Origin of the sequence: Streptomyces sp. NPDC048825 (assembly GCF_043198355.1) — a bacterium.
GTDB classification, from domain to species: Bacteria; Actinomycetota; Actinomycetes; order Streptomycetales; family Streptomycetaceae; genus Streptomyces; species Streptomyces xiangluensis.
Genome location: NZ_JBICUR010000001.1, coordinates 171482 through 285252 on the forward strand (window position 1 = coordinate 171482; position 113771 = coordinate 285252).

Genomic DNA, 113771 nt, shown 5'->3' on the forward strand with positions numbered 1-113771 from the left:
GTGAAGGCCGAGCCGCGCGGCCATTTCGTCCGCCTGGCTGGTGTCCGACGTGCTCCAGGTCTCCTGCAGGCACACGATGTCCGCTTGCAACTCGTCCAACGTCGCCAGAATCCGCGGAGCCCGGTCCCGCCACGGTCCGAATCGGCCCCAAACGTTCCAGGTCACTACCCGCATCGGCGACGCTCCCCCACCACGTTTCCGTCACCTCCGGTGTGCCTGGCGGACGTACCCGACCGATCACAAGGTGATCGGTGGGGCCTCGTACATGGTCACGGTCTTCTGCTTCTTCCTGTTCGCCGGACTTCCGGCCACGCGATGCGGCCCGGACTCACCCGTCCCGGGCCGCAGTTCGTGAACGCGCCTGCTATGCGTGGACGTGTCCGCGCCGGTGTCCGCGCCCGTGTCCACGGGTGGTGAACAGCCGGTACAGCGCGAGGAGGATGACGGACCCGACGATGGCCGCGACCCAGGTGGACAGGTCGAAGAAGCCGTCGATCGAGTCCACTCCGAAGATCACCTTGCCGAGGAAGCCTCCAAGCAGGCCTCCGGCGATACCGATGAGCATGGTGACGATGATTCCGCCCGGGTCCTTGCCCGGCATGAGCGCTTTGGCAATCGCCCCAGCGAGCAGACCGATGACTATCCACGCGATGATGCCCATGGCAGAGTTTCTCCTTTGTGTCCGGCTTTGTGTCCGGTTCGCCGGACGGGTTACCCATGAGCACGTCACCAAACAGCAGTTGGCGCCGAAGTCCTCGAACGCACGGCCTGACATGGGCCGGAGAGCATTCCAGATGGCGGCACCGGTGGGCTTCGGCTGTTCTCATCGGCCGGTGGGTGCCGGTTCCTGACGGGCCGTCGCACCGGCGTCGTCCGCAAGGGAGGGACGCCGTCCCGTTGGTCGTGTCCGCTCCCGTTGTCCTTGACTGCCCGCAGGGCCTGCTCCGGGGTCGGCCGCACCCGCCGCACCGAGAACGAGTGGCGGCCCGGACCGGATTGACCCTCGCGTGAAGGGGTACTCCGACGATCTTGGGAGACCTGCCAGCCGGTCGTAGGTCGGAAGGAGAGCCGTGCCTGACGAGAAGGTCAAGAACGTCTTCGTGATCGGGCTCGACGAGGCCAATCTGCCGACGCTGCGGGCGGTTCCCGGAGCTGATCGGCTGCGCTTTCACCAGCTGCTGGCCGTCGAGGAACTGCAGGTCGGCGAGGTGCACCTGCCCACACTGTTCGACAAGGCCCGGGAGGTGCTGGACACCTTCGACGGCAGCATCGACGCGATCGTCGGCTACTGGGACTTCCCGGTCAGCACCCTCGTGCCGATGCTGAGCGAACGCTACGGAACGCGGAGCACGAGCCTGGAGTCGGTGGTCAAGTGCGAGCACAAGTACTGGAGCCGGCTGGAGCAGCAGAAGGCGACCGACCGGCACCCGGGCTTCGACAGGGTCGACCTGTCGGCTGAGCCGCCTCGCCCGCCCGAGAACGTGACCTTCCCGATGTGGGTCAAGCCCGCGCTCTCCTACTCGTCCGAACTCGCCTTCGGAGTCGATGACGAAGAGGAGTTCCGCAAGGCCGTCATCGAGATCCGTGAGGGAATCTCCCGCATCGGCCGCCCCTTCGAGCACATCCTCGAACGCATCGACCTGCCTCCGGAGATGGACGGCGTCGGCGGCCGGGTCTGTCTGGCGGAGGAGGCGATGTCCGGCGTCCAGGTCGCCGTCGAGGGCTACGTCCACCAGGGCGAGGTGACGATCTACGGAGTGCTGGACTCCATCCAGTACCCGGACTCCCCCTGCTTCCTGCGCCATCAGTACCCCTCGACGCTGCCGCCGGCGGTCGTCGCGGAGCTCCACGACGTCTCCGCAGGGGTGATGCGGCAGATCGGAATGGACTCGGCCACCTTCAGCATCGAGTACTTCTACGACCCGCGGACGCAGTCGATCAACCTGCTGGAGATCAACCCCCGGCACTCCCAGTCGCACGCGGAGCTGTTCCAGTACGTCGACGGCGTCCCCAACCACCACTGCATGGTGAGCCTCGCACTCGGCGAGGACCCGCGCATGCCGCACCGCGAGGGCCCGTACGCGATGGCGGCGAAGTGGTACCACCGCTGGTTCACCGACGGAGTGGTGCGCCGGGTGCCCGGGCCCGAGGAGATCGCCCGCGTCGAGCGGGAAACGCCGGGCGTGCGCATCGAGGTGGTCCCCGAGGAGGGCACCCGGCTCTCGGAGCTCCCCGGACAGGACAGTTACAGCTACGAGTTGGCGCACATCTTCACCGGCGGGGCGGACGAGGCGGAGCTGCGGGAGAAGTTCGACCACTGCGTGGCCGCCCTGGGCCTCGCCTTCGACGAACCCCCGCAGGAGTGAAGCCCTGCCGTAGTGAACCCCCACGAGAGTAAGGAGCACGTGGGTTCCATGCGTTACGTGACCAACCTGCCGTACGCGACGAAGGAAGAAGAACACGTCACGATCCCGATGTCCGACGGAGTCCGGCTCTCCGCGCACATCTGGCGCCCCACTTCCTCGGACGACGAGCCGGTGCCCGCGGTGCTGGAGTACATCCCGTACCGCAAGCGCGACCTGACGGCCGTGCGGGACTCGATCCACCACCCGTACATCGCCGGGCACGGCTACGCCTGCGTCCGTGTCGACCTGCGCGGCACGGGCGAGTCGGAGGGCGTGCTGCGGGACGAGTACCTGGAACGGGAGCAGGCCGACGCCGAGGAGGTCCTGGCCTGGCTGGCGGAACAGCCCTGGTGCGACGGCGGCACGGGGATGATGGGCATCTCCTGGGGCGCGTTCGCGGCGCTCCAGGTGGCGGCCCGCCGGCCGCCCGGCCTGAAGGCCGTCGTCATCGCCTCCTTCACCGACGACCGGCACGCCGACGACATGCACTACATGGGCGGCGCCCTGCTGTCGGACAACCTGGCCGAGGCGGGAACCATGTTCGCCTACGGCACCTGCCCGCCCGACCCCGCAGTGGTCGGCGACCGCTGGCGCGAGATGTGGCACGAACGGCTGGAGAACACGGAGCCCTGGGTTCTCCAGTGGCTGCGCCACCAGCGCCGAGACGACTACTGGCGGCACGCCTCGGTGTGCGAGGACTACCAGAGCGTGCGCTGCCCGGTCCTGGCCTCCAGCGGATGGGCGGACGGCTACTCCAACGCCGTGACCCGGCTGCTCGGCAACCTGGACGTGCCCCGCAAGGGACTGATCGGCCCCTGGTCGCACAAGTTCCCCCACCTCGGGGAGCCCGGCCCCGCCATCGGCTACCTCCAGGAGGTCGTGCGGTGGTGGGACCACTGGCTCAAGGACGTCGACAACGGCGTCATGGACGGTCCCATGCTGCAGACATGGATGCAGGACAGCGTGCCGCCCTCCACCGCGTACGAAGAGCGGCCGGGACGCTGGGTCGGAGAGCCGGAGTGGCCCTCCCCGCACATCCGGCCGGTCGCGCATCCGCTCACCCGGCACACGATCGGACCTCCGCAGGACCCGGCAGACCCGGCACAGACGCGCGACGGCGACGCGATGACCGTGCAGTCGCCGCTGTCCGTGGGTCAGTTCGCGGGCAAGTGGGCCTCCTACAACGCGCCACCGGACCTGCCGTACGACCAGCGTGAGGAGGACGGCGGTTCACTCGTCTTCGAAACCGAGCCGCTGACCGAACGGCTGGAGATCCTCGGCTCACCGAGCGTGGAACTCGACCTGTCCGTCAGCGAACCGGTCGCCATGCTGGCCGCGCGCCTGTCCGACGTGAGCCCCGACGGCGCCGCGACCCGCGTCTCGTACGGCCTGCTGAACCTCACCCGCCGCGACAGTACGGAGTCCCCCGAACCACTGGAACCGGGCCGGCGCTACCGCGCCACCATCCCGCTGAACGGAGTGGCGCAAGCCTTCCCGCCGGGCCACCGCATCAGGCTCTCCCTCTCCACCTCGTACTGGCCGCTGGCATGGCCACCGCCGAAGCCCGCGCTGATCAGCGTCCACGAGAACTGCAGCACGCTCACCCTGCCGGTCCGACCGGTGGACGAACCCGACGACGTACCGCCGAGCCCCTTCGCCGAACCCGAGGGCACACCGCCGATCGCCACCAGCCAGGTGACGCCGACCGAGGAGCGCTGGGAGGTAAAGCGGGACCTGGTCGGTTACCACGCCGAACTGGAGATCGTGAAGGACCGGGGCACGGTCCGCTTCGAGGACATCGGCCTCGAAGCCGGCCGCCACGCCTATGAGCGCTATACGGCGGTCGCCGACGACTTCACCTCGGTCAGCGGCGAATCCACTTGGACCATGCGGTTCCGGCGGGACAACTGGGACGTACGGGTGGTGACGCACACCGAGCTCACCTGCGACGAGACGGATTTCTTCGTGGACGCGACCCTGGACGCGTACGAGACCGACCGCCGGGTCTTCTCCCGCACCTGGAACGAGAAGGTGCCGCGCGATCTGCTCTAGCGGGTGCAGAGTGCCGCGGTGCACACTTCCCCATACATCCGACCTATAGGCGCACACTGAGCGGAATTCGTCACGGGACGACGACGACCGCCGGCAGAGTCACCTCTATTCATCGGATGACGTCACGTCACGGGTATTGCCGTCCGCGAGTGACGCTTCTACCGTCCAACAGGTACGCATGTGAACGTCGTTCATCCATGTGATGAGGAGTCGTCATGCACAAACGTACCGTTGGCCTGTTGTCCCTCGGCACGGCCATCTTGTCGCTGCTCGTCGCCGCGGTCCCGACCGGAGCCGCTGTCCCGGCCGCCACGGTGGTAGCCGAGCAGCGCGTCCCCCGAACCGTCGTGCTCGACGGCAAACGCCTGGTGCACGCGAAACAACGCCTCGATCAGGGCGACCCGGTGCGGCGACGCGCTCTCGCCGACCTGGTCCAGCAGGCCGACAACTGGCTCGGCCAGGGCCCCTGGAGCGTCACCGACAAGACACAGACCCCGCCCAGCGGTGACAAGCACGACTACCTGAGTCAGGCCCCGTACTGGTGGCCCAGCCAGCCGAAGACACCCGACAACCCGTTGGGCTGCCCATACGTGAGCAAGGACGGCCAGCGGAACCCGGAGGCCGACCTGATCCCCGACCACTCCGAGCGTGCCTACGTCTTCGCATCCGCCTACACCCTCAGCCTCGCCTGGTACTACACCGGCCGGGCCGCGTACGCCCGGCACGCGGCCGACATCCTGCGCACCTGGTTCGTCACCCCGGAGACGAGGATGAACCCACGCCTGATCAACGCCCAGTTCGTGCCCTGTGGTGACGACGGCCGGGCGGCCGGCCTCATCGAATTCTCCCTGGGTTTCACGAGCCTGCTCGACGCGGCCGCGATCCTGAACACCGGCGCCCCCGGCTGGGCCCCTGCCGACCATGACGGATTCCGCTCCTGGTCCACCCAGTTCCTCGACTGGCTGACCACAAGCGACTTCGGCAAGGCGGAATCCGCGGCCGTCAACAACCACGGCACCTTCGCCGACATGCAAGTGGCCGCCATCGCGCTGGCCGTCGGGCGCCCCCAACTGGCCCGCCAGACCGTCGCCCAGGCGCGGACCACCCGCATCGACCAGGGCATCTCCCCGGACGGCAGCCAGCCGCAGGAGATCCGCCGCACCCGCAGCTACCACTACTCCGCCTTCAACCTGCTCGCCCTGGCCCGGCTCGCCGACGTCGGACGGCACGTAGGCATCAACCTCTGGAAGTACCAGGGCCCCGACGGCGAGAGCGTGTTCAAGGCCGTCGACTTCCTCCTCCCGGCCGCTACGGGCAAGGCGCCCTGGCCCTACCCGGAGTCGAACTTCGAGATATGGAAGGCGAACGACGTCATCCACGCAGCCGCCGACGCGGGCGACCGCGAGGCGCAGGCAGCGCTGCCCCTGCTCACCCCACCGCCCGGCGGCGATCTCTGGACTCTGCGGCCCGCCGCCGAACTACTGTCGTCGGAGTTGTTCTGACCGACCAGACGCCAGAGGGCCCTCCACCGGCAGAGCGGAGAAACTCGCCGCATCCCTGAGCGTCCCTCAGCTGTCGAGTACGGGGGTATCCGCAAACCGCCCTCTCAGACATGCAGGGTGGGCCGGCAGATGAGCCCCTTTTGCCCCCGCGGGACAACCGGCCCGGCATGACGGGTGCGTGCAGCCGTGAAGCCGGTGACGCGGCGGGAGGGCCGCGTCACCGGCTGGTCGGGGCGGCCGTACAACGGGCCCGGGCTGCTACGAAGGGATGGCCTTGTCCTGCCGGGCGTTGCGCGCCAGCCGCTCGCGGACCAGCGCGAAGGCCACCACGGCCACGGCCACCAGGGTGGACAGGACGACCTGGTCGCGTCCGCCGCCGTCGGCGGTGTCGGTCAGCATGTAGACCAGGACGAACGTGATCATCGCGATGGTGGCCCAGGTCAGGTACGGGTAGAGCCACATCCTGACGACCAGCTTGTCCGGCGACTCCCGTTGGATGATCTTGCGCATCCGCAACTGGGAGAAGCAGATCACCAGCCAGACGAAGAGGGCTATCGCGCCGGAGGAGTTCAGCAGGAACTGGAAGACCGTCTCCGGCCAGAGGTAGTTGAAGGCGACGGCGACGAAGCCGAAGACCACCGAGGCCAGGATGGCCGCCTGCGGGACTCCGCGGCCCGTGGTCTTGCCGAAGGCGGCCGGGGCGTCGCTGCGGCGGCCGAGTGAGAACGCCATCCGGGAGGCGGTGCAGAGACCGGAGTTGAGGCAGGACAGCACGGAGGTGAGCACGATGGCGTTCATGATCTCGCCGGCGTGCGGGATGCCGATGGAGTTCAGCGCGGCGACGTACGAGCCGTCCTCGAGGATCGCCGGATCGTCCCAGCGCAGCAGCGACACCACGACCAGGATCGAGCCCAGGTAGAACACCGCGATCCGCCAGATCACGCTGTTGGTGGCCTTGGTGACCGCTGCCCGCGGATCGGCGGTCTCGCCGGCGGCCAGGGTGACGATCTCGCTGCCCATGAAGGAGAAGACCACCATCAGGATGCCGGTGAGGATCGCGCCCGGACCGTTGTACAGGAACCCGCCGTGCGCGGTGAGGTTGGAGAAGCCGGATGCGCTCTCGCGGCCTACGCCCGCAAGACGCACCGGACGGAGCGGCCCGTGTTCCTCCCCCTCGTCGCCCTGCCGGTCAGGTTCCACGCCGAGTTGCCGCGTCTGCACCCTCTGCTGCAGTCGTGACCTCGGATCTGCCCGGAGACCCTTCGAAACATTCGAAGCCCAGGCTCTCGGAATTTCTCCCAAACACCCTCTGTTCGGTGACCGAAAACCCTTCATTAAACGCTTGAAGCCTTCGAAATATTTCGTATCTGATACCGAAACTATTGACACTTGACGAGTGCAGGCCAACACTGCCACCCACATCCCGGCCTCAGAAGAGATGAAGGAGCCCTCGCATGAACCTCGTACCCGCACACCCGACTACCCGCAGGGCCGCCTGCGCCATGCTGCTGGGCGCCGCGTCGGCGCTGGCCCTGCCCGGTACCGCCCGCGCCGCCACCGTCATCACCACGAACCAGACCGGCACCCACAACGGCTTCTACTACTCGTTCTGGACCGACTCGCAGGGCACGGTCTCCATGACCCTGGACTCCGGCGGCAACTACAGCACGAGCTGGAGAAACACCGGGAACTTCGTCGCCGGCAAGGGCTGGAGCAACGGCTCACGCAGGACCGTCAGGTACTCGGGCACCTTCAATCCCTCCGGCAACGGCTACCTGTGCCTCTACGGGTGGACGTCGAACCCGCTCGTCGAGTACTACGTCGTCGACAACTGGGGCACCTACCGGCCAACGGGCACGTACAAGGGCGCTGTCAGCAGCGACGGCGGCACGTACGACATCTACCAGACGACGCGGTACAACGCGCCGTCCGTCGAAGGCATCAGGACCTTCAACCAGTACTGGAGCGTGCGGCAGTCGAAGCGGACGGGCGGCACCATCACCACCGGCAACCACTTCGACGCCTGGGCCCGCGCGGGGATGCGCCTCGGCGACTTCAGGTATTACATGATCCTTGCGACCGAGGGTTACCAGAGCAGCGGGAACTCCAACATCACGGTGGCGCCATGAGCACCGCCCCACCGGGTCCGACCGCACGCCCCATGGCGACGGCCCTGGCCGCGCTGGCGCTGGCCGCCACCAGCACCCTCACCGTCAACGCCGGCCCAGCGCAGGCCGCCGGCTGCAACGGATACGTCGGACTCACCTTCGACGACGGCCCCTCCGGGAACACGCCAGCCCTGCTGGGCGCGCTGCAGCGGAACGGGCTGCGGGCGACCATGTTCAACGAGGGGCGGTACGCCGCCGCCTACCCGGCCCGGGTCAAGGCCCAGGCGGCGGCTGGCATGTGGGTCGGCAACCACAGCTACACCCACCCGCATCTGACCCGGCTCGGCCAGTCGCAGATCGACTCGGAGATCTCCCGAACCCAGCAGGCCATCGCGGCCGCAGGCGGCGGCACGCCGAAACTGTTCCGGCCGCCGTACGGCGAGACCAACTCGACGGTCCAGGCGGTGGAGGCCAAGTACGGCCTTACCGAGATCATCTGGAACGTGGACTCGCAGGACTGGAACGGCGCCAGTACGGATGCGATCGTGCAGGCCGCCGGGCGGCTTACCAACGGTCAGATCATCCTCATGCACGACTGGGCCGCCAACACGCTGGCCGCGATCCCACGCATCGCACAGGGGCTGGCCGCCCGCGGTCTGTGCGCCGGCGTGATCTCCCCGCAGACGGGCCGCGCGGTGGCGCCCTGAGCAGCCGACCAGGCGTTACCTGACGGCTTCGGCGCACGCAGCTTCGCCGTAGACATCACTGATCGGTGTCCGTTCGCGCTGCAGACGGGCAGTACGCCGTATTCCGGGACGATCAGCTTTCGGACCTGAACCTGCCCGGTGTCGTCCCCAGTCTTTGCTGGAAGACGCGTGTCAGCAGGTCAGGTGAGGTGAGTGGTGTCAGTGCTCGTCAACATTTGTTGGTCTGTTCCTGTCCTTGTGGCCTCAACGCGGCCTCAATGAGGCCACAAGGGGCAAGACCGACGGCGTCGAGAGTGATCTCGCCAGCTGGATAGGACCTCTCGAACTCGCCCGCGGCGGATTCCCCTACCGACGGGCGAGGCTCCATCACATGTGCGGGCGTGGAATCTCGTGCCCGTTTCCGCGGTGCCGATGCCTAGCTTGCCTCGGCATAGAGGGCCCTGGCGCGCCGGTCGTCGGCAGCCTCTCGGCCCGCCCCGGCCACCTCCCCGTCGGATGAGACCGTGAACTCCCGGATCACCACGTTCCGGAACACCGCCTGCCCGTCGATCGTGAACAGCGCCAGTGCGGTGTCGGACGGGTCGGGGAAGGCCTCGGTCGAGTGCACGTACCGGCCGTCGCCGACGAACATCTCGACGGACGTGCGGTCGACGAGGATCCGCAGGCGGACCGTGCCGGCGGACAGGTCGAACGGCGTGCGGCTCTCCTGCCAGCGGCCGGAGGTGTCGGGGCTCACGGTGTAACCGCGGTTGACGAAGGCGTAATCGCCATAGACCCCCGCGTCGATGTGCCGCCCACCGTCCGACGACCGCCGCAACTGGAGGCCGGCGCCCACCAGTTGGTCCCAGGTGATCTCACAGGTCAGCTCGTACGCGGTACCCGTGTAGTCGAGCGGTCGTGTGCCGTCGACCGCGATGTCGCCGAGGTCCACCGTGCGCGACACATGGTCGTCCAGGGCCGCCACCGGCTGGGACGCCAGGTAATACGTACCCGACGCGTGCTTCAGTCGTACCTCGCGGACGATCGAGTCGGTGCCGTTGAAGCCGTCGCACTCGATCGTGGGCGTGGTGTTCGCGTAGTCCCAGTGGTTCATCCAGCCGATCGCATACCGCGCGTCAGGGTCCAGGACCCCGCTAGCGTCACGTTTGTCGAAGGTGACCGCCGCGTACCAGTCCCAGCCGTGGTCCAGCCACTGGGGATCGGACGCGTCGGCGGTGAAGGTCGTGCCGTCGAAGGAACCCGTCCAGTACGCGAACGTACTCGGCAGCCCGGAGCTCTTGCCGTTGGCGCTGACGCCCAGCACCCACTTCCAGGTCCCGTCGTCCGCCCTGATCCGGAACAGGTCGGGGCACTCCAGGACGCCGATGCCGCCCTTGACGAAACCGCCGGCGTACGTCCACGCCTTGAGGTCGGCGGAGTGGTAGAAGCCGACTCTGTCGCTCTCGGCGAGCAGCATCACCCACCGCCCGCGCTCCTCGTCGCGGATCACCTTGGGGTCGCGGAAGTCCCGTACTCCGGGGTTGGGGAGGACCGGGGCGGTGCCGTGGTTCGTGAAGGTGCGGCCGTCGTCCGTCGAGTAGTACAGGTACTGGGCCTGGGTGACCTCGTCGGGCGCCATGGTGGCGATGACGATCACCGCGCCCGCGCCGAAGCCCGCCGTGTCGTCCGTGTCGACCACCGCCGAGCCGGACCAGACATCGCCGCCCGGAGTCGTGTCCTTCGGCACGGCGATGCCCCGGTCGGTGAAGGAGACGAGGTCGGTGCTGGTGGCCAGGCGCCAGGCGGTGCCGGCCGTCGTGCCGCCCGTCGAGTAGTCGGGGTTGTAGAGGTAGTAGTAGTGGTACTCGCCGTCGATCCAGATCGGGCGCTGCGGGTCGTTCATCCACTGGTCGGGGACCGTGAAGTGGTACTCGGCGCGGTAGCTGCCCGTGCACGCGGCCGTCGCCCCGCGGGCCGCCGCCACCGCCGGTCTCACGAGGTCCGGCAGCAGAACACCGGCGGCGCCGACGGCCGAGGCCGTCAGCAGCGACCGCCTGGACAGTGTCTCCCCTGGGCCGAGCGAACTCCTCTTCATGCCACGCATCGTGCGGCTCCCTTCCCCCGACGTCGTCGTCGGGACACGGCTCATGGGACCGGAACCGTATTCCTAACTCGTTAAAGGTCAAGCCCTCGCGCACCGACTTCGTTCGCAACTTCCCATCCGCGCACATCCCTTGACAGAGCCGCAGCGGGGTTCTCATCATCATGAAATCCAACTTCGGCTAACACGAGTTAGGCTCGCCGATGACCGACTCGCTCCTCTCCCGACGGGCCCTGATGCGCTACGGCGCGTACGGCGCCGGAGCCGCCGCTCTCGCCGGTGTCGCGGCCGGCTGGGACCGCCTCACCGCCGCCGACATCCCCGGCCGCGACGACGGCTCGCTCGTCATCGCGACCCTGGGGTCCGCCTTCAACCCCGAGGCGCAGCGCGCCCTGCGCGACGGATTCCGCGAGGCCCACCCCGACATCAGGATCCGCATCAACCCGGTACAGGCCTACGACTGGTCGGACTTCTTCTCCAAGATCCTCACCCAGATCGCCGCGGGCACGGCACCCGACCTCGTGTACGTCGCCACCGAGGGCGTGCAGCTCTTCGCCCAGCGGCTCGGCGTACCGCTGGACAGGTGGGCGAAGCGGGACGCGGCCGAGCTGCGCACGTACTTCGCCGACGTCCATCCCTCGCTGGTCGAGTCGATGATGTACGAGGGGAGCCTCTACCAGCTGCCGGTCGAGTTCAACGCGGCCGACATGTACCTCAACAGCCGGGTCCTCGAACGCGCGGGTGCCGACCTCCCCGACGACGACTGGACCCACGACGACTTCACAACGCTGCTGCGAGCGATGAAGCGCAGCAACGGCGACCGGTTCACCCCGTACTTCTGGACCAACCGGCTGTGGGGCGGAGTGGTCCCCTGGCTCTTCGCCAACGACACCAACCTCCTCACCGAGTCCAAGGCCCCCGGCGGCGACTGGCTCTGGAACTCCTTCTATCCCGAGGCACAGCGGCGCGGCCGGGGCGGCGGCTACCGGTGGACGACACCCCTGGCCGACTCCGACCGCGTCGCGGAGGTCTACGACTACCTCTCCTCCCTCGTCCAGGAGGACCTGTGCACCCGGCCGGAGGGCGGGGACGGCCGCAACCTCGTCGGCGTCTTCTCCACCGGCCGCGTCGGTGTCACGCCCGCGGGCGGCTTCTGGGCGGGCGGCCTGCATCAGGCGGGCATGAAACCGGCCGACTACGACGTGCAGTACTTCCCGCGCTGGCGCACCCGGCGTCACCAGTTCGGCGCCGCCGGGTACGCGATGCTGCGCACGTCGAAGATGCGGGACGAGGCCTGGGAGTTCATCAAGTACACCGCCCGCAAGGACGTGATGACCCGGCTCTTCGCGGCCAACCAGACCACTCCGGCCCGCCGCTCCATGGTCGACGAGGCCCGCTATCGGGAGACCGGCCCGGCCCACTGGCAGGTCTTCTACGACACCCTCGACAAGATCCCCACCACCAGCCCGATCCCGGCCCCGCCGCAGGTCAACGAGGTCGAGCAGCTGCTGATCAAGCACACCGGAACCGCCCTTGCGAGCCCCGGCGCGGTGCGTCCCGCGCTGCGCCGGCTGCAGGGGGACCTGGAGAAGGCCATGGAGCGTGAAGTGTGACGAACACCGAGATCAGGCCCGTAGGGCCGGAGCCCGCCCGCACCCGCAGGAACCGCAGGACCGGTCAGACCCGTAAGGCATCCGAGTCCACGGCCGCCACCACCATCCGCACCCGGGGCACCCGCCTCCTCGCCGTACTGTTCCTCGCGCCCACCGTCGTCGGCATCGTCGTCTTCACGGTCGTACCGATCGTCGGCTCGGTCGTCCTCAGCCTCTTCCAGTGGGACGTGATCGACGACCCGCGGTGGGCCGGAGCGGCCAACTACCGGGAGATCCTGACCGATTCGACGGTCCTCGTCTCCTTCCGCAACACGCTTGTCTTCATGGTGCTCGCGGTCGCACTCCAGTTGCTGATCGCGCTCGTGCTGGCGATCGCGGTGAACGGCCGGATGCCCAAGTGGCTGCGGTCCGTGTTCCGTTCGGCGTTCTTCTTCCCGCTGGTGCTGTCCGCCGCGTCCATCTCGGTGGTGATGAAGTACCTGTTCAACCAGGACTTCGGCCCCGTGAACTGGCTCCTTGCCACGGTGGGTATCCCCTCGGTCTCCTGGCTGACCTCGGAGAACGGGGCGATGGCGGCCGTGGTCCTGGCGTACGTCTGGCAGCAGTTCGGCTTCTCGTTCCTGCTGTTCGTCGGCGGCCTGAACAACATCCCGAAAGAGGTGCACGAGGCGGCTTCGCTGGACGGCGCGAGCGGGGTGCGCAAACACCTCGCCATCACCCTGCCGCTGCTGTCGCCCACGCTGCTGGTGGCGTCCGTGGTCGGCATCATCAACGCCCTCCAGGTCTTCGAGCAGCCGTACGTCCTCACGGCGGGCGGTCCCGGCGACTCGACGCGCACGGTCGTGATGGTCATCTACGAGACGGCCTTCGAGCAGCTCCGCTTCGGCGAGGCGTCCGCCGTGGGCGTCCTGCTCTTCGCCCTGATCATGGCGGTCACCGCACTCCAGTTCCGGCTCAGCCGGCGTTACGTCCACTACCAGTGAGCCGGGTGAGTCAGATGAGTACGAGTTCCCTCTCGGGTTCGGCATCGGGTTCGATGCCGGGTCCCCGCACGAGCCCCACCGCGTCACGCGTACGGCACGTCCTGGCGCCCTGTGGCCGGATCGCAGGCCTGGCGCTGTGCGCCCTGTTGACGCTCGGCCCGGTCATCTGGACGGTGTCGACGTCACTGCGCACGCCGGCGGAGTCCTTCGACCTGCCGCCGAAGATCATCCCCACGGACCCCACCGTCGACGCCTACCGCGGGGTCTTCGACCAGATCGACGTCTGGCTGTACGCACTGAACTCCACCCTGGTGACCGCGCTGATCGCGGCCGGCCAGATGATCACTGCGGGCCTGGCGGGCTATGCCTTCGCCCGCCTCGAATTCCGCTTCAAGAAGCCGCTGTTCGCGCTGGTACTGGCCACGATGATGGTGCCGTTGCAGGTCACGATGGTCCCGGTCTTCCTGGAACTGAAGACGATGGGTCTGACCGACACCCTGCTCGGCCTCATCGTCCCGGCCTTCCCGACGGCCTTCGGCACCTTCCTGATGCGCCAGTACTTCCTGGGCATGCCGAAGGACCTGGGCGAGGCGGCGATGATCGACGGCGCGGGTCCGTGGCGCGTCTTCCGGTCGGTGTACGCCCCCTTGGCGGCCCCCGGTCTCGCCATCGTCGGCGTGCTGGCCTTCAACTACCACTGGAACGAGTTCTTCCGGCCGCTGATCCTCGAAACCTCCACCGAGAACCTCACGCTGCCCCTGGGCCTGGTCTCCCTCCAGGGCAACCTCGGCACCGGCTCGATCTCCGTCGTCCTCGCCGGAGTCGTCCTCTCCATGATCCCCGCCGTCGTCGTGTTCGTCGTCGGCCAGCGCCCTCTGCGCGAGGGCATCACATCCGCAGGAGTCAATCGTTGAGTTCCGTGAGCCGGTCGGCCGACGCCAACAGCCCGCGTTTCAGGGTCCGCCCGCCGGCCAACTGGATGAACGACCCGAACGGCCCGTTCCGCTGGGGCGATCGATACCACCTCTTCTACCAGCACAACCCCGACGCCCCCGTGCACACGAACGTTCACTGGGGCCACGCCTCCAGCCCCGACCTCGCCCACTGGGACGACCACGGGATCGCCCTGCGCCCCACGCCCGACGGCCCGGACGAGGCGGGCTGCTGGTCCGGCTGCGTGGTGGACGACGGTGGTGTACCGACAGCGGTGTACTCCGGGATCGACCACGACCACCAGGGCCTGAGCGCGATCTGTCTCGCCGTGACCGAGGACGACGGCCTCCAGGAGTGGAAGCAACTGCCGGTGCCGGTGGTCGCCGGCCCACCACCCGGCCTGGACGTGACGATGTTCCGGGACCCTTTCGTCTTCCACTTCGCCGGACGCCGCTGGGCGCTGATGGGCGCCGGCCACGCCGACGGCACCCCGTCCGTCCTGGTGTACGACTGTGAGGACCTGTACGACTGGCGGTTCGCCGGGGTCCTGCTCGACGGCCGGGACCCGGCGGCGGCCCGCGCCTTCGGCAAGCGGGCGATCGGCTGGGAGTGCCCGCAGTTGTGGGCGACCCCCGGGGGCGACTGGGTGCTGGCGGTGGCCCTGTGGGACGGCGACCCGCTGAGCACCGCGTACGTCACGGGCCGTCTGGTAGAGCAGGCGGACGGTGGACCGAGGTTCGCGGCCGGCACGGGCGGCGGCCCGCTGGACCTCGGCCGTGACTTCTACGCCCCCTCCGTCCTCCAGGACACGGAGTCCGGCCGCGCCCTGCTCTGGGGCTGGTCCTGGGAGTCACGCCCGCCCGAGGAGGTGGACCGCGCGGGCTGGTCCGGCGTCCTCACGGCACCCCGGGTGATGGACACCCACGAGGACGGCACGCTACGGGTCGTACCGGCTCCGGAGCTCGAACTACTGCGAGCGGCCGTTCCGTTCACGGCCGCACCAGGACCGCACCGGCCACTCCCCCTCGCGTACGACCTGCTGGTGACAGCCCGTTCGGCGGCGACCGTGAGCCTGCTGCGGGCCACGTCCGGGGCCGAACTGACCGTGCGACTCGACCCGGCGTCCGGCACGGTGACCCTGGACCGCACGGCCTGGCCACGCTCCCGCCCGGACGGCACGGCCCCCCTGGTCCTGCCGACCCCACCGGGCGAGACCCTCACCGTACGGATCCTCGTGGACGGCTCCCTGCTGGAACTGTTCGCGGGTGACCGGGCGACGGCCACGGAACGGGTGTACCGACGGGACGACGACATCGCGGAGCTGACCGTGCCGGGGACGGACGTCGAGGTCACGGGCTGGGAGCTGGTCCCACCGAACCCCGCGTGACGACGGGGCACTCCAGCCGCCGGGTGGTGACCGGCGGCGCGGTCCCGCTGTCGATGGCGTCCAGGAGCAGGCGGACGGCCGTCTCCCCCATCGCGCGATGGGGCAGAGCGACCGTGGTGAGGGGCGGGCTGAGGAAAGCCGCCATGTGTTCCTGGTCGTCATAGCCGACGACGGACAGCTCGGCGGGCACGTCGAGGCCCAGGCGCGCGGCGGCGTGGAGGACGCCCGCGGCGACCCGGTCGTTGTAACAGACGATCCCCGTGGGCCGCCGGTAGGCGGGAACACCGTCCAGCAGCCGCAGCGCGCCCTGGTACCCGGCGGCGATCTCCCCTCCCGTCCGCATGATCCAGTCCTTCTCGGCGGTCAGCCCCACCGTCCGCAGCACGTCCCGGAAGCCGCGCAGCCGTTCCGCGGTCGCGATGTCGTCCAGACCGCCCACCAGGGCGACACGGCGGTGGCCCGCGTCGAGAAGGACGCGCGCGGCGCTGCGGCCACCGGCCCGCTCGGCGGGGATGACGGCCGGGAGGGAGCCGTCCTCGGGGAGACAGTTGGCGAACACGGCGAACGTGCGGTGCAGCCCTTCCGGGACTCGGGCGCGGCGCAGCGACAGCGCGGCGTAGATGATCCCGTCGACCCTCCGGTCGAGCAGTTCGGCGACAGCCGCGTCCTCGGCGACCGGGTCCTGCCCGGAGTCGACGGTGAGCACCAGGTGCTCACTGCGCCACGCCATGTCCATGGCCCCGCGCAGCAGCCGCCCGGCGAACGGCGAGGTGGCGATCTCGTCCGTGATCAGACCGATCACGGCGGTACGACTCCGGCGCAGTCCACGGGCGACCGCGTTCGGCCGGTAGCCGAGCCGTTCGGCCGCCTTGCGGATCTTCTCCTGTGTCTCGGCGGAGAGGTTGCCCTGGGCACGCCCGTTGAAGACGAAGGACACGGCCGTGTGCGACACCCCGGCAAGCCGGGCGACATCCCGCGAGGTCGCCCGCTCAGCCCCGCCACCCCGCGTCTTCTCGACCCCGCCCATGCCTCGTCCCCGCCGACTTTGCCTGATCAGGCAAAGCCTACCCGCGGGAGATGTTGCGGAGCCCGCCGCCGCAGACCGAATGGGACACCGCGGTGGAACAGCCGCTGACCTCGGCACGCCGGGGTGCAGGTCGCCGTGCGACCGTGGACGTCCGACCGCCGTCCCTCGCGGCTGTCAGCACGCCTCAACGAGACTCGGCCTCGACCGCCCCCGACAACCGTCGAGGGCTCCCTGCGAGGCCGCTTTCTCTCGGGGCCGTTTCCTCACCACTTACCGGCCTTGGCCAAGGCACATCCCGAGCGGTCCACAACCCAGAGGCCCCCCATCGAACTCTTCGACCGCATGCTGACGCCGGACCGGCGGGCGCTCGACGTGCTGAGGGTTGAAGTGCGCACCGGAGACGGGACCGAGAAGGCACGCCCGCGCCGTCGGGGTCTACCGCCTGTGGCGCGACGGCGGCTTCGCCGTCGCGCCCTCCTCGCCGACGCCTACGGCATCACCACCGCGATCTGGACCGTCGCCGCCCTCACCGCCGTCTCCGGCCTGATCGTCGCCGTCCGCATGTACGAGACACACCCTCCAAAGCCCTGAGCCATACCCAGACGACTCGTCGGAGCCCAGTCTCCCGGATACTTCCCCATACCTTCGGCCTCAGAATGGCCTCAACGCCGCAGCAGAGCCGACCAGAACACGCCTCACCAGCTACGTTTCCGGGCGCATACGTGCAGGTCAGAGCAACATCAGCCGACACAGACCAACCTGGCGTCAAACTCGCGAGCAGCGGATTCAGTCCATTGAGCGGGAGTTGACGGTCCGACACCTCACGAGGAACGTTTCCGCAGGTCATCAACCTGCACAAGTGGGGCGGGTGGGACTCGAACCCACGGCCGACGGATTATGAGTCCTTTGGGGATCTTGGCGGCCCTTGCCGATTAAGGCGTGGCGGGGCATCGCGACGCGCTACGACAAGACCCCGGAAAGCTACCTCGCCGGGCTTCACCTGCGCGCCTCGGCGATCTGGATCAAAGACCTCACCCGAACCAGAGCCGAGAGCCGCGCAGGTGATCGAGGGGCGTAGCTTGTCGGGATCGCAGGTGTGGACTCTCAGCGGCAGCTGCATGCCCGGACGTCGGGATTTCGGTGGCCCGCTGCCGCCCGGGGAGTGGGGATTGTGCGCCACCGGCGCCGCGCCGGCCCGCGGGCTCAGGTGAGGGCGGCCGCCAGGCAGGCAAAGGCGGCGATGATGACGGCGACACGGACGTGGTGCCAGCGGTCCCAGCGCTTCATCTGCTCCTTCCAGTCGGCCGGCCGGCTGCCGGCGGTCCACGTCTTGACCCGGTTGTTGATCGGGACGAGCACCAGGATCGACATGAGCACGCTGACGATCAGCAGCGCGGCGGCGGTCACGACGAGGCCGGTGCCATCGTCGTCCCATCCGGCGACGGCCCAGACCCCGACGAGGACGAGCGAGCCGATGTACCAGAACGGCATCACGGCGCCGCCCAGTCGGGCCCCGTGGACGCGGCCGCGCAGGCCGTTGTCGCCGGGGAGTGCGTTGAGGATCGGGTTGCTGAAGAAGGGGACGGAGAACTCCACCCCCACCATCACGCCGACGACCACGATGGTGACGACCTCGAGTGCATTGAGCATGATGACCCCTCTTGGTATCTAGCATCGCTAGCTGATGGGGCAACGCTAGTACTGTTGCCGCTCGCTTGTCTAGCGATGCTAGGATCGAATCATGTCGGTACAGGAGCGCAAGCAGCGCGAACGGGCGACCCGCGAGCGCCTCATCGTGGCCACGGCCCGCGAACTCGCCGAGCAGCAGGGCTGGGACGCGGTCACCACCCGGCGGCTCGCCGAACGCATCGAATACAGTCAGCCCGTCCTCTACAGCCACTTCCGCGGCAAGCGCGAGATCATCGGCGCCGTCGCTCTGCAGGGCGCTTCCGAGATGGCCGTGGCGATGCGGGCCGCGACCGCCGCCGCCGACGGCCCCCGCGCCCGGGCCACCGCGCTGGCCCGTGCCTACCTCGCCTTCGCCGAACGCCATCCGGCGGTCTACGACGCCCTGTTCCAGCTCGACGGCGGCCTGGCGTACGCGCAGGAGGACACCCCCGAACCGTTGAAGGACGCCTTCGCCGCGCTGCTGGAGACTCTCGGCGAGGTCGCCGGGGACGGCGTGCGCCCGGAGCTGTTCACCGAGACGTTCTGGGCGTCCCTGCACGGACTGGCCACCCTGACCCGAGCGGGACGGCTCCCGCCGGAGGACACCGAGCGCAGGACGGAGCTGCTGGTGGACCGGCTCGCCATGCTCTGACGCACCGTCCCGGATGGCACACGGCCGGGGTCCTCGGGCCCCGCTGCCTGCCTGCGGCATCGCTTCCGGTCACTCGCGCCCACACGGCGCAGCCGCAGATCGCCGGCCCCGTACCCCCGACGGGGCACCCGGCCCGGAAGCTGCGGTGCTCATTGATCACGACTCGATACGCGCCCTAGATCGTCGTGACGCCGAAGCTCTTGAGCTTGCGGTACAGCGACGAGCGCGCGATCCCCAGTGCTGCCGCGGCCTGGACGCGGTTCCCGTTGGCGTCGTGGAGTGCCTTGATGATGGCGTCGCGCTCGATGGCCTCCATGCCGGTGAGCTGGCGCCTGGCCGCGTTGTGGCAGTAGCCGGGCAGGTCCTGGGGCTGGATCTCTCCGACGGGCCGTCTGAGGAGTGCCGCGGACAAGGCGTCCTCGAGCTGGGTGATGTTGTGGGGCCAGGAGTAGTGGCAGATCACCCGCAGCGCCGCGGGGCTGACCCGGGTATCGCGTTTCGCGGAGATCTTGTTGAGTACCTGGACGACCACTGCGGGGATGTCCTCGGTGCGGTGGCGCAGCGGCGGCACCGTCGCGGCCTGCTGGAAGTGCGCCAGAAGGTCATGGAACGGCAGATCGGAGTCGATGTTGGCATCGGACAGCGTGGCGGCGACATAGACAGGGCGGTCGCTGTCGGCCAGGGCGAGCAGGAACGTGTTGAGCCGTTCGACTCCCTGAGTCGACAGCTGGTCGATCTTCCGGAAGATGTACAGCGTCGGAAGGGCCGTCGCCTCCAGGGCGACCTCGGCGTCGGTGTAGCTCGAGTGCGAGATGTCCACCGCGTCGATGAGCACGCTGCGGCCACCGGGATTGACCCGGTGATAGATCTCGGCGACGAGTGAGAACTTGCCGGTACCGGTCTCTCCCATGACCAGGAGCGCCTCATGGCGGGACAGGGCCGACGCGATGTCCCTGCACGCGCGTTTCCACAGGGGCGACCGGCCGCTGCCGCTCAGAGTGGAGGGCGTGAGAAGCTGCGACAGGTTCAGGCCCGCTCCGGTGTCCATGGCCGGAGGGGGGACCGCCTCTTCGGCGGCCAGGGGGCTCGGCCTGTCGGGACTGCCCTCCGCCACCAGAGCGACCTCGACGACGATGCCCACCACGTCGTGCCCCGCGGTGATACGAGTGCCGCGGATGCGGACGACCTTTCCTGTGCTCAACTCCAGCTGGTCCACGGCGCGGTCCCGGCGGCTCATGAGGTGGTGCGCGTGGTCCTGGACGGTCTGCTGTTCCGCCGGCGTGAGCAGAACGTGGGCGAAGGCGTTGGCCATCGTCACCGTTCCGCCGAGTGCCATGACAGCGTCCCGCGATCGTGCGTCGACGCGGACGAACGTCTCGAAGAGGGCTTGTTGGCTGTGGCTGCGGTCGAGCAGCAGATTGCGTTCGATCTCGTGGGCGGCGGCCCTGACCAGCGAGTGCATCAGCGGATTCGAGTGCTCGGTCAGGCAGCTGATGTCGAGGACGCCTTCGATACGGCCGCTGAGCGGATCCCGTACGGGGGCTCCGGAGCATGCGAACGGCTGCAGGCACTCATGGAAATGTTCGGGTCCGACGATATGAATCGGCTGGCCGGACTCGAATACCGTGCCGACACCGTTCGTCCCGATCCCGCCCTCGGCGTATCCGAAGCCGGGGGCGAACGAGACGTTGTCGAGCATCAGTCCGATCGTCCGGGCGGTGTCGACGCGGGTCAGTACCCGGGCCTTTCCGTCGCTCAGGGCGATGCTGAGCGGTATCTCCGCGGTCTCCTCGCTCAGCCGGTCGATGATCGGTTGTGAGCAGCGGACCAGTCGGCTGGACATGTCCAGGTCGTTGTGGAAGGCCGCCTGAGAGGTGCTGGCATCCACGCCGGCCGTGCGTGAGCGCCGCCACGACGCGGCCACCGCGTCGTTGACCCTGCCCTCAACGGCCGATCCGGATGTGAGAAACCCAGTGCGAGCGGCAGCGATCGCGACTCGCCGGTCGACAGCCTCCATCTGGCACCACTTCCATGTGGGAATCCTTCGATCTTCTCGACCGGAACCCTCCCAGGGAAGGGCTGCGACCAGAACGGCGGCTCTCGCAAGTGTCCGAATGTGGGACACGCCGCCTCCTGGAACAAGGCGCACATTTGTCGCCAGTTCTCCTGGGAGCCGCCCGGCGGAGACCTGCGTCACCGACATCCCTCGCAGCCGTAAGGGAATTCTTCATGCAACGTCTGATCAACATCGACAACGGTGGGACGCTCACCGACATCTGTGTCTGGGACGGTCAGGACTTCACGTACACCAAGACGCTGACCACCCCGTTCGACCTGTCCAAGTGCCTCTTCGACGGCATCACAAAGGCGTCGGAGGCCGTCTACGGTGCCGCCGACATCGAGGCCCTGCTGCACAGCACACGGCACATCCGGTACTCGACCACCCAGGGCACCAACGCCCTGGTGGAGCGCAAGGGTCCCCGCATCGGCCTCATCACCGACGACCCGGCGGTCGTCGAGGAGCTGCGGTCGACCGAGAGCGAGGCGAGTCTCTTCGACGACCTCATCGGCACACGGGTCGCCACCGTCGATCCACACGCGGACGAGGAATCCCTAAGCTTCGACCTCGTGCAGCGGGTCAACAAGCTGACGACCGACGGCGCGGCGCGCATCGTCGTCGCGGTGGGTGACTCCGACGGCCGGGACGAGCGCCGACTGCGCGGCATCCTGCTGCGCAGGTTCCCCCGGCACCTGCTGGGCTCGGTGCCGATCCTCTACTCCTGGGAGTTCACCGCCGACCGGGTGCGCTCGCGCCGGATCTGGTCCGGGGCGATCAACGCCTTTCTGCATCCGACGATGGAACGCTTTCTCTACAACGCCGAGGACAGGCTCCGATCGCACCGCGTGAAGAACCCGCTGCTCATCTACCGCAACGACGGAGCCTCCTCCCGGGTGGCCAAGTCGGTGGCGCTCAAGACGTATTCCTCGGGTCCGCGCGGCGGCCTTGAGGGCACCCGCGCCCTGGCCAGGGCGTACGGCCTGGGGCACGTCCTGATGATCGACGTCGGAGGGACGACCACCGACGTCGGATCGGTCAAGAACGGTCGGATCGCGGACGAGCGGCGCGGCTCGGTCAAGGGCGTGCCGATCTCGTTCCCCATGAGCGACGTCCACTCCAGCGGTGTCGGCGGCAGCTCGGTCATCACCGTCCGGGACGGCCGCATCACGGTCGGGCCGGAGAGCGTCGGCGCAGCGCCCGGGCCGGCCTGCTTCGGTTTCGGTGGCAAGAGCGCCACCATCACCGACGTCAACCTGCTGCTCGGCGTGCTGGACCCCACGACCTACCTGGACGGGGACTTCAGCCTCGACGCTGAGCGTTCGAAGGCGGTCGTCACCGCGACCGTCGCCGAGCCGCTGGGCGTCAGCCTCGAAGAGGCACTCCTGCGGATGGAGGCGGCGTACTTCGCCACGGTGGCGAACGCGTTCGCCGGCAGCATCGAGGACGCAGCGGACACGACCATCGCGGCCTTCGGCGGCGCCGGCCCGATGAGCGCCTGCGGCGCCGCCCGGCTCAGCGACGTCAAGACGATACTCGTCCCGAAGCTCGCAGCGGTCTTCTCCGCCTTCGGGATCAGCTTCTCCGACATCGGACAGAGCTACGAGGCCGGCCTCCCGGAGGCCTCGGCCGCGACGGCCGCGACGGTGCACGACTCGCTGCTGGAGCGTGCCGAGCGCGACATGTTCCAGGAAGGACACGAGCTGGCCTCGTGCGTCCTTCAGTGGAGCGTCGTCGTGGAGGAGCAGGACGGGGCGCTGGTCGACGAGGTCCCGTACGCGTACGGCGACGCTCCGGCCGTCGGCACCGGCCTGCACGGTTCGCTCAGACTCACGGTCACCGCCGCGCTTCCGCACGTCGAACTCGCAGGCAACGAGACACTCGCGCCCCGGCCGGCCGTGTCATCGGGCGTGAGGCGGGTGCGTTCGAGCCCGGACCAGGTGGAGGACGTGCCGGTCTACTCGCTCGTCGAGCAGCAGCCCGGCGCCACCGCCATGGGACCGGCCCTCGTCGAGGGCCCCTTCTTCACCGCCCGCGTCCTGGAGGGCTGGCAGCTCCACGTCACCGCCGGGTGCGACCTGCTGCTCACCGACACCCGCTGACCCGGCGTCCTCCAGCGTCCTCCAGCTCACGAAAGGCGGATCACCATGCGCGTACCCATGACCGAGTACCTGCTCATCGACCTGGACACCGAACGGTGGCTGTGCCGGGTCTGCGACCACGACCTCGGCGACGCCCGCGGCAACTACAAGGAGGGAACGCTGGTCTACGACCGCGATCCCCGGGAGATCCACCAGCCGATCATCGACCCGCAGCGGTACGAGTTCACCTTCTCCCCGGACCCGACGTACTGCCGCATCCTCGAGTTCTACTGCCCCGGCTGCGCCACCCAGATGGAGACCGAGTACGTGCCTCCGGGCCACCCGCCGACCGTCGACATGCTCTGGGACATCGACGCGCTGCGCGCCCAGTGGCAGAAGCGCGGCACCGACCCGATGACAGCCGTCGCGTACGGCCCCGGCGACGACGTCCAGCGGCACAGCCACGCCGCCGACGCCCACTGACCCTCATCCGGAAACCGGAAAGGAGACCGTCACATGAAGCGCATCTCCGTCGACATCGGCGGCACGTTCACCGACTGCTTCTTCGTCTGGGACGAGAGGTACGTCGAGGCCAAGGCACTGACGACGCATCACAACCTGGCGCTCGGTTTCAACGAAGCCCTGGACCTGGCCTGTTCGCGGGCCGGCCTGGACCGCGACCAGGTTCTCTCCGAGGTCGACTCCGTCCGCTACGCGACCACGCTCGGCACCAACGCGCTCATCGAACGCAAGGGCCCCAAGGTCGGCGCCATCGTGACGCACGGGTTCGAGGACACCATCCCCCTGTCCCGGGGCCGCGGCTACGGCGAGGGTCTCGACCCTTCGATGCAGCAGAACCTGCCGGCGGCCGAGCGCCCGGAGCCGCTCGTTCCCCGGCAGCTCATCCGCTCGGTCAAGGAGCGGGTCAACTCCGCGGGCAAGGTCGTCGTCCCCCTCCACGAGAAGGACGTGCGCAGCATGGTGCGCGAGCTCGTGGACGCCGGGGCCGAGGCGGTGGTCGTCTCGCTCACCAACGCCACCGAGAACCCCGACCACGAGCTGCGGATCCAGGAGATCATCCTGGAGGAGTACCCGCCGCACGAACTCGGCGCCATCCCCGTCCTGCTGGGACACCAGGTGTCCGGCCGCAAGGGCGAGTACGTACGTGCGACGTCCACCATCGTGGACGGTTTCCTGCACGGGATCATGTTCCACGCCCTGAGCCAGCTCGCGAACAACCTGCGTGAGTCCGGTTACGACAAGCCGATGCTGGTCATCCACAACTCCGGTGGCATGGCGCAGATGAACTCCACCGACGCCCTGCAGACCATCCACTCCGGCCCCATCGCCGGCGTCGGCGCGGCCGAGCACCTGTCCCGTGAGACCGGAATCGGCCATGTCATCTCCACCGACATGGGCGGCACGTCCTTCGACATCGGTCTGGTCCCGGAGGGCGGTGTCAAGCACTACGACTTCCAGCCGACGATCGACCGCTGGCTGGTGTCGGTGCCGATGATCCACCTGCTGACCCTGGGAGCCGGTGGCGGCTCCATCGCCTCGTACGACCGGATCCACAAGGGCGTCAAACTCGGTCCCGAGTCGGCGGGATCCGAGCCCGGCCCGGCGTGTTACGACCGGGGCGGTCTGCTGGCCACCGTCACCGACGCCGACCTGCTGCTCGGTTATCTCGACCCGGACAACTACGCCAACGGGTTCATCAAGCTCAACCCCAGGCGGTCCGTCTTCGCGATCGAGGAGACGCTCTGCGACGAGCTCGACATGGACGTCATCCAGGCGGCCAAGGAGATCAAGCGCGGCGTCGACGAGCAGATGGCCATCGGTATCGCCAAGGAGCTGCGGGTACGGGGCTATCTCCCCGAGGACTTCACCATGCTCGCCTACGGCGGCAACGGTCCGCTGCACGCCTGCGGCATCGCCGACCAGGCCGGGATCAAGAAGATCCTCGCGCCGCCCTTCGCCTCGGTGTTCTCCGCCCTGGGCGCCGGCAACATGAAGCAGCTCCACATCCACGAACGCGGCGCCCACGTGGTGATGTACAACGCCACGACGCGGGCGCTCTACGACCGCTACGACGAGTTCAACACCATCGTCGAGCAGCTCGAGGCGAAAGGCCGGGAGGACCTGGTGCGCCAGGGCTTCGACCCGGCGGAGGTGCGCCACCGGCTCGAGATGGACATGCGCTACGGCAACCAACTCGTCACCACCGCCGTGGTGTTCGACATCGACCGGATCCACTCGGTCGGCGACGTCCTGAACATGATCCGGACCTTCTCCGACATCTACGGTCAGCGCTACGGCAAGGGCTCCGAGGCACCCGAGGCCGGCATCCGGGTCCAGACCATCCGCGTCGCCTCGTACGTCGACGGCGACGTCGTGAAGTTCGACTCCCTCGAGTACGCGGGCGAGCGCACCGTGCCGACCCCGGTGAGCCACCGCCAGGTCCACTTCACCGGCGCGGACGAACCGGTCAGCACGCCGATCCACGACGCCGCCACGCTGACCCACCACCACCTGATCCCCGGCCCGGCCATCGTCACCACCGAGAACACCACCTACCTCGTCGAGCCCGGCTGGCGCCTGGAGCCCACACCCCAGGGTGCCGTCTGGTTCCTGCGCGACTGAGCCCCGCCCACAGACTTCAAGGAGCAGCGAAATGACCGCCATTCACGAGTCTCCGGTGTCCGGGCTGACGGCCCAGGAGCAGCAGTGGGTCGACCAGTTCATGGACGAGACAACCCTCTTTCTGGGACCCGACCGGGAGATCATGCGCTCCCACCACATCGCGCCCCGCTCGGTCCAGGAGGACGAGTACATAGCCAAGGGCATCGACCCGCTGCAGATCGACCGCATCCGCAAGCGGCTCGCCGGCGCCCTCGACGAGGGCTACGAGATGTGCGAGGCCATGGGCGCGGCGCCCGGTGCGAAGTGGGGCGATCTCACCACCGCCGTCTACACGGCCGCCGGTGACGTCACCTATCTGTCCTGCCACGGGGTGATCGCCTTCTCGGCGATCCTGCACCATCCGATCCGGTACATCATGAAGTACTGGAAGGACGAGCCGACGGTGGGCATCCACCCCGGCGACGGCTTCATCCACAACGACGCCCGCTACGGCAACGTGCACAACACCGACCAGTCGATGATCATGCCGATCATCCGCGACGGCGAGGTCATCGCCTGGGTCGCCGCCACCATTCACGAGGGCGAGAACGGTGCCTGCGAGCCCGGGGGCATGCCCTCCGGCTCGGAGACCCCGTTCGACGACGGTCTGCGCATGAGCCCCTTCAAGATCGTCGAACGGGGTGAGCTGCGCCGGGACCTGCTGACCTTCCTGCAGCACTCCGTCCGTGACCCCAAGCTGCAACTGGCGGACATGAAGGTCAAGATCGGTGCCGTACAGCGCATCATGGAGCGCATCGACCTCCTGATCGACGAGGTCGGCGTCGAGACCTTTGTGGCCGCCCTGCGCGTCACCGTCGAGGACGTCGAGGAGGAAGTCCGCCGCAGGATCAGCGAACTGCCGGACGGCACGGTCAGCTTCAACCAGTTCATGGACTCCACGCTGAAGGAGAACATCCTCATCAAGCTCGCCTGCAAGGTGACCGTCAAGGGCGACAAGATGACGGTCGACCTTCGCGGGACCGGGCCGGAGATCCTCAACCGTGCCATCAACTCCCCCCTGTGCTCGGTGAAGTCGATGTTCATGCAGGCGATCCTGGCCTTCTGGTGGCCGGACCTGCCCCGCTGCACCTCGGCCATGAGTCCGATCGAGATCATCTCCGACGAGCACACCTGGGCGGACGCCGGCTACGACGCGCCGATGGGACAGTCGCTGCAGGCATCCTTCCGCGGATTCTCGGCCCTGCAGTCGTCCTGGGCGAAGCTGCAGTTCGCCAACCCGGAGAAGTTCTCCAACGTCATCGCTCCCTGGTTCAACCAGATCAACACCTTCCTGTGGGGCGGTGTCACCCAGCACGGCGACCAGGTCGGCAACCTCTGCGCGGACCTGAACGGGATGCCGGGCGGGGCCAAGCCCTTCCTGGACGGTGAGGACGCCGTCTCCCCGCTGTTCTGCGCCATGGCCGACACGGCCGAGCAGGAGGTCATGGAGGAGGAGGTGCCCTTCATGCAACTCGTCTCCAAGCGCCTGGTCCGCGACAACATGGGCTTCGGCAAGCACACCGGCGGCATGGGTTACGAGATGATCGTCGCCAGCGAGGGCACTCCGCTGTGGGGCTTCATGACGGTGACCTCCGGTGCCAAGTTCTCCTCCGTGTACGGCATGTTCGGCGGCTACGGCTGCGGCACCTACCCGCTGGCCCGCGTCAAGGGCATCAACGTCTACGACGTCCTGCGCGAGGACCCCAGCCGCTTCGACCTGTCCATCGAGAAGGTCATGAACGAACAGCCCTTCGAGGGCGGCCAGTACATGACCGACCACATGGGGCTGCAGTTCGACGTCGCCAAGGACGGCGAGCTGTACATGATGAGCCAGGGAGCCGGCGGCGGCTACGGCGACGTCCTGGAGCGCGACCCGCTCGCCGTGGTCAAGGACGTCGAACTCAAGCGGATCAGCGAAAAGGTCGCCCGGGACATCTTCGCCGTGGACTTCGACCCGGACACGTTCATCCTGGACGCCGAGGGCACGAAGGAACTGCGCGCCCAGGCCCGCCAGGACCGGCTTCGGCGCGGCAAGCCGTACGCCGAGTTCATCGAGGAGTTCGTCACCGCCGAGCCCGCCGAGGACCTGCTGTACTACGGCTCCTGGGGCGACGACACCGAGGAGCTGACCGCCACGGTGTTCGGTATCGACGGACCTCAGCGGGTCACCGCTCCGATCGCCGAGATGCCGATCGTCATGCTTCCGGACCGCCGGGACCTGAAGGTCGCACAGCTGGAAGCCCGGGTGCGCGAGCTGGAGGACAAGCACGGCGAAGACGTGCATCGCAAGTCCTGAGTCATCCGCGACGGCCGGCCGCCCGATCGGCACCACCGGTGGAGGAGCCAGTGCTCCGCCGGTGGTGAACCCGGCCGGCCTCGGGTTCCGCGGCCCGTAATTCTCGCAGCCCGTACTTCTCCAGCCCCGTTCCTCAAACTCCTCGAAGCCAGGATCCCTCATGGCCACGGACTTCACCTCGATCGTCTCCGCACCGCCTTCGGGCCGCCGGACAGCGCTCGTCATCGACCACCACCGGTACACGCAAGCCGTCATCCTGCGGGGCAGGCCGGTCCCGTGGGCGGACCCGACCGCTTACGCGCAGTACGCGCGGCAGGCCCAGGGCCTGCTCCGACCCGACGCCACCCTGCTCGAACTGGGCGCCTTCTACGACCAGGTCCTCGCCGTCGACGACGCGCTCAGGTCGTCCCTGTCCGCCCGGACACGTACCGGATACGCACTCAAGACTCTCCTGGCCGACGCCAGGGTCGCCGGCCAGGCCGTCGAGCTGGCCGGTGTCGTGGCGCAGACCTCCGGGGCGCCACTGATCCTGCAGATCCCGTCACCCATGTGCTGGCTGGCACGAACGCATGCGCTGAGTGGCGCCGGCTCCGTGACCGACCTCAACGCCGACCACGCGGAGAACGCCGCCATGTACGTCGCGGACTGGCTACGGCGGCTGTCGGCCCTTCCGGTGGCGATGCTGCTCCTCGACGACCGCCCGCCCGGTACGCAGCAGCCGACGCCTGTCGAGGACTCGGCGTACAAGCCCGTCTCCAACGTCACCGACCACTACCGGTGGACGCTCGGCCGGCGGACCCAGGACGGCGTCGGCCTCCTCGGTTCCCCTGTCACCGGGACGCTGATCCCGCACACCTACTGGCTCACCGACGACGCGCACGCGCCCTCGGGTGACTTCCTCGTCGCCGACATCCCGGCGGACGCCGTGCCCGAGACCGTTCTCTCACAACTCGCCAAGCTCGCCTGAAAGCTCGCCTGAAAGCTCGTCTGAAAGCTCGTCTGAAAGGGGAACAGACCGTGGACAAGGTGGTCTCCACCGCCACCCAGGCCGTCGCCGGAATCGGCGACGGAGCAACCATCGCCTCGGGCGGCTTCGGCATCTGCGGAATTCCCGCCGTACTCATCGACGCGATCGCGGACGCGGGCATCACGGGTCTGGAGATCTACTCCAACAACTGCGGGACCGACGGGATCGGCCTGGGAAAGCTCCTGCAACGCAAGCAGATCCGGCGCATGGTCTCGTCCTACGTCGGCGAGAACAAGGAGTTCGCACGCCAGTACATGAGTGGTGAACTCGAGGTCGAACTCACCCCCCAGGGCACGCTGGCCGAGCGCCTGCGCGCCGCGGGGGTCGGCATTCCCGCCTTCTACACCAGGACCGGCACGGGAACCCAGGTCGCGACCGGGGGACTGCCCTGGCGGTACGCACAGGACGGCTCGGTGGCCGTCGCCTCGCCGCCGAAACCGGTGTCGGAATTCGAGGGAAGATCGTTCCTGCTCGAACGGGCACTGGCCGCCGACTTCGCCCTCGTACGGGCCTGGAAGGGCGACCGCCACGGCAACCTCGTATTCCGCATGTCCGCCCGCAACTTCAACCCCGTCTGCGCCATGGCCGGAAAGATCGCCGTCGCAGAGGTCGAGCACCTGGTCGAGCCCGGCGACCTGGACCCCGACTCCATCCACCTCCCCGGCGTCTACATCGACCGGGTCCTGCCCCTGACGGCCGCTCAGGTCGCGGACAAGGGCATCGAACGACTGACCACCCGCCCCCGCCCGTCCGAGCTCCCGGGAGAGTGACGATGCCACTGACCAGGGAACAGATGGCAGCCCGCGCGGCGCGGGAACTGCGCGACGGCGACTACGTCAACCTCGGGATCGGCCTGCCGACACTGGTCCCGAACCACGTCCCCGCCGGCGTCGAGCTGGTCCTGCAGTCCGAGAACGGCATCCTCGGCACAGGTCCGTATCCGTACTCCGGCGACCAGGACCCGGACCTGATCAACGCGGGCAAGGAGACCGTGACCGTCCAGGCGGGCGCCAGCTTCTTCGACTCGAGCACGAGCTTCGGCATGATCCGCTCCGGCAAGATCGACGCGGCGATCCTCGGGGCCATGCAGGTCTCCGCGCAGGGGGACATCGCCAACTGGGCGATCCCCGGGAAAATGATCAAGGGTATGGGCGGTGCGATGGACCTGGTCCATGGCGCCCGCAAAGTCATCGTCCTGATGGAACACCTGGCCAGGGACGGCGGCTTCAAGGTCGTGAGCCGCTGCTCCCTGCCGCTGACCGGCCAACGGGTCGTCCACCGCATCATCACCGACCTGGCCGTCCTCGACGTCACCGAACACGGGCTACGACTGGTGGAGTGCGCCCCTGGTGTCACCGAGGCCGAGGTACGGGCGGCGACCGAACCGGAACTGATCACGAGGCCGGCGTGAACACCGCGCTCCTGCTCGACCGTGCCGCCACCGCCACACCCGAACGCACGGCGGTCTACTTGGGCGCCCAACCGCTCCTCACCTACCGGGAATTGAGGGACCGGGTCGCCGCACTGGCCGCGGCGATGACCGATCTCGGCTGCGCTCCCGGAGAGCGCGTCGCGATCGTCATGAACAACCGGCCGGAGTACCTCGAGGTGCTCTTCGCCACATGGTGGGCAGGCCTTGCCGTCGTGCCGGTCAACGCCAAGCTCCATCCCCGCGAAGTGGCCTGGATCGTCCAGGACGCCGGAGCACGCCTCGTCGTCACCGACGAGGAACACGTCGCGGGAGTCGTCGGCGCTTCGGCGGGAAAGCCGCTGCTGGTGGCGGACAGCGCCGAGTACGACGCGCTCGCCGGATCCCGGGGCGCGGTGACGTCGCCGCCGCGGTCCATGACCCCGACCGACCTCGCCTGGCTCTTCTACACCTCGGGTACGACCGGGCGGCCGAAGGGGGTGATGCTCGGCCACCGCCAGCTGCTGGCGCTGACCCTCAGCTATCACGCCCAGATCGACAACGTCGGCCCCGACGACCGCACCCTTTACGCCGCGCCCATGTCGCACGGAGCGGGCCTGTACAGCCCTGTGTTCACGCTCCGCGGCTCGGGGCACGTCTTCCCGCCCAGCGGCCGGTTCGACGCGGCGGAAACCTGCCGCATCTCACGGGCTCTGGGGCGGGTGTCCCTGTTCGCCGCGCCCACCATGGTCAACCGACTCGTCAGGCATGTCACCGAGACCGAGAAGGGGACCGGGACATCGGTCAAGGACACCATGGCGTTCCGAACCATCGTCTACGGCGGCGGCCCGATGTACGTGGACGACCTGCTCCGGGCGCGCGACGTCCTCGGCGACTGTCTCACCCAGATCTACGGCCAGGGCGAGTCGCCGATGACCATCACCACGCTCGGCCGGGATGTGATCGCCGACGAGAGCCATCCAGGTCGGCAGCACCGGATCGCCGGTGTCGGCACGGCATTTGCCCTGTGCGACGTCAAAGTGGTGGACGCCGACGGGGCGCAACTGCCGCCCGGGACGACGGGCGAGATCGTTGTGCGAGGGGACACCGTCATGCTCGGCTACTGGCACAACCCCGAGGCCACCGCCCGCACTCTCCACGACGGCTGGCTCTGGACCGGCGACATGGGCAGCCTGGACGAGGAGGGCTACCTCACGCTGAAGGACCGCTCCAAGGATGTGATCATCTCCGGCGGCACCAACATCTACCCGCGCGAGGTGGAGGAGGTGCTCCTCCAGCACCCGAACGTCACCGAAGTCTCGGTGATCGGCAAGGCCGACCCCGAATGGGGCGAGGCCGTGGTGGCCTGCGTGGTTGTCGACGACAGCGCGGTCGACGCCGTACAGCTGGACGAGTTCTGCCGGCAGCACATGACCGCGTTCAAACGCCCCAGGCATTACCACTTCCTCGACACCCTGCCGAAGAGCGACAACGGCAAGGTCATCAAAGCTGTGCTGCGCACGGCCTATTCAGAGCCTTCACCCGTGTCCGCCTCGGCAGGTCGGCTCCCGGCGCAGCAAAAGGAATCACCATGACGACGCAGCGGCCCGTGTGGATCATCGGTGGCTACCAGAGCGACTTCGCCCGCAGCTTCACCAAGGAGTCGCTGGAATCAACGACCTCGATGAATCGCCCTGCCGCATGTTCCGTCATACCGAGCGAATTGCCCGCACGACAAGCTCTGCGGTTGTCGTGCGCCCTGACGGGCCGCTCGCCAGGAGACACCGACGTGTTCGGCGCGACGCGCACCTGGCGTACAGGACAGTTCCTGGTTGAGAGCGGGGGCGGCGTCGAGCAGAGCCGAGTCCCATCATCGCTCGGGAGGCATGGGCCGCGATCCTCGGACCCGCCCGCAGCGGATTCCCCTTCCAACGCGTAGAGGAGACTCGGCGCGACGTATCACGAGGACGCTCGCCCCGCGAGGCGGCGCTGCCACGCGTCGCGCAGTGCGGGGACGATGCCGCGCGGCAGGAACAGCACGACGAGGATGAGAAAGGCGGCGTACACGGCGTAGTTGAGGATGCTGGGGGCGCTGGCGGGCATGCCCGGCCTGGAGCCCAGGTCGTTGAGGAACTGCACGATCAGGGTGATCGCGGTGGCGCCCAGGAGCGCGCCCCAGATGGTGCCGAGCCCGCCGACGACGGCCATCACCAGGAACTGGATGGACAGCAGGACCGGGAACGACCCCGGATTGATGTAGCCGATGAAGAAGGCGTAGATCCCTCCGGCGAGTCCGGCGAACGCGGCGGCCAGGGTGAACACGGCGAGTTTGTAGCGGGCCACCGGCACTCCGCTGGCACTCGCCGCCGTCTCGCTGGTGGCCAGCGCACGCAGTCCGCGGCCGGCCCGTGAGGTGACGACGTTGCGGGCGACCAGGACGGTGACGGCCACGGCAGCCCAGGCGAGGTAGGCGTAGTGGATGTCCTCGCCGAGTTCCGTACCTCCGGCGGACAGTCGTGGGATGCCCTGCAGACCGACCGAGCCGCCGGCCCAGTCCGCCTCGCCGAGCAAGGAGATGAGGATGAGCTGCAGGGCGATGGTGGCGAAGGCCAGGTGGTGCCCTCGCAGCCGCAGCAGCGGTCCGCCGATGGCGGCGGCGAACAGTGCGGCGATCAGTGGTGCCGCGGCCAGCGCCAGCAGCGGCGGCGTGCCGTGGACGCTCAGCAGGCCGGCCGCGTAGGCGCCGATGGCGTAGAACGACGCCTGGCCGATGGAGACCTGGCCCGCGTAACCCATGAGCAGGCTCAGCCCGACGGTGACCATGGCGGACAGGGCGAGCAGGATGTACACCGAGAGCTGGCTGGTGGTCAGCATCGGAGGCAGGGCGAGGGTCACGGCCACCGCCGCGCCTGCGGCGACGAGGCCGGCCCGCCTTCCCCGGCCGGCGAAACGGGCGCCGAGGGGCCCTCGGGCGTCCGACGACTCGGTGTCCCCCGTGCCGCCCGCGCCGCCGGGGGGCTGGGAGGTGGCCCGTTCACGGCCGGAGGTGACGGCGCTCATATCGTGCTGCCTTTCTGGTGCGGCGGATACGGATCGAGCACGGACGAGGTGCCCCATGCGTGCATACGCCCGGTGTACGCGGCGGGCAGCGGGCTCCCACAGAGGACTGATGAGGCGTCATCCGGCCTCCGCCACGACGCTGTGGGTGCGGGCCGCCTGCCCGATCATCAGCGCCAGGACCAGACCCAGCGCCACCACGGTCTGGTACGTGGCGCTTCCATAGCCCGCGACCATCGCTTCGGCCACTCCGAGGAACAGCGCACCGGCCAGGGTGCGGCCGATGTGATGCATGGACCCGACGACCGCCGCCGCGAAACCGTTGATGATCAGCGCCACGTCGGAGTCGAAGGCCACCGAGTTCATGGGCGCCAGCAGAACGCCGGCCAGACCGCCGAGAGCGCCGCCGATGGCGAAGGCGATCAGCCCCATGCGGGTGACGGAGATCCCGACGACGCGGGCCGCGTACGGGTTGGATGAGCACGCGGAGAGGGCCTTGCCGGCGTCGGTACGGCCGAACAGTGCGGCCATCGCGGCGAAGACGGCCATGGTGACGCCGATGATGAGCAGGTAGTGGGTCTGGATACGAGCGCCGAACACGGTCACGGCGCCGGAGAGCCCCTCGGAGGACCGGCCCTGGTCCCCCCAGAGCATGACCTCCACGGCGTACGCCAGAATGCCCAGTCCCAGGGTGACCATCAGCGCGGCCTGCGGCGAGGTGCCCCGCCGGCCGATGGCGATCATGCCGAAGAGCAGTCCCACGACGGCGGCGACGGCGACCCCGAGCAGTTCGGCGAGCCCGTGCGGGAGGCCGGTGTCGAGGAGCGAGATGGCGGTCAGCGCCCCGACGACGGCGAAGGTGCCCTGGGCGAAGTTGACCACGCGCGTCACCCGGTGGATGAGCACCAGGCCGCTGCCGATCAGCGCGATGCCGCAGCCGGTGCCCAGTCCGGTGATGAGGTAGACGAGGAAGTCGCTCATTTCGCCTCCCGTGTCGCGGCCTGCGCGGCCTGGACGGCGGTGTCCTGGTTGCCCCGGGCGGTCTTGGCAGTGCCGGGCGTGAGTGCGGGGTCGGCCGTGGCCCGGTCGTCCGGACCTGGGGCGTCCGGGCCCGGGCCGTCCGCATGTGGGGCGTCCGGGCTTGGGGCGTCCTGAGCGTCCAGAGGGCTCGGGAGTACCTGGGCCTCGCCGAGGTAGGCCCGGGCGATGTCGGGGCTGGCGGCAAGGTCGGCGCTGTCGCCCTCGGCGGCGATCCGTCCCGCTTCCAGGACGTAGGCGCGGCTGCACAGGTCCAGGGCGAGCCGCGCGTTCTGCTCGATGAGCACAACGGCCGTGCCCTGCTCCCGGTTGAGCTCGGTCAGGTGCTCGGCGAGGTCGGCGACGATGAGGGGCGCGAGGCCGAGGGACAGCTCGTCGATCACGAGGACCTCCGGCCGGCTCATCAGGGCGCGTCCGACGGCGACCATCTGCTGCTGGCCTCCCGACAGCCCGCCCGCCTTCCGGTCGCGTACCCGCACCAGGTCCGGAAGGAGCTCGTACACCCATGAGGTGTCACGCTGCTTGCGACGGCTCTTGCCGCGGCCGGGCAGCTGCCAGGCACCCAGGCGCAGATTGTCGTCGACGGTGAGGTCGCCGAACATCTGCCGCCCCTCGGGTACCTGAGCGATCCTGGCCCGGACCACCACGCTGCCGGAGGCCGGCGTCAGGATCCCCGTCAGGGTGTTGACCAGGGTGGACTTGCCGGCCCCGTTGGGCCCGACGAGGGCGACCATCTCACCGGGCGCGACACGCAGCGAGACGTTGTCGAGAGCGGTCGCCGCGCCGTAGCGGACCACCAGGTCGCGTACCTCGACGGCATCGCTCCGGGACGGTTGCGAGACGTTCATGCGGCCGCCTCCGTGCCCAGATACGCGGTGACGACCCGCGGGTCGGTACGTATCTCATCCGGTGTGCCCTCGGCGATGACCTTGCCCAGGTCCAGAACGGTGACACGGTCGGCGAGGCGGCCGACCAGGGCGACGTCGTGTTCGACGAGCATGATGGTGAGTCCGTCCGCACGCAGTTGCTCGATGAGGTCGGCGAGCCGGTCCCGTTCCCCGGCCCGCAGGCCGGAGGCGGGTTCGTCGAGGAGCAGCAGGGTGGGTTCCCCGCACAGGGCGCGGGCGACCTGGAGCGCGCGCTGCTGCCCGAGCGGCAGCAGCTCCGCGGGGCGGTCCGCCCAGGCCTCGAGCCCGACCCGCTGTACCGCCTCGCGTGCCCGCTCGGCGATCAGGCGTTCCTCTCGGCGGTGGCGCGGCAGCCTGAGTGCGGCTGCGGCAAACCCGGCGCCGGTGGTGGCGTGGGCGCCGACCATCGCGTTCTCCAGCACGCTCATCCCGTGGAAGACGCGGGCGCCCTGGAAGACGATGGCGATCCCCAGGCGGGCTCTGTGGTGGGGCGACAGCCGGTCGATGCGTCGTCCGTCGAGTCGGATCTCGCCCCGCTCGGCGGGCAGTTGACCGCTGACCAGGTTGAACAGGGTCGACTTGCCCGCCCCGTTGGGACCGATGATTCCGAGGGTGCTCCCACGGTCCACCGTCAGGTCGACGCCGTCCACGGCGTACACCCCGCCGAACGACCGTGACAGGCCGCTCACCCGGAGCAGGGGCTCGGTCACTCGGCCACCTTCTCCAACTCGCTCTTCGACCAGACGGTCGGCACGAACGTGCCGTCGGTGACGGCGTTGACCGAGATGTAGTCGGGGGACAGGCCCGAGTGGTCCTTCTCGCTGTAGCGGTAGGTGCCGTTCGGGGTGGTGAGCGTCAGCTCCTCCATCGCCTGCCGGATCTTCTCGTGGTCGGTGCTCTTCGCCTTCTCGATGGCGGCGGCCAGCAGCTGGACGCCGGTGTATCCGTCCTGCGCGAACTGCGGCGGCCGGTAGTTGTACTTCTGCGTAAACGGCTTGTTGACGGCCTCGATGGCCTTCTTCTGGGCTCCGTCCGGGAGCGTGTCGCCGACCAGGCCGATGGAACTGGCGACGATGGCGCCCTCGGCGGCCTTGCCGGCCGGGCCGAGCCACAGCTTGCTGGCCTGGGAGCCGGTGAAGGAGATCGGGATGTCCAGTCCCGAGGCGGCGTACTGCTTGGTGAGGACGACGGACGCGGGGCCGGTCACCCACACCGCGAGCGCCTGGGCGTCGGTGCCCTTGACGTGCGTGAAGACGGCGCTGAAGTCGGACGCGGTGCTCTGGATCTCCTCGGTGGCGACGACCTCGATGCCGTACTCCCCGGCCTTCGCCTTCATCGCCTTGTAGCCGGCGGTCGGATACGCGGTCTTGGTGTCGTAGGCCACGGCCAGCTTGGTGACGCCCTCCGACTTGTAGTACTGCAGCAGCCGCTCGGCGTAGTCGGAGGCCAGGGCCGGTACGACGAAGACGTAGGGATGGACGGGCGCCACCTGCTCGTCGGCCGGGCTCAGGGAGATGTACGGGATCTCCGCCCGGTCCACCGCGGGCAGCGTGGCCAGCGCCGACCCTGCGGACGGTGAGCCGAGGACCGCGGTCACGCCCTGGTCCTTGAATGCGTTGAAGGCAAGTACGGACTGGTCGGGCAGGCTCTTGTCGTCCTTGACCGTCAGCTCCAGCTTCCGTCCGAGGACCCCGCCGTCCTTGTTGATCTGCTCGACTGCCAGTTCCGCGGCCTTGCGGCCCTCGGTACCGAGGGTCTGGAGCTGACCGGTGAGCGAGGTGATCATGCCGATCTCGATCGGGCCGTCATCAGCGGAGGAGGACTCGGACGAACCGCCTCCGCACGCTGTGACGGTGAGCACCAGACCGATGGCGAGAGTGGCAAGGGGCGTACGAGGGCGCACGGGAACCTCCCGGATACGGAGCGGGAACGGCACGGGGAAGAGGCACAGGGAAGAGGCACGGGGGAAAGACGCACACGCACCCGGAGAAGACCCCGTGTGCACGAAAACGACGTAGGAAGAGCCGTTTTGCGGGCTTTTGCGGCTTGCAGCCCAATCGACGGGTTGAACATAAGCCGCGACCACATGGGGGTCAACACTTCAAGCCGAGATTCTTGGACTCAAGTCCAAATCTACTCTCGGGTCCGCCGATCGCCAGGACGAGACGGACGTACCGCAGGGCCAGCCACGAACCGGGCGAGGCCCCCGCCCGTCATCGACGGGACACCGACGACCGCACCGCCTGCAGGTCAGCCGCCATGACGCCTCAGCGGCGCCCCCGCCCCTCCGCTCCCTCCGCGCCGGTCACGGATGCGCGAGGATGCCCAGCAGGATGATGTCGAGCGCCCCATCGAGGCGGCCGGGCAGGTCGAACGGCGGCGGCTCCTCGCGGATCCAGCGCAGGACCGAGGAGAAGTAGCAGGACGCGAGCAGAGCGCCGGCCTGGTCGGGGTCGACCTGCGACCGGATCTCTCCGCGCTGTCGCCCCTCCTCGACGATCTTCGTGAGTTCGGTTTCCAGGGAAGGATCCTGCAGCAGGCGGCCGAAGCGTGCGGAGGCGTCCATCAGGACAGTGGTCTCCGCACGGGAGGCGACGTTGAGGTCGGCCATCTCCCCCAGGTAGCGGCGCAGCCGGTCGCCGACCGGCAGGTCCTCGGCGTGCTCCTGGCCGAGGATGGCCGCGACCCGGGCCCGGCGGCGGACGCCCCACTCCTCCAGAAAGCCGACCTTCTGTGAGAAGTGATTGAAGACGGTGGCCCGGGCGACGTCGGCGGACTCGGCGATCTGCTCCATGGTCGTCGCCTCGTATCCCTGGGCGACGAACAATTCCACCGCGGCGCCGTAGAGCTGGTCGCGCACCTGCTGTCGCTTCCGCTCGCGGCGCCCGAGGGACGGGGCGCCCTGTGCGGGTGCGCCTCCCGCCTCAGAGATCGTCATGGGCCCAGTACAGCACAGGCATACGCAGGTATTGACCTCCCCGAGCCACCTCTTTAGATTACGCCCCATGAATGGACTCAAGTCCATCAATGGATCTCAGTCTCGATTTGCTGCTTCGGGACGTGGACAGGAGGCAGCGTGGCTTCCGTGCTTTCCCCAGCCAGCCGGATCGACCTCGGCCATGGCTGTCAGGCGTGGGTACCGGGTACGGCCGGATGGGGTATGAGCAACGCCGGGCTGGTCACCGGCCGGGGCGAGTCCCTGCTCGTCGACACCCTCTACGACCTGCGCCTCACCCGGGCCATGCTCGACGGGCTGGCGCCGGTGACCGACGCCGCGCCCGTCTCGACCGTGGTCAACACCCATGGCAACGGCGACCACTGGTTCGGCAACCAGCTCGTGGCCCACGCCGAGATCATCGCGGCCCGTGGCTCACTGACCGACATGCGGCAGGTGGGCCCGGCCGAGATGCGGGCACTGACCAGCGCGGACACTGCCGCGGGACGGTTCGCCCGCCGGATCTTCGGCCGCTTCGACTACTCCGGCGTCCAGCCCGTGCTTCCGCACCGGGTGTTCGACGGCGAGACGGTCCTGGACATCGGCGGGACGGAGGTCCGTCTGATCGACGTGGGCCCCGCACACAGCGCCGGGGACACGATCGTCCATGTCCCGCGTGCGCGGACCGTCTACACCGGAGACATCGTGTTCGCCGGCTCCACACCCGTCATATGGCACGGCCCGTTCGCCAACTGGCTCACCGCCTGCGACCTGCTCCTCAGCCTCGACGTGGACATCATCGTGCCCGGCCACGGCCCGGTCACCACGAAGGAGGCGGTCCGCACCGTCCGCGACTATCTGTTGTACGTCCACGAACAGGCCACCGCCCGCTTCAGCGCGGGAATGCCCGCCGAGGCAGCCGGACGCGACATCAGCCTCGGACGCTTCGCCGACCTCGACGAGAGCGAACGCCTCGCCGTCAACGTGCACACCGTCTACCGCGAACTCGACCCCTCGCTACCCCCGCTCGACGGCCCCCGGCTCTTCGGCCGCATGGCCGACCTCGCCTGCCCCTGCCCCGGCCTCTGAGCCGCATCAGGCCCGGGGGCCATTGCCTGGCCGTATCGCCTCGGTCTCCCCCGAACCCGCCAAGGAGAAGACATGGTCACCAGCACCGTCCACGGCGCACCCGCCGTCCCTTCCGGCCGCCCGTCCACCCGGCACACCGGCACCGTCATCGCCGGATGCCTGGCGATCCGCCCCGCCTGGATCCACCCCGCCCCGACCGAGACAGAGGAGAGCGCGGCGTGAAGTTCGCGACCTTCGTGCACGACGGGAAGCGGCAGGCGGGAGTCGTCGCCGATGACCATGTCCACCCCTTCCAGTACCCCGCCGTGCTGCTGGACCTGATCGTGGAGGGCGAGGAGTCCCTGCACAGGGCGGGAGAACGCGCGCTGACCGGCTCGCTGCCGGTGCCCCTGGCCGACGTCGGGCTGCTGCCGCCGCTCCAGCCGCCGACCGTCCGCGACTACATGACCTTCGAGAGCCATGTCGCGGGTGTCGCCCGGGGATACGGTGACACCGTCCCCGAGGAGTGGTACGCCGCGCCCGCGTTCTATTTCACCAACCCGTACGCGACGATCGGCGCCCAGGAAGACGTACCCGTGCCACCCGGTTGCCTCCGCTTCGACTTCGAACTCGAGGTGGCCGCCGTCATCGGCAAGGCCGGCCGGGACCTGACCCCCGAGCAGGCTCGCGAGCACATCATCGGCTACACGATCCTCAACGACTGGTCCGCTCGCGACCTCCAGGGCCGCGAGATGAGGGTCAAACTCGGCCCCGCCAAGGGCAAAGACACCGCCACCACTCTCGGCCCCTGGCTCGTCACCGCCGACGAACTCGAGCCCCACCGCAATGCGGAGGGCTTCCTCGACCTGGCCCTCACCGTCCAGGTCAACGGCGAGACGATCGGGCGGGACAGGCTGGCCAACATGGCCTGGACGTTCGAGGAGATGGCGGCGTATGCCTCCCGCGGCACATGGATCCGCCCCGGCGACGTCCTCGGCTCCGGCACCTGCGGCAACGGCGGCTGCCTGGCCGAACTCTGGGGCCACAACGGCGCCTTGGAGCCCTCACCGCTCATCCCCGGCGACACCGTCACCATGACGGTCGAGGGCATCGGAACCCTCAGCAACACCGTCGTCGAGGGCGTCGCTCCGGTTCCTCTGCCCCCTGCCCGCCGCAGGCAATGACCGCCGTACGTCCGGGAAACAGGGCCGGGGCGACGGGCTCGGCCCCGTCCCCGACTCCTGCCCCAGACGGCGTAGGCGATGGTCCCAGGCAGCCACTTCCGATTACCTGCGTCCTGCCGGCGTCCCGAATTCAGCGTCCAACCGCTCGCACAGGCCACTTGCGGCGGCTTGCCCCGGTGGTGGGCGTAACACGTCTATGCAGGTCAGAGAACTTCGAACCAACGCCGATGGCAACACCATTGAACTCATGAGCAGCGGATTCAGTCCGTTGCCCCAAAGTCCTGAATCCGCACACCCGCTGAGACGTTTCCGCAGGTCACAGACCTACACAGTGGGGCGGGTGGGACTCGTGGGGCGGGTGGGACTCGAACCCACGGCCGACGGATTATGAGTCCTTTGAGGATCTTGGCGGTCCTTGCCGATCAGTGCCGATTCGCGCCCTTCTCGCAGGTCAGGCGTGTGCATCTCTGTCAGCCTGGCGCGGTCCTTGTCGGTTGGTTCCTGTCCTTGCGGTCCCTGCGTGGTCCCTGACGCTCCTGGAGGCACCTGCCCAACACGGAATGCTGGATATCACTCCAGCTCAGCAGACGCGGTCGAACCATGGCGCAGCGGATTCCCCTTCCAACGTGCAGAGGCTCCGCCCCCTGGTGCCGGGGCGAAGCCTCGTGGCCGTTATCGCAGGCCAGAACGTCTACGTAGAGCATAGCCGTGAGCCCGACGTTCAACGAAAGTCCGCTTCAAAGCCCTGCCGACGCCAGTGTTGTGGGTGTCACCCCACCGGCTTCTCATCCAAGGAGAACCACGGAGCCGCAGCCCGGCGCGCCCACCAGCAGCCAGACAAAGGGACTGTACCGGCGGGGTGTTCGGGACATCCTTGGTGACGGGCGAGGACTCGCTCCGGCAAGTGCTCATGCTTCGGCTGAAGCACTTCACACTCGTCATCCCTGTCTCGGTTCTCAATCCGTGGGCCAGGGAGCCCTGCGTCGAAGTCGGCGATGACGCTCGAGCCCGGCCGTAACGCCCCTCGCGCTCCTGGGGAGTGAGGTGCAGCGGCGGCAGCCATCGCCATGCTGCCAAGTCCGCGGGCTCGTGCTCACATGGCCCGGGTTCTTCTGCCTTTCCATCCCCCGATACGTCATATCGGGGACAATAACCAGCATGCGGAGCTCGGGGGAGATAAACGACAGAACGGCGGGAGACGGCCCGCGCCGCCGGCTCGTCACCGTCTCTCTACCGGGCTGCGGCTGTGGCGAGGGGGTTTTCGAGCAGGACGTCAGCCAAGAGCTGCGCGCCCTCACGGCCTGGTGGTGCGATCCGGCCCTCGGTGAGCGCCGCTTCACCGCCCTGCACTCCCCGCAACTGGCCCACCGACGCGACGGGGAGGCGTCCGTCCACGACGCCGGACTGCACGAAGCCACCGCCTCGGACGTGCTCGTCGTCTACGTCAGCGGGCACGGCGTCACCGACCCTTCCGACAGCCATCTCCTGCTCCCCGAGACCGATCCGCTCCGCGCCCCGGCCACCGCCTACCGCACCACCGACCTCGTCGCCGCAGCCCTGGACTCGCACGCGCAGCACGTTCTGGTCATCGTCAACACCTGCGACTCCGGCAGCACCGACACCGAACTGACGCGGATCAGGAGGGAGATCATCGCTCGCCGCCTGGATGATGCTTGCCTGGCCGTCGTCACCGCCGATGTCCACGAGGCGGTGGACGTACGGCAGCTACCGGTACTGCTGGAGCGGGTGCACGCACAGTTGCGGACCACGGCGGGCTACAGCGCCCCGTACCTGACTGGGCATCAGTTCGTGGACGAACTGAACCGGGCCGCCGGACGCCACCCGGACGACGCACTCCTGCGCGCCTCCGCCCAACTGCTCCCCCATCGAGGTGACCACCGCCCCAGCCTCTGCCTCCCCAACCCCGGCTACCAGTCCCCCGACGACCTGGTCGCCCAGCCCCGCCGGCAAGTCGCCGTCAGCCGCGCCGAGATGGAGTTCTGGATCGCCCGGGCCGGAGGACGCACCGACGACACTGATGACACTGATGACACTGATGACACTGATGACACTGTCGCCGACTGGTACTTCTCCGGGCGGCGCCGTCTCACCCAGGACATCGCCGCCTTTCTCACCGGCCGCACCGAGGGCGGCGCCCTGCTGGTCACCGGGGCCGCCGGCAGCGGCAAGTCCGCCGTCATCGCCCGCGCGGTCACCTTCAGCGACCCCGGCTTCCGCGCCGACCCGCGCTACGCAGCCGCCTTCGACAAGGCCCCGCCCGACACCGTGCCCAGTGAGGGGTCGGTCGACGTCGCGGTCCTCGCCCGGCAGCGGGAGGTCGACCAAATCCTCGCTCTGATCATCGACGGCCTCGGGCACCAGCCGACACCGCCGACAGCCGGCCAGGACCGGGCGCAGCAGCTGCGGGAGCAGCTGGTGGAGCTGCTGGCGGAAGCGGACCGTACGGTGACGATCGTCATCGACGGCCTGGACGAGGCCAACCACCCGTACCTGATGATCAGCCAGCTCCTCGCACCCCTGGCGCCACTGACATCGCGGGCCCTGCGGCTCGTCGTCGGTGTACGCAGCAGCGCGCACAGCACGGCCCCGGGGACGGATGTCCCCCGTGCCGCTGATGCCGAATCCGACGCCGATGCCGATACCGGGCTGCTGCGACTCGCCCAGCGTGCCCTCGGCGCACACACGACGGTAACCACCCTCCGTACCGACGAACCCGCGGAGTCCAGCGCCGACATCACGCGTTGCGTACGCGCCCTGCTCGGCCCGGAAACGGGCCCCGCCGACGAGCAGATGGCCGCTGCCATCGCCCACAGCACCTCTCCTTCCTTCCTCGACGCCCGCCTCGCCGGGCAGCAACTGCGCGAATCCGCCGACCCACTGCGGCTCTTCAACACACCGCAGTGGCAAGCCTCCCTCAAGCAGGGCACCGTCGGTCTGTTCCGCCACGACCTCATCGACGCCGCCACGCCGGAACTCCCCGTGCCCATCGTCCTCGCCCTGCTGCGTGCCACCGCCTTCGCCCCCGGCGCGGGCATCCCCTGGGCCGACATCTGGCCCGCCGTCGCCGAAGAGGTGCTCGGCCGCCCCATCCCCGACGCGGACAACGCCATCCGGCGACTCCTGGACGGCCGTCTTGCCGGATACCTCACCCAGGACACGGAAGACGGCCGCATCGTCCACCGCCCCGCCCACGCACGCCTCGCGGAAGTGCTCCGCCGCGAACCCCACCGCCTCCAGGTGCCGGCCCCGCCGCCGCGTGCCCAAGCCATGACCCCCGTCTCCGACTCCGCCCCGGCCGACGAGACAGCCACCCACGAACGTATCGCCACCCGCCTCGCCGCCCTCACCCCCGGTCAGCCTCCACACCCCTACACCGCCCGCCACCTGGCCCACCACGCCAAACTCGGCGGCGTCCTCGACGACGCCCACGTCCCACGGTCCCTTCTGCCCTGGGAGACCAGCGGGTCCGTACGCGGCCATCTCGGCCTGCCCGTCACCGACGATGAACAGCACGAATGGCTGGCCGCCTGGTCCCGCATCGAACCCCTCCTCGAGGACGCCGACCCCGCCTCCCGTGCCTCCAGCCTCCACTTCGCGCACTGCACGGCGACAGACGCGGCGGGCAGGGCCTACACGCCCACCTCGGTTCCGGGCTCCTGTATCCGCCCACTGTGGGCCAACTGGTCGGTGCCGGGAAACGTCATGGACCGGCCCGTGAAGGCGGTGGCGGGGTTCACCGGTCCGGACGGGCGCATCCTGCTCGCCACCGGCGACTGGGAGGGGATGGTACGGATCTGGGACCCGGCCACCAGCACCTCCACCGCCACCCTCGCCGGCCACACTGGTCCGGTGTCTGCCGTGGCGGGGTTCACCGGCCCGGACGGCCGCACCCTCCTCGCCACCAGCGGCGACGACGGGACGGTACGGATCTGGGACCCGGCCACCGGCACCCAGACCGCCACCCTGATGCCCTGGTTGGCCGGGAGGTTGAGCGGCATCCGAACGTTGCGGCGCTGGACCTGGTCGGCGAAGTTCGCCTGGCTGCCCGAGGTGTTTGCCGTGGCGGGGTTCACCGGCCCGGACGGCCGCACCCTCCTCGCCGTCAGCAGCTGGGACGCGGCGGTGCGGATCTGGGACCCGGCGACCAGCACCCAGATTGCCACCCTGAGGCCCTGGGCGAGATTTGCCAGAGTCAGGACCGCCTTGACCTTGCGGCGCTGGACCTGGTCGGTGAGGTTGACGCCGGAGCGGGCCCGCGCCTGGTTGACCCGGGTGCTTGCGGTGGCGGGGTTCACCGGCCCGGACGGCCGCACCCTCCTCGCCATCTACAGCGACGACAAGGCGGTACGGATCTGGGACCCGGCCACCGGCACCCCCACTGCCACCCTGACCGGCCCTGGCCACCCCCACGGGGTGGAGGCGGTGGCGGGGTTCACCGGTCCGGACGGGCGCATCCTGCTCGCCACCGGCAGCTGGGACGGGATGGTGCGGGTCTGGGACCCGGCCACCGGCACCCAGACCGCCACCCTCACCGGCCACACTGGTCCGGTGTCTGCCGTGGCGGGGTTCACTGGCCCGGACGGCCGCACCCTCCTCGCCACCGGCAGCGAGGACGGGACGATGCGGATCTGGGACCCGGCCACCGGCACCCCCTCAGCCACTCTCACCGGCCGAACCGGCCACACTGGTCCGGTGCTTGCGGTGGCGGGGTTCACCGGCCCGGACGGCCGCACCCTCCTCGCCGTCTCCGCCGGATACGAAAAGACGGTGCGGGTCTGGGACCCGGCCACCGGCACCCAGACCGCCACCCTCACCGGCCACACCCGCCAGGTGTCTGCCGTAGCGGGGTTCACCGGCCCGGACGGCCATACCCTCCTCGCCACCGCCGGATACGACAAGACGATGCGGATTTGGGACCCAGCCACCGGCACCCCCACTTCCACCCTCACCTGCCACACCCGCCAGGTGTCTGCCGTGGCGGGGTTCACCGGCCCGGACGGCCGCACCTTCCTCGCCACCGCCGAGGAGTACGAGAAGACGGTGCGGGTCTGGGACCCGGCCACCGGCACCCAGACCGCCACCCTCACCGGCCACACCGGTCCGGTGTCTGCCGTGGTGGCATTCACCGGCCCGAACGGCCGCAGCCTCCTCGCCACCGCCGAGCAGACCGAGAAGACGGTGCGGGTCTGGGACCCGGCCACCGGCACCCAGACCGCCACCCTCACCGGCCACACCGGTCCGGTGTCTGCCGTGGCGGGGTTCACCGGCCCGAACGGCCGCACCCTGCTCGCCACCGGTAGCTACGACGAGACGGTGCGGGTGCGGGTGTGGGACCCGACCGCCGACACCCGCACCACCACCCTGACCGGCCACACCGGCCCGGTGTCTGCCGTGGCGGGGTTCACCGGCCCGAACGGCCGCATCCTCCTCGCCACCGGCAGCGAGGACGGAACGGTGCGGATCTGGGACCCGGCCACCGGCACCCCCCTCCTCCGCATCGTCACCGGCATCCGCGTCTCCGTCCTGACCGTCCTCCCCGCCGGCCCCCACATGCCGCCAACGCCATCCCCGCTCCCCCTCCTCGCCTTCGGCGGCGATGCGGGCCTGGCCGCCGTCGAACTGGACCTGGCCCGCCTGTAGGACGCCCAGCGCCGACCGCAGGACCACCCCGGCACCTTGCCGCCGACCCTGCACCTGTGCACCGTCTTCCTCACCGACATCCCTCACCGACCGCCGGTGTCGCCCGCCGAGGAACTCGCCGCCGTCCACAGGCAACTGGGCCGACAAAAGCGCGGAGACCACGCGGCGCGGACCGCGTCCGAGTTTCCTACCAACGCCCGACTGAGCAGCAAGCCGCATGTTCCGCCCGCTGCCACTCAACCCAACGCCCGATATGGGCACGCAGGCCGCCAACCCCCTGGCCGACATCGAGGACCGAGCGGCGCGAAGGGAACGGTCCGTCCACAGCACAGGCAGCAGCCAGCGTCGTCCTACCCCTGCCGGCGCACCACACGTGTCGGCCTCCGCTGCCCGACCGGCCGCCCCGCGGATGGCAGCCCCATGCCCCCACAGCAGGCGAATGAGAAACGATCGGCCCCAGGGCCCAGTCAGTGCCGTCTTGGTCCCTGTCCGGTCCCTCGGCCTTCGTTCCGAGCTCGAAGGCAGCCGTCCCGGAAGCCAGTGACAACCTTGACTACCCACTCCGCCGCAGGTCAGAGAGGTCGTGGTCCGTCCGAGCGGCGCGGAGTGCACGCCGTTCCAACAACGTGCGCAGCGGATTTCACTCCGTTCAGCCCGAGTTGGCGTTTCCACTCTCAATGAGTGCGTTTCCGCAGGTCATGGCCCACTTCTAGTGGGGCGGGTGGGACTCGAACCCACGGCCGACGGATTATGAGTCTATTCGGGATCTTGGCAGTCCTTGCGTTTCTACGCTGATCCATGGCGCTCTTGCAGGTCAGAGGGGGTGGACTGTGTCGGCGATCCCCTGCCTTTGTCGGTCTGTTCCTATCCTTGTGTCCCCAATGCGTCCCCAAATCCGTCGCACAGCAAAAATGGCACTGGGCTACCAGGCGATCGCGCCAGCTCGGAGGGGGATCTCGAACCCACCCGCAGCGGATTCCCCTTCCAACGCATAGAGGCTCCGCCCCTGGTGTCGGGGCAGAGCCTCTATGGCTGTTGTTGCAGGCCAGACGTTGTTCCGTCAGCTTATCCGGCTGCGTCTCCGCCGCCGGGGGGCGGCTCCAGGCTCGTGCCGGGCGAAGGACGGTTTCGCGTACAGCCGGAGAGGTCCGCCGGCGTCGAACCATCCCCTCGGCCTACATCGACTTCACGCGGAGCCACCAGGTTCCGAGGTGGAGGGAGCGATCTTGCAGTCGTGCATGGTCAGCACGCGGTTCACTGGACGCTCCGACACCTCTTCGCGTGCCCCGGGAATCATCGGACACATGACCGGCCTGTCAACCGCTCAGGTCGGCTTTGCCGAACAGGACGGCGTAGCCGGACGGCAGCTGACTGATGACGTCGTTGAGCTCGCCGGGAGAAACGGCATCGGCGACGGTGGTCAGGACGGCGCTGGCGTCCCACAGGGCCGTACGGGGCCTGGCTCCGATGCGTTCGGCCACCCGCCGGTAGAACTCCTCGATACCGAAGGATTCCGTGACGCGAGCGCCGGCGGCGGCCACGACCTCACCTAGAGGCCCCGGCAGCTGGGCAGCCAGGTCCTTGCTCTCGCCGAGGGTGATCCGCTGGGCGAGAACCTGTAGAACGGCCATGGTGATCTCGACAGCCTCGTCCTGGCTGTGGTACTCACCGCGCTCACGCACACGGCCCAGAAACTCGTCGTACCTCACCGTTCGCCCTCCTCCGCCTCCTCGGCAATGCTCCTGGAGCGGCGCCGTCCGTCCGAAGCCGCCCGGCTCGCCGGGCGCTCACCGGTTGGGTTCGGCGGCGCGACCCATCGGCGAGTCAGGCCAGCGTTCGACACCCAGGTCACCGAAACGATGCCTACCGGCCGGTTCCCCTCGACGACCGCAGTCGGCGCACCGCTCGCTCCCGCATCAGCTCAACTGCCCGGTCGACCTCGTCATCGGGTGAGACTGCGACCACATCGGCACTGCATATCTCCTCGATGGGCATTCGGCGGACATCGTCGCCCTCGGCGAGCACCCGCACGACGAGGTCTCGGTCGGTGACCACACCGCGCAGCTGATCGTTCAGCCACCGGGGTCTGCGGCCACCGGGGTCTGCGGCGCAGCGGTGAGAGGGTTGCTCGTCATGACCTCTCGAATCCGCTGAGCCATCGGATCCTCCTTGGATAGGACGAAGCTGAACGCCCCGCTGCCCATCGCGGACACGGTCCCGAAGTACCCGAGAAACCACTCTCTTCATCTGTAGATTTGACTGGGCGCCGTTCGCTCGGCCGCCGATCCCGCAGCAGCCGGTCGGTGCGAGGCGTACGAGGCCGGGTGGAAGGTCCGCCGCCCGCAGCTCCCCGACGAGATCGAGGTCTGCTACGCCAACGGGCGCGTGTACCGGCTCGCCCCGGACGGCGTGCGCACGGTCGTGGAGGCGCGAGACTGCCGGGTTTATCAACTTCGGCCGGTGGACGACCGGCACCTGGACCACGAAGACCACCGGCATCTGGTTCGCGATCGGCTACACCTACAGCCGCACCGTGAAGCCGTACGGCATCGGCGGGCCCGCCATCACGTCCGGCCGCCGCACCTGGGCCGAAAGATCTATCCAGCTGAAGATCAACCCGACACGGTTACACCACTACGGGGACATGACCCGGCCCATGCTCCCTCCACCAGGGGCTGACCTCCCGATACGGGCGCAACGCTCCGCCTGTCGGGCGAGCGAGGAACGGGCCGCTGGGGACACACCCGGTCGTGCTGAAAAATTTACCCAAGCCCTCTTGACTCATGACATATCATGCGCAAAGTGGTTACTAGACCACAACACCGAAAGAGTCACAAAGTCGGCGAGGACGTCTAGTCGGCGGAGTGACTTGGACAGGATGTGGTTCAGGCCCCCGGCAAGCCGGCGCGACACCGAGGCAACAGTGACGACTGAAGCTTCAGGACACGCGCAGCACTACCGGGGACTGTTTTTGCCCTCGGAGCCTTCGCGCGCGCCTGACCGCGGTGCGAAGGCTTCGCCACGCCTGCTCTCCACGGAACCGAGCGGAACCAAAGAGCACCAAGCCCGTCCCCCGCGGCCGGATCGGTCACTCTGCATCGATGTCGGGCTGGATCTCCACGGTGAAGGCCGCGTCCTCGGGGCCGCCGCCTTCCTCGTCCTTCCAGACGATCACGCGCACGTGCCTCTGCCCGGTGCCGCGCACCTCCCACTCAGTCACCAGGTCAGTGACGACGAGGGCGGCGACGTACTCGGCGGCCTCTTTGGGATCGTCGGTGATGATGGTCCCCCGCCACCGCTCGGGATGGCCGCCGTAGCGGCGCCAGCCCTGCGAGCCGTGCGGCTCGTCGACCCGGTACACCCAGCCCTTCTCGGCGCCCATGGCACCGATCCTTCCACTCAAGGAGCACACGGCATCGAGCTGGAGGACACGGGGGACTTCCTCGTGACGCGGGCAACTCGCCAGGGGTGGCCGCGACTGGGATGCGCACCACGTGCTGTGGGATGACGGTGGATGCATGAAGGCCATGTGGTCCGGGATGATCCGGTTCGGCTTGGTCGGCAGCGTTATCTAGACGCTGCGCCTATCTGCCCAGGTCAGATGAGTGTGACTGGCTAAGGGACGTAAGGTCAGTCTCGTCAACGCAGGCGGTCAACCGAGAGCTGGCGGCAGGGCGCGAAGCGGCCCCCGAGGCAACAGCCGCCCGCCGAGCAGCACCGCGCAGGCCCCGACGGTCAGCAGCCCGCCGGCGAGGAAGGTGTCCCGCACGTTGGCGAGCGGCAGGACCAGTCCCCCGAGCGCGGCGCCCGCCGCGATACGAGCGTTGTAAGCACTGGAGTTCGCCACGAGTGCGATATCCGTGCGGCCTGGTGCGCAATGCAGCATCGCGTTCTGGGTGGTCATGAATACCGGCTCGAGTGCACCGCCCATCAGCACCAGGAACACCACCGCTGCCACCGGATCGGTGCCCGCCGCGTACAGGCCGAGCATGCCCACCGCCTGCGTGGCGACGGCAGCGGTCAGCGCGGAATGCGGAAAGCGGTCCAGCAACGCCCCGGTGATGCTCACCCCGGCCAGACACGCCACGCTATGTCAATAGCCGCATAAGCCGTGTCCAAGATTCAGGGTAAAGCCCCACCCTCTCAGGCGACTTGACAAGACACAGAGGCCACCCCGAGATTCGGTGGGAGGTGACAGCGGGTCAGGTGGTCTCTTGAGGACCCCGCATTGGCCGACGACGGCGGGGGGTGACTGAGGATCGGACAGTGCGACGATCATGATCGGTCCGCTGACGAAAAGCGCACGGATCTTAACCGGCCGCCGGGGCCCTCGCGCTGGCCTGCCCGCAGCGGCTACCCAGGCCCTTCTGCCGGCTCGAGCCCGGCCGCGTCGAACTCCACCCGGACCTCGTCGGCCAGCCGCAACGCACCCAGGAACGCGGTGTAGGGCTTGATTCCCCAGGTGGATTGCGTGACGGTCGCCCAGCCGCGCAACAGGCTGTCGCCGTTTCCCTTCCCTTGCACCGTCACCGGGTGAGTCCGGCCCTTGATGGCGAGCTCCCCGGTGATCTCGAAGGACTGCGGCGTTCCCGTGATGCGGGTGGAACGGAAGGTGATCAGAGGGTGCTCTGCGGTGTGCAGGAGGGCCTTGCCTTCCAGCGTCTGTTTGATCTCGGCCCGGTCGGCATCGGTGAGCGCCTTCAGCCCGCCCGTTCCCTCGCGGACCTCCAACGAGCCCGTCTCGACCGTCACACTCACCGACGACCTGTCCGGGTCGCCAACGACCACCACCGCCTCTCCTGACCATCGGGTGGCCTCGATCGTGAGGTCGTGCCCCGCCCTGCGGCCCAGCCCCGCGCGGCCGGTCTTGATCAAGAGGCGGCCGGTCGACGGCCCGAGCCGGTACGTTCCGTCTGTCAGCGTCACAGCGCCGAGGGTAGGGGGCGGATGCGGGCCGGGCCGTCGAGGCAGCCCGGTCGGCGTGTCCCCCGCCGGGGCCTCTGCGCCGTGTCCTGCGTCCCTGCGCCGAGATGATGCTGCAGTGGAGCCGGAGTCCAGGGCGTGGTCATGGCGCCCGCACCCACATGGGCACCTCCACACCAGGGCGCCTGGTGTTCGCGCCGCCCGGCCCTCTCGCACCAGGGCCTGTTGACATCCTCACTCTCGAGGAATAGGACAAAAGGCATAAAGCGCGCATAGATATGCGCTTCGGGATCCTCGCTGGCTCCCGGGCGTCCGACGCCAGACTCTTTCACTGCGCACCGCGGGAAGGAGGTGAACTCATGAACGACACCGAACAAGCACCCCAGGAACCCGAGGCGACTCCGACCGAAGGCGAGCAGCCGGAAGCCGAAGCGGCGGAGGCCACGGAACCCGAGGCCACCCCCACCGAAGGCGAACAACCGGAAGCCGAAGCGGCGGAGGCCACAGAGCCGGAAGCCCCCGCGACCAGCGAGACCACGGAACCCGAGGCCACCCCCACCGAAGGCGAACAACCGGAGGCCGAAGCGGGGACGGAGGAAGCAGAGGCACCGACGGCCGAGGGTGAGGAGTCGTCCCAGGGTGAGTAAGGGCGGCCGAACCCCCGGCAAGTCGATCACTATCACGGACATCGACGGACGATGGCCGGAGGAGAATGCGTGAGTTCCGACATTCTCCTCCGGCCGCGTTTTTCGTTCGCCCGCGCCGCCTGCACGCGGCGGCCGCGTGCGGGAACCGTCAGCACACCGGGTCCACATCCGCTGCGAGCGAACGTCGGCCACGGGCTTCTTCGGTGCGTTCGGTGGCGAGCCGCCCGTTGCGCTCACCGCTCGCCGACTTCTGCACGGTGGCCGACCCCCTGTCCGACCCGGGCGTGGTGTAGCCCCGGTGCCGCTGAAGTGGCCGTCACCGCCGTCAGGGACGACGGCGAAGGGAGCGCGCTCCCCCTGTTGGCTGAATACCTGCTGTTAAAAGCTCTTGAACCCATGGCCTTGTGGGCCGCGAAGGGCCGATGTGCGTGGGCCAAAGGTGTGAAGACGGCGATGGTCCTGTTGTCGTGGGCCTTGATCGCGCGTTGGGCGGGGTGTGGAAGCGCGTGATGACGATGCCGTGCCGGATACGGCTCTGCCCGGGGCATACGGGCTCCAGCCGTCCGAGCGGGATAACCAGGACGTCGTCGTCCGTCACAAAGGCGGGTCGGGCCGGACTGTGATGGTCATCTGCTCAGCGGTAACGGTTGTCGCCGCTGTGGTGCTGGCCGTTACTGGCCAGCTCGCCTGGGACCTGAGTCGTTGAGAGTGGCCGGTTGGAGACGCCCGGTTGAGGTGAGCATGAGCGGTGCGGAAAGGCCGGGCGCGGCTGCGGCGGGATGCGCGCCCAGTGTCTGTCAGTTGTTGCGTGAACAACTCGTGGAGGCGATCTCTTCCCTGCGCTCGCATGCGGCGATGATGCACGGTCTGGACCTTGACGGCGTGGACGACCGCCCGGTCACCGGTCAGACGGCAGGGAGACCCGACGGCGGGGACCTCCCGGCTGTGGCCCAGGCCCCGCCGTCACGTTGATGCGAACCTGGGCTTTGCTCCGACGGCTCGGGGCCGCCGTGAGTATGGGGCAGTGTGACGTGACGTCATCCCCCCTTCCGTCTTGGACGGTCCGCCGCGCCGCCCACGAGCTCATAGCCGACCGGGCAATCGAGGCGCCGACGGCAGACCGTGTTCCCATGCCACAGCACGCCTCGCTCCGCGTCCTTCGCCCTCTCGCGGCGCCGCAACACCCCGGAGACGAACAGTGGCTTCCGGACCAGCTGTACACCGGTGACACGATCACACGGACGTGCTGCCGACCGCGTGCGGATACCTGCCCCCTGCCTGGAGCGATGGCTGTCCGAGTGATGCGAGCCCAGCCACCTGTCGGGACCACCGACGGACCTCACCTCTTGGGGTGATCTTGTCCAGCCCCGCTCGCCCCTGACAGGCCAGCAGACCCGATGATGTCGTCGGCGTACTCCTCCTCTTCTTCCAGGCCCAACTTGCGTCAGCCAGCTGACTACGCGCCGTTTCGCCACCAACGGCCGGTGCCGCGGCCTCGGCCCCGAGGAGCTGCAGGTGAACTGGCAGTCCTTCTGCCGCGTGGCGGCCAGACCGCGCGCAGAGGGTGGCAGCCTCCGCGCGGCCTGACGTGCTGAGGGACAGGCTGTCCTGGCGACATGGGCGGTGCGGCCACCGACGAGAGGCGACTGCGAGTGGCAAGGTCGGGAACCGTAGCCGCGACGGGCTGCGGGGCGCGGCGACATCGCGGTGCGGAACAAGGGATGGGACTGAGGTTCAACGTCGACAAGGGGTTCGGCTTCATCCAGCCGGACGATGGTGGCCCGGACGTGTTCATCCACTACTCCGCCATCCAGGGCGCCGGTTTCAAGGAACTGCAGGAGGGTGACAAGGTCGAATATGAGGTCACCCAGGGGGCCAAAGGGCCGCAGGCGGAGCAGGTCTACCGCAGGTAGAGCTCTCCTTCGTGGCACTCTCCCACCAACTGCTGGGACAGGGCAGCGCACGGATCACGTCGGCTGGTGGTACCGGTGCTGCTGGGGCAGCGAACGACTGGGGGGCCGCCGTGCGAGGAGACGCGCACCAGGGCCGCGGCGGGATTGGGACCGCCTCCGCTCGCCCACGGGCTACCGCTGGGGGATGGCGAGTTCACGGCCGCGGTAGAAGCCTTCCCGCTCCTCGACGACGTACGGGGCCATGGCCGCACGCCGCTGCGCCTCCGGCTCGGAGGCCCGCCAGGAGTCGCATGCTTCCTTGGAGACCCAGAACGACACCCCGGTGATCTCCTGCCCGTCCTCGGACCAATACGCGAAGGCGCGGCGCAGCCCCTTCGGGTAGGGCACCGGGCGCCATGCCCTCTCGAACTCCTCCAAGGTGCCCGGCCGAAGGCGGCGCGTCGTCACCCAGACGAAGTGCTCCTCCAACGCAGCCTCCTCCGCAACCTCGGCTCGGCTCACCGACACCTCTTCGACCACCGTAGGTCCAAAGCACCGCCTGTGCCTTCGCGGTGATCCCGGCGCTGTGAGGATCCTGGCGCGGTTCCGGGCCGCGCCGACGTGGTGGGACGAGGGAACTCCCGCAGGAGGCAAAAGCACACGGGACCATGCTGACCTGGCTTCCCGCATCGGGCTTGACTCAAGGACGCCGATATGTCCAATATGCCCCGATGGGCAGGACGAGTGCGGGTTCATCCAGGGAAGGTGAACGGTTACGGGCATTCCTATCGGGCCGCAGCTGTCGGTGCCGGGGCTGTCACCGGTGCGCGGTGTCGGTGTCGAGGCAGGCAGGGCGGCGGTACGCCTGGCCCGGCTCCCGCTCGAGATGGCCGCGGAGGGCGTCGGGCAGCTGACCGGGCGGTTCGGTCGCGCCATACCCTGGCGGTCGTCAGGCCCGAGTGCACCGCCGCCAGCCGATTCGGGGATCCCGGTGCTGTTGGTGCACGGACTGGCCGACGGGGCATCGGTCGTCTCGCCGCTGCAGCGCGGACTGCGCGGCTGCGGCGTGGGCCCCTTCATCCCGGTCGCCTTGAACGGGTTCGACATCCGCACGGCAGCCCGGGCTCTGGGCGACCAGGTGGAGTCGGCGTGTGCCCGCAGCGGGAGGCCCGCGGTCGTGATCGGGTACAGCCTGGGCGGACTGGTCGCCCGCTACTACGTGCAGCGGCTCGGCGGGGACGCGTACGTGCCGCTGGTACTCACGCTGGCGACGCCCCACGGCGGGACCGTAACGGCTCTGCTGGCCCCGCCCCATCCGCTGCTGCGCCAGCTCCAGCCGGGAAGCGAGCTGCTGACCGAGCTCGCCGAGCCGGCCGCGGGATGCCGCACCCGGTTCGTCGCCTTCTACAGCGACCTGGACGAGGCCGTCATCCCCGCTGCCAGGGGCCGTATCGACCATCCCGACCTCAAGGCTCGCAACGTGCTCGTGCCCCGCGTCGGCCACCTGACGCTGCCCCTGCACAAGCCGGTCATCGACCAGGTGCGCGCCCTGCTGACCGCAGCCCAGCAGGCCGCTTTCCCCGCATGCTCCCTGTACGGCACCTCCGCGCAGCGCGGCGGGCCCGTCATCAACGGCACAGCCGTCGTCCCTCGTGACAGTAAGGGCGAAGCGGAGGACGCTGACAGATAACTGATAAGAAAGTCAGCACGTGTGCGGACGGACAGCATGGCCTTTTCATTCAGCCCCGAGAGCGGGTCGACGGTGCGCCCGTATCGCCCCGAGGATGAACCGGGGGCGCGAGAACTGATTGATGCCGACCGGCTGCCGGGACAGCCGCACTGCACCCCGGAGAGGCTGGCTGCCGCGCGGCGCGGCCCTGCCAGCCCAGCCCACTGGGCAGTACCGGCTCGGCCGCAGATCAGCGTCCTGGCCGATGCCGAGGACTGCCCCCACGGCATCATCGCGTACCTGTCCTGGACCGATGTGCACACCGGGGTGATCTGCTGGGTTTATGCCCACGAGGACCCCCCTGCCCTGCGTGCCTTGATCGGCCACGCTCTCGGCGCACTCGCCCACTGCCCGCAGATCGAGGCATTTGTCGGCGCTCCGCCAGGTCCGCTGGGGCCGGGCGGGCTGCCCTGCACCCACCGCGGCGCCACCCACGACGCCCTGCTGCAGAGCGGCTTCACCGGCCGCTGCCAGGGCTGCTACCTGCACTGCGCACTGCCTGCCGAGCCCTCGCCCGCCAAGCTGGTCGCCGACGTCTTCCCCTGCGACTTCCCCACGGGCCACCGACTGATCATCCGCGAGTCCGCCGAGCCGGTCGCGGAAGCCGTGGTCAGCCCAGGGCCCGGCCGTACCGCGACCGTTTACTGGATCGAGACCCTGCCCACCTGCCGCCGCCGTGGCCTGGGCCGCAAGCTGCTCAGCCAGGCCCTGGCCCTGCTGGCCGAGCAAGGCGCCACCGAGGTCGCCCTCGTCGTCAACGACGCCCCGCACCCCGACAGCCAGGCCGCCCGTCGGCTCTTCGAGTCCCTCGGCTTCACACTCGTGGATCAGCTGTGGACGTACCAGCACCGTCGTACCCCGAGCCCCCGCGGCCTGCCGCGTGAGCCCGGGGTACGACGGCAGCCCTGAACAGGGCGCGGCACCAGGGGTGGCCCCGCCGACCCGGGCGGGTCAGGCGTGGGCTGGTTCGGCGGCCGCGAGGATGGCGGAGCGTGCCTGATGGCGACGCTCGTAGTCCAGCACCCGCCGGATCAGGCCCGATTCACCGTCACCGAGCCGCTTGATGATCTCGTCCTCGTTCAGGCGGTCGTAGCCGGGCCAGGGCTCCGGCCCGAGCAGATCCGCGACCCTGCCTCACGACGGGGGGCGGGGCTTCGACCCCGCCCCCGGCAGCCTCGGAAAGGTACCGGACGTGGAAGCCGGGCCCGGCGCTCGCCGCCGGCCCCGCGCCCCGGACCGCCTTGGCTCAGCCCAGCGCGTCCATCAGGGCGGTGATATAGGCATCCAGCCGCTCCTCCACGGCTCGCGTCGTCAGCTCTGCCCTCCCTGCCTCCCGCCATGGCTGCGCCACCAACTGCACTTCTTCTGAGAGGGCAGATTGGGGAACCGGCCCGGCAGACCCACCCAACGCTGCTGCCCGCCCCGACCCGATCCCCGCGTCCCCAATACGTCCCCAACAACCTTCGCCGCTGCCCCCAGGACAGCCAGGCCCGAGCAACGACCAACTTGATCAATTACAGAGTCGCAGGTCAGAGCGTTGGCGTCTACCCAAGCAGAGCGGGAGCACACGATGCTTCATGGAAGTGAGCAGCGGATTTTGTCCGATGAGCCAGAGTTGACGCTCCGACACCTCACGAGGAACGTTTCCGCAGGTCATGGCCCACTTCTAGTGGGGCGGGTGGGACTCGAACCCACGGCCGACGGATTATGAGTCCATTGGGAATCTTGGCGGTCCTTGCCAATCTCCGACGATCCAAGGCGTTTTCGCAGGTCAGGCGCGTGCATCTCTGTCCGCCCTGCACGGTCCTTGTCAGTTGTTTCCTGTCCTTGTGGTCCCTGCATGGTCCCTGCCACCCCCAGAGAGACCTGCTCGACACGGAATCCTGGATGTCGCTCCAGCTCAGCAGACGGGTCGAACCTACGCGCAGCGGATTCCCCTTCCAACGCGCAGAGGCTCCGCCCCTCTACTCGGGGCGGAGCCTCTTTGGCCGTTGTCGCAGGCCGGACGTCTGCAAACAGACTATCGATCAACGGCGCACTACACCAGGTTGAGCTGTACGGCATCCATGCGAGCCCACTTCGGGCGCGCGGTGTGGAGGATGAACCCGCCGCCGGGGGCTCTGCCGGCTTCGTGGCGATCGAAGGGTGGGGTGGCGTAGAGGCGAAGCGGTCCGCCGACGTCGAACCATCCCTCGGGATAGGTCGCAGTCAGGTGGAGCAACCAGGTTTTGGAGCCTCTACCGCTTCGCGCTGGATCGATGATCGGCAGGGTGCGCCATTTGGGGTGGGTGTGGTCGTGGGCGTCTTCGATCGCGGCGTCACGCCGGGGCCGGTCGGGGCCTTCCCAGGGGCAGGCCAGGCAGGCGCCACGGTGTATCCACCGGGCGTCAGCGACGGCTTTGAACATGGACGTTGCCGCGTGGTGAGGGCTGGGATCTGGAGGCGTACCGAACTGGGTGGTGAATCCGGGGTCTCCATATTCGATGGACCAGGTCCGGCGGAGGACTTCTCCGTCCGCGTTCCGGAGAGCGGTGAAGTGGCGCTGGCGGGCGATGGCTCCGGTCTTGTTGTTCATGGGGCTCCGGAGGGAGCGCGGCATGGACCGCGCTCCCTGGTCGAGTCGTACGGGGTCAGGGGGTGCTGGCCTTCGGGACGTGCTTCGTCGTGCGGCTGCGGGGGCGCCGTTTCTTGGTGGGGCTGGTTTTGACTGCAGGTTGGTCGTCCGCTTCGCCGCTGATCTCGTCGGCGGAGCTCGGCTCCGGAGGCGACTCGGGTTCGGCCTCGGCCTCGGGACTCAGGGGCTGCGTCACTTCGGGTTCCGCGTCGGGCGTGGTTGCCTCGTGCGGGGCCTCCTCGCCAGCGACGTCTTCCGGCTGGCGGTTTTCGTCGACCTCTGGGGCAGGCTCGTGCTCCGCCTCCTGGTCGGCGACGGTGCTCTCGGCATGCTCGGGACCGGAGTCTTCGTTGGTGTTGGCCGAGGTTGGCGGGGCGTCTCGCTCGGCGGCGACGTCGGCGAGGGCGTTGTCGAAGAGCTCTATCCATGGCTGGTGGCCGACGTAGCGGGGTTTGTATTCGAAGGCGGGGAGAAGCTCGTCTTCGAGGGTGCGCAGGATGAGGTGTTCGGGGTCTTCGTCGCCCTCGGTGACGAGGGTGGTCGATTTGTTGTAGCGGTGTCCTTCGGGGAGGCGTGCGGCGATCTGCGCTTCGTAGGCGGCTCGTTCGGCCAGGGTGGCGCCGTTGGGGGGCAGTGGTGCGGCGTTGCCGGTGATCCAGAGTTGGACGGCGGTTCCGCCGAAGAGGGGGCGGAAGCTGACGCCTCGTCCGTCGCTGTAGATGAGGTGGGCTGCGCCGTCGGCGGGCGCTTCGGGGTCGATCACCCAGTCGTCGCCGAGGCTTTGGGCGAGGTTGGCCGCGGTTTCTCGGACTGCGGCGTCGGTGATGAGCATGCGTGTTTCTCCAAGAGGTCTGCTGGTGGAGCGGCGGGCCCGCCTCCGCTGAGGCGGGCCCGGTGTAGCTACGCGGGGCGCACCTCGTCGCCGTCGTCGAGGAGCATCGAGAGGGTGGAGCCGCTGTCCCAGTCGACGTAGAGGATGGAGAGGCCGGCGTCGAACCGGCGGACGGCGCCTTCGTCTCCGGGTTTCAGTTCGGTGTGCGAGTCGGTGGTGTGAACGAGGGCGATGCGGTCGCCCTGCTTGTAGGTCATCTGCGCTCCAGTCGTTATTTGTTGTGGGAGTCGTGGTGGGGCTGCCGGTCGGCCCCGGCGAATGACGGGGCCGACGTTGGCCGCCTGCTAGGCGTCGTGGTCGCAGGCCACTGCGGGGCAGGCTCCGCAGTCGAAGCAGTGGTCGCAGGCGCAAGCACCGCAGCCGGGCTCCTGGCACCGAATGTCATGGCTGCGGCAGTACGGGAAGGTGAACGGTGGCTCTTCCATGACTCCCTCTCTTCGATGGTTCTATTCTATATGCATTCAGGAGAGGGTTCAAGATCTCCCAAGAGAGGATTCGAAGGATTTCCGCTGCTCAGGCCGCTACTTGGCGTATGAGTGCTTCGGTCTTCTGGATGGCCGCGAGGAAGACGGCCTGCGAGTGCAGTCGGTCGCGCCGTTCCAGCGACTCGTGCGCCTCCCGGGCCGTCCTGGCAGGCACGTTGCCCTCGTGCAAGGTGTCACCGCACCCGATGAGCACATGCGGGCCGAGGTCCCAGAGGATCGCGTTGACGGCAGCTCCCGCCGCCGCGAGGGGGTCGATGTCCGTCAGCGACCATCCAAACTGGTGCGGATCGATGCCACGTTCGCGCATGACCTGCGCGGCGGCGCGGTACATGCCGCCGGTCCCGCCCGCGGGCTCGTCGAACTTCATGCCGGGCTTGAGCGGCATGTCGTCGAGCAGCATCCTGGCCATCAGGTAGGCGACCTCCGGCGGCGTGTGTATCTCCGCGAGCGCGTCGTGAGCGCCCTCGGAGCGCATGACGGAAAGTACGGCTCCCATCAGATCGGTGGTGGAACGGAGTTCGGCGTCGTCGCTGGTGGTCAGATGCAGGAGCCCGTTGGTGAGCGCGGCCTCAACGACGGCGCGCACAGCACCGGCTCGCCGCGCGTCAGGCTTCTCGTCGTCAACCCACTTGTGCAGCGGCGTGGCCCGGTCGATGAGGTCTGGGCGCATGATCCACCAGCGGGCCCAGCATTCGCGGAACGCGGTGAGCATGTCGGTGTCGTCGAGGCCGAGCCACCAGTCGGCGGCGAGGTAGGCATCCGGTCCACGGAGGGGCCACAGGGCGAGAGTAGCGACCACGCCGACAGGGACCTTGATGTCGCTTCCGCCATGTGCGTGGTGCCAGGCGTAGCTGACGGCTTCTGCGATTTCGAACGCGTGGGCGTGCGGGTTGCCCTGCGACGGGCGGTAGTGGCCCAGCGTGCGCTTGCCCGCAGCGAGCACGGGCCGGGGCTGGGTGGCGATCGTGACGGGTCGGGGCGCTGGCGGCAGATCGGTGAGGATTCTGCGGGGCGGTGCCGCGGGGGCAGCTGGGCTGGGATGCTCTTCGGGCTCGCCGGCGTCGGCGAACAGGTCGAGTTGGCTCATGCGGTCTCCCGGATTCGGTTCGGGCGTGGCACCCCGTGGCGGCCCGCGGGCCGCCACGGGGTGAAAGTCAGCGCGCTGCGCGCTGCATGCGCCGGAGGGTGGCGGCGGCCTCTTCTCCGCGCCCTTCCGCCGCGTACGCGGCGTGCCGTAGCAGCTCGGTCAGTTCCTCGGTGGTGACTTGGGCGAGCAGGTCGGTGAGGCTGAGGTGTCGTTGACCAGCAAGGCGGTAGGGGTATCCGAGAGCCAGGGTGAGTACGACGCCGGAGATGAGCTGGTCCGTGCGTTCGCCGCAGAGACCGAGCTGACGACCGATGCGGTGGATGGCGTCGGCGTCGGCGAGGAGCGCCGTCTTCGGTATGGCCTCGTGGGCAAGCCTGGCTGCTTCCTGCTCCCGCTGCACGAACGCCTCCCAGTTCAGGCGGGCGTCGGCCTCTCGTCCTTCGGCCTTGAGGGCGGCGCTCGCGAGGGTGGCCTCGAAGCGGGGGGTCGAGATGGAGAGCACGACGTACTGCTCGGGCGTAAGTCCGATGTAAGCCACGGCGGGGTTGCGGGATTCGCTGCTGAAGTGGTGAAGGGTGACCAGTAGCGCAGCCTCGACCGTGGTGAGGCGAAGGCTCAAGCGGCGCACGACGCTCGCACACAGGGCCTTCAAGGTGTCGGGGTTCATGTCGTTCTCCAATAGGGTTAGTTGGGCGGTCGGTTGGCGGCGAGGTAGGCGTCTGCGGTAGCCAGGCGTGCCGGGTTGGTGACGAGTTCTTCGGCCCAGACCCGGCCCGCAATGTCTCCAGCGACCTCTTGGCCGGGCGCGGAGATGACGTAGGCGTGCTGGCCGGATGCCTCCAGTTCGGCGCACCGTTTGTCGTGGGCGGCGGCGTCGGGAGGGGGCTCGACGGCGATGATCGTCATCTCGACGGGGGTCGGTTCGTGGTAGATGACCCACCACTGCGGGTCAGATGGACTGGTCACGGTTCTCCTTCGGGGTGTCGCGGGCGTCAACAGGCGTGTCAGGCCTGGGGGTTCGGAGAGGGGTAGCGGGCGTGGACTTCCGCCATTACTCCGGCGATGTAGTCCATGAGGGTTCGGATCTGCTTCCTGTCGCCGCTCAGGAACAGGGCCAGGTCGAAGACCTCGGGGGCGGCGGTGTAGTCGAGGAGCTGCCGGTATTGCTCGACGGTGAGGTTCACCAGCTCGTCAGGGCGCAGTGCCCAGGCGGCGATCGCAGCGTTTTCGGCGAGGCGAACGGCGGCGCCGAGCGTCGCGTCGTCGGGCGCACGGGTGAGGAGGATCAGGAACATGGCGCCGAAGTGGTGTTCCGGCGTGTTGGTGACCGGTATCGAGGGACGGGCGGACATGGGTACCTCCGGTTGGGAATGGAAGGGCAGCCCGAATGCTTCTTTTCTATATGCATTCCGGGTGTGGTTCGGCCCTGCCGTGAGCGAGTACAGGGGGGCAGGCCTGGGACATATCCATGACGAGCACGGTGGCGCTGTCGGGAAAGCCGTCTGCGCTGACGGCTATCGCGTCGTCGACGAACAGCTTGGCGGCGCCCTTCGCTTCGTCGGCGAGGTCAGCGCATTTGGTCGGCGTGGCGCGAGTCGAGCAGCAGCTCTTCGACTCCACCGTCCAGGGAGACCAGCAGGGCGGGCGTCGCGGCGATCACTGAAGGCGTCCAATCGTGCGAGGGGGGAGGCCCCGGGGGTTGGCGGGAAGAGGAACGGCGATGTCACGCGGGTCGGGCAGCGGGTGGACGTAGTAGTAGCCGGGCGGATGTGTCCTCAGGTCGGCGAGCCGGGCGAGGAGGGACAGATCGACGGTGAGCTTGTCCCAGGCAGGGTCCGGCTGCTTGAGCAGGTCATACCGAAGAAGGAGGCGCCCGCCGGCGTCGTGCACGCGCCATAGGGCGTAGCCGGGATCATGGCGGGTGGCGATGAGCGTCCTGATGCGGGGCTCGATCTTGGTCGCCTCCACGCGGATACGCCGGAGCAGCGCGAGCGCAAGGCGGCGAGTGGCCGCGCACACTTGCTGATCCGCGGGTGGGCAGGGGTCTGGAACTTTCACGTATGGGCTCCTTGACGGTAGGTCCGCCCGGCGGCCGGGAGGTGGTCACCGGCCGTCGGGCGGGGCCGTGGACGGCGTCAGCCGACGGGGATGGCGGAGTTCTGCAGGTCCAGGAAGATGCAGGCGGCTGCGGCGGTGGGCAGGTGGTCGGCGACGATCTGACCGTCCTCGTTCCAGGTGAGGAGTTGGACCAGGACGTCGAGCAGCGGTTCGGGGAGCATCTGCCGCCAGTTGTCGTAGTCGGTGCCGGGGAACCACTCCTTGCAGGTCCGCTGGAGGGATCCCGCGATCGCCTCGGCCAGCCGGTCGGCCTGGGCGGGGCTGATCTGTTCGGTACTCAGGCGCTGGCGGATGACCTCGGGGCTGAAGGGGTCTTTCACGGTCTCTCCTGACGGTTTAAGAAGGGGGCCTCCCCCCTTCCTGATAGTTCTATTCTATATGCATTCGGAAGGGAGGCAAGATTTTCGGTGAATTTTCTTGATCACCGGCAGGCTTTATTTCCGCAGGCCAGCAGCTATATCCGCAGGCGTGAGGTCGCGGATGTGGAGGACGAGTCTCGCGCCCTTGACCACGTGGCCGATGCGCATGTCCGGGCCGACGACTCGTGTGTGGTCGTCGTCGTCCAGGACGCCTTGGTCCACCAGCCCGTCGATGCACGCCTTGAAGCTGGGGTACCAGTTGGCCGGGTCTCTCCGCTGCCTGTCGTCGGGATGCAGGACGCCGACGATGTGCACCCGCTCCAGGTGCGGAACTCCGCGCGAGGCGGCCCAGGCAGCGCGCCGCAAGACCCTGGTGATCTCTGCGCGCCGGTAGTGGTGCGGTCGCTGGTTGGCGTTCAGTAGCGTCAGCCGCGGGGGCAGAGCGACCCGGAACCGGCGACCGGGCATCCCCTCGAACCAGTCCGGTTCCTCCTGGGTCGGTTCGTGGACCTGGGGACTGGCTGCGGGCGCTCCCGTTTCTCCTTCCTCCGGGGCGTATCCGCTCCTACGCCGGACGCCGGCGTTGGTGGTGGGCGACGCGTGCAGGCCCGAGACGAGCATGAGGCGGCGCCTGCCGCCGGTCGCGGCGTCGGCGACCAGGGCCCGCATGTCCCCTGGTTTGTACTGCTCGATGCGGATTCGGATGCTGTCCCGCGGGTTGCAGGCGACGAACACGCGTCCGGGCTGGATGTGGGTCACGCGCGGCTCCGGTTGACCAGGTCCGACAGGGCCTTGGCGATGACCGCCCCGGGCCACGCGACAATGACCACAGCCAGGTACAGGGCAACGGCTCGCGACCGTAGTTGGCAGGCGCGGCGCAGGGCCGGGTCGTCGGCGAGCAGACGCCGGAAGGCGTCTGCCAAGGCCACGGCTCCCGCGGCCCATCCGATGAGGATGAGCAAGGCGAGCAGTCCAGTCACGGCTTCACCCCCGACCTCTTGACCGGGACCCAGACCGTTTGGAGGACTTCGGCTCGGGCCAGTCGCAGAGCAAGGGAGGCGGCACTGCCTCGCCGGTGGGCGGCGAAGCCTGCGCAGATGGCCGGTTCCGAAGTGCCGAGCGTGTCGTGGCAGACGATGTGCCCCTCCTCGGCGATGGCGCGGGCGATCATGCCGGCGACTCGCCCAGCTTCCAAGTGCATGAGGTTGCCCGGCCGGAAAATGCACGTGGCACAGCGGCCCGCGCAGACACGGACGCTCCACGTCGCAGGGTCGGTGACGTCGTGGCGCATCCCATCGGCCGAGTAGGTAGCGGAGTTGGTCACCGGTCGGCCCCCGGCGTGGCCGCGCGCACTGCCTCACCGGTTGCCGCCAGGAGCATCTGCATGCAGGCGGGCCACAGTTCGGGATCGGGCGCAGTGAATGCGGCCCCGTAGAGGGCGAGCGTGGTCTCGGTATCCCCGTTGGCGAACGCGGTGATGAAACGGGCTGCGAACAGGTGCGGTGGAGGGACGCTGTCCTCGGGGCTGCTGCCGTCGGGGGTCCGTATACACCACGACGCCGTTTCGCCATCGAGTCTGTGCATCTTGACGAGTGCGGCCTTCGCCATTACCGCGAGCCCCATAGCGACGCCGTACATCAGCGAGGGTGTCCCGGTCCGCGCCAGATCCGCGAGGACCTGTTGGGCCTCGTCCGGGCGCCCATCCGTCCAGTGGCCGACCGCTTCGACAAGGCGCTCGGTGATCTCCGGATGTGTCACAGGACTTCCCCGTTCGTCGGCATGACCGGCACGGACCAGGTACCGGGCTGGCCCGGTACCTCTCGCCAGCCGTTCACCGCATCTGGAGTTCGGGCGTCGGGTCGAATCATGTAGCCGTGCTCGATCAGCCGGTGACCGGCGCTGGCCGGGCGGAAGCGGTCCCAGTCGAAGGTGACGTCCAACAGGTCGCTGTCGTGGTCCTCGGACAGAACTCGAAGCCGGTGGCCGTCCGGCGTGCCGGTGCATATTGCGGTCAGTTGCTGCACTGTGATTCCTCTCGGTTGGTCAGGGGACGTCGGGGAGTTCGAGCTGCTGCGTGCCCTGGTCTTCCGCATCCAGCGGGTTCGGTCCGGGGCGGTAGTAGGGCAGGCACCGGGGGCACTGCTGCTCCACGGCCCTTCGGTGAGCGCGCGATCCGGCGGCTGTGCCGCACGACTTGCGGATGACCGGGGCCGGCAGCTCGCTGGGGTCGGCGTCCGGCAGCTCGTGGACGATCACGCCGTTGAGCCAGATCCGACCGCCGCAGATGCCGGTGAACTCGCTTTTGGCCGGGGCGACTTGCCGGATGCAGGCGGCCCGGTAGGGGCAGCCGCCGCAGACATAGAGGGCTGGTTCGCAGATTTCGACCAGGTCGGTGCCGGTCTTCCACCGGTCGTCGGCGACGGCGAAGTCCTCGTCGCCGAAACACGGGGCATGGCCAGTGACATGCGTACCCGGCGGGGCGCTCCTCGATCCGGTCACAGGACGGCCTCCAATCTCTGGCCTATCCACCGGGCGACGTTGACCGAGACGGCATTGCCTGCCTGCATCGTCTGTTCGGCTTGGTTGCCGTAGACGACGTACTTTGCGGGGAACCGCTGCCCTTCGAGCTGTTCGCGGGGCTTGAGCATCCGGAAGTAGCAGTCCTCGATGTTCGGGGCGCTGCGCACCAGCGCGGCCGAGTCGCGAGTGGTGAGGGTGTGGACGGGTTCGGCGGCCGTCTTCACCGCTGACTTGCGGTACGGCACGACGAGGGTGTTGCGCGCCCGGTCGGGCATGGTGCCGGCGTGGGTCACCAGGCCGTGGTGGTTGCCCTGGGCGGTAACGACCGCGAGCGGGTCGCTCGCGGGACTGGCGGTGGCGTGGTTGCGGAACTCGACGATGAACGGGTCAACCGTCAGGAGGGCTTCGCTCTCGCGGGTCGTACGGGTGCGCAGCGGCACGTCGACGGGGACGGCTGCGGTATTCCATGAACCGCCGGTTGGCACCAGGAGCGCGTCGCCCTGCTTGACCGTACGGACGGGAAGCGGGCGGTCCTCTACGGCGAACGCACGGTCTCCGCCGTCCTTGCCGTGGTTGAGGGTGATGCAGCTGGGGCGATACGGGAACTTGAGCAGGCCGGCATGGATGCGGTCCATGGTGGTCGGCACAAGAGGCTTCTTGCGGTCGCCGATCCGCGTTCCGAGGTCGTCCCAGTTGATGATGTCGCTGGCTGGTCGTACGTACGGCTCGACCATGGCGTGATGGCAACGGGTGTTGGGGCAACGGTAGATGTAGTCGCGCCGGTACTTCCCGATGTGGACACCCTCGACGTTCCACGACTGCACGGCGTGCACGTCCTCGCCGCAGTCGACGCATGGTGCCAGCGGCCGGGGCGCCAGGTCCGGCTTGCGCATCGTCTTCAGCGTGAAGACCACGTACATCCGGTCACGCCACTGCGGAGCACGGAGGTTCACGTCGTCGCCAACGTGCGCGCTGCTGACGCACACGATCTGGTACTGGTAACCGAGCTTGTCCAGGGCATCGAGCCAGACGGGGAACAGCAGCCAGTCCAGCCCGAACTCGACGACGTTCTCAACGACGATCGCCTTGAACTTCTTCGCCTCGGCCGCGCGCACGACGCACCAGCCGGTGACCCGCGTGCGCTCGAAAGCGTCCTTGGTCAGGGCCTCCCACTCTTCTTCTTCGCCCTCCGCGAGCATGTCGAGCAAGTCCATCTGGTTGGTCTCGCGGCGCCGTCCGCCCGCGGGGCTGATCTCGGTGCAGATGACGCTCGCCCACAGGACATCGGCGTTGGGGAGGTAGCGCATCGGGAAGCCGGAGATGTCGATGGTCGCGTGCTCGGCATTGGGGTGGTTGGCGGAGTGCGTGTCGATCGCCAACTGCCAGTGGTTGATTCCGAGGATCAGTTCGTGTCCGGCTTCGACGAGGCCGGTGCTGCTGCCTCCGGCTCCGCAGAGCAGATCAATGATTGTGGCCATGGTGGTGGTAGTGCTTCTCCAACACGTCTCGGGGGAGCCCGGCCCCACCGCGCGGGGCCGGGCATCTGTCGGGCTCAGTAGGCGCGCAAGCCGCCGTGATCCTTGGCTCGGCGGAGGAAGGCGATCCAGTGCCGCCATGTCGGGTCGCCGATGGGCACTTCGGCGATGGCCACGCTCGGGTGGGCCTCGTAGGCGCTGAGGGCTGCGGTGATCTCGGTGACCGTCACAAGGGAGCCGTCGTTGTACGCGAGCTTGTATTTGGGAATGCCTGTGGGTTCGGGCTCTGCGGCGTCCATGACGGCGCGGTACACGCTCGTGTATTCGGCGATGCGGTTGGTGATGTTCAGGTCGTGCTTCACGCCGGGCTCGAGGTCCATCTCCGTCAGCCCGTAGGCGGACGGAAGCGGGATGGACGGGTAGGGCAGGTCGGTGAGCATCCCGAAGTGGCTCATCGTGTCCAACGCGCGCAGCCTGGGGACGAGCTCGAAGCGGAAGTAGTTCTCCTCCCCTTCGGCGAGTCTGCCGTTGGGGGTCTGGATGTAGATGTCGTATCCCACGGGGTGTTTCTCCAAGAGGTCTTCCGCTGCCCGGCCCGAAGTCGGGCCGGGCAGCGTGGTCAGCGGTGGGCGGCGTGGCGGTGGTGGTGTTCGCCGCAGGTCGGGCAGCGCGGGAGCCGTCTGCGGGCCTCCCAGCGCACTTCTTCGATGACGATCACGGTGAGGCCGGCGCCGACACCGAGGGCGAGTGCGAGCAGCGCGTACATGACGGTCATCGCGCTGCTCCTCGGCTACGGGCGGGACACGGCTGCATGAGCTGAAGGCAGGCCACCAGCACCCCGCGGGCATCGTTTGCCGCCAGCGCGTTGTCCAGTGCGGTCTGGGCCGTGGCCCGCTCAGCGTCGTTCTGCGCGTGGGCGATGACGCAGTGGCACCGAGCCTGGCCCGACTCCTCGGGCATGCTCGCCGGGGCTTCTCCTGCGCCGTCCATCAGGCGGGGGTGCAGCCGATGTAGGCGAGGTAGACGGTGGCGACTTCCCCGTTGCGGACCCAAAAGGTGAGCGGCCATTCGGTGCCGCCCTGTTCGTGGATGCAGACCCACCCGTTCTCTATGAGTTCGTGGGTGGCGTAGCCGTACTGTTTGACCGCTTCGCGCTGGTCGTCGAACGGTCCCGCGTAGGGCTTGCTGAGGGTCGTGTGCTGCCCGGTTACGCCCGAGATCTGGACGGAGACCAGGTCGACGAACGTCGGCGCGAGGCTGCGTTCGGTGACGAATGCGGCGATGGCCTGGATGAGGGGGACGACGTTGTTGCCGTGGTTGGACTGCTGCCCGTCTTGGGTGGAGTCGTAGATCACCTCGTCGACGGTGGGGTTGTCGTCGTGAACGCGCTTGACAAGGAAGCCCTCCAGCGCGCTCGGGTCGATGGGCAGATCCTCGACCGAGGAGATCCACAGATACGAGCCGTCGGTGAGCTGGGCGGTGATGGCAAACATGTTCCCGGACTCGACGTTGGTCACGAGCGGGATGCGGCGCAGGGCGGTGATGACCGGCTCGTACGCGTTCCACAGCGTCCGCCACAGCGGGTCGCCGGTCAGGTTGTGCTTGGGCATCGGGGCCATTCGAGCGAGTTCGGTGCTCACGGTGTTCTCTCCAAGAGGTCTTGTGTCGAAACAGTACAGAGTTGGGATCTATCTTGAGAGGGATTGATGCGCCTTGATGCGCTCACTCCCAGCGCGTGACGACCACCAGGCGGGTGGGCTTACGCCGCTCCTCTCGCACCTGTCGGGCGAGGGCGGTTTGGACGGTCAGCTCGTCGGCGCGCCGGTGGGCCGCCTCGGCGATGTCCAGCGCCTGGTGGGCGAGGTCGCGGGCCTGCATGAGGGCGCGGTGGGTTCCACGGTGGTCGAGGTGGATCTCCGCGCCGCCGATGTCGTTGAGGAGTTCGCCGACGATCCCGTCCCGCACCGGCTCGGCATGCCCGAGCCCACCGAGGTGACGCTCGCACTCGGCCAGGTCCCTGAGGTCGGCGATCTGGATGAGCATGTCGCCGACGCCTTCGGGGTCTTGACGGTAGAGGTCGGCGAGTCGGTGGATCTGCTCGCGTGCGGTGCTGGCGCTGTCGAGTACGAGCGCGCCCTTGTGGCCGCGACGAAGGATGGGCAGGTAGTCCATGTCGTCCTTCCGATCCAGAGGGGGCCCCTCCCCCTCTTCGTGGTTCTATTCTATATGCAATACCGGGCATGTCCAGATTCCTGGTGAATTTTTCTTTCGGAGGCCTAAGTTTTTCGCTGGCTGCCGCCCTTCCGCGCCCGGACGGCCTCACGTGCAGCTCTACGCGCTTCTTCGATCGCCTCCGGGCGCTCCTCGACCCGCTGGAGGCGCTTGGCCGCGTCCTCGTACCACTCATCCCAGAAGCGCCCGTCCGCCCGGCGTTCCTCCGCCCTGGCCTCCTCCTGTTCCCTCCGGCGCCCGGCTCGCGGATTGGTGCCGCACCCACGGCAGGAGGCGGCAGGGCGCCCTCGGTGTCTCGTACAGCCCCTCATCGGCTGCCCGCGCTCGGAGGCGGAGTCGTCTGCCGGAGCGGACGCGGGCTCCCCTGCGGCGTCAGCCGTGGGGGTAGGGGGGAAAGGAAGGACAGAGGAAGAACCAGGAAAGGAAGGGGTTTCACCGCTGGAACCCACTGGGTTCCCCCCGTGAAACTCACCGGGTTCCACCGGTGGAACCCGATCGTCCTGCCCATCAGGGTTTCCCCTGTGGAACCCTGTCTCCTCCCCCGGGTTCCCCGCGTGGAACCCAGCCTCCTCCTGCGACGATGCAGCCTTCTTCTGGCGGTCGGCCTCACGGGCTTCGACGTCCTGATACGTCATGGCAGGCTTTGCGGGAGCCGAACGCGTCACTCCAGGACGGGCCTTGTTGGCGTTCTTCGGAGCGGCCTTGCGGGCCTCCAGACGAGCCTTGAGTTCCGGCGTGGTCGGCGTGGGCGGTACTCCGAGAGGGAAGACCCGGTAGACCGCGGTGCGTCCCGCCTTGCCGGTCTCCACGCGCTCGACGAGCCCTTTGGCGATCAGCTCGGTGACGATGGTGATGGCGCGCTTGTCGGTCACGCCGACCCAGGCCGCGAGCCGGGTCAGGCCGGGCCGTGCGAGGCGCGTCTCGTCGTCGGCGCTGTCCGCGATCTTCATGAGGGCGAGCTTCTGGCTCTGGCTGAGCACGTCAGGCGGCAAGTACGCCGCAGCGATCATCAGTTGGATGGACACGGTTCCCCTTGGGCGGTACAAGCACGGCGGCAGGACGGGGTGCCCCGCCCGGTCGATTCCGGGCGGGGCTGGGGGCTCATGAGGTCAGGTCAGGCTGGCGCGATGTTGATGACCGCGGGTGTCTTCTTGCCGGTCTTCCGCCGTGGGATCGCCAGTCCCGCGGCCTTGAGGTTCTTGACCATGCGGTCGACGTCCGGCGTCATCGGGACCGGAATGTTGGCGAGCTCGTGAAGGTCGACCATCGCCTCCACGTCATCCTTCTCCGCATCGTTGCCTCCGCGCCAGGACAGCCTGTTGGGGCCGTAGACCCCCTCCGGGGACTGGTCCAGCTTCTTGCGCGCGAACTTCTTGATCCTGTCCCCCTCGCTGGCGAGCTCGTGTCCCTTCACGTAGTCGATGAGCGCCTGCTCGCGGTCGGCGTCGTTGTGGATGAGCGCCGTCTGCTCGGGTATGCCCGGAGCCGTTCCAGGCCAGCACAGGGACCGGAACGGGCAGTAGTCGCAAATGGCGTCCAGACCGGGGCCGTTGAAGTCGCGGGGCATCTCCTCAGGGCTGCCGGTCTCGCGCACGCGCTCCACCCACCACTGGGCCTCTGCCGCGCGCTGGGGGTCGAAGTCGATCTCCTGGACGTGCTCGGCGCCGGAGTCACGGTTGATGAAGCGGAAGCGGATGCGACCGATGTTCAGCGGCCCCAGCCGGGACAGGTACCGCTGGCCGGGGATGTTCTCGAACCCGACCTCGAACAGCGCGCCCGCGTACAGGTGGACCTGTCGCAGCTCGGCGGCGGTGGCGCCGTAGCGAAGAACGCGGTCCCAGAGGTACGTGGACTTGGTCTTCACGTCCTCCACAGTGAGCACGTCGGCGGGTATCACCGGTCTGTGACGGGCGGGCAGGCGAGCGGCGGTCGCCGCGTCGAGCTGTACGACGTCGACGTGTCCCCGAATCAGGTCGTCCTGGACGCTGCGCTCCACCAGCCATCCGTACTCCGTGCGTGCCGAGTCCAGCAGCCCGTAGTGAATGAAGGTGCCGAGGATCGCGGCCCGCTTGTCGGGGTGATCGGTCGGCGTGACGCCGTGCAGGATGTAGGCGGCGCGTCGGCCGCACACCGTGTCGGACGCCCCGAGCTGGGTCTGACGAGAGCGGGGACGGCGGGCGTCCACGTAATGCGCGGCATCCCAGATGGAGGGCGCCACGCCGTCAACGATGGTGGCTACAGACATAGGAGTTCTCCAAGAAGTGAGAGTGGGCCGGTCACTGCTCGGCGTCCGCGTCCTGCTCGGCTGCCTTGCGCTGAGCGGCGGCACGGAGCTTGTCGGCGTCGGACAGCGGCCCCTCCCCCATCTCCTGTCGCGGGCTTTCGAGCTCGGCGGCTCTCTGCTCGGCGGCGGCCCGGACGGTGAGGATCTCGTCATGGCTGAGGCGATTCGCCGGATCCGGGACGGCGCGCCACAGCGCCTCGAGTTGCTTCTTGTCCTGCTGTTCGGCGATGCGGGTGAGCCAGGGCTGCACGAGGTCGCCGGCGAGCGCGGGCATGATGCGCGGCTGGGAGTCGACGGAGCAGCCCAGCCTGTTGAAGACCAGGTCCTCGATGCTGAAGTCCCGGAGCGTCAGCGGTTTCTTGTGCTCAACGCGCATCCGCAGCGACCGGACTTTGATGACCTGAGGGTCGGCGTTGCGCTTCATGCGCACCCAGCACGAGGAGTCGAATCCCAAGTCCTTCTGGGCCGACACCTTCCACTCGCTCTTGCCCTGAATCGGCTGGCCGTTGTCGTCGGTCGCGCTGACCTGCTTGCCGCGGGCCAGGACGATGGCGATGCCGGGCAGTGTGCGCAGCAGGTAGATGATCCTGTTCCACCGCTCTGTGGCGTCATTCCACAGATTCCGGCCGATGTCGTACGCGGCGTCGGGGTCCTCCTGGAGCAGAGCCCGGTTCTTCCTGGTCCGGCGGCCTCGCTCGTAGGTCCAGTTGGTGAGCATCCGCCACAGGGCGGATCCCGAGTCGATGGTCAGGACGACCGGAGGTTCTCCCGCAGATGCCACGCGTCTGGCTTCGGCGTGCACGGCGTCAACCTGTTCGAGGATGTCTCGGTAAGTGCCGTCGTGCTCGATGATCAAGTAGTCGGCGCCCTCGATGGCCGCGTACTCGTCGGCCGATCCCTCATCGAGGTCGATCCAGTACATCTGCCCGATGCGGTCGCTGGTGGAGAACTGTGCGGCCGAGTAGGTCTTGCCTGCGCCTTCCTCGCCCTCGATGAGCAGGAGGGGCCATGGGACGATCCCCGTCGGCTTGCGGGTTTTGAGCTTCACGGCGGGCGGCTTTGCGGCGCCCGCTGGTGCGTTCACGATCTGGCTCCAAGAGGTCGTGTGGTCAGTCCGTGCGCAGGGCCCGGACCTCGAAGAGGGGTGTCCACTCCGGGTGTTCGGCCAGCAGGAGCCGTACGTACCGGGAGCGGTAGTCGTTGTTCAGCGCGAACTCGTCGCCTCGGGTCGCCGCGCCGTACTGGTAGCGCAGAAGCTCGAAGAGCATCCCGATGCCGATGCGGCTGAACCCCTTCGCGGCGCAGTCGGCGGTCATCCGGGTCAGCGCCCTGAGAACCCAGGGGTTGAGGGTGTGGAACGCCTCGAATCGCTGCTGGATGGTCAGGTTGCCGACGTCGGCGGGGTGGCGGACGGGCTGGATGGTGCCGAACAACGGCGGCTGTTCGATCAGCAAGACTCCCCCCTCAGAGATAGAACACTCATGCTGAAGTGTTGGAATCTATCTCCGGGCGGAGAGAATGTCGATCGGCAACACCATCGAGCCCCCTCGGCGGCCCCCGAGATTGCTGCACGAACACCCCCAAGCGAATAGAAACGCACCCTCTCGGTGCACTTCTATTCTATATGCAATTAGGGGTGGAATCAAGACACAAATGCTCCTGACCTGGGCTTATTTGGTGGACTTGCCCGCAGCCCTGCCGCGCGGCACGATCCTGGCTCCAGGCCCGTCATAGCTGCCGTCACGCAGGGCTGCCAGGACCTTCTCGTTGATCGCCCACTCCACCCCACGCGCACCGGCCTGTAGCGCGGGGGCATCTTCAACGACCGGCTCCAGGAGCCAGATCGGCGATCCGGACAGCGTGTAATCGGCAGGACGGAGCCGGCCCGTACCCATCGCCTTGCGCAGCAGCGCGCCGGACGGCAACTGAAACAGGGCCACCAGCTCGGCCTGCCCCGCCAGCGGAGGCAGCTGTTCAACCTCACCGACCCAGTAACCGGGCGACTGCTCTTTGACCAGGCGCGCAAGTTCGGTCTCGTTGAGCTGCCGCGGGCGCGGCGTGGTCTCCCCGAACTGCCTGGCGAACTGCAGGAGCCAGTACGGCGAGCCGCTGATGATCTTCGCGTACCGGTAGTCGAGGGTGTGGTCCCGGCTGATCCACTGGCTGACCTGGAGCCGCTTCACGTCATAGAGGGCCGCGAACTCGGCCCCGCCGACCAGATACGGCTTCCTCGCCGCCGGCCTCTCCTCGCTTGCCACTCCATCGCCTCCTGATTACATTCCGTGTGCATATAGATTGTAACCGGAGGGCGGAAGAGGAGTCGCACCCCCTCAGATGGTTGCTAGGGTGGGTGCCTCCAAGAGGTCGAAGGCCCCCGCCGTGGCGGGGGCCTTCTTCCATGCTGGCTCGCGGGCGACTCAACGTCACCCATCGCGGGTCAGGTGCGCGGCAGTGTGAGCGGCGTGCTCTCGTACTTCGGCGGACGGGCGTAGCCGAGCAGCCAGCCGAACCGAGGCGATACATACTCCTCGGCCAGGCGGAATAGGCCGTAGTAGGTGAACGTGGCGATCGGGGTCAGGACTCCGGTGACGGCTGTCTCGTCGAGGTAGAGGCCATAGCGAAGACCTACCGCAACGAGCCAGCCGACCGCGGCCGGGACGCCGGTACGCAGCAGCGAGGCGTAGAGGTTCATTGGAATGTGCTCCTTGGGCTGAAGAGAGGGCTCAGGCGAAGAGTCGGCGCCAGGTCTCCGGGCCGGGGTAGCCGTCGGCGTCGGAGCCGGTCCACTTCTGGGCGCGCTGGAAGTCAGCGACGTTGAGGCGGTCCGCCTCGCCCCAGTCGCGGGACGGGCCGACGCGGTAGTGCTTGCCGAAGCCCTTGCGGACGAGCTGCTGGCCCAGCAGGAGGATCGATGCGTTCGACTTGCCGGGGCCGAAGGCGCTCCGGCCGGGGAACGTCGGCGGCCCCGGCTTGGGCGTCGCCCCTGTGGCGGGCCACTTCGGCATCGGACCGGGGTCCGTGTGCTGGTTCTCGGGCACCTGGCCGTGACCATAGTGCCCGCCGCGGGTCTCCCAGGTGTGCTCGTTGCGGTTCGCCTTCCAGGTCGGGGCGCCCGTCGGCCAGGTGTCGGGCACTCCCCAACTCCTCGCCCAGGAAAGGATCTTGTTGAGACCCTTGGCTGGCGTGTCCCGGACGGTTGCGTACGCCTTCCCGTTCACGCGGCAGTAGGGGAAGAACAGTGTCTCGACCTGGAGGCACACCTTCCCGGTGCGGTTGGTACGAGTGCCGCCTGCGGCATCGGCGACCGACTTGGACCGGCTGTTCGCCGGATAGAACTGAGCGGTCCTACCTGTGAAGGGGTCCCACAGCAGGTGCGGCGCAGCGCCGCTGCCACCGCCTGTGAAGTACCTGACGAGCTGGTCGAACGGTACGAGGTCGACGGGCTTGGCGGCGGTGCCGTTCTTGTCCCAGGTGATGTGCCAGATCACGCGAGGGTCGTACTGGGTATCGGTGGGTGCGGTGTCGCCGAGCGGGTGCCGCTCGGCTCCAGGCAGCCAGAGGTCGGGCATGAGGCGCGTCCTGCTTCTCCCCCGCGCCTTTCTCGATGCTGGATGTACGACTGCTGTGGTTACGGGCCGCCGCGCGACATGGCCCACAGCTGGAACACGTAGATCGCGGGCGGTGCGACGAACGCAGAGATCACCCACCGGCGGGTGGCGATTTGTCGGGCCTGATCTTCCTCGCGACCGCGGCTTACCACCGTCAGATCTCGTTCGAGGGTGTCCAGTCGCTGGGTGACCGCTCGCTGGTCGGCCAGGTAGACGTCCTCTGTGACGACGTGATCCAGTCGCGCCGCCAGCGATGCAAGGTCGCCACGAAGGTCGTCGCGCAGCTGGGCCATGCCCTCTCGCTGGTCAGCACGCAGCTGGGCCATAGCACGGTGCAACTCCCACAAGGTGGGCTCGCCCCCTGGCGGCAGGGTCACGACGGCTCCTCGCCTGGTCCGGCCCCGCGCCGTCCCTCCATGCTACGGGACACCAAGGGCCGAGCCTTTCGTCACGCTCTTCGCCCCACACGCATAGGTCAGCCCGCGACGTCCGCAGGGACAAGGTCGGTGATCGGCTGGCCGCATGGCATGCAGACGCCGCGGTAGGTGGGCCGCACGGCGTTGGGGTAGTACTCGCCGTGGAACGGGACTCCTTCCGCGCGGCATCCCTCGGTGTGGCAGGTGGCCACCATGTGCACGGGGATCAGCTCTTCTTCCATTAGTCCTCTCCAATGAGCTGCCAGTTGACGATGGTTGCGAAGTTGTTCGAGCGGGTCAGCCAGATGGTGAGTCCGGCCGACGACACCGACGAGACTGAAACGCCCTTGACCTGGGTGCCCGGCGCGGCCGTCATGGGGGTGGCCCAGGCCCGGAAGGTGGTTCCCTTGACCGCTCCGCCGCTGAGCGTGACCGAGGTCGGGGTATCGGGAACCGGCGTGATGGTGACGGAGCCCATGCTGATGTTGTCGGCGCGAAAGACACCGGCGGCGCGGACGGCTGGTGCGGTGAGCGTGACCCGGTCGGCCGTCAGAACCGCTGTGTCCTCGGTTAGTTGAAGACGGCTGTCCGAACTCGGCGTGGTACCCCCGGCCTTGAGAACCACCGCGCTTTTGGACAGCTGAAGACGGCCACCTGAGCTCGTGGTTGTCCCGTCCTCGACCCGTTCGGCGACCCACAGGTCTTCCCCCTGGAAGGTCCGCCAGCGGTAGGTTTTGCCGTCGGTGGAGTCGGTGAACTTGCCGCTGTTGATGAAGAACTTGGCGGCCGATCCGGTCCCTGTGACCTGGAGATACGCAAAGTTGGTGCCGTCATCGGACGTGAAATAGAGGAACGGCGAGTCATTGTTCGGGTCAAGGACGATCTTCTGTGCGCCTGCCCCGTAGGCGGTGAGCCGCGCGGAGTCCATAACGATCCGGCCTCCGCTCGCGGCGGTCCGAATGGTCGCGCCGGTGATCGTCTTTCCGTTGATCGCGTCGGCGTCCAGCTTCTCCGCGGTGATGGCTCCGGCCTTGATGTGCGTGGCATCAATGACACCCGCGGCGATCTTGGTGGCCGTGACGCTGTTGACGGCGAGCTTGTCGGCCGTGACCGACAGGGCGTCGAGCTTGTCGGTGGTGACAGCGAGTGATGCGATCTTCTCGGCCGTGACCGCCAATGCGATCAGCTTGTCGGTGGTGACCGCTCCGGCCAGGATCTTGGGCGCGGTGATCGCGCCGTCGACGATCTGTACCCCGGGGACGACCGGCCGCAGTGCGGCGTTGTCCCACCAGACGGCGCCCGCAGTGGCCTGGGCGGACTGGGCGCGGAGGTGGCCGCGGGACGAGCCGGCCGGAGCCGTCACCGTTCCGGCGATCCGCGTCCATGCTCCGCGGACCGGGGAGTTGGTACCCAGCACGCTGTAGCCGATGATCGTGCCGGCAGCGTTTTCCCATCGGACGTGCATGTTGATGGAGGCGCCCACCCAGTCGGTGGACACGTAGTAGTCGTAGGCGATGTAGAGCTGGTCACCGACGCTGACGGGGATCACCGCGATCGGGACGTCGCGGTAGACGGCGGTGGCCGACGTTGCGTCGATCTTCAGGGAGGCGGCCGAGCCGCTGCCGAAGGTCTTGTCCTGGCTGGCGTACGACACGGTGCTCACGAGCGCCGCGGTGACGGCGCCCTCGAAGCTGGGGTCGGCGAGGATGTTCGCGCCGCCGACGATGGTCAGCTTGTCCGCGGTGACCGATCCGGCCGCAATCTCGGAGGCCGTGACCGAGTTCGCGGCGATCTCCCGGCCCGTGACGGCATCAGCGGCGATCTTTCCGGCGATCACCGAATCGGCGGCGAGCGCAGGCCCAGTGACCGAGCCGCTCGCGAGCTTGCCCAGGGTCACGGAGTTGGCAGCGAGCTTCTCGGCGAGCACCGCGCCATCGGCGAGGGCAGTGGAGTTAACTGCCCCGAGCGCGAGCGCCGCATCGGTCACCGCGCCGCGCGCCAGCTTGGTCTCGCCGATGATCCCGCTGACGAGGTCGTCCGGTACTGCCTTTCGGGCCTGCCCCTGGACGGCAGCCGAAGGCTCTCCGACCGTGCCAGAGGTGTTGACGGCTACCAGCCGTACCCACACCGCGTCGTACGTGCCGGTCGCGATGGTGATACTGCCGCCGACTGCCGTGTGGAACGCGGCCACGGGGCGGCTCGTGTCCGGCTCGGCGTTAGGGGTTGTCGAGATGTGGGCCTGGACTTCGGCCAGATCCAGGGGTGCGGCCTCGGCGTCTGTCCATGCCCCAGACCAGGTCACCGTGAGTCCGGACAGGGCGGCCTCGACCAGGGGCGCCGTGGGGGTTGGAGGCGGCGGCCCGTTGTGGGCGATGAAGCCGACGGTGTCGTCGTCTTGGAGGCCGATGCTGCCGCGCAGGTTGCCGTCGCGGTCGTAGACCTCGATCGCGCCGTCCTCGATCGACGAGTACGCCATGCGTGCGGTGCGGGTAGTGCGGGCAAGCTGCCGCTCCAGGGCGGCGACGCGGGCAGCCAGGCGTGCGATGTCGCTGCTCACGCGGTGCCTCCCCCGTAGGTGAAGCGGTCCGCGCGCTGGAGTTGGATGACGGCCTGCTCCGGATCGCCGCCGGACGCCGGCCGGATCTGCCAGCCGACGATGCGGCACCAGGCGTCGAAGTCGGTCCACTGGTCGTGGACCCGGGCCCGTACGTCGTCGCCGATCTGCCAGGAGCCGATGCGTGCAGAGGGGTGATCGCGGACGGTGATCTCAGTGATCTCACCGATGACTTGGCGGGAGATGCGTTCGGTGCGAGCGCGTGCGGCCAAGCGGTCGTTGGCCTTCTCCTCCGGTACCTCGAGGAGGTGTTCCAGGCGTAGCCGTCCGTCGCGCACGGCGTCCACGGCGCGGCGCCGGTTGCGGCCTTCGCCGGCGCCGAGGGCGATAACGACCTGGGCGAGGTTGTCGGCGTCGTACTCGACAGGGACGGCCTTGATGATGTTCACGCCGGACTCGAAGTGGATGTCCGTGCGGCGGCGGCCGAGACGGGGCCAGCCGATACGGACGCGGCCCTGCGGCACGCCGTTCTGCCAGGCGGCTTCCTCGGTCCACTCCGGGCCGCCTTCGACAGCGACCATGTCCCCGATGACATCGCCGAGCGAGGGCGTGTCCCACCAGTCGATCCGGTAGGGATCCTCCGGAGTGCCGACGGTGACCTTGGAGGCGGTGTCGTCGACCTGGATGCCGAGCCGGCCGTCCGGCGTTTCCTGGCAGTACGCCCACACGTCGCGAATGACCTTGCACGGATCCGCGTAGGTGTAGGGGCCGCGCGCGTTGAGCTGGCCGTGGAGGTCGTAGCGCCGGTATGGGTAGGAGCCCCAGCCGGAAGCCTCGATGTTCAGCTGCTGGCCCTCGGGGTCAGCTCTCCAGATCAGCCCGCCCCACAACAGCCGTCCATCGCGCTCGGCGTAGATCTTGGTGTTGCCGGGGTCGAGCTGGGAGCGGACCAGATGGGCGAGACGGGGTTCGACCGCTCCAGTGAGGCTGCCGGTCGCGGACAGTGCGGGCCCGAACTCGACTCCAGTCAGCGGCAGATCCCAGGCCAGGACCTTGTTGGTGAGCGCATCGGTGGTGAGATAGCGGTACGACGGCGACGCCATCGGGCGCGTTCCTGCTTCTCCCCCGCGCCATGATGTGGTGGTGCTGTCGGTGTCGTGTCAGAGGACGCCTTCGGTGAACTCGATATCGGCGATCAGGGAGGTCGCCGCATCGACGCCGAGGTTGCCCCATTCGGCCTTGGATGGCTGGGTACGTACGTGCAGGTCCTGAGTGGTCCCGCGCAGCGCCGCAGAAAGGGTGATGGTGTCGGCGAGAACGACTGTGCTGCGGCGGACGTTGCTGCCCTGGTCGTCGTCGATGGATGTGGTCTGCCCGTAGTCGGTGCCCAAGACGGTCTGCATGTAGGCGAACACGTCGGCTTCCGACAGTCGCAGGCCCGCGAGGGTCACAACTAGCTTCGCACTGGTCGCCCAGGTGGGGATCGACACCTTCCAACGGGCGGCGGCCGGCCAGTCGTACCACTTGCCGTTCTGCGCGACGAGCCGACTCAGTGAACTGGGGTAGGCGGTGTGCAGCGTCCGCTCACGGCGCGGGTTCGCTATCTTCCGCAGGTCCGTGATCATGGCGTTGGTGATCGTGGCCGTGTTCGCCGGGATGCTGAGTCGGGCCAGCGGGATCGCCGTCATGCCGGACGGGACCGTGTTCGTCGTGGCGGAGACTCCGGATACGACGTGGAAGTAGCCGATGTCGTCGGCGGCGGGGTTCCGGTTCCCTTCGTACTCGGGGTCCTCGACACGCAGGCAGATCAGGTCGGATCGGGCCGAGGAGCCGGTCGGGGCGATCGGCACGATCGCGTCGCCCACGTTGTACTGGGTGTAGGAACCCTGGCCCCACGCGGCGCCCGTCACGACAGCGGAGCCGTCGCCGACACGGACGCCGGAGCCGGGAGTGGACAACTCTCTGACCTTCAGGTCATTCCCTTCGGTCACGCCCTTATTGCCGCGCGCGAGGTCGCGGACCATCATCCTGAAAGCCCGCGCGGGGTGGGTTCCGCCATGGGTCAGCATGGGCGGCTGAATCAGTGCCATCGGCTGGTGCTCTCTTTACAGGGCGGTGTAGGCGTCGCGCCATGACACCGTCAGGCGGGTGGAGTTGGTGTAGTCCGCGCCGGTCCACCGGACTTCACTGCTTCCGGGCGGGATCTGGAACAAGTCCAGGCGGGATGCGGCGGACAGGCCATAAGCGGCGTTGCCGCCGTTGCGCAGGACCCAACGCGTACCGGGGCGTGTGTCGATCTGGAGGGTGTCGTTGTTGCCGAGGGTCAGCGAGAGGTCGAGGACCCGCCCCGTCTCTGTGATCCAGATGCGGGGGTTCACCACCGGTCCCTTGATCTTCAAGGAGGGCCAGGCGGGTAGGTCACCGGCGTTGGTGACCCAGCCCTTGCGGTCGGTCGGGTCTGCCACGCCGGTGGTGATCGGAGCTGTCACAGGGGCCTTGAAGCCGGTCCCTCCGGTGAAGGAGAGAGGCAGGGTGATCTGCTGTTCGGGCTCTCCGTGCCATCGCGGGTCGGTGGCTGCGAACTCCAAGGTCACGGGGATCCAGCCGTAGATGGCCTGCGCCATGGATATGGCTTCCACTCGGCGGACCCTGCCGTACAGCCGCTTCGTGCCGTCGCGGCCTGGCCAGCGCAGCCGCAGTGTCTGCAAGGCTCCGGCTGTCTTCCGTGCGGCTGGGTCTGACGCGGCCCGGTCCAGGGCGGCGAGCGCGTCCGCGGCGGCCCGCGGGTCGCCCGGCGTACGGATACCGGCCTCGATCGCCACGGTGCGAGGGCTGTAGTAGTCCACGCCGGGGAAGGCGCCGTCCTCCGTGGGCAAGTCGACGTCCTGCGCCCGGACTTCGGGTGTGCCAAGTCCGGCTATTTCGCTGATCGGGTACGGCGTCCCGGGGCCCATGAGGACGCCCGCGAAGTCGACCTGCCAGTCCTGGCTGATCGTCGCCATCAGATACGGCCTCCTCGCTGGGCGTTCCGCAGCCGCCGCATGATTTCCGTACCGACGCGATCCGCTGCCTTCGCGTCGGCTGTGCCGTTGACGGTCACTGGCATGGAGCCGACGAGCGCCGCGGGCTGCTCTCGTACGACGACCACCTGGACGGCGTTCGTCGGCTTGGCGTCGACGAGGCGAGCCGGTCCGGTGACCCCCTTGGGAGTGAGGACGTAGCCGAACCGCTGCGCCACGTCGCTGAGGACGGCGGTCGCCGATCCGCGCTTGTCGGCGCCGAGCGGGACGAAGGCCTCGCCTGCGGTCTCCGGTTCGGCGAACTTCACGATTCCGTTCGACGTGGCGTAGATGCCGGGTGTGAGGATGCCGCCGTTCGCGTACGCCAGGTGCTTGTTCGCCTTCGCCAGGTCGGACAGAAACTTGTCGGCCTTCTTGCCGAGGGCGCTCTTGATACGGGACTTGCCCGCGCTGGCGACGTCGATGATGTGGTCCTCGTCCATCTCGGTCGCCTCGGCGACGGCATGAATGCCCGTCTTCGACGACTTGATGGCACCGATGATCTTCACGAGGTCGGCCAGCTCCTCGTCCGACATTGTCGTGCCCGCCGACTTCGCCGCGGTGTTGGCGTTCTTCGCCGCCTTCGGCGACTTCACTGCCTGGGCGGCCAGGTCTTCCGCGTCCTGGTCGCCCTGCTCGCTGAGCATCCGGGCGAGGTCGGTGTAGCCCATGGCGGCGAGCTTGGTGATGTTCTTCTCGAAGGTCTGCTGATCCTTGACCGCGGCCTTCAGCTGGCTGGTGTACGAGGACAGGGACACCTTGGCCGTTGCGGCAAGCGCCTCCAGGTCCTTCGCCATCGCCCTGACGTACTTGGAGCTGCCGGTCGCCATCTTGTGGGTCAGGTCGATGCCGTCCTCACCCATCTCGGCGAGAGCGTCGGCAACGTCCCGGCCGGCGCGCCGAGCGACCGTGTCGAGGTCGCGCCGCCAACGGCGGGCCACGGACACGGACTTGTGGAGGATCTTGGCGAACTTGGACAGGCTGAAGCGGTCCTTCTTGTCCCTCGAGTCGCTCGCGATTCCGGACAGGCTGAATAGCTCGGGCGTGCTGTACGACCAGTCGGTCAGGCCTCCGTCGGCGTACCACTCCACCTGTCCGCCGAAGCGCCGGATGACCTCCCCGACGATCGCCTTGCTGCGATGCCGCTTCGACCCCGCCAGGGGTACGTACGCCTCCCCGCCCGTCTCCTGCTCCGCCCAGATCCGCATGCTCCCGGCCGGGGCGATCTGGGCGACGTGCTCTTCCTTGCGCACACCACCGTTGGCGTAGAACTCCAGCACCGAGCCGTTGGCCTGTGCCCTTGGCGCCTGGATCAAGTCGGGAACACCGTTGGCGTCGCGGTCCCAGGACGTGGCTTGCCGCTTGATAAAGAGGGGCACGACGATCGGGGGCGGTTGGTTGGCGGTGACGCTGACGGTGACGGACTTGTGGCCCGGGATGTTCTGGACGGACACCCCGATGGCGTTGAGCTGCGCCTCCACGGCGCCCATGTCGCCGGACAGCAGAGCGGAGGTGAGGGCTGTGGCGGCCTCGCTACCCTTCGTCTTCGCGACGGCCGCGATCAGGGAGAGCATCCCAGACCATTCGGAGTTCGCCTGCGAACCTGCCGTCTTAAACGCGCCGACGACCCTGGAGAGGTCAGGCCCCTCGATGGGCTTGTCGGCGCCCCAAGTCGCCGACAGCTCGTCCATGACCTTGTCGACGTTGCCGGAGAGGAGGGCGTCTCGCAGGGCGTTGGCGGCGTCCCGGCCGCGCTTACGGGCCACCTGGTTGATCAGGTCCATGCCGCGCGCGAACTCGTCACGGGCGTCCCGGCTGGACCTGCGAATCGCCCCGCCGAAGTCCTGCAGCGCCATCTGCTCGGTGACCGCCTTGAACTGGGCCGGGTCGTTGGTTTCGGAGGCCCGCGCCCAGGCCCGCGCGGTCTTCTCGCCGTACTTCGCGGCGATCGCGGGCAGCTGCTCCAGACCCACCCGGTACGCCTCCGTCGAGCGGCGGGCGTCCTCCTCGACGATGCCCTGCATCTCGTCGGCGACCTGCGTCCTGCCCTTCTTCAGCTGCTTGACGAGTTCCGCGAGCATGGGCGCGGCATCAACGCCGAGTTCGGCGAAGTGGTCGACGAGGGGCGAGTATCCGGCCAGCCCCAGCTCGGACAGGTTGTTCTGGAAGTCCCGTTGTGCCTTGGCCTGTTCACGCAGCTCGCGCATGTAGTCGCGCAGGCTGACCTTCGCGTCGTCGGCGCTCTTGCCCGCCTTCCGCATGGACTCAGCGGCCTCGGACTGGGCGTCCTTGAAGGCGCGGGCCGGGTCGACGACGTCGCCGACGGCCTTCGCCAGGGCCTCCATCTCCTTCGTGTACTGAGGGGCCCCGTTCTTGTCGAGCGGCAGCATCATGTCGAGGTTCCAGGCCGCAGCGATGCCCGCCCGCGACTGCTTGATCTTGGACTCGATGATGTCCATCTGCCGAGCGAGCTCGGCTTCCTTCTTCACGGCGCCCGACCAGACCTTGTGCTGCTTGTCGAGCACTTCGACCGCGTCTTCGGCTTCGACCGACACGGCGTAGCCGAGGCTTCCGCTGGGGTCGGTGACCGCGAACGACCCCTCGTTGCGGATACGTCGGCGCAGTTCGGACAGCTTTCGCCCGCCGCTGGTGACGGCGTCGATGGCGTCCTCAATGTCGACGCCGACCTGCTTCAGCTTCCCCGCGTCATCGGAGTTCGTCAGCTGCTCGGTGAGAGTCCGAAGTCCAGCGCCGGACTCGCCTTCCTCACGCTCGGACTTGAGTGCACTGACCAGTTCCTCGGTGGCCTGCTTCGCCTGCTGCTTGGACGCCGTGTACGCGGCATAGCCGATCGTGCCGACAGCGAGCAGCGCGGTCAGGCCCGACACGGCGAGCCCGGCCCCGGCCATGGCCGTCGGCATGACCGCGCCGCCGGCGCGGGTCGCGGCGAGCGCCGTGCGGAACGCGAGAAGCTGCGCGTTGACCTTGGTGATCCCTGCGCCTACCAGGAGACTCGCCACCGACACCGCCAACAAGGCTCCGGCGAAGCTCTTGACAGACCCCGGAAGATCGTTGATCGCGCCCGCGAAGACGTTGAGGGCGCCGCCGATCTCCTTCAACGCCGGCAGCAGCGCCCGACCCAAGTCGATGCCGAGCGCGCGGGCTTGGTTGGCGAACAGCTGCCACTGGCCCGCGGTGGTGTCCATCTGGATCGCGTACGCCTTCTGCGTGGCTCCGGCTCGCTCGACCTCGTTCGCGATCCCCGCGTAGGTGTCGGCGTAGTTCGCGCCGTCCGCTGCCGCCAGGGCGAGGGCGGCCCGGGTGGCGCGGATGTCCCTCCACATGTTCGCCAGGTTCTCGGCGGTGCCTCCGGCGGCCCGGTTCAGCTTGTTGACCACTACGTACAGGCCGTCCTGTTCGACGGCGGACGCGGTCGACTCGTAGCCCAGGCCCCTGATTTCCTGCCGCAGTTCCTTGGTCGGCTTCATCAGTCGGGTCATGAGCATGTTGAGGGCCGTGGCGCTCTCGGCGGCCGGGATGCCCGCCAGCGTGATCGCGGCCAAGGCGCTCGACAGGTCGTCGAACTCGACGCCTGCCGCCGCGGCCATGGGGACGACGTCGCCGAGCTGCTGCGCGAGTTCCTCGTACGAGATGACGCCCAGGTTCACCGTCTGGAACATCACGTCCATGACGTCGCTGGCGTCCTTTGCCTCCAGCCCGTACGCCTTCAGGACGCCGAGCAGGGCGCGGGCGCTGGTCTCGGTGGTGGTGAGACCTGCCGCCGCGCCCTGCGCCGCGACCTGGAGGATGTCCATGGCCTCGGCACCGTCGAAGCCGGTGGAGACGATCTGGTAAAGGCCGTCGGCGAGTTGCTCGGCGGTCTGCGGCAGCTGCGTGCTCAACTCGACGATCTGATCGGTGAAGACCGCGATGTTGTCTCCCGTGATCTGCTGGGAGATCGTCATCACGTTGGCCATCGCCCGCTCCAGTGCGATGGCTTCGGCCACTCCCACACCTAGCGCAGCACCGAGGACGAGGCCTGTCTGCGCAAGCGACTTGGCGCGGGTGTTCATCGCGGTGATGACTTCGCCCTGCGCTCGGGCCACCCGAGCGGCGGATGCCTGCGCGGTCCGGGCGGCGGTCCTCTGGGCTTCGTCGCGCATGGCGACCGCAGAGCGGGCCCGGCTTTCGGCATCGGCGAGACCGGTCGACGCGCGCGCCGCGAGCTGGTTGGCGCGAGTCGCGGCTCCGGCGGCGGAGGCCGCACGCAGCTGGGAAGCTGCGGTGCCCTGCGCGTACCGGTCGGCGATGGCCTGTGCCCGCGCGGCGCGCTCAGCGAGTTGTCCAGCGTTCGCAGCACCACGCGCCTGCGCGGCCTGCGCTGCGGCGGCCGTACGCGCGGCGGTCGCCTGCGCGGCAGCCGCGCTGGTGGTGGCGGTGGCCTGCGCCGTCTGGGCGCGGGCCGTGAGCGTCGTGGCGAGTTGCTGGGCGCGCTGGATGCGGGTGACCTGTTGCTGAGCCTGCGCAGCTTGCTGCGTCGCTCGGGTCACCTGCGACTGCGAGCGCACCATCTGCGCGGACGCCTCGGCTTGGGCACGGGCAAGCCGCTGGGTCGCGGCCTGCACCGTGCCCATCCGGTTGCCGACGGCAGCGAGCTGCCCGTCGAACGACCGCAGTTGTCCGGCTGACTGCCGCAACCCGGACGTGAGCGCGCCGTAGTTGGCGATGAGGTTGACGTAGAGGTTGTAGGCGCTGGCCACGTGCTACTCGTCCTTCCGGGGCCGCAGCCCGATCTTGATGCCTCGCCCCTCCGCGCCTTCCGGGACCTGCTCCCGCTCCATTTCGATCAGCTCGCACCCCGGGCAGCGGGTCGTCTCGGGGACGTAGGCGAACCGGTCGCCGCCCTTCTCCTCGCTCCACTCCGCCGCGCGAGTGCCACAGCCGTCGCACACCGCCTTCGTGAAGGCGAGGTAGGCCAGTGCCTTCGCCCGGTCCAGCGCCGACCAGCGCCCATCACCAGCACCGACCAGTTGTGAGTGCGGGATGCCGTATCGATCGCACAGCTCCATCTCCGCCCGGAACACCGGGTCGGAGATCAGCCTTTTCCCAGATCCGATCTGAGCGTCTGGTTCACCAACAGGGCCGCCGTGAACAGGGCTTTGGCCTCCGCGTCCGGCCAGGTGTCCAGCAGTTCCTGTGCGTCCGCCTCGGTCATGCCCTCGACGACCGTGCCGTCCGCGTCGCGCTCGATGTGGCAGGCAGAGATCAGGGCCGCAGGGAATGTCTCGACGTTGTACTCCATGCCCTGCTCGGCCTGGGACTCGGTCGGCGGATGATCCCGCAGCAGCTGCTCCCACACAGGGCGCGGAAGCGCCCGGAAGGTGAGAGTGATCGTGGCATCGTCCTGGGCTCGCTGCGCGGCATCCAGCGCACCGTCTGCAGCCAGGACATCGGGCTGCGAGGTGGCCCACTCCTCGCGCTGCGCTTCGGGAACGCCTTGCTCGATCGCCTCGGCCGTCGCTTTCGTACGAGCCTTCGCCAGGGCGAGCGCGGCGTCGGTGACCTCGCGCTTGACTCCCATGTCGTCGCAGATCGACAAGGTGCGCTCGGGCAGGGTTCTGGCGCGCAGGCGGGCCATCTTCGCAGCCCAGTGCGCGTCCTTGGCGACCGCCACCGGGGGCGGGGTGATGGTGGACATGCGGCACCCCTTCTTCAGGCTGCGGCCGGCACGGCCGCGTCGAGAGTGGGCAGCTCCGTGATCGAGAAGCTGACCTTGAACTTCGCGGGTTCGGCGCTGGTGGTGTAGCTCGGGCTGCGCGAGCCCACGCGGACGGGGAAGACATCCATGGACTTCGAGTCCGGTACGTCGCCCTTGCGCAGGATCGCGATGTACCCCTCCACTCCCTTGCTCAGGAGCGTCTCCAGGGTGTCGTCGACCTTGTCCTCGTAGAGAGTCAGGGCGCTGCCGTCGGCCTTGTCCTCGCCGGGGATGTTCGGCGTGAACGTACTGGCCATGTCCGGGGTTTCGAGCGGAGTGTTCTCCAGGGAGAAGCCCTCGACGTCGGACACAGCGCCGGACAGGTCGGTGGCGTTGGCTCCGGTCAGCTCAGGCCGGGTCGGGATGTTGGTGGCCGCTTCGATGGTCTTGCAGAAGATGAACTGGGTGACGCCGCGGCGCATGAACCGCTGCTGGGTGGTACCCACAGATTCTCGCTCTCCGGGGACGGCCCCGGAGTATGCACCGCAGGCCCGTCCCCATCAGGTCGCGCGGAAGTGCGTGCGCGATCAGTGAGGGAATCGGCCCGTGCCGGTCGGCCGGGCGTCCGCGAGGGGCCTCCGCGGTGAGGTAGCCGGTACGTCAGGACCCGAGAGTGGTCACAGTGAGGACGTACCGCTGTACGTAACTGTATACGCCGCCGCTGACGGAGATCCCTTCCTCCTTGTCCAATTCACGGCCGATCACAGCGCAGCCGGTAATGGTGACGGCGTTGGAGTAGGTTCCGTTGGAGCGCGCGAGAAGCGCGGTTCGGACCTTGTCAGCCATCCACTCGACCTGTTCGGCGGTCGAGGCAACCGACGTGACCTGGATGAGCACGCGGGCATCAGCGTCCCCGTCGCCGTACGGCGGGCCGCTGGTGGTCGCGCCCAGCGGGTAGAGCACGCTGTAGGGGATCGTGGCGCCGGTGGGCGTGCTCGATGCTGTCGGGGCTGTCCCGTAGCCGCAGCTTCGGCCGGTTGCCATGGCGAGCGTCTTCTGGACCGCGAGGGAGACTTCTCGGCCGGAGACGGGCACCTACTCCTCCTCGTATGTGGTGACGCGTCGGCTGGTGACACCGATGTCCAGGCCAGCGATGGCGTAGCTGCCGCTCACGGATCACCGCCGATGGTGTCGCCGAGCGCCCCGATGAACAGCGGTCGGATCTCCTCCACAGCTGGCCCCACGTGCGGATACGGAGGCTGATTGAAGACTCGACCCAAGCTGTCCGCACCGATGAAGCCGAACTCCAGGCGTCGCGCCTGGGGTTTGTTCGTGCCGACAACCGCCGTGACGGCGACCCCGTCCGCAGACACCTCGTGCGTCCAGGAGCGCCGGTAGTCGCCCGTGGGGGCGTTCGGTCCTGGCCTGCCGCTGGCCTTGGCCTTGATCCGGGTCTCCAGCAGCATCGCGTAGTGCTGGACGGTAGCCGTGACCTCGGGCAGCGTGCGCACGGCCCTGGCGTCGAGCTGCGCGGCGATCTGGACAGCGTTGGAGTAAGCGCCCGCGAGCGGGTGGGCGTTGGGGTGCGGATTCAGCGAGGACGCCAATGGTTCACTCCCTCTCCTCAGGTTCTGGGTCGCCCCACTGGCCGAGGGCCCATTCCCGCAGCAGGGCGAGCATGGCGCGGGTCAGCTCGTGCGGGCTGCCGTCCATGAGGTCGTGGCGAGCGAGCGCAGCCTTCTCCAGTTCGGCGGGACTGATCGCGGCCAGGAAGGCAGCCGCTGCCGGGCCGGGGTCTGGCGGGTCGCCGATGACGACGTGCGCCAGGCCCTCGAACACACCGGTCGCTGTGGATGCCGGGGAAAGCTCGATGACCATTCGCGGTACGTCGCCCGCCTGGTGGGCCAGTGAGTACGCGGCAAGGTCCCGAGAGATGTCGTGGCCGCCGATCTCCACGACGGCGGCACGGCCGCGCCCGGTGACACGGACTGGCCGGGGCTCACCTTTGAGCAAGGTGGTTTCTGAACTCTGATGTGTTGGCACCTATCTAAGCCTACGGGTGTTCTCTGACAATCCCGTTCGCGAGCCATCTATGGAGGGGTGATCTCGTCGAGGCGAGTCACCCGAACGATCTCGACGGTGGACGCCTCCGACGGGTCGAGGACCTGCCACACCCGGTTGGTTGTCGCTGCGTGCTCGCCTGCCGCGGCCACAACTTCCACACGGTCGTAGCGCGCCGGAACGGGCGCCGAAACCGGCGTGAGGAGCCGGTACCAGCTGACCGTGTCATCCAGCCACTCCCGCCCGAGGACGTGCTGAGCGGTCACTTGGCCGTGGCCTGACAGGACGGCCCCTTGGCCTTCGTAGACCACTTCCGCCGGCACCGGCCCCAGGAGCCCGGTCGAGAGGTCAAGCTGGGGGGTTCCGGTTGGCCGGGTGATCCGCACCGTGTCGACCAGCAGCGTCGACTCCAGCTTCTCCCGTTCCGCCTCGGTGTCGATCGGCGTGCTCACGAGGTGCCGCCTGAAGTACCGGTGCCGGACTGCGTGTTCTGGTCCAGGAACGTCGTCCGGACCACGGCCAGAGTAGAACTCTGCCCGACGTCGAGAACGCGCCACGTACGACCTACGGCCGCAGGGTCGGCGGAAGCAACGACGCTCACCGTGTCGCCGCGGGACGCCACCGGGGCATCCAGGGGCGTGAGCAGCTTGTACTTCGAGGAGGAGTCGTCCACATATGCCTGGCCTTCCAGATGAAGCACGATCCCAGGATCGCCGCTCGGGAAGATCCCGCCGCGCCCTTCGTAGATGCCGACCGGTGGGCCGGGCTCGTACTGACCGGTGTCCGGATTGAAGACCGGATCGCCGGGCCGGTAGATCTTGATTACGTCCGTAAGGATCTTCTTCTCAACGATCGCGCTGACGGCCCCCAGAGTCAGCCCTTCGACAGGAACGCTCATGCGTTCGAGCGTAGCCGCACCGATCAGCAGTTCCGATTCGTCGAGCCACTGTTCTGCGACAGAACACCTTTTGCGAATGAAGCGTCATGTGGCGCCTTTGTATGGGGAAAGGGCGGAGCGGAGCAGTGCGCGGACGTACTCCTCGACCGGTACGTTGGCGGCCGCAGCGACTGCCACGAGAGCCTCGTGCTCAGCCGCATCCAGAAGTACGCGCACACGGCGCCCTGGGGCAAGGCGGAGCAACTCGGGAGTGTAGGACTGCCCCAGACGCTCGCTCAGCAGTCCGGCGAGGAGTTCCGGGACGGGCGGACGCGGCTTCTCGCCGAGGCGAATCCACCGGCCGACGCGTGAATGGTCAATGGCGACACCGCGATATCCGCCCTGTTGGGCGCGATCATTGATCAGGCGGGCGGTCTCGTGGTTGCTCCAGCCGGCCGTGGCGATGGCCAGGGCGAGGGGGTAGTTCGGTGTGCTCAACGTGTGCCTCCGGAGCGGTTGAGGCTGAGCGGAGGCGTGGGACGGGGGTGCGAACGGGTCCGCACCCCCGCAGACGCTAGAGGCCGGAATGACTGAAGCGGGACGGTGACGGTACGCCACCCAACAGGCGGATGGCGATGGCCAGTTGAGGCGGTGAAAGCCGCCCCTGAGGAGGCTGTTTCATGGCAGAGACCGCAGTCCCCAAGATCGTCCCGAGCGTGTCGACCGGTGAGCCTGTCGACCTGACCCGCCCGCACTTCATCGGGATCGCCGGCACGGGCATGCTGCCCGTGGCGCGTGTGTGTGCAGAGCGCGGATTCGCCGTATCCGGCAGCGACGTCAGGGCCTCGGAGCAAGTGGAGGAACTGGCAAGGCTGGGCGTGACCGTGCACACCGGGCACGCTGCAGAGCAGCTGCCGACGGATGCGACCGCGGCCGTGTTCACGCACGCCATCGCACCGGATAACCCCGAAATCCTCGCGGCCCGAGAGCGGGGTGTTCCCGTGGTCCACCGTTCCGCGGCGTTGAGCGCCCTGATGACCGGGCACAGGGCGGTCGGGGTGCTGGGCACGCACGGCAAGTCCAGCACGGCGGGCATGCTGGCCGTCACGCTGAGCCGCATGGGACAGAGCCCGTCGTACATGGTGGGCGCCGACCTCGAAGGCCCCGGTAGCGGAGGCCGCGCGGGCGGCGAGAGCGGCCTGTTCGTCGCCGAGATCGACGAATCGGACCGCACGCTCCTCGGGGTAGGCGTTGAGGTGGCGGTAGTGACGAACATCGGGTACGACCATCCGGAGAACTACGCCGACGCGGCGGAGTACGTGGACGTGTTCGAGAAGTTCGTGCGGGGCCTCGGGCCGGACGGCATCGTGGTTCTGAACGCCGACTCTCCCGGCTGCCGGGAGTTGGAGTCCCGACTGCGGGGCGGGGTCGGACCCCAGGTGGTGACGTTCGGTGAGTCGCCCTCGGCGAACTGGCGCCTGACGCAGTTGGCCAGCGCGGGCGGGCGCAGCTCCGCGCTGCTGCGCGGGCCGCAGGGCCGGGAGTTCTTCCTGGGCCTGCGGATCCTGGGCGTTCATCAGCTGCTGAACGCCGCTGCGGCCATGGCGGCCCTGGATGTGCTGGGCCAGGACCTCGACATGGCGATGGAGCAGCTGGGCTACTTCGACGGCGTGCAGCGGCGGATGACCTCGGCGGGCATGATGGCGGCCGTGCGGATCTTCGACTCCTACGCCCACCACCCTGACGAGGTCGCCGCCGACCTCAGGGCCGCGCGCAGCCTGGCCGGTGAGGCGCGGGTGATCACGGTGTTCCGCCCCACCGGCCAGGCGAGGCTCGACACCTTCGGCGGGGAGTTCGGGACGGCGCTGGCCGACAGCGACGCCGTGGTGCTGGTCGGTGATGCCGACAGCATCAGCGAGGCATCGCTGGGTGAGTTGTCCGTCTCCATCAGCCAGGCCGGGGGCTCGGTCCTGGCCGTGGAGACGGCGCGGGAGACCGCCGTGGCATGGGCCGCAGGCGAGGCCCGGCACGGCGACGTGGTGGTTCTGATGGGGACCGGCAACCTGAGCGAGTGTGGCCTGATGCTCAGGCGCGCACTGGCCGACCTGACCCCCGTGGTGGCCTAGGCACTCGATGCCTCGGGGTCCGGTTGCAGCAGCGCGTCGGCGAGCTGCTGCAGCTGGACCCCGCGGCTTGCCTTGACGAGGACGACGTCGCCGGGCTGGAGGGTGGAGCGCAGCAGTTGCAGCGCGGTCTCCTGGTCGGGCAGGTGTACGGCATGAGCCCCGGCGTTGCTGGCGGCCTGCTGCATCCATCCGGCCTCGTCCCCTCCCACCACGATGACCCGGTCCAGGTTGAGCGTGGCCGCGTGGCGGCCGACGTCCTCGTGCGCGGTGCGTGCGTCGTCGCCGAGCTCGTTCATTCGGCCGAGCACGGCGATCGCGCGTTGGTCACGGCCACGGGCCATGGCGGCGAGGGCATCGAGCGAAGAGCGCATCGAGTCGGGGTTGGCGTTGTAGGCGTCGTTGACGACCGTGACGTTGTCGGCCCGGGTGTGGGTCTCCATCCGCCAGGGTGACTGTGTGGTGGCAGCAGAGAGGAGTTCGGCGACCTGGCCGATGGGAAGCCCGGCTTCGCGGGCGACGGCAGCCGCGGCGAGGCTGTTGTGCACTTGCGGCTGGCCAACGAACTTCAGGTGCACTGCGGCGCTGCCCTCGGGAGTGTGCAGGGTGTAGGAGGGCTGGCCTTGCTCGTTGAGGGTGACGTCGGCGGCTCGGACGGTGGCCTCCGGGGCCAGGCCGTAGGTGACGACGCGGGCGCGGGTGCGGTTGGCCATCGCGCGGACGAGCGGGTCGTCGGCGTTGAGGACGGCGAGCCCGCCGCCGGGGAGGGCTTCGACGATCTCGCCCTTGGCTTGGGCGATTTTGTCGCGGCCGCCGAACTCGCCGACGTGGGCGGTGCCGACGTTGGTGACCACGCTGATGTGGGGCGGGGCGATACGGGTGAGGTCGCGGATGTGGCCGATGCCGCGGGCGCCCATCTCCAGGACCAGGTAGCGGGTCGCAGGGTCGGCCATGGTGATGGTCAGCGGCAGGCCGATCTCGTTGTTGAAGGACTGCGGTGTGGCCACGGTCGGTCCAACAGCGGGAAGGAGCTGGGCGATGAGGTCCTTGGTGGACGTCTTGCCCGCGGACCCGGTGATCGCCACGACCTGCGTGTTCGTGAGGGTGTGGCGCACCAGGTACTGGCCCAGGCGCCCGAAGGCGGCGAGGACATCGCCGTCGACGACGACGGCGGGGACGCCGACCGGGCGGGCGGTCAGCGCCGCGACGGCACCGTTCTTGACGGCGGCATGCGCGTAGTCGTGGCCGTCGGCGGTGTTCCCGGACAGCGCGATGAACAGCGCCCCCGGCCTCGCTTCGCGCGAGTCGAACACAGCAGGCTGGTCGACAACCAGATGAGGGTCGGGGGCGTCTGCGAGCCGTCCATCGACGGCCTCGGCGATGGTCGACAAGAGCATGGGCTGCACAGTGTTCTCCCTGGTCAATTGATCGGTTGGGACGCTACCGGTCCGGCGGACGGGATGCCGGTTACGACCGGGGCGTACGCGAGGGTGTGCCGTGAGGAGCGGCGCAGGTCGAGCGAGAGCCCACGACCGCCGAAGAAGTCGCCGAACCGCCCAATAGGCAGGGTGGCTTCGCGGGCCTGCGGGGTGTGGCCGGAGGGGTTACGGAAGACGATCTCGTCCTTCTGGCGGCCGATGGCGAGGACGAGGTGGCCGCCGCGCCGCGCGGGGTCGCTCTGGGGTCGGCGGATCTCCTTGGAGACCGAGGCCATCACCATGCGCCCGGAATCGAGCAAGTCGACGAGCTCGCCCATGTCGAGCGTGCCGTGCACGGTCGTGGGCAGGTCGTGGGTGTCGTGCGCGTACTCGGCGAACGGCGCGTAGATCAGGCCTTTGATCGTGCCGTCGTCTTGCTTGACGTACGCACCGTAGTGGCGGGCGCCTGCCAGGAGTTGGAAGAGGTTCGGTGCCTGGCCGTCGCGGTGCAGGAGTGCCATGCGCAGGCAGGCGATACCGCACATGTGGCGGCACCAGCGGCCATACGCCGGCTGGGAGGGTGCGCCGGTCGTCTGCCAGTTCGGGTCATCGGCGGGGTCGTACCCGTCGTAGGCGATGGGGCCGATCAGATCTTCGGTGGCGTACTGGGTGACGATCGGCACCGGATCGTGGATGAGACCGGGGGTGTGCGTGTCAGCGCAGCACAGCGGCGGCATGGGGCGGGGTCTCCATTCGGTTCATGGCGATGTCCAACAGGGTGCGGTATATGGTCCAGCCGACGTTGCCACCGGAGACGACCACGCCGATCGGACCATCCGGAAAGCGGTCGGTGGCTTGAAGCAGTCCGGCGAGCGCGACTGCACCGGACGGCTCGGCCACGAGGCGGAAGTGGTGCCACAAGTACGCCATCGCCTCGGATATCGCGTCCTCGGGGACGGTGATGACGTCGGTGAGGAGGCACTGGTTGATCTCGAAGGGGATGCGGGCGGGCTCCGCGTGGCCCAGCCCGTCCGCGATGGTGACCGGCGGCGGGATGGGGATGCGGCGGCCGACGCGCAGGGAGCGGTGGGTGTCGTCGGCGACCGCCGGCTCGACCCCGAACACCTGGAATTGCGGGTCGTGGCCAGTTGCCGCGAGCGCAGTGCCCGCCGCGAGTCCGCCCCCGCCCACGGGCACGAGAATCGCCACCAGGTCAGGAGCCTCCTGGAGCATCTCCCAGGCGACCGTACCCGCCCCGGCGATGACCCGTTCGTCGTTCGCGGAGGGCACGATCGCCAGGCCGTGACGGCGGGCGAGCTCGTGGACCAGGGCTTCGCGACGGCCGGTGTACCGGTTGTAGGTGACGATGCGCGCGCCGAGGGCCTCGATCGCCTGCCTCTTCACAGCGGGCACGTCCTCGGGGACGACCACGGTGGCAGGCACCTCGTACAGGTGGGCAGCCATCGCGAGGGCGGCGGCGTGGTTGCCGGAGGATGCGCCGATGACACCGCGGCGTCGGTCCTTGGCGCCCAGGGCAGTCAGTGCGTTGTACGCGCCGCGCACCTTGAAACTGCCGGTGAGCTGTTGGTTTTCCGCCTTCACCCACACCCTGCGGCCGACGTGCCGGTCCAGGGCCGTCGAGGTGAGCATGGGCGTGCGTACGGTGACATCGCGCAGGGACTCAACGGCGCGCAGGACGTGAGTGAACGTCATCATCACGGAAGAGGCCTCGTCTTCTAGGGGCGCGTGCGACGGTCGATGTTCGCGCCGCGCAGGATGTGGAGCAGCAGTTCCTCGTACGAGATGCCGTCGGCGAGCGCCATGCGGGCCAAGTTCCCTTCACGGGACAGGCCGGGCAGGGTGTTGACCTCCAGCCACCACGCCTGACCGTCGTCGCTGACGATGAAGTCGTGCCGCGAGTACGAGGAGCAGTGCAGGCCTCGGTGAGCGGTCTCGGCCTGGCGCTGTAGATCCTTCAGAGTCTCGGGGCTGACCCGAGCTGGACAGTGGTAGTCGCAGGCGGCGGTGCCGCGTTTCGCGGCGTACGAGTACACGCCGTTGGGCGTCTGGGCCTCCAGGGGCGGCAGCACGTGCACAGCACCGAGGGGATCCTCCAGCACGCCGACGCTCACGGACCGCCCGGGATGGAACGCTTCCGCCATCAGCTCCCCGCCTGCGACGTCCATGATGGCGACGGCGAGGCTCTCCACGGTCGTGGCCACCTGCAACCCGATCGAGCCGCCTTCACTGACCGGTTTCACGATCACTGGCAAGCCCAGGAGTTGCTCGATGCGCACGGCTTCGTCTTCGGCCGTAGCAGTAGGGGCGATCCTGACCCCTCTAGGAACACGGCCACCGGCGGCCACGACTAACGCCTTCGAATGGAGCTTGTTCATGCCGACGGCGGAGGCCAGAACCCCGGAGCCGGTGTAGGGAACGCCGAGCGTCTCCAACAGCCCTTGCAGACGGCCGTCTTCCGCTCCGCGGCCGGCGATGGCGAGGAACGCCAGGCCGACGCCGTCCAGACCACCAAGCAGCGCCTCGCGCTCCGCGAGGTCGAGAGCGTGGGTCTTGACGCCCATCTCCGTCAGGGCGTCGGTGACGGTGTTGCCGGACAGGAGAGAACGATCACGCTCCTGTGACCAGCCACCGGTGACCACTGCGACAGGTTTGGAGAACTCGGCTGTGCCGAGGGGGGCGATGCGCATGGTGATCTCCAGGTCGAGGAGGGTAGGGCTTGGGCCGGGATTGTGCGCCGTCCGACAGTCCGGGCCAGGCAACCGGGCTGCCGGACGGTCATCTAGGCCGCGGCGAACTGCGCCACGAGGTCGTTCAGATCGACGGTCGTACAGCCCTCCAAGGTGACAACCTCGCGGGCCGCGAGCGTCCATCGGATTGCCGGATCGTCGTACCCCACGAACGTGAGGCCCTCCGGGTCATCACTGGGCAGGGGCTGGAGAGTTCTCGGGTCGTACACGATGCCGGCGACGCCCCAGGTAGGAGCGAACTCCACCAGCGAGGCCGTGGCCCCCTTCCGCATGTGCGGACAGTCCCGCAGAGACTCGACCGCGCACGTCTCATGCACCGGGGGCGTCGCGGTCTTCTCGCCCTCGACGATCGGCTGCCCCGCCGCAGCACGCACCAGGAACAGATGCCGCTGATCACGCCGACAGCCATAGGTGGACTCGCCGCAGACCTGGCAGAGCATGTAGCCCATCGCCTGCCGCTGACGCAACGCATGCACGCCCGCGAGGTTGGGGCGGCCCCTCCCGCGCAAGAGCGGCATCCGAACCCACAACGCATCTTTCCTGCGGTCGACTCTGCTGTACTCGTCCGCGAAGCCGATCCCCACGCCACCGTGGCCGCGCCGCTGCACGATGGCGCCCGGGAGCTGCTGTTCGCAGGACCAGGGTGCGATGTAGGGCACGCGAAGCCCGTTCCAACGCAACTGGCGAGGACTCATGCGGGGGTTCTCCTCTCTCATCTGTTGTGGACCCACCACAGCGAGCCCTCTTCGAACAGGTCAGAAGGCGATGCGGCCGACCCAGGTCTCGATTGCCTCGGCGTCAGGCACGGTCGAACCCCCGTTTCAGCTCCACATCCGTGACCTGCCCGTGGTGCGCGTCGATCTCGATCTCGGCAGCGTGGGCGTAGTGCCGCACCACAGTTGGGCCGAACGCGCGCAGCGCGATTTCGCTGTCTCTGAAGTCGGTCAGTGCCTCTTCCAGATGGCGTGGCACCGTGAGCGGGTCGATCGCGTCGTAAGCGTCGCCCGTGCAGGAGTCCGGCAGCTTCGGGTGGTCGCTGATGCCGTGGATGATCGCGGCGATCGTTGCCGAGAGGGCGAGATACGGGTTGGCGTCGGCGCCCGGCAGCCGTACTTCCAGGTGCGTGTTCTCGTGGTGGCCCACGACACGGACGGCGCAGGTGCGGTTGTCCCGCCCCCAGGTGTAGTTCGTGGGTGCGAAGGAGTGGCGGGCGTACCGCTTGTAGGAGTTGGGGGTGGGTGCGTACAGGGGGACCAGGTGCGGCAGTGCGGAGATCAGTCCGGCAATGGAGTGCCGCAGAAGCTCGGGCAGCTCGTCGTGCGGATGCATGTCGAAGACCGGCCCGTCGTTGCGCCACAGGGACACATGGAGGTGAAGGCCGGAGCCGATGCCGGTCTGCGGGGCCGCCATGAACGTCGGTGTCATGCGGTGCTGCGCGGCGATATGACGTACGGCGTGCTGGTGGACGGTGTAGGTGTCGCAGGCCCGCATCGGATCCCCGTACGGCCAGGTCACTTCGATCTGGCCGGGGGCTCCCTCCGTTTTGACGGCCTCGACCGGGGCGTCGGCTTCGTACAGGGCGTCTCGGAGGTCGCAGAGGAACTCGCTCAGGGCGGGCGGGTGGTCCAGCGCGTAGTCGAGGTTGTGGGGGGAGATCGGCTTCAGTCCCCGGAATCCGGTTCTGCGGGCCTGCGTTTCGGTGCCCTTGTAGAGCATGAACTCGCTCTCGATGCCCACCCGTGCTTCCAGTCCATGAGCCGCGAGGGCCGTGAGCTGGTCGCGGAGCATGTGCCGCGGTGCGACCTGGACGGGGTGGCCGTCGGGGTGGGCGGCGTCGCCGTGCACCAGGACGGTGCCTGGCAGGTAGCTCAGACGCCGGATGGTGCTCAGGTCGGGGATGACGCGCAGGTCGCGGTATCCGTCGTGCCAGCCCGTGAGTTCGTAACCCGGCAGCGGCGTCATATCCACGTCCGAGGCCAGAACGTAGGCGCACATCTCCGGCCCAGCGGGGAGCCTGGTCAGGAAGTGAAGGGCGTTGACGAGTTTGCCCTTCAGGCGGCCCCACATGTCGGGGGTGCCGACCATCACCGTGTGGATGTCACGGTCTTGAGCGAGGGCGCCGAGTTCGTCGCGCGTCAGGATCGGTGGAGGCGGGACGGGATTGAGGCGGGGGCTGGTCTGGTCGCGCATCACACCACATCCCCGGCGAGCGCAGTGCTCTCGGCCGTACTGCCAAGCGGAGGGATCTTGTAGTGCCGCTTGCCCCGGGTGATCCAGGTGATCCACGCCAGGAGAAGGACCACAGCCAGGGCAACACCGGCGTAGTTGAACGACTCCACGGTGATCGGCGAGGCCTGGGGCAGGCAGAACACCACGGTCAGCACGGCCACGTAGGCGACGGAAATCCAGCCCAGCGGCTTGCTCCAGGCGCCGAGGTTCCACGGGCCGGGCTGGAAGCGGCGACCGGCGCGGAGCCGGAGGTACACCGGGATTACGTACGCGGGCGTGATGCCGATGACGTTGATCGCGGTGACGGCGGCGTACGCGGTCGGCGAGTACAGGCTCGGCAGGGCCAGCACCAGGGCGACGCCCACGGACAGCCACACGGCGGCAACCGGGGTCTTGCGGGAATTGACGCGCCGCCAGGTGGCGGCGAACGGCAGCGCCCCGTCACGCGAGAACGCGTACACCATGCGCGAGGCTGCGGTGGTCTCGGCGTTGCCGCAGAACAGTTGGGCCACGATCACGACGAGCAGCAGCCCCTTGGCAACGCCCGTGCCCAGCACGTCGATAAAGATCTGCGCGGGCGGCACGCCCGTACTCGTGCCCAGGGTGCCCGCGTAGTCCTCGATGGCGAACAACATGCCGGCCAGGAGCACGAACCCGGCGGCCCAGGAGTAACCGATGGCGCGGACGATGCCCTTGGGCGCCGCTGTCTGCGCCTGGGTGGTCTCCTCACTGAGGTGGGAGGAAGCGTCGTAACCGCAGAACGTGTACGCGGCCAGCAGACAGCCGAGGGCCGCCACATAGACGGGGTTATCGAAGCCCGTGCCGTTGTTGACGTGACCGAACACGAACTCGACGCTCTGACGCTCACCCGGGGCGAGGGTGAGCATCCCGACAATCACAGCGACACCGAAGACCTGCCACCACACCGAGAGGGAGTTGAGGACGTTGACCAGGCGCACCCCGGCGGCGTTCAGCAGGCCGTGCAGCAGCAGGATGCCCGCGAAGATCAGGATCGTCGTCTCGGGTGTGGGCACCAGGCCCCACTGCAGGTTGGCGAACGCGCCGACGAACAGGGCGCACCCGTAGTCGATGCCGGCGATCGCGCCAAGCAGACCCAACAAGTTGAGCCAGCCCGTCACCCAGGCCCAGCGGGGTCCGCCGAGCCGGTGGGCCATGTAGTACAGGCCGCCGGAGGTCGGGTAGGCGGAGGTCACCTCGGCCAGACACATGCCGAGAAGCAGCGTCATGAAGCCGATGCCGACCCAGCCCCACATCATGACGGCGGGGCCGCCGGTGTTCAGGCCGTAGCCGAACAAGGTCATGCCGCCGGCCAGGATGCAGATCACGCTGAACGAGATCGCGAAGTTTCCGAACCCGCCCATCTTGCGGGCTAATTCCGGGTGGTAGCCGTGTGCGCGCAGCGCGGCGTCATCGTCGAGCTGGACGGGGGATCTTCTCGGAGACAACGAAGGAATCCTCTGATCGAAAGGGGGTTAAGGAGTGGGACCCGGGGGTGTGGTTGCGGTACCGCGGCGGGCGGGGCTCGGATGCTCACCGGCGACCACCCAGGGCCTTGCGCCGTGCCGAGCGGAAATCGTCCTCCCACCACGAGGAGTTCGGGGTGACGAGCGCCCACGGTGCGGTGGTCACGTACGAGCCGATCTCCTCGAACACCCCGGCCGCGTTTCCCACGCCGGTGGCGGTCAGCGCGTACGCCAGATAGTTCAGATCCAGCAGGGAGCACGTGTCGGGCTTGGCCTTTTCGAACCAGTCGTGCAGCGCCCGCCGGGCGTAATGGGCCGTGATCTCATTGGACCAGTACGCGATCGTGCCGGCCGTTTGCCGCTGCTCCAGTTGCTTCCGGTAGGACTCGACGTAGGCGTACAGCGGCAGTACCTTCAGCGCCGATCCTTCAGGTGCGAAGGAGACCACCCACTGGGCGAAGTCCAGGCCTCCCTTGCCGCGGGCGTGAAAGACGCTGAGCATCCGGTGATACGCCTCGCGGTTGTGCAGGTCCCGCTGGTTCACCCAGTCCAGCAGCTGCCACGGCCCCGGCGGCAGCATGACGTCACGTGGTCGAACCCAGTTCATCCAATTGTGAGGGGACTGCCTGTCGGTGTCGGTCTGCGCGAGAGCCAGGAAGCACACGTACGGCACGGGATCGGCCGGCCAGCGGTCCGCAGCGGTCTTGCACGCAGCATGGGCAGCATGGACAACGCGGATCAGTTGCCGTCCGGATACCCCGTCACGGTGAGTGTTGAGCACACGCTGGGTCAGTACGCGGGCCCACATCATCAGCGCATCCCGGTCGTCGGGCTCCTCCGTGCACCAGGCTTCGATCGCCTGATTCCTGGCGGCGCCGACGGCCAGGGCCTGGCTGCGGGAGGTACGCAGCGACCAGTTGGTGCCTGTCTTCCGGAGCAGTTGCTTTGCGGCAAGCCACCGATCTAGCTGTAGGTCTTCGAGCGCGAGGCGCAGTTCTTCGTCCCAGCCCGCCAGATGACTGATCAGGGGCATGTCACGGGTTGACATCGGCGCACCCCCGTATGAGGCGAAGGGCGTGAGCCACGGGGACGTCGTGGCCTGGTGTGTGTAAGAGGGACATGGGGGGAGTCCTCAAAGCAAGGGGAGTGGAGCCGCCGAGCGACAGCCAACGTGGTCTGATCCTCTGATCCTTGGGGGAGCCAGAGCGGGTGACTGTGGCCCGGCGGCCGATCAGGGGGAATCGGTGATCAGGGAGGGGTGGCGCGGTCTGAGCCGGACCTCGACGGTCGCAGGGCTCGGGTCCGTCACGGTGATCAGCAGGGTCTCGTCTTCGGCGACGACCAGATCCAGCGCGAGTTCGCCTTCAGGGTGCTGTGGCCCGACATGCTCGATGACGTTCTTAACCAGCCCCGAAACGATGAAGGTGGCGCTCTCCTGGTCTCCTGACCAGCTCGTCATCGTGAGCCGTGTACGGGCGTAGATGCGAGCGAGCCGTACAGCCTCCGGCTGGATGGAGAAGCGGCGACTCCACTTCTGCGGACGCACGGGCCGACCTAGGAGGAGGCCAGCGGAGCATTCGCCTGAGAGAAGGGCCGGTGCCGCGGCGGGTTCCATGTCGTCGTTCCTTCAAAAGGGGAGGGAGCACCAGGTCGTCGTACCGTCGGGGCTGATGCCCCAGTTGTCGGCGATGGAGATGACGAGCAAGAGGCCGCGGCCGTCCTCATCATCAAGAGCTGCGTTGCTCGGCACGGGAAGTTCGTGAGAGCCGTCCCGCACCTCGATCAGGAGGTGGCTGGCGGTGAGGTACAGGCGTACCCCCACGTCACCGCAGCCGTGCTTGAACGCGTTCGTGACCAGCTCGGTAGCGAGGAGCTCGGCGGACTCAGTGAGCCCGGACAGGCCCCAGTACCTCAGTGCGGCCCGGATGATGAGGCGTACGCGACGTGGCACGGCTCGGTCTGCTTCCGCGATGGCGCCGGCCGTGGAGCCGCTGTCGCGGCCGAAGGACATGTCAAATCCGGTGTACGCACGGAGACGAGGGGTAGCTCTGAGATCCGTCCGCGCGATGGTCGCAGTCGGTGTCATGCCGTTTTCTCCATGCGTCCTCACTTGGCGATCAGCGTCCAGGAGTCAGCAGCCGGGGACTGCCAGGCCCGGGGTGCTGGTTGCGGACTCCTACGGTTTCAATCAGGGCAGTTGCCGTCACGGGCACGCGTGACCAACTTTTCTGGACACATACCGGCGCGCCGACCAGGAGCAATCTCCCTTTTTGGACGACCAGTTGGGCTACGTATCTCCGATCTCCCGGTTCGCGCCCACCCGTTCGATCGATGACGCAGCTACCTTGAGTCCACGACACCGCATAGGGAGCACGCCCATGAACGCCCCCTCGAAACCCGGTTCCAAGGCAGACCGGGATGCCCTCCGCCAGGACATGGCTACCGCCGGATGCGCGCTCGCCGATATCGCCATCGAGATGCGCACCCGCTTCAAGATGCGTCCCAGGGAAGCCTGGCGGCATGCCCACGGCTGGACGCTTCAAGAGGCAGCAGACCGCATCACCCAAGCAAGTGCCAGACGCCTCGGCGAGTCCGTCGCCGCCGACGCATCCCTCGTGGGTAAGTGGGAGAAATGGCCGGGCCCTTCCTCACGTCGCCCGAGCCTCCCGGTCCTGTTTGCCATGGCGGAGGCCTTCTCATGCCGCGTGGAGGACCTGCTGGACCTAGAAGACCGGCGCGCGCTCCCCGAGGCAGACCTGCACCTGCTCACCCATAGCCCGTCCACGGACGAACCGTCGCGCACGCAGACCTCGGCGCCGTCCATCATTGCTCCGCCCGAACCGGCCGGGTCGAATCTCGTGCGTCTCGCCGCCGACGAGTCCGCGACGTGGGCGCAATGGGCGGAGGCCACAAATGTCGGCGATATCGCCCTTGAGCAACTGATGGCCGAGACTCGGTCGCTCGCCTCGGACTACCTCACTTCAGATCCCGTCGCGCTCTTCGTCCGCACCCGAGCACTACGTGACCGCGTCTTCGCTCTCCTCGAAGGCCACCAGTACCCCCGCCAGTCAACCGACCTGTACGTCGCAGCTGGTTACCTGTGCGGGCTCTTGGCATGGATGTCCTCCGACTTGGGACAGTTGCGCGACGCAGACACCCAGGGCCGGACAGCGTGGCTGTGCGCCGAGCTGGCACGGCACAACAACCTACGCGCCTGGGTGCTTTCAACTCGCTCCAAAGTAGCGTTCTGGGACGGACGCCTTCGAGAGGCGATCAACTTCGCCCGGCGCGGTGCCACGTACCACACAACGGGCACGGTGGCAGTGCTCCTCGCCTGCCAAGAGGCCGATGCCTGGTCCGAACTGGGTGCCCAAGACGAGGCCTTGGCGGCGCTCGCCCGTGCCGAAGACGCACGGGCCGCTATGAGTAGCGAAGACGAGATCGGGGGCATCTTCGCATGTCAGCCTGCACGGCAGGAGAACTACGCCGCCGCCGTCCAACTGCGTGTAGGGCGCCCCGCCGATGCCTTGAGATCCGCAGACAACGCCCTCGCCCTACTGTCCGTACAGCCAGTCAGGGCATACGGCACCGAGGCACAGATCCACATCAGCCAGGCCGCAGCCCACCTCGCCAACGGGGAAGCGGAGGGCGCTCTCGAAGCCCTCGCGCCTGTCCTCGCCCTTCCGCCGGACCACCGCCTGGAGCCCGTTACCCGCCGCCTCAGCGAACTGTCCACGAGCATCGGCCGACCCTACGCCAGTGGCACCGCGACCGTCGGCCTGCGACAAGCCGTCGAAGAGTTCTGCGTGGACTCCGCTCCGCGACATCTTGCACTCTCGCCAGGAGAGGGCTCTCCCTGATTTGATCCCGAGCTATGAAGACTCAACCCGAGACCATGCGGAACCACTGGTGGTGGCGTCCCGGCTGGAGCGTAGGCCGCCGTTTCTACACCTGGCACCTGACGTTCGAAGGCCAGGACGATGTGCACCGGCTCGCTGCCCAGTACCGTTCCGCGCTCGCACCTCTCGGAGACACGCTCACCCCAATCCCCGACCAATGGCTGCACCTGACCATGCAAGGCATCGGCTTCGTAGGCGAAACCAAAGAGCAGGACGTCCACGCCATCGTGGATGCAGCCCAAACACGGTTGGCCGCTATCCCCGCCTTCGACGTCCAGATTGGGCCGGAGGTGTTGGACCCCGAGGCGGTGCTCCTGCGCGTCCACCCCGACGGCCCCGTACGGGCCGTCAGAAACGCCATCCGAGAGGCCATCGGAGACGTTCTCGGCGGAGTCCCAGAAAAGGCCGAGGGCTTCACTCCGCACGTCTCCGTGGCCTACAGCGCCGGAGACGGTCCCACTGAGCCGATCGCGCAGGTCCTCGCCGACCTCAAGCTCACGCCAGCGCATGCTCGCATCTCCACCGCGGAGCTCATCGTGATCCACCGAGACAACCAGATGTACGAGTGGGAGACCTTCGCGAAAGTGCCGCTCGGCTAATGGTCCTCAGCCAAGCGGGGTCTTGCCGCCCGTGCCGTGGGCCTGCAAGACCCCGCGCCCCACATCGCGCACATGACTCCAGGACCTCAGCCGCGATGGCCGGCTCACCCACCGCTCCTTGCCTGCAAGTCGTGCAGTTCGGCTCAGATCGCTTCCACGAGATCGGGGCGCGGCCCGAACCCGCGCCGACAGCGCGGATGGGAAATTGGCCATTCAGCGGCCTCTTCGACGGTGCGTACGGTTCGGTTGGCCTTGTCCGGGTCCTGGTGCGACGTCCAGCCGCAGTCGAAACCATCGAAGACCTCGACCATGTTGACGCCCGCCTGGCGGGTTCGGTTGAGAGTGCCTGCGTTGTAGGCGACGGCCGACTTGGCGAGGGTGGCGGCCTCGGCCCAGGCGCGGACCGGGACGCGGGCACCGTTGCGGTAGACGACGTGGGTCAGCCTGTGATCGGCGGCAAGTCTGTCCGCCAGATTCTTCGCGGCCTGTTTCGCCGTCATGTTGCCCGCCGCGAGCAGCGGAACTTCACGGCGGGCTGCCTCTCGCACCGCCCGATAGAACTTGTTCGCCATCCGCTCAGCTTCCTGAGAGCGGCGAAGGAAATCAGCATAGGAGTCGGCCGCGAGCGACTGGAGGGCGTCTCGATGGAACGCGGTCCAAGTGAAGGTCGCGCCAAGGGCTTCGGCGGCGGTTCGAGCGCCAGCCGCGTACAGGTGAGGTAGCTGCCGCTGGACGAACTGCCGGGCCTCCTGGTCTACCCGCTGACGGAAGGCGCGGATCGCCTGTTTGAACTCCTCCAACGTCGCCACGGTGTGCGGCGTCCTCGGGTTGCCGGCGAACTGGGTGAGGACAGCGCGCTGTTGGGCGGCGAGCCGTTGCCAGGCGTCTTCGAGTACCGCCGCGACGCGGCGGGCGATCTCGTCCGGGTCTCCGGGAACTAGCGGTGACCACTCGTACGGCATGCCGGTCTACCGGCCCCGGCGAGCGCGCAGCAGCGGCGCGGTCACGAGGTCAGTGCCTTCCTCTCCATCGGCCAGTTCGTCCGGCGCGACCAGGTCCACGAGCGCGGTGATCTGGCGTTCGAGCCCTGCCAAGTTGTTGCTCTGGTCGATGGTGACCACGCCGTCCACGGTCATGCGGAGCGGGTCGGCGAGCAGCTTCGCGCGCCGTTCGGCCAAGACCTCGTTCGCGACAGCGCGAGCAGAGGCCAGCCGCGCGTAGCGTGCGTCGAGGTCTGAGGTGTCAGTGGTGGGACCGAGCTGAGCCAGCAGCCAGGCGCGAATAGCGATGTCCATCCGATGCTCCTGTCATACGAGGTGAGGCTCGACACCGTGGCGGTGCCGAGCCTCACTGGTGATGTGCCGCTACCTACGCACCTGCACCAGCAGCCTTCGCGGTGCGTCGCCTCGGAGCCTTGACGGGCTCCGGCTCCGGCTCCGGCTCCGGCTCCGGCTCCGGCTCCGGCTCCGGCTCCGGCTCCGAGGCAGGATCCGCCACGGTCGGCGTCTCTCCCGCATCGCCTTCCGCGCCGATCGGGTCTGAGGTGGCCTCATCCGGAGAGCGAACCTCCCCCGGCCACGCGGCCGGATTCGGGATGAGGAGGACGAGCCGCTCGGGAACCTCCTCCCCCGCTTCCAGCCGGATCGGGCCCTGCTCGGGGTCTCGCAGAAATACCGTGCGCGCCAACTTCGCCATGACCAGCTCCCGTTAGAAGACCGTCGCGGCGATGTGGATGTCCGGCACGTACAGCACGGGCATCGCAGCAGCGGCGGAGATCGTGGATAGTTGGACAGGGGTACGGGTCTGGACGTGGGTGGTGATCACGATGCCGGGGGCTTCCTCTGCAGTGATGACTCCCTTACCGCGGAGCTCGATCGCCTCGGCGGTCAAGCCGTACTGGGTCTCGCCCCACTGTTCGCGGCGCGGAGGGATCATCGCCCACAGCGACTCCGGGGTCGTGCGCACCAGGTTGTCGCTGCTGTCGTACACCTGCACGTCGTAGGCGGTAACAGGCGGCAGGTTGTACTTGGCACGGACCCGGTTGACCTCCTCCGGAGCGAGCATCCCGGTCGGGATCTGGTCCGTGGAAGGCGAGTTGTGGAAGGCGGCCCGGTACTCCGCCGTGGACCCGAGCAGGGACAGCGCCTTCTCCGAGCTGATGACCCGCTCCGGACGCGGGGCGCCGATGCTCTTCAGGTACTGGATCCACGCCAGCTCGTCCGTGACCGGGGTGGCCGCATCCGATTGGGACCACGGCACCGCCACCGTCGGCCGGTTGGCAGCCGGCACACGCCAGTCCACGTCCAGTGCCACACCGGGCAACGACACCGCACCGGTGGACAGCATCTGGCCGGCGGCGATCTCCATGGCTGCCTTCGTGGCCTCCACGTGCTGTTCGAGGTCGTCGTACAGCAGGTCGAGGAACTCGCTGGTGTCCTGGCCCCGGTCGACGGCTGCCAGGATGATCTGGAGCTCGGAGAAGGGCAGTTCCTGGCCGACCCAGGGCAGCATGCCTTCGTTGATGACCTGCTCGGCACGCCGCTTCGCGAGCGTCGGCGCGGCTTCCCACGCGCGGAACTTCGCTGCGTTGACGCGCCGCTTGCTGCTCTTCGTACGGAACTTGACGTTGTCGATGTTGCGTTCGGCGAACACCTCGCGGGTGAGGAGGTAGTCCTCCGGCGTGGTGATCGCTCGGATGAACGCCTGGATGTCTTCGGGGACGATCGCCTCAAGAAGCTTCTCAAGAGCCATAGGGGTTCTACCTCCTTACCGGTAGTGGATGAACGCGGTCGTGTTCGCAGCGGCCGGGGCCGTGAAGGCGACCGGCAGCTTCGACGCGTACACCTCTCCGCGCCACAGCAGTGCACCCGCGGTCTTCACCGAGCCGGGAGAGAACGCGGTCTCGGCGACCAGGAAACCGGCGAGGGTCTGGGTGCCGTCGCTGGCCGACGAGTTGTAGGGGGCGTACAGGCCCGACGCAGTGATCTCGCCCAGCGGAATGCCGGACTTGATGATGTTGCGGGGCTGATTGAGCGTGCCCGACATGTAGTGGGTGCCCGACGTGAGCTTGCTGGTGTCGATGGCGATCGTCTGCGCTTCGTGGACGCCATCCAGCGAAGCCAGCCACGTGCGGTCGTCGGTGACCGTCGTGGTGGTGGTGAGGACCTGGTAGTCGCTCACGATGTCTCCCTCGTGGGTGCGGATCGGATTTCTCCCGCACCCGGCGTGAGCGGCAAGGGGCGGTGTCCACGAGACGACGACGGCCGAGCCGCGCCAGGGCGTGGTCCCTGATCAAGCCCGACCGGCTTCCGGAAGGGCGTCCACGGTTTGAGGGGCGTGGTCCCAGCGTCATACCTGGTTGACGTGGTCAGCCACTAATGAACCCTCGTCGACGGGCCATTTCGAGACCCGCCGCTCCAGGCTTGGGTGGAATGCCGCCACGCGTCGGCGGCCCGCCGACGGGAGATCCGCCCGGAGCGGGCGGCGCGGACTCTCGGGCCTGGCCGAACAGTTCGGGTCGACGTTCCTTCAGTTGCTCAGCGGCAGCGAGAACGGCCCCCTCGTCCACATCGGGCTGTTCACCGAGGGCACGGTCGATGAGGAGTACCGCGTCATCGAGATCGTCGCCGGTAGCGCCGAGTCCTGCGAGTGCGGCTCGCCGGATGGCGGCACGCTCTCCGGCCAAGGCCTGCGCCTCGCGCGCCTCAGCTGCCCTCAGCTTCTCCTCGGCGGCCTGCTCCCGGCGTTCAACCTCCGTCAGCGCGGCCTGGTCGGCGTCGCGCTTGGTGGCGATGAACTCGGTCAGCGCCTCTGAGTCGTCGAAGCCGAGCTCGCCGAGCAGCTTCTTCACCGCGGCCCGACCGCCCTGTGTCTTCTCGCGGGCCAGCAGCCGCGACAGGTCTTCCTGCGTAACGCTGCTACTCCGGGCGCCGCCGTCGTCGTCGGGCTTGTTGGAGTCATCGTCAGGCGAGGCTCCGAGCATCGGGTAGATAGGCCGCCCGTCACGGCGGTACCCGACCGGTCCGAGCGGGTTGGGGAGCGAGGGGAGCGTCATGCGTGAACCATCCACAGGTCTCCAGCGCCCCCGCGCCGGTGATCAGTGTAGCGACTGGCCGGACTGGGCCGTTTCCTGATCGGGCCGTTTCCGCCCGACGAGACGGAAAACCCAGGCTGCTCGAACAGGAGAGGGCAAGTGTCACAACGGTGGTCCGAATGCGTGCGGCCGCGTGATCTAGCCGTCTGAACCGAGACGGTATGAGGGGCGGAGTTGTCGTGTGCGTCCGGCGCCGTTTGCCCTCGTCGATCGCCGTGAAGGTGCCCACAGAGGCGCATCTGTCGCCGCTGGTGTGGCACTTGCTGTGCCATGGAGTGGACGGGTTGGGCAACAGGGGCGGTTCGGCGTCACGGCGGGGCTGCCGTGCGGGCGGTGCGGCGGGCGTGGACGGAACCGGGCCGTGAACGCGATCTGACGGTGCAGGCCGGCAAGGCGGCGCTGGCCGCATGTCTGGCGTGGGCGGTGGCGGGCTGGTGGTTGCAGGCTCCGATGGCGTTCGTCGCTCCGTGGGTGGCAGTCGTGCTGGTGGAGTCCACGGTTTACCGGTCGCTCGCGCACGGTCTGCAGCAGCTGGCGGCGATCGCGGTGGGCACCGTGGTAGCGACGGCCGTCGCGTTGGTGCTGCACAGCACGATGGCCACGATGGTTGTCGTGCTTCCGGCGGTGCTGCTGCTGGCGCAGTGGCAGCGCCTGGGCAGCCAGGGCATCTACGCCGCCACCGGCGCGCTGTTCGTCCTGACCAACGGACAGGTCACCCTCGCTACTTCAGGCGCGCGCATCGCGGAGGCGGTCTTCGGAGCGGTGGTTGGCATCATGGTCAACGCGGTGATCCGGCCTCCGGTGTACCTGCGTGACACCCGCGCTGCCCTCCAGGACGCCGCCCGTGAGGCGCAGGAGATTTTGGAAGCGGTGGCTGAGGGGTTGGACGACGGTGAGTGGGACGGTCACGCGGCTGGGGAGTGGCATGAGGGCGCGCTGCGGCTGGGACGCCTGGTCGATCAGGCCCGCTCCTCGATCGGCTGGAGCCGCGAAAGCATGCGGGGCAATCACCGCGGGCGCGGTACGGGTGCCGTCTGCCCGCCCGGTAAGGCGTACGACGATGCGCTGGCCGTACTGGACCATGTCGCCGTGCACACCGCAGGCGTGACCCGCACCGTGCTGGAGACCGCGAACCACAACGACAAGGAAGCCCGCCCTGGCCAGCAGCTCACCGGCCCCTACGCCGACTTCCTGCGCCACACTGCACGCGCGATCGGTCTCTACGGCCAGACGCGGTTCGCCGGAACCGGCACTGAGCGGTCCGCCGACGGGGCCCTGCACGAGGCTGTCAAGGAGCTGCGCCGCAGCCTGGACGAGCTCCACCGGAGGCTGCCCGATGCCGTGGCAGACGATCCGGATGCACTGGCGACGCACGGCGCGCTGCTGGCCCAGGCCCGGCGTCTGGCCGATCAGCTCGTCCAGGACTGACGCCCTTTGAGGGCGGCGGGCAGTGGTGTCGCCGCGCCTCCGTCAGCCGACGGAGGCGCCTGACGTTCACAGCCAGCCGTTGCGGCGGAAGGTCCGGTGCAGCAGGGCGCAGGCGCCGGCCATCACCGCGACGGCGAGCGGGTATCCGTACGTCCAGTTCAGTTCCGGCATGTGGGCGAAGTTCATGCCGTAGATCCCGGCGACGAGGGTCGGGGTAGCCAGGATCGCAGCCCAGGCGGAGATGCGGCGCATGTCGTCGTTCTGCCAGGTTCCCACCCGCGCGAGGTGGGCGTCGAAGGCGGAGTTGAGCAGCTCGTCCAGCGAGCGCACCTCGGTGTCGGTGCGGTGCATGTGGTCGGCGACGTCGCGGAAGTACGGCAGCATCTCCTCGGGCCACCCGGCGTGAGGGCCGGCGAAGTCCTGCACCACCGGGACCAGGGGGTGGACGGCGTCGCGGAATTCCAGGACCTCGCGTTTGAGGGAGTAGATCGGCTCGGTGAAGTCCTCGCGCTCCGGGGAGAACACGCGCCGTTCCAGCGCGGTCAGGTCGGTGCGGACCTGGACGGCGGCCTCGGTGTAGGAGTCGACCACCGTGTCCAGGACGGCGTGCAGCACGGCGACGGGCCCGAACCGCAGCATTGACGGGTCCTCACCGAGCCGCCGGGCCGCCTCCACAGTGGGATCGGCCGGGCCATGACGGACGGTCAGGGCGAAATGCGGGCCGGTGAAGACCATCACCTCGCCGGTTTCCACCTCGCTGCCGTCTCTGACGTACCACAGCGTCTTCAGCGCCACCGCGAGCACGTCCCCATATCGCTCCCTCTTGGGCTGCTGGTGCGCCTCGTCGGCATCCTCGACCGCCAGCGGATGCAGTCCCAGAGGGCCCGCCAGTTCTTCCAGATCACCTGGCCCAGGGTCGTCCAGATGCACCCAGCAGAACTCGCCTTCTCTCACCCGCTTCAGGCTCTCCAGCACCGCCGCACGGTCACCGTCGACCTGTCGGCAGTCCACCTGCTCCGGCTGACCCGCTGACTCACGGTAGATGACACACCTCATACTTCACGCCTGCACCGCCGCGGCGAATACATGCCTGCCGTCTCTCGACAGCCAGCCGCAGACATGCCGTCCACACCTGACAACAGTCACGCTTCCTTCACACGACCAGGCTTTCCGTTCGGCCGGGCGGGGCTACCCGAACGGAACGGGCCGTCCTTCAAGAGGAGTTCTCGTGGTCTTCGTCGTCTTCCTGCTGCCTCCGGGGCTGCTGTGCCTGGTACTTGCACTCGGACGCTATGAGGAGTGGCTGCTCAGGGAGCCTGCACCCTCACAGCCTGCGCGCCACGCCAGGACCAGGACCAGGCGCCATTTGTCCCTCGTTCCGCGCACGGGCTCCCAGAGGGCAGTCGGCAGCGAGTCTGGGCGTCGGCGGGTCGCCGACGCGGCATAGCCGGATACTGGAGCAGCTGGGCGACGGCAAGCGAACACCGGTCTGCTTGGTCGCGGCTTTCTCTGGGCGGTTGGAACGCCTGTCTCCCTGAGTCCTGGAGTCTGAGCCCGTGATCTCCCTCTTACTCAAGTCCGGCTTCGGACCGCATGAGCGGGCCACTCGGCCGGTGAGGTTCGTGCGAAGGGGCCGCAGCGTCGTCCATCCCTCGTCGTGGGCCCAGCACCCGTAGCGCCATGCAACTGCAGGTAGAGGCGCAGCGGCTGGGACGGCGCCACGCGAGCGTGTCCACCCGCCGGCTACTGCGGGTCAGTGTGGTGCGGTGTCGTCGGGGTGCCGGGGATAGAGCGACCGCAGCCGATCCCAGTGCCTGCTGAGATGTTCTTCGGCCTCACGCAGCGCGTGCTCGGAGGCGGCGTCGGGCATCGCCGGGTGGAGTTCGCCGACTCGGTCGTTTCCGGTGGGGCCAGTGTCGTGTCGGCGGGCACGGGCGGCGCTGTGGCGGGAAGTCACCCACCACCGGGCCAGCAACACTGTGGCGGTAACCGCCACAGCGGCGAGGGCCGCCCATGAGCGGTGTGCGGTCACGGTTTCCTCTCACCAGTCCGGGCCGAGTGCACAGCCAGCGGCGCCCGGCGCCCGGGAGGGGCGGGGCGCCGCAGGCAGGGATTGATCAGCCGGGCCAGGTGCCGGTCAGGCGGCGGGTGCCGACGGCGCCTGCCCGGTCGACGGCGGCCTTGACCCCGGCGAAGATCGCACCCTGCACAGTTGCGGCAAGGAGAACCTCTCGCCAGGTGCGCTCCTCATCGGTGGCGTCGGGGGCGTCCTCGTCATGGCCGAGCTTCTTCCACACCTGCTTGAACAGCCCGCCCGCCAGCACGCCGCTGAGCGCGCCGAGCGCGAGGCCGACCGGCTTGTAGGCGACTTTCGATGCCTTCACGGCTACCTCCTGCCCCGGCGGCGCAGCAGCAGCCATGCGGCCACCGCCACGCTGCCGGCCACGATCAGCGCGGTGCGGTTGTCACAGGCGGCCCGGGCGCCCTGCTGGGCTTTGACGCGGACCGGTTCGGGTGCCTTGTCCTGCCACACCTGACCGGCCTGTCCGGCCTTGGCCTTCACCTGCTCGGCGGCCGTGGTGGCCTTGTCCCTGACCGGGTCGGGCAGCTTGTCCTGCACCAGGTGCGCGGCCTCGGCAGCCTTTACCTTGACCTGTCCGCTCAGTTCCGCGGCCTTGGCGCCCGCCTGCTCCGTCAGCACGCCCGCCTGCTGCTTCAGTGCGGTCGCCTTCTCCTGCGCGCGGGCCTTGACGTCCGTCTTGGCGGCCAAATCCTCGACCGTCTCGCCCAGTTCCTGGCGGGTCTGCTCGACCTGCTCGCGCAGCTGCTCGGGGCTGGAGGCGGTGGGCTCGTCGTTAGGAGGCTGGGTCATCGCTGTGCACTCTCCTTGATCTCGGCCACGTCGGCCTTGACGCTGTCGATGGTCTGCTGCGGTGCTGGTGGTGCGGCCTGGCTGACCTCCTTCTTGCCGGTCAGGGCCAGCACGGCGGTGATCACGCCGAGGACTGCGGTGGCGATCAGGGCCGCGGCCCACACCGGGAGGGGAACGGCCAGGGCCGCGATGGCGGTGGCGACCAGGGCCTGCACCGTCAGGAAGCCGGCCAGACCGGCCCCGCCGAACAGGCCCCCGCCCTTGCCGTACCGCTTGCCCTTCTCCTTCATTTCCGCCTGCGCCAGCCGCATCTCCCCGCGGACCAGCTCCGTCAGCTGCTGGGAGGCCCGCTGGACCAGATCACCGACCGGCTCCTGCGAGCCGCTCGGGCCGCGGTGGGAATCCTGCGTACTCATGACGGATTTCCGCCTTTCTCAGCTGCCGGTAGTAGTCGTGTCCTGGATGAAAAGGCGCCAGCCTGCCGGTGAGCAAGGCACACCCGCCTCGACGACCCCGGGTACCCGGATGCGGCTCCGCCATCCGGCGGACCTGCGGCAATCGAGTGACTTGTGCCTGTCACCGCAGCAGTCGCAGTACCAGGCGGGGAGCACGATCTACCAGGGCGGCTGCGGCCAGACCGATCGCGGCACCGACTGCGACGTCGGAGGGGTAGTGGGCACCCGTGTGTACGCGTTCGGTCGCCACCAGGGCGGCCGGCACCGCACACACCGCGCCCGCCCATGGCCACACCGCTGCCACTGCGGCACTGAACGCCACTCCTGCGGCGGTGTGTCCGGAAGGGAAGGACGA

113 protein-coding genes, 1 tRNA gene and 4 pseudogenes (2 of these 118 running past the window's edge) are annotated in these 113771 nt (G+C 68.5%); 31 read left to right on the forward strand and 87 right to left on the reverse strand.

Features of this window, described 5'->3' with window-relative positions; genetic code table 11:
• Positions 1–174, reverse strand: the start of a protein-coding gene (locus ACGFNK_RS00740; RefSeq protein WP_393410547.1) for an endonuclease/exonuclease/phosphatase family protein. Its footprint begins 609 nt before the window's first position; 174 of the gene's 783 nt are visible here — the first part of the coding sequence; it begins with the start codon at positions 172–174; its stop codon lies off the left edge, out of view.
• 190 nt (positions 175–364) lie between these two features.
• Positions 365–661, reverse strand: a complete 297-nt coding sequence (locus tag ACGFNK_RS00745; RefSeq protein WP_393410549.1) for a GlsB/YeaQ/YmgE family stress response membrane protein — start codon at positions 659–661, stop codon at positions 365–367.
• Positions 662–1070: 409 nt separating this feature from the next.
• Here ACGFNK_RS00745 and ACGFNK_RS00750 point away from each other — a divergent pair, with 409 nt between their 5' ends.
• From ACGFNK_RS00750 to ACGFNK_RS00760, 3 genes are all read left to right on the forward strand, one after another.
• A complete protein-coding gene (locus ACGFNK_RS00750) occupies positions 1071–2366 on the forward strand; it encodes an acetyl-CoA carboxylase biotin carboxylase subunit family protein (RefSeq protein WP_393410551.1) in 1296 nt (431 codons plus the stop codon).
• A gap of 48 nt (positions 2367–2414) precedes the next feature.
• Complete coding sequence (locus tag ACGFNK_RS00755; RefSeq protein WP_393410553.1) at positions 2415–4457, forward strand: CocE/NonD family hydrolase; 2043 nt, start codon at positions 2415–2417, stop codon at positions 4455–4457.
• 215 nt (positions 4458–4672) lie between these two features.
• Positions 4673–5959 (forward strand): alginate lyase family protein, encoded by a 1287-nt coding sequence (locus ACGFNK_RS00760; protein WP_393410555.1) that lies wholly within the window; start codon positions 4673–4675, stop codon positions 5957–5959.
• 258 nt (positions 5960–6217) lie between these two features.
• Here the strand turns inward: ACGFNK_RS00760 and ACGFNK_RS00765 are convergent.
• Positions 6218–7075, reverse strand: a pseudogene (locus tag ACGFNK_RS00765) (amino acid transporter); the annotation flags it as partial.
• A 338-nt stretch (positions 7076–7413) separates the two neighbouring features.
• On the opposite strand from ACGFNK_RS00765, the gene ACGFNK_RS00770 reads away from it, so the two are divergent.
• Both ACGFNK_RS00770 and ACGFNK_RS00775 read left to right on the forward strand, forming a co-directional pair.
• Positions 7414–8088 carry a glycoside hydrolase family 11 protein gene (locus ACGFNK_RS00770; protein ID WP_393410557.1) on the forward strand — a complete coding sequence of 225 codons (675 nt, stop codon included), beginning with the start codon at positions 7414–7416 and terminating at the stop codon, positions 8086–8088.
• Positions 8085–8774 carry a polysaccharide deacetylase family protein gene (locus ACGFNK_RS00775; protein WP_393410559.1) on the forward strand — a complete coding sequence of 230 codons (690 nt, stop codon included), beginning with the start codon at positions 8085–8087 and terminating at the stop codon, positions 8772–8774. The genes ACGFNK_RS00770 and ACGFNK_RS00775 overlap by 4 nt, the downstream gene beginning before the upstream one ends.
• 415 nt (positions 8775–9189) lie before the next feature.
• Here the strand turns inward: ACGFNK_RS00775 and ACGFNK_RS00780 are convergent, their stop codons facing one another.
• Positions 9190–10857, reverse strand: coding sequence for a glycoside hydrolase family 32 protein (locus ACGFNK_RS00780; protein ID WP_393410561.1), 1668 nt, complete (start codon positions 10855–10857; stop codon positions 9190–9192).
• Between the two features lie 200 nt (positions 10858–11057).
• On the opposite strand from ACGFNK_RS00780, the gene ACGFNK_RS00785 reads away from it, so the two are divergent.
• The 4 genes from ACGFNK_RS00785 to ACGFNK_RS00800 are packed head-to-tail and all read left to right on the forward strand — an operon-like array spanning position 11058 to position 15770.
• Positions 11058–12467 carry an extracellular solute-binding protein gene (locus tag ACGFNK_RS00785; protein ID WP_393410563.1) on the forward strand — a complete coding sequence of 470 codons (1410 nt, stop codon included), beginning with the start codon at positions 11058–11060 and terminating at the stop codon, positions 12465–12467.
• Positions 12464–13450, forward strand: coding sequence for a carbohydrate ABC transporter permease (locus tag ACGFNK_RS00790; RefSeq protein ID WP_393410565.1), 987 nt, complete (start codon positions 12464–12466; stop codon positions 13448–13450). Before ACGFNK_RS00785 ends, ACGFNK_RS00790 begins: the two co-directional genes overlap by 4 nt.
• Positions 13451–13503: 53 nt before the next feature.
• A complete protein-coding gene (locus ACGFNK_RS00795) occupies positions 13504–14364 on the forward strand; it encodes a carbohydrate ABC transporter permease (RefSeq protein ID WP_393412116.1) in 861 nt (286 codons plus the stop codon).
• Between the two features lie 5 nt (positions 14365–14369).
• Entirely contained in the window at positions 14370–15770 is a 1401-nt protein-coding gene (locus tag ACGFNK_RS00800) for a glycoside hydrolase family 32 protein (protein WP_393412118.1), read from the forward strand.
• Here the strand turns inward: ACGFNK_RS00800 and ACGFNK_RS00805 are convergent.
• Positions 15733–16797 carry a LacI family DNA-binding transcriptional regulator gene (locus ACGFNK_RS00805; protein ID WP_393410567.1) on the reverse strand — a complete coding sequence of 355 codons (1065 nt, stop codon included), beginning with the start codon at positions 16795–16797 and terminating at the stop codon, positions 15733–15735. The genes ACGFNK_RS00800 and ACGFNK_RS00805 overlap by 38 nt on opposite strands.
• Before the next feature lie 342 nt (positions 16798–17139).
• On the opposite strand from ACGFNK_RS00805, the gene ACGFNK_RS00810 reads away from it, so the two are divergent.
• Entirely contained in the window at positions 17140–17388 is a 249-nt protein-coding gene (locus ACGFNK_RS00810; protein WP_393410569.1) for a hypothetical protein, read from the forward strand.
• Between the two features lie 612 nt (positions 17389–18000).
• Here the strand turns inward: ACGFNK_RS00810 and ACGFNK_RS00815 are convergent.
• Positions 18001–18447: an anthrone oxygenase family protein gene (locus tag ACGFNK_RS00815; RefSeq protein WP_393410571.1), complete on the reverse strand. Its 447-nt coding sequence runs from the start codon at positions 18445–18447 to the stop codon at positions 18001–18003.
• Positions 18448–18538: 91 nt separating this feature from the next.
• On the opposite strand from ACGFNK_RS00815, the gene ACGFNK_RS00820 reads away from it, so the two are divergent.
• Complete coding sequence (locus ACGFNK_RS00820; protein WP_393410573.1) at positions 18539–19117, forward strand: TetR/AcrR family transcriptional regulator; 579 nt, start codon at positions 18539–18541, stop codon at positions 19115–19117.
• A 175-nt stretch (positions 19118–19292) separates the two neighbouring features.
• On the opposite strand, the gene ACGFNK_RS00825 is transcribed toward ACGFNK_RS00820, so the two are convergent.
• Entirely contained in the window at positions 19293–21005 is a 1713-nt protein-coding gene (locus tag ACGFNK_RS00825; protein WP_393410575.1) for a sigma-54-dependent Fis family transcriptional regulator, read from the reverse strand.
• 341 nt (positions 21006–21346) lie between these two features.
• On the opposite strand from ACGFNK_RS00825, the gene ACGFNK_RS00830 reads away from it, so the two are divergent.
• The 8 genes from ACGFNK_RS00830 to ACGFNK_RS00865 all read left to right on the forward strand — a co-directional run bounded on the left by ACGFNK_RS00830 (position 21347) and on the right by ACGFNK_RS00865 (position 32262).
• Positions 21347–23275 carry a hydantoinase/oxoprolinase family protein gene (locus ACGFNK_RS00830; RefSeq protein WP_393410577.1) on the forward strand — a complete coding sequence of 643 codons (1929 nt, stop codon included), beginning with the start codon at positions 21347–21349 and terminating at the stop codon, positions 23273–23275.
• A 45-nt stretch (positions 23276–23320) separates the two neighbouring features.
• Positions 23321–23737: an acetone carboxylase subunit gamma gene (locus ACGFNK_RS00835; protein WP_386339722.1), complete on the forward strand. Its 417-nt coding sequence runs from the start codon at positions 23321–23323 to the stop codon at positions 23735–23737.
• Positions 23738–23770: 33 nt separating this feature from the next.
• Entirely contained in the window at positions 23771–25897 is a 2127-nt protein-coding gene (locus tag ACGFNK_RS00840) for a hydantoinase/oxoprolinase family protein (RefSeq protein WP_393410579.1), read from the forward strand.
• A 31-nt stretch (positions 25898–25928) separates the two neighbouring features.
• Positions 25929–28232, forward strand: coding sequence for a hydantoinase B/oxoprolinase family protein (locus ACGFNK_RS00845; protein WP_393410581.1), 2304 nt, complete (start codon positions 25929–25931; stop codon positions 28230–28232).
• A 160-nt stretch (positions 28233–28392) separates the two neighbouring features.
• On the forward strand, positions 28393–29199 hold the full coding sequence (locus ACGFNK_RS00850) for a hypothetical protein (protein ID WP_393410583.1): 807 nt from the start codon (positions 28393–28395) through the stop codon (positions 29197–29199).
• Positions 29200–29249: 50 nt separating this feature from the next.
• On the forward strand, positions 29250–30029 hold the full coding sequence (locus ACGFNK_RS00855) for a CoA transferase subunit A (protein ID WP_393410585.1): 780 nt from the start codon (positions 29250–29252) through the stop codon (positions 30027–30029).
• A gap of 2 nt (positions 30030–30031) precedes the next feature.
• Positions 30032–30670, forward strand: a complete 639-nt coding sequence (locus ACGFNK_RS00860; RefSeq protein WP_393410587.1) for a CoA transferase subunit B — start codon at positions 30032–30034, stop codon at positions 30668–30670.
• Positions 30667–32262: a class I adenylate-forming enzyme family protein gene (locus ACGFNK_RS00865; RefSeq protein WP_393410589.1), complete on the forward strand. Its 1596-nt coding sequence runs from the start codon at positions 30667–30669 to the stop codon at positions 32260–32262. The genes ACGFNK_RS00860 and ACGFNK_RS00865 overlap by 4 nt, the downstream gene beginning before the upstream one ends.
• Before the next feature lie 364 nt (positions 32263–32626).
• Here the strand turns inward: ACGFNK_RS00865 and ACGFNK_RS00870 are convergent, their stop codons facing one another.
• The 6 genes from ACGFNK_RS00870 to ACGFNK_RS00895 form a co-directional block, all read right to left on the reverse strand.
• The gene (locus tag ACGFNK_RS00870; RefSeq protein ID WP_393410591.1) at positions 32627–33727 is read right to left on the reverse strand and encodes a branched-chain amino acid ABC transporter permease; all 1101 of its coding nucleotides are present in this window, start codon (positions 33725–33727) and stop codon (positions 32627–32629) included.
• Between the two features lie 117 nt (positions 33728–33844).
• Positions 33845–34705: a branched-chain amino acid ABC transporter permease gene (locus tag ACGFNK_RS00875; RefSeq protein WP_393410593.1), complete on the reverse strand. Its 861-nt coding sequence runs from the start codon at positions 34703–34705 to the stop codon at positions 33845–33847.
• Positions 34702–35610: an ABC transporter ATP-binding protein gene (locus ACGFNK_RS00880; RefSeq protein WP_393410595.1), complete on the reverse strand. Its 909-nt coding sequence runs from the start codon at positions 35608–35610 to the stop codon at positions 34702–34704. The genes ACGFNK_RS00875 and ACGFNK_RS00880 overlap by 4 nt, the downstream gene beginning before the upstream one ends.
• A complete protein-coding gene (locus ACGFNK_RS00885; protein WP_393410597.1) occupies positions 35607–36380 on the reverse strand; it encodes an ABC transporter ATP-binding protein in 774 nt (257 codons plus the stop codon). Before ACGFNK_RS00885 ends, ACGFNK_RS00880 begins: the two co-directional genes overlap by 4 nt.
• The gene (locus ACGFNK_RS00890; protein WP_393410599.1) at positions 36377–37573 is read right to left on the reverse strand and encodes an ABC transporter substrate-binding protein; all 1197 of its coding nucleotides are present in this window, start codon (positions 37571–37573) and stop codon (positions 36377–36379) included. Before ACGFNK_RS00890 ends, ACGFNK_RS00885 begins: the two co-directional genes overlap by 4 nt.
• A 402-nt stretch (positions 37574–37975) precedes the next feature.
• Complete coding sequence (locus ACGFNK_RS00895) at positions 37976–38608, reverse strand: TetR/AcrR family transcriptional regulator (protein WP_393410601.1); 633 nt, start codon at positions 38606–38608, stop codon at positions 37976–37978.
• A 138-nt stretch (positions 38609–38746) separates the two neighbouring features.
• On the opposite strand from ACGFNK_RS00895, the gene ACGFNK_RS00900 reads away from it, so the two are divergent.
• The 4 genes from ACGFNK_RS00900 (at position 38747) to ACGFNK_RS00915 (ending at position 46518) form a co-directional block, all read left to right on the forward strand.
• Complete coding sequence (locus ACGFNK_RS00900; RefSeq protein WP_393410603.1) at positions 38747–39694, forward strand: MBL fold metallo-hydrolase; 948 nt, start codon at positions 38747–38749, stop codon at positions 39692–39694.
• 72 nt (positions 39695–39766) lie between these two features.
• Complete coding sequence (locus tag ACGFNK_RS00905) at positions 39767–39916, forward strand: hypothetical protein (protein WP_157857457.1); 150 nt, start codon at positions 39767–39769, stop codon at positions 39914–39916.
• A complete protein-coding gene (locus ACGFNK_RS00910) occupies positions 39913–40857 on the forward strand; it encodes a fumarylacetoacetate hydrolase family protein (RefSeq protein WP_393410605.1) in 945 nt (314 codons plus the stop codon). The genes ACGFNK_RS00905 and ACGFNK_RS00910 overlap by 4 nt, the downstream gene beginning before the upstream one ends.
• 1158 nt (positions 40858–42015) lie before the next feature.
• Entirely contained in the window at positions 42016–46518 is a 4503-nt protein-coding gene (locus ACGFNK_RS00915; RefSeq protein ID WP_393410607.1) for an AAA family ATPase, read from the forward strand.
• 1060 nt (positions 46519–47578) lie between these two features.
• On the opposite strand, the pseudogene ACGFNK_RS00920 reads toward ACGFNK_RS00915, so the two are convergent.
• The 6 genes and pseudogenes from ACGFNK_RS00920 to ACGFNK_RS00945 all read right to left on the reverse strand — a co-directional run.
• Positions 47579–47680: pseudogene (locus ACGFNK_RS00920) on the reverse strand (hypothetical protein); the annotation flags it as partial.
• Between the two features lie 154 nt (positions 47681–47834).
• Positions 47835–48227, reverse strand: coding sequence for a DUF2267 domain-containing protein (locus ACGFNK_RS00925; protein WP_393410609.1), 393 nt, complete (start codon positions 48225–48227; stop codon positions 47835–47837).
• A gap of 154 nt (positions 48228–48381) precedes the next feature.
• On the reverse strand, positions 48382–48573 hold the full coding sequence (locus ACGFNK_RS00930) for a hypothetical protein (protein WP_393410611.1): 192 nt from the start codon (positions 48571–48573) through the stop codon (positions 48382–48384).
• A gap of 1033 nt (positions 48574–49606) precedes the next feature.
• Complete coding sequence (locus ACGFNK_RS00935) at positions 49607–49900, reverse strand: hypothetical protein (RefSeq protein WP_393410613.1); 294 nt, start codon at positions 49898–49900, stop codon at positions 49607–49609.
• Positions 49901–50170: 270 nt separating this feature from the next.
• Positions 50171–50605: pseudogene (locus ACGFNK_RS00940) on the reverse strand (MFS transporter); the annotation flags it as partial.
• A gap of 266 nt (positions 50606–50871) precedes the next feature.
• Positions 50872–51393 carry a YceI family protein gene (locus ACGFNK_RS00945; protein ID WP_393410615.1) on the reverse strand — a complete coding sequence of 174 codons (522 nt, stop codon included), beginning with the start codon at positions 51391–51393 and terminating at the stop codon, positions 50872–50874.
• Positions 51394–51800: 407 nt separating this feature from the next.
• Between ACGFNK_RS00945 and ACGFNK_RS00950 the strand changes: the two genes are divergently transcribed.
• On the forward strand, positions 51801–52088 hold the full coding sequence (locus ACGFNK_RS00950) for a hypothetical protein (RefSeq protein WP_393410617.1): 288 nt from the start codon (positions 51801–51803) through the stop codon (positions 52086–52088).
• A gap of 1721 nt (positions 52089–53809) precedes the next feature.
• Positions 53810–54001 carry a cold-shock protein gene (locus ACGFNK_RS00955; RefSeq protein ID WP_393410619.1) on the forward strand — a complete coding sequence of 64 codons (192 nt, stop codon included), beginning with the start codon at positions 53810–53812 and terminating at the stop codon, positions 53999–54001.
• 171 nt (positions 54002–54172) lie between these two features.
• Here ACGFNK_RS00955 and ACGFNK_RS00960 read toward each other — a convergent pair whose 3' ends face one another.
• Positions 54173–54502, reverse strand: a complete 330-nt coding sequence (locus ACGFNK_RS00960) for a hypothetical protein (RefSeq protein WP_393410621.1) — start codon at positions 54500–54502, stop codon at positions 54173–54175.
• 301 nt (positions 54503–54803) lie between these two features.
• Here ACGFNK_RS00960 and ACGFNK_RS00965 point away from each other — a divergent pair, with 301 nt between their 5' ends.
• Complete coding sequence (locus ACGFNK_RS00965) at positions 54804–55670, forward strand: esterase/lipase family protein (RefSeq protein ID WP_393410623.1); 867 nt, start codon at positions 54804–54806, stop codon at positions 55668–55670.
• A gap of 36 nt (positions 55671–55706) precedes the next feature.
• Positions 55707–56618 carry a GNAT family N-acetyltransferase gene (locus ACGFNK_RS00970; protein WP_393410625.1) on the forward strand — a complete coding sequence of 304 codons (912 nt, stop codon included), beginning with the start codon at positions 55707–55709 and terminating at the stop codon, positions 56616–56618.
• A gap of 337 nt (positions 56619–56955) precedes the next feature.
• On the opposite strand, the pseudogene ACGFNK_RS00975 reads toward ACGFNK_RS00970, so the two are convergent.
• The 45 genes and pseudogenes from ACGFNK_RS00975 to ACGFNK_RS01195 all read right to left on the reverse strand — a co-directional run.
• Positions 56956–57084: pseudogene (locus ACGFNK_RS00975) on the reverse strand (aminoglycoside phosphotransferase family protein); the annotation flags it as partial.
• 295 nt (positions 57085–57379) lie between these two features.
• Positions 57380–57459 (reverse strand) — tRNA-Met (locus ACGFNK_RS00980).
• Between the two features lie 288 nt (positions 57460–57747).
• Positions 57748–58308 carry a DUF6349 family protein gene (locus ACGFNK_RS00985; protein WP_393410627.1) on the reverse strand — a complete coding sequence of 187 codons (561 nt, stop codon included), beginning with the start codon at positions 58306–58308 and terminating at the stop codon, positions 57748–57750.
• A gap of 31 nt (positions 58309–58339) precedes the next feature.
• Positions 58340–59155, reverse strand: a complete 816-nt coding sequence (locus tag ACGFNK_RS00990; protein ID WP_393410629.1) for a hypothetical protein — start codon at positions 59153–59155, stop codon at positions 58340–58342.
• Between the two features lie 68 nt (positions 59156–59223).
• Entirely contained in the window at positions 59224–59412 is a 189-nt protein-coding gene (locus ACGFNK_RS00995; protein ID WP_393410631.1) for a DUF4314 domain-containing protein, read from the reverse strand.
• Positions 59413–59728: 316 nt separating this feature from the next.
• Positions 59729–60787, reverse strand: coding sequence for an N-6 DNA methylase (locus ACGFNK_RS01000; RefSeq protein WP_393410633.1), 1059 nt, complete (start codon positions 60785–60787; stop codon positions 59729–59731).
• 67 nt (positions 60788–60854) lie between these two features.
• A complete protein-coding gene (locus tag ACGFNK_RS01005; RefSeq protein WP_393410635.1) occupies positions 60855–61454 on the reverse strand; it encodes a hypothetical protein in 600 nt (199 codons plus the stop codon).
• A 17-nt stretch (positions 61455–61471) separates the two neighbouring features.
• Positions 61472–61753 carry a hypothetical protein gene (locus tag ACGFNK_RS01010; RefSeq protein WP_393410637.1) on the reverse strand — a complete coding sequence of 94 codons (282 nt, stop codon included), beginning with the start codon at positions 61751–61753 and terminating at the stop codon, positions 61472–61474.
• 38 nt (positions 61754–61791) lie between these two features.
• Positions 61792–62139 carry a hypothetical protein gene (locus ACGFNK_RS01015; RefSeq protein ID WP_393410639.1) on the reverse strand — a complete coding sequence of 116 codons (348 nt, stop codon included), beginning with the start codon at positions 62137–62139 and terminating at the stop codon, positions 61792–61794.
• 304 nt (positions 62140–62443) lie between these two features.
• Positions 62444–62845, reverse strand: a complete 402-nt coding sequence (locus tag ACGFNK_RS01020) for a hypothetical protein (RefSeq protein WP_393410641.1) — start codon at positions 62843–62845, stop codon at positions 62444–62446.
• Between the two features lie 77 nt (positions 62846–62922).
• Complete coding sequence (locus tag ACGFNK_RS01025) at positions 62923–63225, reverse strand: hypothetical protein (protein WP_393410643.1); 303 nt, start codon at positions 63223–63225, stop codon at positions 62923–62925.
• 114 nt (positions 63226–63339) lie between these two features.
• Positions 63340–64023, reverse strand: coding sequence for a hypothetical protein (locus tag ACGFNK_RS01030; RefSeq protein WP_393410645.1), 684 nt, complete (start codon positions 64021–64023; stop codon positions 63340–63342).
• Complete coding sequence (locus ACGFNK_RS01035) at positions 64020–64244, reverse strand: hypothetical protein (protein WP_393410647.1); 225 nt, start codon at positions 64242–64244, stop codon at positions 64020–64022. Before ACGFNK_RS01035 ends, ACGFNK_RS01030 begins: the two co-directional genes overlap by 4 nt.
• Positions 64241–64459, reverse strand: coding sequence for a hypothetical protein (locus tag ACGFNK_RS01040; RefSeq protein ID WP_393410649.1), 219 nt, complete (start codon positions 64457–64459; stop codon positions 64241–64243). Before ACGFNK_RS01040 ends, ACGFNK_RS01035 begins: the two co-directional genes overlap by 4 nt.
• Before the next feature lie 125 nt (positions 64460–64584).
• Positions 64585–65022: a hypothetical protein gene (locus ACGFNK_RS01045; protein WP_393410651.1), complete on the reverse strand. Its 438-nt coding sequence runs from the start codon at positions 65020–65022 to the stop codon at positions 64585–64587.
• Positions 65019–65288: a hypothetical protein gene (locus ACGFNK_RS01050; protein ID WP_393410653.1), complete on the reverse strand. Its 270-nt coding sequence runs from the start codon at positions 65286–65288 to the stop codon at positions 65019–65021. Before ACGFNK_RS01050 ends, ACGFNK_RS01045 begins: the two co-directional genes overlap by 4 nt.
• Before the next feature lie 19 nt (positions 65289–65307).
• Positions 65308–65763 (reverse strand): hypothetical protein, encoded by a 456-nt coding sequence (locus ACGFNK_RS01055; protein WP_393410654.1) that lies wholly within the window; start codon positions 65761–65763, stop codon positions 65308–65310.
• Positions 65760–67262: a DNA cytosine methyltransferase gene (locus ACGFNK_RS01060; RefSeq protein WP_393410656.1), complete on the reverse strand. Its 1503-nt coding sequence runs from the start codon at positions 67260–67262 to the stop codon at positions 65760–65762. The genes ACGFNK_RS01055 and ACGFNK_RS01060 overlap by 4 nt, the downstream gene beginning before the upstream one ends.
• Before the next feature lie 74 nt (positions 67263–67336).
• On the reverse strand, positions 67337–67834 hold the full coding sequence (locus ACGFNK_RS01065; protein WP_393410658.1) for a hypothetical protein: 498 nt from the start codon (positions 67832–67834) through the stop codon (positions 67337–67339).
• Positions 67835–67878: 44 nt separating this feature from the next.
• The gene (locus ACGFNK_RS01070) at positions 67879–68034 is read right to left on the reverse strand and encodes a hypothetical protein (RefSeq protein WP_393410660.1); all 156 of its coding nucleotides are present in this window, start codon (positions 68032–68034) and stop codon (positions 67879–67881) included.
• Positions 68035–68248: 214 nt separating this feature from the next.
• Entirely contained in the window at positions 68249–68899 is a 651-nt protein-coding gene (locus tag ACGFNK_RS01075; RefSeq protein WP_393410662.1) for a hypothetical protein, read from the reverse strand.
• Between the two features lie 82 nt (positions 68900–68981).
• Entirely contained in the window at positions 68982–69431 is a 450-nt protein-coding gene (locus ACGFNK_RS01080; protein WP_393410664.1) for a hypothetical protein, read from the reverse strand.
• 104 nt (positions 69432–69535) lie between these two features.
• Complete coding sequence (locus ACGFNK_RS01085; protein WP_393410666.1) at positions 69536–70516, reverse strand: helix-turn-helix domain-containing protein; 981 nt, start codon at positions 70514–70516, stop codon at positions 69536–69538.
• A gap of 89 nt (positions 70517–70605) precedes the next feature.
• The gene (locus ACGFNK_RS01090; protein ID WP_393410668.1) at positions 70606–71736 is read right to left on the reverse strand and encodes a PD-(D/E)XK nuclease family protein; all 1131 of its coding nucleotides are present in this window, start codon (positions 71734–71736) and stop codon (positions 70606–70608) included.
• A gap of 31 nt (positions 71737–71767) precedes the next feature.
• A complete protein-coding gene (locus ACGFNK_RS01095; RefSeq protein WP_393410670.1) occupies positions 71768–72859 on the reverse strand; it encodes an AAA family ATPase in 1092 nt (363 codons plus the stop codon).
• Positions 72860–72884: 25 nt separating this feature from the next.
• A complete protein-coding gene (locus tag ACGFNK_RS01100; RefSeq protein ID WP_393410672.1) occupies positions 72885–73229 on the reverse strand; it encodes a hypothetical protein in 345 nt (114 codons plus the stop codon).
• 216 nt (positions 73230–73445) lie between these two features.
• Entirely contained in the window at positions 73446–74033 is a 588-nt protein-coding gene (locus ACGFNK_RS01105) for a hypothetical protein (protein WP_393410674.1), read from the reverse strand.
• A 179-nt stretch (positions 74034–74212) separates the two neighbouring features.
• Positions 74213–74467, reverse strand: a complete 255-nt coding sequence (locus ACGFNK_RS01110) for a hypothetical protein (protein ID WP_393410676.1) — start codon at positions 74465–74467, stop codon at positions 74213–74215.
• Positions 74468–74498: 31 nt separating this feature from the next.
• Positions 74499–75344 carry a peptidoglycan-binding protein gene (locus ACGFNK_RS01115; RefSeq protein WP_393410678.1) on the reverse strand — a complete coding sequence of 282 codons (846 nt, stop codon included), beginning with the start codon at positions 75342–75344 and terminating at the stop codon, positions 74499–74501.
• 59 nt (positions 75345–75403) lie between these two features.
• On the reverse strand, positions 75404–75676 hold the full coding sequence (locus ACGFNK_RS01120) for a hypothetical protein (RefSeq protein ID WP_393410680.1): 273 nt from the start codon (positions 75674–75676) through the stop codon (positions 75404–75406).
• A gap of 182 nt (positions 75677–75858) precedes the next feature.
• Positions 75859–76041 carry a hypothetical protein gene (locus ACGFNK_RS01125; RefSeq protein WP_393410682.1) on the reverse strand — a complete coding sequence of 61 codons (183 nt, stop codon included), beginning with the start codon at positions 76039–76041 and terminating at the stop codon, positions 75859–75861.
• Entirely contained in the window at positions 76041–78356 is a 2316-nt protein-coding gene (locus ACGFNK_RS01130; RefSeq protein WP_393410684.1) for a hypothetical protein, read from the reverse strand. Before ACGFNK_RS01130 ends, ACGFNK_RS01125 begins: the two co-directional genes overlap by 1 nt.
• Positions 78353–79456: a hypothetical protein gene (locus ACGFNK_RS01135; protein WP_393410686.1), complete on the reverse strand. Its 1104-nt coding sequence runs from the start codon at positions 79454–79456 to the stop codon at positions 78353–78355. Before ACGFNK_RS01135 ends, ACGFNK_RS01130 begins: the two co-directional genes overlap by 4 nt.
• A gap of 57 nt (positions 79457–79513) precedes the next feature.
• Positions 79514–80344 carry a hypothetical protein gene (locus tag ACGFNK_RS01140; RefSeq protein ID WP_393410688.1) on the reverse strand — a complete coding sequence of 277 codons (831 nt, stop codon included), beginning with the start codon at positions 80342–80344 and terminating at the stop codon, positions 79514–79516.
• A 114-nt stretch (positions 80345–80458) separates the two neighbouring features.
• On the reverse strand, positions 80459–81355 hold the full coding sequence (locus ACGFNK_RS01145; RefSeq protein ID WP_393410690.1) for a phage distal tail protein: 897 nt from the start codon (positions 81353–81355) through the stop codon (positions 80459–80461).
• Positions 81355–86172 (reverse strand): phage tail tape measure protein, encoded by a 4818-nt coding sequence (locus tag ACGFNK_RS01150; RefSeq protein ID WP_393410692.1) that lies wholly within the window; start codon positions 86170–86172, stop codon positions 81355–81357. The genes ACGFNK_RS01145 and ACGFNK_RS01150 overlap by 1 nt, the downstream gene beginning before the upstream one ends.
• Before the next feature lie 3 nt (positions 86173–86175).
• A complete protein-coding gene (locus ACGFNK_RS01155) occupies positions 86176–86496 on the reverse strand; it encodes a hypothetical protein (RefSeq protein WP_393410694.1) in 321 nt (106 codons plus the stop codon).
• An 11-nt stretch (positions 86497–86507) separates the two neighbouring features.
• On the reverse strand, positions 86508–87110 hold the full coding sequence (locus ACGFNK_RS01160; RefSeq protein WP_393410696.1) for a hypothetical protein: 603 nt from the start codon (positions 87108–87110) through the stop codon (positions 86508–86510).
• A 14-nt stretch (positions 87111–87124) separates the two neighbouring features.
• Entirely contained in the window at positions 87125–87616 is a 492-nt protein-coding gene (locus tag ACGFNK_RS01165; RefSeq protein WP_393410698.1) for a hypothetical protein, read from the reverse strand.
• 154 nt (positions 87617–87770) lie between these two features.
• Positions 87771–88205 carry a hypothetical protein gene (locus tag ACGFNK_RS01170; RefSeq protein ID WP_393410700.1) on the reverse strand — a complete coding sequence of 145 codons (435 nt, stop codon included), beginning with the start codon at positions 88203–88205 and terminating at the stop codon, positions 87771–87773.
• Positions 88206–88279: 74 nt separating this feature from the next.
• Entirely contained in the window at positions 88280–88717 is a 438-nt protein-coding gene (locus tag ACGFNK_RS01175) for an HK97 gp10 family phage protein (protein WP_393410702.1), read from the reverse strand.
• A gap of 4 nt (positions 88718–88721) precedes the next feature.
• On the reverse strand, positions 88722–89153 hold the full coding sequence (locus ACGFNK_RS01180) for a hypothetical protein (protein WP_393410704.1): 432 nt from the start codon (positions 89151–89153) through the stop codon (positions 88722–88724).
• A gap of 47 nt (positions 89154–89200) precedes the next feature.
• Positions 89201–89623, reverse strand: a complete 423-nt coding sequence (locus tag ACGFNK_RS01185; RefSeq protein WP_393410706.1) for a DUF6093 family protein — start codon at positions 89621–89623, stop codon at positions 89201–89203.
• Positions 89620–90069, reverse strand: a complete 450-nt coding sequence (locus ACGFNK_RS01190) for a DUF6093 family protein (protein ID WP_393410708.1) — start codon at positions 90067–90069, stop codon at positions 89620–89622. The genes ACGFNK_RS01185 and ACGFNK_RS01190 overlap by 4 nt, the downstream gene beginning before the upstream one ends.
• An 84-nt stretch (positions 90070–90153) precedes the next feature.
• Entirely contained in the window at positions 90154–90546 is a 393-nt protein-coding gene (locus tag ACGFNK_RS01195) for a hypothetical protein (protein ID WP_393410710.1), read from the reverse strand.
• 182 nt (positions 90547–90728) lie between these two features.
• On the opposite strand from ACGFNK_RS01195, the gene murC reads away from it, so the two are divergent.
• Entirely contained in the window at positions 90729–92174 is a 1446-nt protein-coding gene (gene murC, locus ACGFNK_RS01200; RefSeq protein ID WP_393410711.1) for a UDP-N-acetylmuramate--L-alanine ligase, read from the forward strand.
• On the opposite strand, the gene murF is transcribed toward murC, so the two are convergent.
• The 10 genes from murF to ACGFNK_RS01250 form a co-directional block, all read right to left on the reverse strand.
• On the reverse strand, positions 92171–93568 hold the full coding sequence (murF, locus tag ACGFNK_RS01205) for a UDP-N-acetylmuramoyl-tripeptide--D-alanyl-D-alanine ligase (protein WP_393410713.1): 1398 nt from the start codon (positions 93566–93568) through the stop codon (positions 92171–92173). The two genes, murC and murF, sit on opposite strands and share 4 nt — an antisense overlap.
• A gap of 23 nt (positions 93569–93591) precedes the next feature.
• Positions 93592–94326 (reverse strand): C39 family peptidase, encoded by a 735-nt coding sequence (locus ACGFNK_RS01210; protein WP_393410715.1) that lies wholly within the window; start codon positions 94324–94326, stop codon positions 93592–93594.
• On the reverse strand, positions 94304–95302 hold the full coding sequence (locus ACGFNK_RS01215) for a threonine/serine dehydratase (RefSeq protein ID WP_393410717.1): 999 nt from the start codon (positions 95300–95302) through the stop codon (positions 94304–94306). The genes ACGFNK_RS01210 and ACGFNK_RS01215 overlap by 23 nt, the downstream gene beginning before the upstream one ends.
• Positions 95303–95325: 23 nt before the next feature.
• A complete protein-coding gene (locus ACGFNK_RS01220; RefSeq protein WP_393410719.1) occupies positions 95326–96297 on the reverse strand; it encodes a D-alanine--D-alanine ligase in 972 nt (323 codons plus the stop codon).
• 92 nt (positions 96298–96389) lie between these two features.
• Positions 96390–97052, reverse strand: coding sequence for a hypothetical protein (locus ACGFNK_RS01225; protein WP_393410721.1), 663 nt, complete (start codon positions 97050–97052; stop codon positions 96390–96392).
• A gap of 103 nt (positions 97053–97155) precedes the next feature.
• On the reverse strand, positions 97156–98547 hold the full coding sequence (locus ACGFNK_RS01230) for a glutamine synthetase family protein (RefSeq protein WP_393410723.1): 1392 nt from the start codon (positions 98545–98547) through the stop codon (positions 97156–97158).
• Positions 98547–100052: an amino acid permease gene (locus ACGFNK_RS01235; protein ID WP_393410725.1), complete on the reverse strand. Its 1506-nt coding sequence runs from the start codon at positions 100050–100052 to the stop codon at positions 98547–98549. Before ACGFNK_RS01235 ends, ACGFNK_RS01230 begins: the two co-directional genes overlap by 1 nt.
• An 85-nt stretch (positions 100053–100137) precedes the next feature.
• Entirely contained in the window at positions 100138–101118 is a 981-nt protein-coding gene (locus ACGFNK_RS01240; protein ID WP_393410727.1) for a hypothetical protein, read from the reverse strand.
• A gap of 183 nt (positions 101119–101301) precedes the next feature.
• Complete coding sequence (locus ACGFNK_RS01245) at positions 101302–101616, reverse strand: hypothetical protein (RefSeq protein WP_393410729.1); 315 nt, start codon at positions 101614–101616, stop codon at positions 101302–101304.
• An 81-nt stretch (positions 101617–101697) separates the two neighbouring features.
• Positions 101698–102156 (reverse strand): ATP-binding protein, encoded by a 459-nt coding sequence (locus ACGFNK_RS01250; RefSeq protein WP_393410731.1) that lies wholly within the window; start codon positions 102154–102156, stop codon positions 101698–101700.
• A 292-nt stretch (positions 102157–102448) separates the two neighbouring features.
• Here ACGFNK_RS01250 and ACGFNK_RS01255 point away from each other — a divergent pair, with 292 nt between their 5' ends.
• A complete protein-coding gene (locus ACGFNK_RS01255; RefSeq protein ID WP_393410733.1) occupies positions 102449–103930 on the forward strand; it encodes a helix-turn-helix transcriptional regulator in 1482 nt (493 codons plus the stop codon).
• Positions 103931–103944: 14 nt separating this feature from the next.
• Positions 103945–104568, forward strand: coding sequence for a 2'-5' RNA ligase family protein (locus ACGFNK_RS01260; RefSeq protein ID WP_393410735.1), 624 nt, complete (start codon positions 103945–103947; stop codon positions 104566–104568).
• Positions 104569–104711: 143 nt separating this feature from the next.
• Here the strand turns inward: ACGFNK_RS01260 and ACGFNK_RS01265 are convergent, their stop codons facing one another.
• The 6 genes from ACGFNK_RS01265 to ACGFNK_RS01290 form a co-directional block, all read right to left on the reverse strand.
• Positions 104712–105530 carry a hypothetical protein gene (locus ACGFNK_RS01265; protein WP_393410737.1) on the reverse strand — a complete coding sequence of 273 codons (819 nt, stop codon included), beginning with the start codon at positions 105528–105530 and terminating at the stop codon, positions 104712–104714.
• A gap of 6 nt (positions 105531–105536) precedes the next feature.
• Positions 105537–105863, reverse strand: coding sequence for a hypothetical protein (locus ACGFNK_RS01270; RefSeq protein ID WP_393410739.1), 327 nt, complete (start codon positions 105861–105863; stop codon positions 105537–105539).
• Positions 105864–105936: 73 nt separating this feature from the next.
• The gene (locus ACGFNK_RS01275; protein ID WP_393410741.1) at positions 105937–106263 is read right to left on the reverse strand and encodes a hypothetical protein; all 327 of its coding nucleotides are present in this window, start codon (positions 106261–106263) and stop codon (positions 105937–105939) included.
• A gap of 12 nt (positions 106264–106275) precedes the next feature.
• Positions 106276–107319, reverse strand: coding sequence for a major capsid protein (locus ACGFNK_RS01280; protein WP_393410743.1), 1044 nt, complete (start codon positions 107317–107319; stop codon positions 106276–106278).
• 15 nt (positions 107320–107334) lie between these two features.
• Entirely contained in the window at positions 107335–107748 is a 414-nt protein-coding gene (locus ACGFNK_RS01285; protein WP_393410745.1) for a head decoration protein, read from the reverse strand.
• Between the two features lie 187 nt (positions 107749–107935).
• Complete coding sequence (locus ACGFNK_RS01290; protein WP_393410747.1) at positions 107936–108622, reverse strand: hypothetical protein; 687 nt, start codon at positions 108620–108622, stop codon at positions 107936–107938.
• 309 nt (positions 108623–108931) lie between these two features.
• Here ACGFNK_RS01290 and ACGFNK_RS01295 point away from each other — a divergent pair, with 309 nt between their 5' ends.
• Positions 108932–110089 carry an aromatic acid exporter family protein gene (locus ACGFNK_RS01295; RefSeq protein WP_393410749.1) on the forward strand — a complete coding sequence of 386 codons (1158 nt, stop codon included), beginning with the start codon at positions 108932–108934 and terminating at the stop codon, positions 110087–110089.
• Positions 110090–110155: 66 nt separating this feature from the next.
• On the opposite strand, the gene ACGFNK_RS01300 is transcribed toward ACGFNK_RS01295, so the two are convergent.
• The 6 genes from ACGFNK_RS01300 to ACGFNK_RS01325 form a co-directional block, all read right to left on the reverse strand.
• Positions 110156–111064, reverse strand: coding sequence for a magnesium and cobalt transport protein CorA (locus ACGFNK_RS01300; RefSeq protein ID WP_393410751.1), 909 nt, complete (start codon positions 111062–111064; stop codon positions 110156–110158).
• Between the two features lie 778 nt (positions 111065–111842).
• A complete protein-coding gene (locus tag ACGFNK_RS01305; RefSeq protein WP_393410753.1) occupies positions 111843–112121 on the reverse strand; it encodes a hypothetical protein in 279 nt (92 codons plus the stop codon).
• An 85-nt stretch (positions 112122–112206) separates the two neighbouring features.
• Entirely contained in the window at positions 112207–112473 is a 267-nt protein-coding gene (locus ACGFNK_RS01310; RefSeq protein WP_393410755.1) for a DUF4235 domain-containing protein, read from the reverse strand.
• Positions 112474–112475: 2 nt separating this feature from the next.
• Positions 112476–112961, reverse strand: a complete 486-nt coding sequence (locus ACGFNK_RS01315; RefSeq protein WP_393410757.1) for a DUF3618 domain-containing protein — start codon at positions 112959–112961, stop codon at positions 112476–112478.
• On the reverse strand, positions 112958–113377 hold the full coding sequence (locus tag ACGFNK_RS01320) for a phage holin family protein (protein ID WP_393410759.1): 420 nt from the start codon (positions 113375–113377) through the stop codon (positions 112958–112960). The genes ACGFNK_RS01315 and ACGFNK_RS01320 overlap by 4 nt, the downstream gene beginning before the upstream one ends.
• A 160-nt stretch (positions 113378–113537) precedes the next feature.
• Positions 113538–113771 carry the final stretch of a phosphatase PAP2 family protein gene (locus ACGFNK_RS01325; protein ID WP_393410761.1) on the reverse strand. Its footprint extends 312 nt past the window's final position, so 234 of the gene's 546 nt are visible here — the last part of the coding sequence; the start codon falls outside the window, past its right edge; it ends in the stop codon at positions 113538–113540.

Bases quoted from the DNA above. Each gene is read 5' to 3' on its own strand.
- ACGFNK_RS00745 (WP_393410549.1), bottom strand. From the start codon at position 661: ATGGGCATCATCGCGTGGATAGTCATCGGTCTGCTCGCTGGGGCGATT.
- ACGFNK_RS00755 (WP_393410553.1), top strand. From the start codon at position 2,415: ATGCGTTACGTGACCAACCTGCCGTACGCGACGAAGGAAGAAGAACAC.
- ACGFNK_RS00760 (WP_393410555.1), top strand. From the start codon at position 4,673: ATGCACAAACGTACCGTTGGCCTGTTGTCCCTCGGCACGGCCATCTTG.
- ACGFNK_RS00770 (WP_393410557.1), top strand. From the start codon at position 7,414: ATGAACCTCGTACCCGCACACCCGACTACCCGCAGGGCCGCCTGCGCC.
- ACGFNK_RS00775 (WP_393410559.1), top strand. From the start codon at position 8,085: ATGAGCACCGCCCCACCGGGTCCGACCGCACGCCCCATGGCGACGGCC.
- ACGFNK_RS00780 (WP_393410561.1), bottom strand. From the start codon at position 10,857: ATGCGTGGCATGAAGAGGAGTTCGCTCGGCCCAGGGGAGACACTGTCC.
- ACGFNK_RS00785 (WP_393410563.1), top strand. From the start codon at position 11,058: ATGACCGACTCGCTCCTCTCCCGACGGGCCCTGATGCGCTACGGCGCG.
- ACGFNK_RS00795 (WP_393412116.1), top strand. From the start codon at position 13,504: ATGCCGGGTCCCCGCACGAGCCCCACCGCGTCACGCGTACGGCACGTC.
- ACGFNK_RS00805 (WP_393410567.1), bottom strand. From the start codon at position 16,797: ATGGGCGGGGTCGAGAAGACGCGGGGTGGCGGGGCTGAGCGGGCGACC.
- ACGFNK_RS00810 (WP_393410569.1), top strand. From the start codon at position 17,140: ATGCTGACGCCGGACCGGCGGGCGCTCGACGTGCTGAGGGTTGAAGTG.
- ACGFNK_RS00815 (WP_393410571.1), bottom strand. From the start codon at position 18,447: ATGCTCAATGCACTCGAGGTCGTCACCATCGTGGTCGTCGGCGTGATG.
- ACGFNK_RS00820 (WP_393410573.1), top strand. From the start codon at position 18,539: ATGTCGGTACAGGAGCGCAAGCAGCGCGAACGGGCGACCCGCGAGCGC.
- ACGFNK_RS00830 (WP_393410577.1), top strand. From the start codon at position 21,347: ATGCAACGTCTGATCAACATCGACAACGGTGGGACGCTCACCGACATC.
- ACGFNK_RS00835 (WP_386339722.1), top strand. From the start codon at position 23,321: ATGCGCGTACCCATGACCGAGTACCTGCTCATCGACCTGGACACCGAA.
- ACGFNK_RS00840 (WP_393410579.1), top strand. From the start codon at position 23,771: ATGAAGCGCATCTCCGTCGACATCGGCGGCACGTTCACCGACTGCTTC.
- ACGFNK_RS00845 (WP_393410581.1), top strand. From the start codon at position 25,929: ATGACCGCCATTCACGAGTCTCCGGTGTCCGGGCTGACGGCCCAGGAG.
- ACGFNK_RS00850 (WP_393410583.1), top strand. From the start codon at position 28,393: ATGGCCACGGACTTCACCTCGATCGTCTCCGCACCGCCTTCGGGCCGC.
- ACGFNK_RS00860 (WP_393410587.1), top strand. From the start codon at position 30,032: ATGCCACTGACCAGGGAACAGATGGCAGCCCGCGCGGCGCGGGAACTG.
- ACGFNK_RS00870 (WP_393410591.1), bottom strand. From the start codon at position 33,727: ATGAGCGCCGTCACCTCCGGCCGTGAACGGGCCACCTCCCAGCCCCCC.
- ACGFNK_RS00875 (WP_393410593.1), bottom strand. From the start codon at position 34,705: ATGAGCGACTTCCTCGTCTACCTCATCACCGGACTGGGCACCGGCTGC.
- ACGFNK_RS00880 (WP_393410595.1), bottom strand. From the start codon at position 35,610: ATGAACGTCTCGCAACCGTCCCGGAGCGATGCCGTCGAGGTACGCGAC.
- ACGFNK_RS00895 (WP_393410601.1), bottom strand. From the start codon at position 38,608: ATGACGATCTCTGAGGCGGGAGGCGCACCCGCACAGGGCGCCCCGTCC.
- ACGFNK_RS00905 (WP_157857457.1), top strand. From the start codon at position 39,767: ATGGTCACCAGCACCGTCCACGGCGCACCCGCCGTCCCTTCCGGCCGC.
- ACGFNK_RS00915 (WP_393410607.1), top strand. From the start codon at position 42,016: ATGCGGAGCTCGGGGGAGATAAACGACAGAACGGCGGGAGACGGCCCG.
- ACGFNK_RS00935 (WP_393410613.1), bottom strand. From the start codon at position 49,900: ATGGGCGCCGAGAAGGGCTGGGTGTACCGGGTCGACGAGCCGCACGGC.
- ACGFNK_RS00950 (WP_393410617.1), top strand. From the start codon at position 51,801: ATGAACGACACCGAACAAGCACCCCAGGAACCCGAGGCGACTCCGACC.
- ACGFNK_RS00955 (WP_393410619.1), top strand. From the start codon at position 53,810: ATGGGACTGAGGTTCAACGTCGACAAGGGGTTCGGCTTCATCCAGCCG.
- ACGFNK_RS00970 (WP_393410625.1), top strand. From the start codon at position 55,707: ATGGCCTTTTCATTCAGCCCCGAGAGCGGGTCGACGGTGCGCCCGTAT.
- ACGFNK_RS00985 (WP_393410627.1), bottom strand. From the start codon at position 58,308: ATGCCGCGCTCCCTCCGGAGCCCCATGAACAACAAGACCGGAGCCATC.
- ACGFNK_RS00990 (WP_393410629.1), bottom strand. From the start codon at position 59,155: ATGCTCATCACCGACGCCGCAGTCCGAGAAACCGCGGCCAACCTCGCC.
- ACGFNK_RS00995 (WP_393410631.1), bottom strand. From the start codon at position 59,412: ATGACCTACAAGCAGGGCGACCGCATCGCCCTCGTTCACACCACCGAC.
- ACGFNK_RS01000 (WP_393410633.1), bottom strand. From the start codon at position 60,787: ATGAGCCAACTCGACCTGTTCGCCGACGCCGGCGAGCCCGAAGAGCAT.
- ACGFNK_RS01005 (WP_393410635.1), bottom strand. From the start codon at position 61,454: ATGAACCCCGACACCTTGAAGGCCCTGTGTGCGAGCGTCGTGCGCCGC.
- ACGFNK_RS01015 (WP_393410639.1), bottom strand. From the start codon at position 62,139: ATGTCCGCCCGTCCCTCGATACCGGTCACCAACACGCCGGAACACCAC.
- ACGFNK_RS01060 (WP_393410656.1), bottom strand. From the start codon at position 67,262: ATGGCCACAATCATTGATCTGCTCTGCGGAGCCGGAGGCAGCAGCACC.
- ACGFNK_RS01070 (WP_393410660.1), bottom strand. From the start codon at position 68,034: ATGACCGTCATGTACGCGCTGCTCGCACTCGCCCTCGGTGTCGGCGCC.
- ACGFNK_RS01080 (WP_393410664.1), bottom strand. From the start codon at position 69,431: ATGGACTACCTGCCCATCCTTCGTCGCGGCCACAAGGGCGCGCTCGTA.
- ACGFNK_RS01090 (WP_393410668.1), bottom strand. From the start codon at position 71,736: ATGTCTGTAGCCACCATCGTTGACGGCGTGGCGCCCTCCATCTGGGAT.
- ACGFNK_RS01110 (WP_393410676.1), bottom strand. From the start codon at position 74,467: ATGAACCTCTACGCCTCGCTGCTGCGTACCGGCGTCCCGGCCGCGGTC.
- ACGFNK_RS01115 (WP_393410678.1), bottom strand. From the start codon at position 75,344: ATGCCCGACCTCTGGCTGCCTGGAGCCGAGCGGCACCCGCTCGGCGAC.
- ACGFNK_RS01120 (WP_393410680.1), bottom strand. From the start codon at position 75,676: ATGGCCCAGCTGCGCGACGACCTTCGTGGCGACCTTGCATCGCTGGCG.
- ACGFNK_RS01125 (WP_393410682.1), bottom strand. From the start codon at position 76,041: ATGGAAGAAGAGCTGATCCCCGTGCACATGGTGGCCACCTGCCACACC.
- ACGFNK_RS01135 (WP_393410686.1), bottom strand. From the start codon at position 79,456: ATGGCGTCGCCGTCGTACCGCTATCTCACCACCGATGCGCTCACCAAC.
- ACGFNK_RS01145 (WP_393410690.1), bottom strand. From the start codon at position 81,355: ATGGCGACGATCAGCCAGGACTGGCAGGTCGACTTCGCGGGCGTCCTC.
- ACGFNK_RS01160 (WP_393410696.1), bottom strand. From the start codon at position 87,110: ATGTCCACCATCACCCCGCCCCCGGTGGCGGTCGCCAAGGACGCGCAC.
- ACGFNK_RS01190 (WP_393410708.1), bottom strand. From the start codon at position 90,069: ATGAGCGTTCCTGTCGAAGGGCTGACTCTGGGGGCCGTCAGCGCGATC.
- murC (WP_393410711.1), top strand. From the start codon at position 90,729: ATGGCAGAGACCGCAGTCCCCAAGATCGTCCCGAGCGTGTCGACCGGT.
- murF (WP_393410713.1), bottom strand. From the start codon at position 93,568: ATGCTCTTGTCGACCATCGCCGAGGCCGTCGATGGACGGCTCGCAGAC.
- ACGFNK_RS01210 (WP_393410715.1), bottom strand. From the start codon at position 94,326: ATGCCGCCGCTGTGCTGCGCTGACACGCACACCCCCGGTCTCATCCAC.
- ACGFNK_RS01215 (WP_393410717.1), bottom strand. From the start codon at position 95,302: ATGACGTTCACTCACGTCCTGCGCGCCGTTGAGTCCCTGCGCGATGTC.
- ACGFNK_RS01220 (WP_393410719.1), bottom strand. From the start codon at position 96,297: ATGCGCATCGCCCCCCTCGGCACAGCCGAGTTCTCCAAACCTGTCGCA.
- ACGFNK_RS01225 (WP_393410721.1), bottom strand. From the start codon at position 97,052: ATGAGTCCTCGCCAGTTGCGTTGGAACGGGCTTCGCGTGCCCTACATC.
- ACGFNK_RS01230 (WP_393410723.1), bottom strand. From the start codon at position 98,547: ATGCGCGACCAGACCAGCCCCCGCCTCAATCCCGTCCCGCCTCCACCG.
- ACGFNK_RS01240 (WP_393410727.1), bottom strand. From the start codon at position 101,118: ATGTCAACCCGTGACATGCCCCTGATCAGTCATCTGGCGGGCTGGGAC.
- ACGFNK_RS01250 (WP_393410731.1), bottom strand. From the start codon at position 102,156: ATGACACCGACTGCGACCATCGCGCGGACGGATCTCAGAGCTACCCCT.
- ACGFNK_RS01255 (WP_393410733.1), top strand. From the start codon at position 102,449: ATGAACGCCCCCTCGAAACCCGGTTCCAAGGCAGACCGGGATGCCCTC.
- ACGFNK_RS01260 (WP_393410735.1), top strand. From the start codon at position 103,945: ATGAAGACTCAACCCGAGACCATGCGGAACCACTGGTGGTGGCGTCCC.
- ACGFNK_RS01265 (WP_393410737.1), bottom strand. From the start codon at position 105,530: ATGCCGTACGAGTGGTCACCGCTAGTTCCCGGAGACCCGGACGAGATC.
- ACGFNK_RS01270 (WP_393410739.1), bottom strand. From the start codon at position 105,863: ATGGACATCGCTATTCGCGCCTGGCTGCTGGCTCAGCTCGGTCCCACC.
- ACGFNK_RS01275 (WP_393410741.1), bottom strand. From the start codon at position 106,263: ATGGCGAAGTTGGCGCGCACGGTATTTCTGCGAGACCCCGAGCAGGGC.
- ACGFNK_RS01280 (WP_393410743.1), bottom strand. From the start codon at position 107,319: ATGGCTCTTGAGAAGCTTCTTGAGGCGATCGTCCCCGAAGACATCCAG.
- ACGFNK_RS01290 (WP_393410747.1), bottom strand. From the start codon at position 108,622: ATGACGCTCCCCTCGCTCCCCAACCCGCTCGGACCGGTCGGGTACCGC.
- ACGFNK_RS01295 (WP_393410749.1), top strand. From the start codon at position 108,932: ATGGAGTGGACGGGTTGGGCAACAGGGGCGGTTCGGCGTCACGGCGGG.
- ACGFNK_RS01315 (WP_393410757.1), bottom strand. From the start codon at position 112,961: ATGACCCAGCCTCCTAACGACGAGCCCACCGCCTCCAGCCCCGAGCAG.
- ACGFNK_RS01320 (WP_393410759.1), bottom strand. From the start codon at position 113,377: ATGAGTACGCAGGATTCCCACCGCGGCCCGAGCGGCTCGCAGGAGCCG.